Here is a 115,343-nt window from a genome sequence, read left to right as displayed (position 1 = left end):
CCCTGGCCTTTTAAATAGACGCTTTCTACACCATTAATTTTGTGTCCTCTGCGAGCTCTATCATCAGCACCAGTGGAAGACTTAATGATTTTGCTCATGATATCGAGTTGTTTTTGCATCTCATCATATTCATTTGCGAAAGCCTGAGTTACTGACACTGCCAATAGACTCGGAATAATGGCACGGGTAAAAACTTTAGTTAATGTGTTCATCGATTACTCCTCAGTAGTCCAATTTGCTGGCTGTGCCTGCAAACCTAATTGTTGAACTTTGTTTGTTTGAATTTGCATAGTTTGTTGCAAACGCTGTAATTGCATCTGCTGATCAAATTTGTCATCAGCGCGTTGCTCATTTATGTATTTAATAAACTCGCTCATATCTTCTTTTCGCTCTTGTCGCGACGCTCCCATAATGTAACTTGCCAACTGCAAATTACTTTCCTGTTGTTTGACTTTGATGTCTGAAGCGTAATTCGCCAAGATAACTTGTTGCTCACTTGCAAACGACTGCAGCTTTTGGTCAATAAGCTGATTCATTTGTTGCTGCTGGTTCGCTTGATGACTACCAGCAAAACTCAACATAAACCCTTCTTCTTGCACAACAACTTCAACTTTGAACAAAACGAGTGTCATGGCAAACAAGGAAAATGCGAACGACATTGCAGGTAAACCTTGCCATTGCCACCATGACTTTTTGTCATTTTCAAACGTGGCATCTCTGTTCCAATTTGGCACATTAACTTCCGGTGTAACATCGGCATGATGTGCAATCGTTTTAGCCACTTTTGCCCTATCTTGCCACAATGAAGCCTCGTCACTGTCTTGCGCAAAAAATTCGTCTGATGCGCCATTTTCAAGCCATTGTGTAAAGGCTTTATCTTGGTCGGTATCTTTATTTCTAGACATAATCCAACTCCACATATTCTTTTAACTTGTCTAGGCCACTGTAGAGCCTAGATTTTGCTGTATTTACTGAAATACCCAACTGTTTTGCTATTTCATCAAATGTTGCATGTTGAAAAAATTTCAATTCCACCACTAATTTCTGGTTCATAGGTAAATGCTGCAAAGCATTTTGTATTCCTATTACTTGTTGGCCCGTTGATAACGATCCTTCCGGGCACGCGGTATCATCTATTTCTTCAGGCTCTGGTGAATCATCTAACGATTGAGTTGGCTTTTTCTTTCGATAAAACTCAATACACCGATAGTGCGCAATCTTAAACAACCAGCCTTTAAACGGGCTGTCACCGCGAAACGATGACAAATTTCTAAATACTGCAACAAACACATCTTGCATCAAATCTAACGCGTCATCAGGGTTACTGACCATTCTTAACGCATAGTTGTACAAAGGCTTTTCGTAGCGTTTTACCAAAGCAATCCACGCAGACTTTTTACCTTTTAGCGCTTGTTTTATCAGCGTTTCATCGCTTCTTTCAAACACGCATATTCCTATTATTTTATTGTGGCCAACTCACTTTGTTTGCTGGCTTAACGATCGTTGTTATTAATAAGGTCGTTCCAGCGAAACAAAAAGTTCTTTATTTCTTCATTATTTTTTCAAAATATTTACTGCATAATTTTATTCTATATAAAACAGTACGATATTAAAAAATTATTACGATTAACCATAGAGTAAAAATTGCCTTTTGGTTAACAGTTACTAAACTTAATTCAGGGTTTCATCAAAAAGGAGTTAGTTGAAATTTATGGTCACCGCATCTGCACGCCACATATTAGTCGATAACAAGCAACAGTGTAATGAATTGAAATCTGCCATTGAATCAGGTGGAGACTTTGCAGCTTTGGCTAAAAAGCATTCTAACTGCCCTTCAAGCATTCAAGGCGGTGCTTTGGGCTCTTTCAGCAGAGGACAAATGATCAAAGAATTTGACGATGTAGTTTTTTCTGCAGAATTAAATAAGGTGGTAGGTCCTGTACGTACCCAATTTGGTTATCACCTAGTTGAAATTACACGACGAACAGAAACTTAAAAGGTTTGTTGGGAAACAGAAATAAAAAAGCCAGCTTTCGCTGGCTTTTTTGATAATCACTCGATTACGCAAATACGGCGTTAAGAATCCAGAAGATAATAATTGATAAGCCAGCACCTACCGGCAATGTAATTACCCAAGAAACCACAATATTACGTACAACACCTAAGTTAATTGCCGCAATACCACGAGCCATACCGACACCTAATACCGCACCAACTAATGTTTGTGTCGTAGAAATTGGTAAACCCGCTCCCGAAGCGATAACTACGGTACATGCAGCAGCTAACTCTGCAGCAAAACCACGACTTGGAGTTAAGTGAGTAATGCCTTTACCTATTGTTGCTATTACACGATGACCAAAAATAGCCAAACCAGCAACAATACCTAAACCACCTAACGGTAATATCCACCAAACCAATGGTGATTTGGCAACGATTTCACCACCGTTATCAACAATGCTAACAACTGCAGCTAACGGACCAATCGCATTGGCTACGTCGTTTGAACCATGAGCAAAAGCCATACAACATGCAGTAACAACCATTAAAATAGCAAATACTTTTTCAACGTTGGCATAGTGTGTGTTTTTATCCGCTTTTTCATCAAACTTAAGTTTTGCAATAAAGACCTTACCAATTAATGCAACAACTACAGCGATAAAGATTGCTAAGTAGTAACCACCAGGGCCTAAAATTTCAAACTGAATAAAACCAAGGTTTATTTCTTCTAAACCAATATGTTTTAAACCCTTTTTAACGGTCACTAATGATAAAACAAAGCCCGCTAAAAACATGTAAAACGGCACATATTTCTTGGCGTTATCGAGCGGCTTATCGGTATCAAAAATTAGCTTTTGGGCACTATTGAAGATGATGAATGCTATTACACCGGATATCAGCGGCGTTATAATCCAACTACCAACAATGCCAACAACTTTACCCCAAGCAACCGTATCTGGGCTAACACCTATTGCAGCAAAACCAATGATTGCACCAACAATTGAGTGAGTTGTAGATACTGGCCAACCTAATGTTGAAGCAATAAGCAACCAAGTTGCTGCAGCTAAAAGTGCCGCAATCATACCGAAGACAAGTTGATCTGGTATGGCGGTAAAATAGGTAGGATCGATGATACCTTTACGTATCGTAGAAGTTACTTCGCCACCGGCTAAATACGCGCCAGCGAACTCAAAAATCATCGCGATAATAATCGCTTGTTTGATGGTAAGCGCTTTAGAACCAACTGAGGTTCCCATAGCATTGGCTACATCGTTTGCACCAATACCCCACGCCATAAAAAAGCCGACAATCGCGGCAATCATGACTAGTATCGAGCCATGTGTTGCTAAAATTTCCATGCTTTACCTTATTTCTTCGCTAGCATTAGTTCTAAACGGGCACCAACACGTTCAGCTAAATCAGCTAAATCACCTACCCATTCAATAATTTGGTAAAGGAACATTACATTTACCGGGTTTAATGTGTCTTCAATCGCACGTAAGTTTCTGCGAATGGTGACTTGTAAGTCGTCTGTATCATCTTCTATTTCATCAAGTTGATGAACTAACTTATGTACAAACTCAACTTCTCTTCCTCTAAAACCGGTTTCTAGCAAATCATCAAGTTCATTGATAACTTCAGCGGCTTTTTCGATTGCATCGATGCTACGATTCAAATATTGAGAAAATTCGTTTTGCAAAATTTCCGGAATATCCATTTCTCTGCCGACAACGCGGCCTGCAATATCCTTGGCTTTATTGGCAATCCTGTCTTGCTGTGTCAACAATTCGAGAAGATCAGCGCGATCAACTGGCAAAAATAAACCACCTGGTAGCTCCAAACGAATCTGACGTTTGATGCCATCGGCTTTTTGTTCTTGCTTTGAAATGGAGGCGCGGATTTTTTCGGCTTTATCCCAGTCTTTTGCTATTACTGCATCAAAAAATGGGATCAGTTCTTGTGAACACTTTGCAACCATTCGAATGTGTTTTTCTAATGGTTTCAAAGGTGATTTTGCAAATACACCTAAGATTGAATTACTGGTCATAATAGTTTTCCAGGAGCTCAATTGCTCTTTGTGATATTTCGGCGCGGATATTAACCTAATCGCAACAAATTCGGAAGAACATTATCAAAAATTAGTGCCTAATTCCGCAGAAAAAGTGTGTGTAGTATAAAACTACACACTCATAATCAAATTAATACTTACGATTTACTCAGTAGAATCTTTAAGTTTTTTAATATCTTCTGGTGAAGTGTGACGCACAACCTTACCTTTTACAAAGTAAATGATGTATTCACAAATATTTTGACAACGATCACCTATACGCTCCAATGCTCGAGCCGACCAGATAACCGTCATAATTTGTGGAATAGAACGTGGTTCTTCCATCATATAAGTCATTAATTGACGCATCAGTGCTTCATACTCTCGATCAATCTTAGCATCAGTTCGATGAATTTTAATCGCGGCATTAACATCCATTCGTGTAAAAGCATCTAATGTTGTTTGCAAAGTTTCTAGCACTCTGCGACCTAAATTATCTAAATTTTGCAACAGATCTTTATGATCTTTTCCTAAACTTTGTAAGGTAACTTCCGCTATTTTTTCAGCTTCATCACCAATACGCTCTAAATCAGCAATCGTTTTTACAATCGCCATAATCAGTCGTAAATCACCAGCAGCTGGTTGGCGTTTTGCAATGATACGCGTGCATTCATCGTCAATGCTTACTTCTAGCTTATTAACTTGGTAATCATTGGCATGTACGCGTTTTGCTAGTTCTTCATCACTTTCATAAACTGATGTTAATGCATCAGAAAGTTGTTTTTCAACTAAGCCGCCCATTTGCATTACATGATTAATAACGCGCTCTAAATCTTCATTAAATTGGCCAGAGATATGACGGCCGATATTTAAATTGTCCACAATATTTCCCCTCAGTCCGTCAAATTAACCGTAACGGCCAGTGATGTAATCTTCAGTTTTCTTTTTAGCTGGGGTGGTGAAAAGCGTATTAGTATCGCTATATTCAATGAGATCCCCCATATACATAAAGGCAGTTTGATCCGAAACACGAGCCGCTTGCTGCATGTTATGAGTTACTATCACCACGGTAAACTGCTTTTTCAAATCATTAATAAGTTCTTCAATCGTCAGCGTTGAAATAGGATCAAGTGCTGACGTTGGCTCATCTAATAATAGCACTTCTGGTTCAATAGCAATGGCTCTGGCAATAACCAATCTTTGTTGTTGACCACCAGAAAGCCCAAGTGCACTCTCGTGTAATCTATCTTTAACTTCATTCCAAAGTGCAGCCGCTTTTAAAGACTTTTCTACCGCTTCGTCTAAAACACGGCGATTGTTTTCACCCATGATACGCAAGCCATAAACAACATTTTCATAGATGCTTTTTGGGAATGGATTGGGACGCTGAAACACCATACCAACTTTACGACGAAGTGCAGCAACATCAACATGTTTTTCATAAATATTTTGACCGTGCAAGTTAATTTGCCCTTCAATGCGACAGCCATCTACAAGGTCATTCATGCGGTTAATACAACGTAATAACGTTGACTTACCACAACCACTTGGACCTATAAATGCGGTAACTTGACCTTTTGGAATCGCCATACTGATATCATTCAGGGCTTGTTTCTCGCCGTAAAACAAATTCAAATTATTGATATCTAGAGCCTTTTGCTCTGGTGACAAGTTAGCTAAGTCTATTTTTGACTCGCTGTTGGCAATATTTTGCGGGCTAACTGTAATCATAATAATCTCTTTAACTTTAAAACTTTTTGCATTGGGGAGTAATCCTCCCCGGTTAAAACACTAGTGCACTGAAATAAATTAGTGCTCTAACATGCGATACTTTTCTCTCAAGCGGTTTCGAATAGAAACAGCTGTCATATTCAAGGCAACAATAATAGTAACCAACAATAAGGCTGTGGCGTATACCAAAGGTCTTGCCGCTTCGACGTTCGGGCTTTGGAAGCCAACATCGTAAATATGGAAACCTAAGTGCATAAACTTACGATCAAGGTGCAAGAATGGGAAATTGCCATCAAGCGGTAAGTTTGGTGCCATTTTAACTACACCAACCAACATGAGTGGTGCAACCTCACCTGCTGCACGAGCAATCGCTAAAATAATACCTGTCATAATGGCAGGGCTAGCAATTGGTAAAATAATTCGCCATAACGTTTCTGCTTTAGTTGCACCTAAAGCTAAACTTCCGTGACGCATAGCCGAAGGAATACGCGCTAAACCTTCTTCGGTAGAAACAATCACTACAGGCAGTGTTAAAATCGCTAACGTAATCGCTGACCACATAACACCAGGTGTACCAAATGTAGGTGCTGGTAAAGTTTCTGGGTAGAACAATTGGTCAATTGAACCACCAACCATGTAAACAAAAAAGCCTAAACCAAAAACACCATAAACTATAGAAGGAACACCGGCTAAGTTGATTACGGCAATTCGCAATAATTTAGTAAAGGCATTTTTACCCGCATATTCATGTAAATAAATTGCGGCAACCACGCCCAGAGGAGATACGATAACCGTCATTAACAAGACCATTAATACCGTACCAAAAATGGCTGGAAATACCCCACCTTCAGTGTTTGCTTCGCGAGGATCATCGATAATGAAGTTAGCGATCTGAACAAAGAAAGTGCCCAATTTTTCAAAAAAGCCAAATTGATTGTTCGTTTGAATTTTAAGAATTTTTTCAAAGCCAATTTTTACCACTTGACCGTCCATCGCTCTAACATTCATGTGGTCACGAGATACTTGATCACGCATTGCCATCAGTTTTTGTTCTAAAACAATGTAGTCTTGCTGTAATGTCTTTAACTCTTGAGCAATCGCTTGTTCACGTTCTGCAGTTAACTCATCTTTTAAGCGATACTTACGCTCTTTTAAACGTAAACGTTCAATTTGATAGTTGATGGCACCAATATCGACCTTTTGTAGCTCTTCCATTTGCCCTTGTAATTCAGTAACACGATCTAACATTTCATCCATGCGTTCATGTGAGACTTCTTTGCCATCAAGATATAAACTTTCAATGAAACCATAAAAGTTACCATTGGTGCGCCTTTCAATCACAACTAAGTCTTTAGGCGTCGTTGTTTTTACGATTTCCGGTACCATGATCCAGCGAAAGTCTAACGGTACTAATTCTCGGTTACCTGTTTTAATGAGTAAACGCTCAACCGAATCTTCGCCTTTAAAGTCCATATCTAAGTGAGCAAGTTGCTCTGCAGGAACCGTAACGCGATCGTAAATTTCACCAATAACAGTTACGTTTTCGCCTTTTTGATTCACCATATCAAATTGATACAGTGTTGATGGCCAAAAGTACGATAAACCATTGCTGGCAATTAAGTACAAAAGCCCTAAAACTGAAATTAAACTTAAGCTCACACCACCGGCAGATAACCAGATCCAAGGTGAGCCAGATTTAAACCACTTATTCATCTTTTATAATCACCTTATAACGAGCTGTATTTTTCACGTAAACGCTGACGAACAAACTCAGCTAACGTATTAAAAATGAAAGTAAAAACAAACAACACAAACGCTGCTAAGAACAGAATACGATAATGAGAGCTTCCCACTTCAGACTCTGGCATTTCTACTGCGATGTTAGCTGATAACGTTCTCATACCTTGGAACAAACTCCAATCAAGCACAGGCGTATTACCCGTTGCCATCAATACGATCATCGTTTCACCAACTGCACGTCCTAATCCCATCATTATCGCAGAAAAGATACCTGGACTTGCGGTTAACAAAACGACTTTAATCAGTGTTTGCCACGGTGTAGCACCAAGAGCTAACGAGCCACTAGTTAAATGTTTTGGCACACTGAAAATAGCGTCCTCTGCCATTGAGAATATGGTTGGAATCACTGCAAAACCCATGGCAATCCCAACCACTAACGCATTACGTTGGTCAAAGTCGATACCTAAATCATTAGTAATATATTGGCGAACGTCACCACCAAAAAATGCAGCTTCCATCCAAGGTGATAAAGCAAAAGAGCAATATGCAGCAAGACACAATGTTGGGATCAAAATAAGTGGTGCCCATGTATCTGGCACTTTCGCCTTTATCTCTTTTGGCAATTTGTGCCAAGCAAAAGCAGTGAAAAATACGGTTGCTGGTAGCGCAATCAGCAACATGGCTATTGCTGGCAAATTGTGTTCAACAATTGGCGCAAGCCATAAGCCCGCTAAGAAACCTAAAATAACCGTTGGTAAAGCTTCCATAATTTCTATGGTAGGTTTAACTTTTTTACGCAGTTCAGGTGTCATGAAGTAAGCGGTATAAATTGCTGCGGCAAGTGCAATAGGAACAGCAAATAACATAGCGTAAAGAGCCGCTTTCATCGTACCAAAAGAAATTGGCACTAAAGAGAATTTGGCTTCAAAATCATCTGAACCTGACGTTGACTGCCAAATATAATCAGGCTCTGGATAGCCTTCATACCAAACTTGCTGCCAAAGGGCTGACCATGTAACTTCTGGATGATCATTTTTTACAGAGTAAAGCGACAATTGACTATCGTTTAACATCAATAAGCCATTAGCACGAGGTGAAATAACAAAACTTTCAGGCACTTTGCTCGTAAAACTGCCACGCCACAAGTCATTTTCACTGGTGGTATAAAATGCGCCCATTTCGCCTTTTGCTGTTAATGTGTAGAAGCTTTTACGGTATTGCTCCGTATAAATTTGCTTAATTGCTTCAGTGTTACTTACATCAAAACTTCTAATTTTTTTGAATTCGCGACCGTTATCTGTCGCCACTTCAAACCATTGACTTACTGTACCATCGCTTTCACCTAACAACACCGAACTGCTGCCTGACAATAAAGCCATTGCCGTCAATTGTTGTGGCTTAGTACGATTTTGCTCTAACTGAGGGATAATGGTTGCTTTAAGCTCATTATCATCAGTGCTTAAATCAAACACAAAAACGCGATCTGCGCTGCGAACAAATGCCATTGCTGCATCTGGAGTAACTTTAACTTCGTCAACTCGTTTACTGTCTAAGGTAATTTCCTGATATTCAATCGAATACGCTGGATCATAAGAAAAATCATCATCAGCCAATAAATTGGTTTTTATTAATCGACCATCTTGGGTAAAGGCAACAAATACTGCACGCTCATCATTCATCGCAAATGCAATATGTTGTAATGCCACACCTTGTTCATCTACTGCGATAAACTCTTCACCAAGCGGATAAGTAATGTTTGGAATAATTTCACGCGTACCTGTGTCGTACGTCGCCTGAAATCTAGGAGCAACCAGCTGAATATTGTTATCTTGAGTAACTAAGAGCTTTTTATCACCATGGCCTGAAATAACACGCTTAAGTGGCTGGTCTAGCAACTCAAGATCAAATGCCTTTTCCCCTACCGACACATTGTTGCTTGCTTTTAACGCAAAATATTGAATGCGCCCTTGCTCATCAATGGTATAAGCTAGTTCTTGCAGCTCATCTAAACCTGTCGCCAAGACTTTTTCTTGATTGTTTAATGCAAAAGAATGCACAGGTTCAATTTTTGCTGATTCAAAAACGGGTTTAATTACATAAAGTAAATAGAGAAATATAAGCACAAGAGTAAATAACACACTGACTCCACCGAGTGTTATTAACCATCGCGCTAACGAGTTTTTCAGCTGACGAGAGCCAACCGATTTCAACGCTATTGTCACTAAAAGTACCTTTGATCTTAAGTCAAAATTTTAATTGCGGCGATTATAAGACACTTTTGTGACACTTTTGTGACATGGGTGTAATAGTCACTAAAAATCGTAAGCATTTAGCGTGAATTTTTAATGATAACATTGTTAATTTTTAGCGATTTGATAATCTTTAAATGACAACTTATTGATGTGAAGGCAGTTAAGGGAAAATCATGAGTATTGAAAAATGGATGTCTAAAAATATCATCGCCCTTGATATTGACGATGATTTAGCCAAGGCTAAGTTAGCCTTCGATGAACATAAAATACACCATTTGTTGATTTTAAATGGTAAAGAGTTGGCCGGTGTAATTACTGACCGAGATTTATATAAGCAATTAAGCCCGCACATAAATACGCGAAATGAAACGCCCAGAGACACCTCATTACTGCGTAAAAAAGTGAATTTATTTATGAGCAGAGAGTTGGTTACCGCTTATAAAGACACAACGCTAAATGAAGCAGTATTACTTTTTTATGACAACAGAATATCGTGTTTACCTATCGTCAATGACGATTTTATACCAATAGGCATCATCACATGGCGCGATATTATTAAGATTGTTGCCGTGCAATATCGTCATAAACAACTCGGGCAACACACTAAAGCCTAATACTAAGACTCGCTACTATGAGCTACAAGACAACATAGAGCATCCAGGTTTGTTTTTGGCCCACTCAGGGCGCTTAACAAAATATTCTTGTTCAAATTCGGGTTGCTCATCATACGGCTGTTGAATCAATTGATATAAGGTTTGTAGCTTATCAAACTGACCTTGTTCAGCAGCCTTTATTGCTTGCTGAGATAAAAAGTTACGCAACACATATTTAGGATTAACCTTATTCATCATCGCTTTGCGCTGACTTGCACTCGTTTGCTCTTGATTAAGACGTGATACATATTGAACCAGCCACTCATTAAGTACTTGCCAGTGTGCTGATGTAAAGTCTTGATAAAAAGCTGGTGCCAAATGGTTTTGCCACTCATTTGACAGCTCGGGTAACGAAGCCAATAACCGATAGAATATTGTCATATCCGTCGGTGTTTCTTGCAGAACAGTTTCTAGAGCCTCCAACAAGGCAGCATCTGCTTGCTGATTCTTAATCACCAATCCTGTTTTATCGGCCATCATTTCTAACCATTGGCGTTCGTAATTTGTTGCAAACTCACTCAATTGGGTATTTAAGCCGTCTGCTTCGTTAATTAACGGATAAATTGCATTGGCAAGTTGAAACAAGTTCCATTGAGCAATTTGCGGCTGAGCACCAAAGCGGTAACGTTTTCCTTGTGCATCTGTGGTGTTTGGTGTCCAATTAAGATCGAATTCGTCAATCCAACCATAGGGTCCAAAGTCGATTGTTTCACCTATAATCGACATATTGTCAGTATTCATCACTCCGTGAACAAACCCAACTCGCATCCAATTCACCATCAATAAGCAGGTGCGCTGGCAAATCTCGCTAAACCATTGTAAATACACATCGGCATTGGGCTCACCTAAATGCGGAAAATCTTGAGTAATACTGTAATCAACCAGTTGTTTAAGTAGGGTTAGATCACCACGAGATGCGGGCAATTGAAAGCTTCCAAAACGCATAAAAGAAGTTGATGTTCTACAAACAATTGCGCCCAACTCTAGCTTAGGGTGCCCATCGTAAAACATATCGCGAGTAACTTTATCGCCTGTTAAACTTAAGCTTAATGCTCTAGTTGTTGCTATGCCTAAATGATACATAGCTTCAGAGCAAAGAAACTCGCGAATGGAAGAGCGTAGTACCGCCAAACCGTCAGCATTTCGAGAATACGGCGTTGGCCCTGCACCTTTTAATTGCAGCGTTATCAATGCATCATCTTTATCACGCAGTTGAACCAAATTAATGGCTCTACCATCCCCCAGTTGTCCAGCCCAATGACCAAACTGATGACCACCATAGTTCATCGCGTATGGCATAAGAGCCTCAGGTAAATCGTTACCTGTTAATAACTTAGCCAAGTGTTCATGGTCTTGAGTTTCAATAAAAAGACTTTCAGCTAAGGCATTATTTAATAGTAATAATTCTGGTGCACTTGTTTGTTTGGGTGACACAAATGAAAAAGCGGCGCGTTCAACCGTACGGCAATAATTATCGCTGCTAGTGTCTTTAGGTAATTGAGTGGTAAAGCGATTGTCGATGTGGTTTAACGGTAATGACATCAGGAGTAACTAACTGTCGATTGGTGTCAACAGTGTACTCGTTTTCCCTGTTAGGCGAAATAACTTATACCAATTGAAATATCGAGCTCTTTATCAAAAAAGCATTTTTATTCGTCGGCAAAATAGGTCGATTCAAGGTCAAAAAGTGTCAATTGGCTGGATATCAACCGACAAGAGAGTATTAAATTCATAAAGTGTCATCAACACCAAAACAGGTTAACTGGAGAAAACTGATGGCAACACCAACAATAAAAGCATTAAGTGCGGTAATCTTTGCATTAAGTTCAAATGCAATGGCTACAGAATTGAGAATTGATAACGTTAAGCTTTATCAACCAGCAGAGCAGATGTTTTCAGCCCCAACCTCAATTTATATAGAACATGGCAACATTGTGAAGCTACTTCCGTCCACGCACAAACAAAAAGTGGCAGATCACGTCATCGACGCTAAAGGTCAGTTTGCAGTTGCAGGTTTGATGGATTTACATGTTCATTTAGGTTCATCAGGCAGCAATTACACCAATTTTCAATATTTACCTGTAGAGGCGCACTTTAACGCCAACCTTTATTTAGGAGTAACTGACATAGTTGATCTGTTTTCTTTCGACAACGTTTTAACTGAAGCAAAACAGCTACAACAGACACAAACCTCACCTAATCTATTTTACGCAGGCACCTTATTTACCAACCCTGGTGGTCATGGAACTCAATTTGGTGGCAAGGCATATGTAATAAACCAAGACAGTGATATTGAAGCGCTGTGGCAACAACATTTAGCGACTAATCCTCATGTAACAAAAGCTGTTATTGAATCTTTTGGTGGTATGGGCAATACCTTAACTGATACTCAACTGGCAGAGCTTGGCAAGCGTTCTAAAGCGGCCAACCTGCCCTATTTTGTTCATGTATCAACATTAGCTGATGGTAAACGCGCGATTAAAGCAGGCGCCAGCGCATTAGCTCACGGCATTAACGGTGAAGATATTGATGCAGAGTTTATTGAACTGATGCTTTCCCATAATGTTACTTACATCCCGACTCTTGCGGTATACCATAATCATGCTAGCGAAAGTGAGCACCAACAAATTAGCCATCAAACTGAATTACTGCCCGTATTACACAAAAAGCTTCAGGGTTGTTTATTTGATAAAGTACCAGAGCCAAATGTATGGTTTAAAACCATGTGGCAAAAGCGTGCTCATGCATATCAAAATATTGTGAAATTGCATAAAGCTGGGGTAACAATTGCAACAGGATCAGACGCCGGTAACCCCTACACCTTACATGGCATAGGTTTGCACAATGAGATTGATGCCTTGGCAATGGCAGGACTTGCAAATGGTGAGATTATCAATGCAGCAACCATCAATGGTGCAACAACCCTAGCAGTTGATGATAAACAAGGGCAACTGGCTCAAGGCTATAAAGCTAACTTTATTTTGTTAAATGAAAACCCTTTGCAAAACATCAACGCACTTCATCATATAAATGCTGTGTACAAGGAGGGAGTAAAAATCAATCGCGAACAATTGGCTGAGCGAAACCAAATAATCCAGCCAGTTGGCCAGGAATGTAATGCCAATATAACGTCACAAACCGCGCAAGCCGTGATCGATAACTTTAACGACAAAAACCAATGGTTAACTGTATCTGATAGCGCAATGGGCGGTGGCTCAGCTACTGAGTTAGTGCTAAAAGATAAAGTGTTAACAGTAAAAACATCACTGGGCAAACCTACACATTTTGGTGCATGGGCAGGAACCGAGATTCGCTTTAAACAGCCAAATGATGCGTCAAACTTTGATGGAGTAGCATTAACATATAAGGGTTCTAAAGCGCCTTTTACCCTATCGATTTATCATAGCGAAGTTCAAGACTGGGATCATTTTTCAAAGATGTTACCGGCTAGTGAAGATTGGACAACGGTTAAAGTCCCCTTTAGCGAATTTAAACAATTTGGCTTTGGTAACAAAGTCCAATGGTCAGCCAAAAGTATCACCGGTTTGAACTTTGTGTGGCGCTCAATGCCGGGAACACCACCGCCAGTGCCAAACAATGAATTTCACCTAAAATCAATAGGCTACTTTTAACTTCTCAATGTAAGTTGCAGGGTGTACCCTTATGCCCTGCCTAGCAAAAAAATATCGGCTCAATCATGTTACAACATCCTTTTTTTAAAATTAGCTTTTTTGCTTTGTTAACCGTTGATATATGTTACAGCATCACCTTGGTGTTAGTCGGTTTGTCGCCCGTTAGCATGAGTAGTGTTTATGCGTCAGCTATTTGGTTTGTCACCTTTTTTTGGTTGCCGGTTTGGCTTGCTGGTTACCTGATTTTAAAACTAAGACAAAATACAAATATAGGCACTATAGTTGAGTGGTTAATTGTCATTGTCGCTCTATCATTGGGTAACGCCGTTACCGATTTGATGATTAATAGCTTGTACCAAGTTCCTCGTATGGGCTGGTATGTAGTACCTAACGCCTTGTTTTGGGGCACTATCATTTATTTTATTTTTCGCTTTCTAGAAACCAGACAAAAAGCGCTGATAGAGACACAATCACGAAAGCAGGCTCAGCTAGAATCATTGCGCTATCAACTCAACCCACATTTTATGTTTAATAGCTTGAACACCATTTCGGCTTATATTCATACCAACCCAGATCTAGCTGACGATGTACTACATGAACTTGCTGACATTTTACGATACTCACTCGACACCTCTGCTCATAAATTTGTTCCGTTATCGCAAGAGCTGGGCATTATCAAAAAATACCTCAATATTGAGAAAGCCCGATTTGCCGACAAATTAGAGGTAACCATTGATAGCCCCACTGAACTGAATAATGTCAATATTCCGCCCTTGGTAATACAGCCTATTATTGAAAATGCAATTAAACACAATGCAAAACAAACCAACTTAAAAATAGCTATCAAAATTAGGCGAATAGATAACAAACTAATGGTCACAGTAACCGATAATGGCACAGGCTTTATTGAGCCAATATTAACGCAAGGTTATGGAAAAGGCGTTGGAATGAAAAATCTGCAGCAACGCATTGACCAGTTAGAGGGAGGCAAGATTCATCTCGCTAATGTACCCGGAGCACAAGTAAAGTTGGAGGTGCCATTATGTTAAATAAAAATCAAAGCACATATTCTTTAATTTTTGCTGAAGATGAAAAACCTGCACAAGAGAAACTTTCCCACCAATTAAGCATGCTCGACAACATTGAAGTATTAGGTTTTGCAACAACGGGCAAAGAAGCGGTTTCTTTAATTAATCAACTACAACCAGATATTGTTTTGCTCGACATTCAAATGCCTGAAATTGACGGGCTAGATGTTGTTGACTTACTCGATTATCAACCTCTCATTATTTTCACCACAGCATACGATCAATATGCTATTCAAGCCTTTGAAAAGTCTTCTATTGATTACTTACTCAAACCTTTTCCTCTGGGCAGATTAAAATCAGCTATTGAGAAAGCAACAGCTCAATTGGCAACACAACGTGACGCTTGTGCGTATCAAAACAAAGAGCAGCAGGTATTTAATTTACAATCTGGGCAACAAAAAAAACTTGTCAGCAAAAATGGTGATCGCATTTTTCTCTTAAAGCCTGAACACCTAAAATTTATTAAGTCAGAGCAAGGTAATACACTTGCATGGGACGGTGAACGCTTTAGTCATATCAACGATAGTCTGGATCAATTAGAGCAGTCTTTAGCGGCTCAACAATTTGTCAGGGTTCATCGTGGTTATTTAGTTAACCTTGACCACGTCAGTGAAATCCAACGTTGGTTTAATGGCAAGTTAATGCTGATCATCGATGATGATAAAAAAACTGAGATTAGCACAAGCAGAGCCGGCGCAGAAAAGCTTAAGTCACTGATAGGCTTTTAACTTGTTGGCTTTAGCTAACTTGCTGTCTGGTAATTATCGACTAACTTTAAAGAAAGTATTTTTAAAGGACTTTTCCAGTGACGGAAACAGCCAATGTTGCACAACGTGCCAGTAACAACTTGATACTGCTAATAGATGACCAACCAATTTTTTTAAAAGCTATTGCCGCATTGCTAGAAGAATTGGGATACCGTGTCACCCCAACGTCGTGCCCCATGGAGGCCATTCAGTTTTTTAAAGAAAAATCTTATTTCTTAGTGTTATGTGATTTATATATGAGTAGCTTAAGTGGTTATAAATTATTAACACGTTTTAACCACGACAAACCAGAGCAAGTGTGTTGTTTAATGACGGGCGCTGAGCTTGATGAACCACTACTGAAAAAAACCTTACGTTTAAACAATGTCAAAGGATATATAAAGAAACCTATAAAATTTGAAGAACTTGACCGCTTATTAGCAAATATCAAAAAACAGCAGCTTTCTGTTTAACATTTCGTACCTTTTATACAGTGCTTTTTTACTGGCGATTCAACCTTCCCCTCGATAAATATTCATCGTGTTGTTGTTTAAATTAGCTTGCATTAATCAAAGTCGCCAAAAAACAAGAGAAATTATCCGCAAATAAAAACAAAGATATAGCAATTCATTGCCCTGTTGTTCAGCATCACCTAAAATGTCGGCAATTATTTAATTCTTTAAAAAAGGTTTCCCAATGGCTCAACCATTACCCGACAAATTTATCATGTCGATGCACCGCGTTAGCAAAGTGGTGCCACCAAAACGTACGATTTTAAAAGACATCTCATTATCTTTCTTTCCTGGCGCAAAAATTGGCGTTTTAGGCCTAAATGGCGCGGGTAAATCAACATTACTTCGCATTATGGCGGGCGTTGATAAAGACTTTGAAGGTGAAGCAAAAGCACTTGCTGGTACAAACATTGGCTATTTGCCGCAGGAACCACAACTGGACGAAAGCAAAAATGTTCGAGAAGTGGTTGAAGAAGCTGTTTCAGAAGTTAAAAACGCCATCAAACGATTAGATGAAGTGTACGCTGCGTACGCAGAACCAGATGCAGACTTTGATGCCTTAGCAAAAGAGCAAGGTGAATTAGAAAACATCATCAATGCACAAGATGGTCATAACATTGATAACGTTTTAGAGCGTGCTGCAGATGCTTTACGTTTACCAGATTGGGAACAACCTATTTCTGTTTTATCAGGTGGTGAGCGCCGCCGTGTCGCACTTTGTCGTTTATTACTTTCTAAGCCAGATATGTTGCTTCTTGACGAACCAACTAACCACTTAGACGCCGAGTCAGTTGCATGGTTAGAGCGATTCTTACACGACTATACCGGCACTGTAGTTGCGATTACCCATGACCGTTATTTCTTAGATAACGTTGCTGGTTGGATATTAGAGCTTGACCGTGGCCATGGTATTCCGTGGGAAGGTAACTACTCTTCTTGGCTTGAGCAAAAAGACGCTCGCCTTGAGCAAGAAAAGCGTGCTGAAAATGCCTTACAAAAAACCATTAAGCAAGAGCTTGAGTGGGTTCGTTCAAACCCTAAAGGTCGTCAGGCGAAAAGTAAGGCACGTATGGCTCGTTTTGAAGAGCTTAATAGCCAAGAGCATCAAAAGCGTAACGAAACTAACGAGCTTTACATTCCACCAGGGCCGCGTTTAGGCGACAAAGTTTTAGATGTCAAAAACCTAACCAAGTCGTTTGGCGATCGTGTTTTGATTGACGATTTAAGCTTTAGCATTCCTAAAGGTGCTATTGTGGGGATCATAGGTGCCAACGGTGCAGGTAAATCAACACTATTTAAAATGTTATCAGGCACAGAACAACCAGATTCAGGTTCTGTGGAACTAGGTGATACCGTTAAATTGGCCAGTGTTGACCAGTTCCGTGATGACATGAACAACAGCAACACGGTATATCAAGAAATCTCAGAAGGTCACGACATTCTAGAAATTGGTAACTACGAAATTAACGCTAGAGCATACTGCTCTCGTTTCAACTTTAAAGGCAATGACCAACAGAAGCATGTTGGTGATTTATCTGGTGGTGAGCGAAACCGTGTTCACTTGGCGAAATTAGTAAAATCTGGTGGTAACGTATTACTACTGGATGAGCCAACCAACGACCTTGATGTTGAAACATTGCGTGCACTTGAAGAAGCACTACTTGAATTCCCTGGTTGTGCCATGGTTATTTCGCATGACCGCTGGTTCTTAGACAGAATTGCTACACACATTATCGATTATCGAGATGAGGGCCAAGTTAACTTTTACGAAGGTAACTACAGCGATTATGAAGAATGGTTAAAGAAAACATTGGGTAAAGAAGCAACTGAGCCTCATAGAATAAAATACAAACGTATTAGTAAATAAACTTTTCTTTACTTTTTAATCACTAAAAAAGCACCTTAATAAATATTTAAGGTGCTTTTTTTATAAATAGCGCTATGCTAAATATATTGATTAATCACTTTTGCGGTTCAATGGAAAATAGACGTCAATTTACCAGAATATTATTTTCTATCGATGCTCAATTAGAAATAGAAGATAAAATTTACTCTATTAATATTCATGATATTTCGCTTAATGGAGCGCTTGTCAGTGCCCCCAAAAGTGATGATGATATCTTAAATAAATTAGGGTTACTGAGTTTTAACTTATCCGAAAATGATGCACCTGTTTGTATGCATGTCGCTGTAGTTCATGTTGAGCCAGAAGAAATTGGCTTACGCTGTAACGCTATTGATATAGACAGCGTAACTTATCTACGACGCCTCGTTGAACTGAATTTAGGTGATGAAAGCCAGCTAAATAAAGAGCTCTCACAACTGACCAGAAGTTTTTCAGAATAATTACCCACATTAAAAAAGGATGCTTTATGAATCATCTTATTCTGTCATTTGCTAGTCCTGACCGTCCGGGTCTTGTAGACACAATATCTAACGTAATCAAGCAATATAAAGGTAATTGGCAAACCAGTAGCTTACATCATTTAAGTGGATTTTTTGCTGGTGTTATTGAGGTTGCAGTCAGTGAAGAAGAGTCGCAAGCACTTGTTGATCAGCTCAACAGTATTCCCGATTTTGATTGCATTATTAAGGTAGCAAACCAGTCAAGTAGCAACAAAGGTAAAGTGACACTAGAGCTGACGGCTAATGACCGCTCGGGCATCATACAAGAAATCTCATCTACTATTCATCACCATGGTGGCAATCTGATAAAACTGGTGAGTTCAAGACAAAGTGCGCCTCATACTGGTGTAGAATTATTTACTGCTACGGCAAATATAGATGTAAGTGAAGATAAGCTCGATACACTTATTGGCGCATTGGAAAGCAAAGCCGATGACATTATGGTTGATATTTCAAGAGATTAACCACTTTTAACTTTTCATACTTTTGTTACAGTAATAAGACAGTGTTCTTATTACTGTCATATTTCTCAATTATACTGACGTCATTGATTTTCAATATAAAACCTAATGGGCTGCTTCATTAGCAAAAAATAAAAATGATTGATAAGAAGTTTTTTTTTAATAAAGAGCTAAGTTGGCTTTCGTTCAATGAACGCGTGCTTCAAGAAGCAGGCGACAGCTCAGTGCCGTTAATTGAGCGTATACATTTTCTGGGTATTTACTCCTCCAATTTAGATGAGTTTTTTCGTGTTCGTGTCGCAGATATCCGTCGAAAGTTACTTCTTGAAAATGCAAAATCTGATGTAGAAACAGAAGAACAAAAAAACTTAGAGTTATTGCTGGCACAAATTCACGACACAGTAGCTAGATTAACTGAGTCGTTTCGAGGCCATGCTCGCCAGGCCTTTGAAGAATTAAAAGCGCATAATATTGAACTACTATTTAACGACGAAAAATCCACCGTTTTTGATCAAGAGCTCAACCCCGATGAAAAGCACTTTATAACTACCCTATTTAAAAACCACATTATTCGCCATATTACCCCTATTTTTATTGCATCAAACACCCAGCTTGTTAGCTGTTTAGATGACGATGGTATATATCTTTTAGTGGCGCTGAAACAACAAGAGAACGTGCAGTATGTATTAATTGAAATACCACGTTCAGACGTTAATCGTTTTATTATTTTGCCTAAAGACAAAGATAAACAGACGCAACGTATTGTGATGGTGGATGACATCGTGCATTACTTTCTTGGCGATATTTTCAAAGGCATGATTGACTACGAGGAAATTGACGCCTATTCCGTAAAACTGACACGTGATGCCGAATATGATTTAAATGATGAATTAGATCAGAGCTTGTTAGACAAGATGTCGAAAGGCCTTAAGCAACGCTTAACAGCCGATCCTGTGCGTTTAGGATATGACAAAAACATGCCTGACTACATGCTCAAATATTTAAGAAAATCATTAAAAATTAAAGATCAAAATAACCTAGTGCCGGGTGTTCGTTATCGACATTTTAAAGACTTTATTAGCTTCCCTAATTTAGGCGGCAGAGAGTTAGAAAAAGTTGATTTGCCTGCATTAGATGCATCGCGCTTTGGCAGCAATAATTTGTCATTTGATGATATTACTCAAAACGACATATTAGTGTATTACCCCTATCATAAATTTAGGCATTTCACTGAGTTTGTCAGACAAGCCTCATACGACCCTTTGGTTAAAACGATTAAAATCAATATTTATCGAGTGGCAAAAAAATCAGAAATTATTCATTCACTGATTGAAGCAGTAAAAAATGGCAAACAAGTTACTGTTGTTGTTGAACTGAGAGCCAGATTTGATGAAGAAGCAAACATCGAATGGGCAAAACGCATGAAAGATGCTGGAATTCATGTAGAGTTTGGTATTGATTCATTAAAAGTTCATTCAAAGTTATGTTTAGTTACTCGACAAGAAAACGATAAACTTGCACGTTATGCTCACATTGGAACGGGTAATTTTCATGAAAAAAATGCTCGAATTTATACAGACTTTTCCTTGTTTACTAAACACAAAGAAATCGCTCAAGAAGTTGACAATGTTTTTTCATTTATCGCCCATAGCTATAAGCGTTTCAGGTTTAATCATTTAATTGTTTCGCCACTTACCTCTAGACGGCGTTATTATCAGTTAATTGACAACGAAATTAATCATGCCAAGAAAGGTAACAAAGCAAAAATTACGCTAAAGGTTAACAACTTAATTGATAAGGGTCTGATCACACGCCTGTATCAAGCGAGCAAAGCCGGTGTAAAAATTGACATTATTGTTCGTGGCATGTGCTCTCTTGTACCTGGCCAACCAGGCATAAGTGACAATATTTTTGCTATTTCTATTGTTGATCAGTTTCTAGAACATCCCCGTGTAATGATATTCCATAATGGTGGCGCTAATGACCTATACATTAGCTCTGCAGATTGGATGGAACGTAATATTGATCATCGCGTGGAAGTTAGCTGCCCCATATATGACCCCGTATTAAAACAACGCATTATCGACATCATTAATATTCAACTTAACGATAATAAAAAAGCACGCATAATCAATGCAGCACAAGATAACACTTATGTAAAAAATGGCAGAAAAAAACCAGTTAGATCACAAATTGATATCTATAATTATTTGGTAGAACAAGAAAAGAATGACAAAATAGCCCGAGCGATTTAGATAACAAAGTAAGAATGACGCAACCATCAGCTGACACCTCATCGGAATACCGTGCTGCACTCGATATTGGCTCCAATAGCTTTCATTTTGTGTTAGCCAGACAAGTAGAAGAGCAAGTGCAAATTCTGCACGCCGAAAAATATCGCGTCCAGCTCGCACAGGGTCTAGATCAGCATGACGTTTTATCACAAGAGGCGATTGTTCGAGGAGTAGCAGTTTTACAAAAACTGGCCATTTCAACACAACATATCGCGCCTGATAATTTCCGCGTGGTTGCTACCTACACACTCAGACAAGCCAGCAATGCGGCAGCCTTTTTAAAAGCTGCCGAAAAAGTTTTCCCCTTTCCTATCGAAATTATTTCAGGCCATGAAGAGGCACGTTTGATTTATCAAGGCGTTGCTCATCATAGACAAAATAATCACCAGCAATTGGTTATCGATATTGGTGGTGGTAGTACAGAGTGCATCATAGGGCAAAGTTACGATGTTAAACGTTTAGATAGCTTAAATATGGGCTGTGTTAGCTATCAACAGCAATTTTTTCCAGAGGGAAAAATTACGGCGAAGGCGTTTAAAGAGGCAATTAGAAGTGCCAGCCATGAAGTTGATAATATTGTTAAACGCTTTAGTCAATGTGGTTGGCAGCACGTTTTAGGTACTTCAGGCACAATAAAAGCGATAGCCAATATAGTAAACGCTGAAAACGAAATTATTCAGCCTGTTACCTTGCGTGACGTTAAGCAACTCAAAAAGCAACTTTTGGCATTTGATAATACACAAGATATTCAATTAGCAGGCTTAAAAGAAAGTCGTAGAGCCGTTATTTGTTCAGGCGTCGCTATTTTACAAGCGGTCATGCAATGTTTAGATATCAAAGAAATTGAGTATTGCCAATATGCGCTACGTGAAGGTGTTTTGTTTGAACAGGCAGAAAACATGCAGCACAACAATGTTCGACAACGGACGATTGATGGCTTGGCGACACGTTTTAACATAGACACCCAACAAGCAAGCATAGTGAATAAGCTAACGCTTACTTTATATCAGCAAACTAAAGAAGCGTGGCAATTAAACAAAGCAATCTACAAAGAGTTACTTACTTTTGCTGCCTTGATACATGAACTTGGCGTTGATATTAACGCTTCAGGCTATCAAAAACATGGTCAATATATAATAGAGCAGGCAGATTTAGCCGGGTTTAACCAAGAGCAACAACGTGCTCTTGCTTGGATTGTCGGTAATCAGCGCAAAAGAATAATACCCATGTTAGTAGAACAATCTCACCACCTTTCCACAGACATCCTACAAAAGTTATGTGTGCTTTTAAGATTGAGCATACTGTTAAGTCAACAAAGGCAACAAGAAAGTGATTACCCAATTACCTTGCATGCAGATGACAATAAATTAACACTTGCCATTAACCGTCAGTGGCTAAAAGAGCGCCCAATCATTGATACTGAACTTTTTTACGAAGTACAACAATTAGAAAAGATCGGTATCACTTTGTTAATTAAACTCACGTAATAATACCAATAGTTCTGCCAGCCCCGACATAGACACAAAAAAGCCCCAGCTATTTCTAGCAAGGGCTTTGTTTTAAGCGGTTTTCTAATGTAATTACATTGATAAACCTAATTTTTCGAATTCTTTTGCTACTACCGAGGCTGGTACTGGGATATAACCGTCTTTTTCTACGATTTTTTGACCCGTTTTAGAAAGTACCATCTTCAAGAACTCAGCTTCCATTGGCGCTAATGGCTTGTTAGGATGTTTGTTAACATAAACATATAAGAAACGAGAAAGTGGGTATGTTTTGTTGATTGCATTTTCCATTGATGCTTCAACAAAGTTATCGCCTTTTTTCGCTAGTGGTAACGCACGCACACCTGATGTTTTGTAACCAATACCTGAATAACCGATACCGTTAAGTGACGCTGATACAGATTGTACTACTGACGCTGAACCCGGTTGCTCGTTTACGCTATTTTTGAAGTCACCTTTACAAAGTGCTTTTTTCTTGAAGTAACCATAAGTACCTGATACTGAGTTACGACCATAAAGTTGAATATCTTTACCAGTCCACTCACCTGTTAAGCCTAAGTCACCCCAACGATCTGCATCTTCTGTTGCACCACACTTGCGGTTGCTAGAAAAGATAGCATCCACTTGGTCAATACGTAGGCCTTTAATTGGGTTATCTTTATGAACAAAAACTGCTAACGCATCAATCGCAACACGCACTGGCGTTGGTTTGTAACCATAGCGCTTTTCAAAGGCTTCAATTTCGCGAGATTTCATCTTGCGGCTCATTGGGCCTAAATTTGAAGTTGCTTCAGTTAACGCTGGTGGCGCAGTTGAAGAACCGGCTGCTTGAATTTGAACGTTAACATTAGGGTATGTACGCTTAAATTCTTCCGCCCAGAAAGTCATCATGTTAGCTAATGTGTCAGAGCCAACTGATGATAAGTTGCCTGAAATACCACTAACTTTGTTGTATTCAGGTAAATCTTTATCAATTGCTGCCGCCGAAAAGCTTACCATGCTTGCTAGACTGATAGCGCCTAAAGCTCGTTTAAAATTCATATTAATCTCCAAATTGAGAGTGTTACTTTCAGTAATTTTGTGAACACTATATAAAGCTAATATGACGATTATATTTATGGTTTGTGACACTTATATGACAGGATTAAAAAAAATGTCATTTATATTTAACCTCAGCTTCGTATAAGCAATACGGTTTTGGGTGCTATTTTTACTGACTTCTGCTTTAGTTTGAAGTGAATTAGCTAGCTATTCCAGCTCCAAAATATCTTGAATTCCTATAAAAAATATCGAACTAGATTTATAAGGGAATGCTAAGTTATTGTTTTTTGTATTTAGCACATTTTCTAAAGCAAATTTGGGTTATATCAATTGAATTAAAAAAGCCTTGTCAATTTATAAAATTAACAAGGCCTTACAAATAAGTAGTGTTAGGCGACGCTCAAACTTCTAATACACTTAGGTTCAAAGTAAATAATAAATTCACTTCCTTGCCCCCAACGGCTATTGATCGCTAATTCAGCATGATGATGATTAAGTACATGTTTAACAATCGCTAAACCTAAACCTGAGCCACCTGTATCTCTTGAACGAGATTTATCAACACGGAAGAATCGTTCAGTTAGGCGATTAACATGCTCAGGTCTTATACCTGGGCCATCATCTTTTACGGAAAACTTCGCTTTATTGCCGTCTTTAACCCATGAAATATGGATATTACCGCCTGCAGGTGTATAACCAATGGCATTGGATATTAAGTTTGAACAGGCACTTTTTAATTCATTGTCTAACCCTTCTAGAGCCAAGGTTGGATCAATTTCATGGGTAATAGTGTGTCCTTTATCTTGGTTTAGCCACTGAGCATCATCAATTAATGCTTTTAACAATTTAGGCATATCTACTAAATGTTTTTCTTCTTCGTCCATGTGAATTTCTACGCGAGATAACACAAGTAATTGCTCAACTAAGCGATCCATTCTAGAGACTTGGGTTTCCATGGTATCAAAAACTTTCTGCCAATATGGGTCAAGTGCATGTTCAGTGCTTTGTACCATCTCAACATAACCACGAACTACCGTAAGTGGCGTTTTTAGTTCATGTGATACATTGGCAACAAAATCTCTACGCATTTCTTCCAAGCGATGAATTTTACTGATGTCTCTTGCTAAAAATAATACTTGATCAACACCGTATTGCATCAAACGTAATTCAAGCATAATGTCAGAATTTATTGGCGATTGGATGTGACAAGGTTGGTCGAAGTTTGCCGCTTCAATGTACTTGGCAAATTCAGGAAAACGAATAAGGTTGTCAATACGCTGCCCAACATCTCCTGGCCAACGTATCCCTAAAATTCGTTGTGCCTTTTTGTTACCCCATTGGATAGTAAGGTCATTTGACAAAACTAGTGCAGCATCTGGTAACGCTTCAGCGCCATCTCTAAATTGTCTAATTTTATCATTTAGCGTTTTTTGTTTTTGGCGGTATTGCCTTGTTTGTCGATACAAGCCGTCATAAATTCGTCCCCAAATACCATCAGCATGAGGAGGTGAAATCGTGCGGCTCTTCCACAACCACTTCATTAATTTTATCAAATGAATGTAGTGCCAAGATAAAATGACGACGGCTGATATTGCAACAAACAAAAAGGGTTGGCCAAACAATAAACCAACCCCAGCACTTACTGCTAAAACAATTAAAAACTTCGCAAATATTGCCTTAGCCGATAAACGAAAATACATAAGTTTTAATTAAACACCTGCTTTAACTTTACCGGAAAAGCGATAGCCTGAACCACGAACGGTTTGAATAAAGTCTTCGTGACCTTCACCCGCAATCGCTTTACGTAAACGTCGAATATGTACATCAACCGTTCTATCTTCAACATAAACGTTGGTTCCCCAAACGTTATCTAATAATTGCTCGCGACTATAAACACGCTCAGTATGCGTCATGAAAAAGTGTAACAAGCGAAACTCTGTTGGGCCTAAATCAACATTTCTGTCATTGATCGAAACTCGATGAGCCACAGGGTCTAGTTTCATACCATGAAACTCAATGGCTTCTTCTAACGCTGTAGGAGAAACTCGACGAATTACGGCTTTAATGCGAGCAATTAATTCTTTAGGTGAGAAAGGTTTAGTCACGTAGTCATCAACGCCAACATCAAACCCTTTTACTTTATCATCCTCATCTGCACGTGCAGTTAACATGATGATTGGAATTGAGCGAGTATACTCATTTTGTTTAAGTGACTTTGCCAACTTAACACCAGAGCCACCAGGCAACATCCAGTCAAGTAGGATGAGATCAGGATAAGGCTCGACAACTTTAGCCTTTGCTTGATCAAAATCCTCTGCTTCTATGGTATTGAATCCATTCTGTTCCAATACAAAAGTGATCATTTCTCTAATTGGTGCTTCGTCTTCCACAACCAAAATTTGTCTGTTCATTTAAAAAACTTCCCAATAGTCATCCGACATTTACTAATGAACATTGTGATAAATTTTTGTGACAATTTTATGACATGTCTAGATATTTTAGATCATCATTGTCTATATTGCTGTTATTGGCAAGAAAAAAGCGGCTTAACGCCGCTTTTTTCTTTATTGAACAGGCGATTAGAATTTGTATTCTAAACCAACGCCTAAATAATCTTCATCAGCACCAGTATCCATATCAAATGTTGTATAGAAACCAAATACTTTAGTGCTCTTTGCAAGTGCATAGTCCGCACCAACAGTAACACCAGTTTTGTCATCACCGCCATCAAAGCTAGCAGTTTGCACTTGACCTTTTAACGTCCAGTTGTTGATTGGGTATTTAGCAGATACCATAAAACCGTCCATTTCTTGGCCTGAATCAATATTTTCTTGGGTTTGCGCAATTGCACCTAAAGTGAATCCACCTAGTTTTCCTGATACAACAGCACGAGTAATGTCATAGCCATTCATTTCGCTATCGACTGAAATCGCCGCATATAATTTAGATTTCTTCAGTGCTTGGTCGCCGTACATAACAGCAATTGATGTTGCATCTTCACCATCAACACTATCTTCTGCTACATAAGTTAAACCAAATTGAAAGTCACCAAATTTAGCTGACTTGTAGGTGATGCTATCCGACATGCGGTTTTCACCTTTCCACAAGCTTTTAATATCACCATTTAGGTCACTAAACAAATCAACTTTACCTTGAATTTGCTTGGTTAAGGTATCGTTATGACCTATTAATATTTCACCAAAGTTACCTTTTAAACCAACGTATTGGTTTCTATCAGTAATGCTATCGCCTTTGGCACTATCACCGTCTAGATCAACCTGAAACTCTGCTTTGTATACAACGAATAAACCGTCAGATAGCTCATGAGTTCCCTTTAAACCGATGCGTGAAGCATTACTTTTAACTTCAGTAAAAGATCCTTCTCCTTCATCTGAAGATTGAACGGTTAAATTTGCTTTACCATAGATATCAATGTCAGCAGCCGTTACCGGTAACGATAATGCTGTAACGATTGCAGCAGCTAGGGTGCGAGTTGAAAAGTGCATGTGTTCACCTATGAAAGAGTGTAGTAAATAATTTGTCGCACATTGTGCCTTCGAAAGATGACACTTTTGTGACAATATGAACCTTTTTTTACATTTAAATGAATTTAATGCTTCATTTATATGTGAAATTTATGTCAATTTAGTGACAAAGTGTTAGTACGTCAATCAAAAGAACTATAGTCTATATCGTGGAAATTTAAGAAATTTTCTTTTTAAAAAATGTATTTTTTTTGAAAAAAACTGTAATCGTAAGACAAAATGACTACAATCAATTTCATGCACAGGATTTTTAAGAACGTTTAAATGAAAGTTACTAGTATCTCTCGTAAATTGCTGACCAGAGTATTGTCCTTTTATTTTGTTTTAACTTTTTTAGTTACCTGTGTGCAGATTGGTGCCGAATTTGCCAACACAAGAAAACACATTAACGACGAATTGCAAACCCTTGAAAAAACCTTCTCTAGCAGCTTAACCCGTGCCGTATGGGAGTTAAATACGCAACAAGCTATAGATATTGCCGAAGGCTTAGTGGCAATTCCCATGATAAAAGGTATTAAAGTCAGTGACGAAAATAACCAAGTTATCACCCAATTAGGCGCTGAATTAGATCGAGATAAAAAAGCCGTTCAGCAAAGCTTTTTTAATATCAACGCACTTTCCGATGGCCTGTTTGGTCACACTTTCCCACTCATTTTTGAATTCTCTGGCCGAACGACTAAAGTCGGTACCGTTACTTTGCTATCGAGCAATCAAGTTATTTTTAACCGTATCGAAGTAGGTATCTATTTTCTGATCGGTAATGCCATGGTTAAAACAGCGGCGCTCGTGCTTCTATTTTCAATTGCGTTTTCTAAATTACTCACCAACCCATTAAATGAATTAACCGAACAAATTAATCAATTTGATATGGATGATCCGGAAGCGTCAAAAATTCATATGGATAATTATGAAGAAAATGAGCTGAGCATATTACAAAATGCCTATAACAACTTGTTATCAGAGCTGGCCAAATATAAAGAAGAGCTGGCTAATGCGCAGCGAGAAATCATTGCCTCAAACCGTAAACTAGATGAACAAAACTTAATGCTTGAACAAGAAGTTGCTAAAAAAACCTCTTCTTTGAGCACTACCATGTTAAAAATGGAGCGTCAGCAACGTGAATTGATGGCGCAACAAGAGCAACTTAAAGGTGAAAATAAGCGTCGTAGTAATACCGAAAAAACCTTATTGGAAACCAACAAAGAACTAAAATTATCAATTGAAGAGTTAAACAGAGCTCAGGAACGATTACTTGATGCAGAAAAAATGGCAGTACTTGGCGCTTTATCTGCCGAAGTATCGCATGAAATTAATACCCCTATTGGTGTCAGTATTACTTCTACCAGTTTTCTTGCCGACTTACTGACAAACCTCAAACGTGACGTCGAAGAACAAAAGCTAAGTAAACGTGGGCTAGAAGAGTTCACTAGTAATGCAGAGCAAAGTGTTGCGCTATTGGTAAACAACTTAAATAGAGCGTCGGAGCTTATTACCAGTTACAAACAAGTCGCCGTTGATCAAACCAGCAATAAAATTAGACAGCTAAATATGGCTAAATATATTGATGAGATCATCCATTCACTGCACCCAAAACTCAAAAAAACCAATCACAGTATAAATATCGACTGTCCAAAAGATTTAATTGTACATTGTCATGCAGGTGCTATTGCTCAAATAATTACCAACTTAATTATTAACTCGATTATTCACGGTTTTGAAGGGATTAATCGAGGCAAAATTAATATCGCCGTTAAAATGCACAATAAATGTATTGAGCTTAAATACGAAGACGATGGCGTTGGCATGCCGGCGGAAAACCTGGCCAAATTATTCGATCCATTTTTTACTACCAAAGCTGGAAAAGGTGGTACAGGTCTTGGCACTCATATCATTTATAACCTTGTTACCGATACGTTAAATGGCACAGTAGAAGCAGAAGCAAGATCACCTTCTGGGCTTGTCTACACGATTCGCTTTGACGACATGGTTTAGTAATTTTCTCCCCGAAGATTCACTAGAATAAATTAAAAATTGCGATTGCCATTAATTAAGGCTTTAAATTGGTATAAGATACTGCCCTTGGAAAAACAACTCGGCATCTTTTGCCTTTGGAAAAGTCATAATGTGGTTTAAGAATTTATACTTTTTTGCTTTTACTCGTCCGTTTGAATGGACTGAACAAGATATTGAAAAACTGTTGAGTGAGCACTTATTTACCCCGTGTGCTTCTACAGAAATGTCGCATTTTGGCTGGGTTAATGCCATGGGTAAGCACAGCAATAACATAGTGCATACCGTTAACGGTAATCATTTGTTATGTGCCAGAAAAGAAGAAAAAATCCTTCCAGCTCCTGTCATTAAAGATATGTTGGAAGAAAAAGTAAACGCCCTTGAAAATGAGCATTCTCGTAGTGCGACCAAAAAGGAAAAGGAGCAGTTTAAAGAAGATATTATTTTCGAATTGTTACCTCGCGCTTTCTCACGTGTTACTGATATGCATGCCTATATTAATGCGCAACATAACATCATAGTGATCAACTCAAGCAGCAGAAGCAAAGCTGAAGACTTTTTAGCCTTACTTCGCAAAGCATTAGGTACCTTACCTGTTACTAGTGTATCACCAGAGAAAGCACCAGATGAACTGATGACAGACTGGCTAACCGACGCACAGTTTGGCGAAAACTTTCAACTAGGTACAGAAGCTGAATTACACGGTTTGGGCGACGATGGCGCTATTATTCGTGTTAAAAAGCAAGACTTACAGAGTGACGAAATAAAAGCTCATCTAGATGCAGAAAAGTTTGTTGTTAAATTAGAGCTGGAATGGGATGACGCAATGTCGTTTATCCTATGTGATGACTTTGCTATTAAACGCTTAAAATTCTTCGATGTTTTACACGAGCAAAATGATGATATCGATAAAGATGACGTTTTAGCAAGACTCGATGCAGACTTCGCTTTAATGGCGGGTGAACTAAACCGCTTTATAGACGATTTACTTGCAGAGTTTGGTACAAAAACAACAGATTATTTAGAAAAATAATCGAAATAAAAAGCCCATCAATTTCAATAACTGATGGGCTTTTTATTTACAATATTGAAAGACGTTTTAATTAAGTAAACATAGATTTAACGTCATTGACCATTGCTCTAAATTCGTCACTCTTTAAAAAATCTTCGTCAGGTAAAACACCTTTCTTAATATAACTACTTGTTAATGCTTGCTGAGTTGCTTCGTTTTTGAAGATGCCGTGATAAATCGCACCCGCTCGAATAAAGTCCAAATAATGAACTTCACTTGGCAATGTCGTTAAATCACTCCAGCTTTCAACTATGTGGGTCAACTCTTCAGACATTCCCCACGCTTTTGTTACCTCAGCACCAACACGACTCGATAATTTAATGATCGCTTGTTGTAAAAATGTTGGATTAGCGAATACATCTGGATGGCCTTCTGCTTCTGTCAAGATAGGTAACACCCCAATGCTGTGAATTAATGCTGCTAAGGTTAAGGTATCTAACGCTAAAGACGTATGTTTATGTTCACGTTGATAAAAAGTCATTAAGCTAATGGCAACGGAGGCGACGTCAATTGTTTTTGCCCATGATTTTTTCAAATACAAGGCAACAATTTCATTTTTCGAGACAAAAACCTGTTCAAGCGCCATAGCGGTGGCAATACTTTTAATTTGACGCAGGCCAATTCGAGTGACCGCTTGGTTAACTGTTTCTACTTTTACACCACGCCCTAAAATTGCACTATTAGCCACCTTCAACATCCCCATTGAAAGCGCAGGGTCATGAGAAATAATCTCACTCATTTTTCCTAAATTAACTTCTGGATCGTCTGCAGCTTCTCTTACTTGAAGTGCTATCTCAGGTAGGGTTGGCAGTACCAAAGACTGCTGTTTAATCTTTTCGATGAGTATGGTGTACAGCGCGTTTTCAGTTCCCATAGAAGGACCTCTTAAATTATTGTTTATAAATTTAAAAGTAGCACATTTTTTCTATGTTCTAGTAAAAAATAATAGAAATATTTATGAATATTTTGAACAGTAATTTTTAAAAACTTGCGCCAGATCAACTTTTTTGTAGATTGCTCATTTTACCAGCAAAAACTACCTCTACTTGCCATTGCAAACCCTGTTTTGGCTCACTATAATGCGCCGTTTTTTTAACCTGATTGTAGTAGGTAACATGTTTAAACCTGAGTTATTATCCCCGGCTGGCAGCCTTAAAAACATGCGTTATGCCTTTGCATACGGCGCTGATGCAGTTTATGCAGGACAACCAAGGTATTCACTCAGAGTACGCAATAATGAATTTAACCTTGAAACCATCAAACAAGGCATAGATGAAGCACATCAGCTGGGTAAAAAGTTTTATCTAGTAAACAATATTGCCCCTCACAACAGTAAATTAAAAACATTTTTAAACGATATAACGCCTGTTATTGATATGCAGCCTGACGCTTTGATCATGTCAGATCCCGGCTTAATCATGATGGTACGTGAACAGTTTCCTCATATGCCTATTCACTTATCAGTCCAAGCAAACGCGGTAAATTGGGCCACGGTAAAGTTTTGGCATCAACAAGGGGTTGAACGCGTTATTTTATCTAGGGAGTTATCTTTAGATGAAATTGAAGAAATTCGTATGCGCTGCCCTGAAATGGAGCTGGAAGTATTTGTCCATGGCGCCCTGTGCATGGCGTATTCTGGTCGATGTCTACTTTCGGGTTACATTAACAAGCGTGATCCCAACCAAGGTACATGTACCAACGCTTGTCGTTGGAAGTATGACGTACATGAAGCAAAAGAAACCGAAACTGGTGATGTGATAGCACAGCCAGTCAATATTATTACACCTGAAAAACCTATTGATGATGTAGTACTGTTGCAAGAACAAGGGCGTCCAGGTGAATATATGCCAGCTTTTGAGGATGAACATGGTACTTACATCATGAACTCGAAAGATTTACGTGCTGTGGAACATGTAGAGCGCTTAGTTAAGATGGGCGTTCACTCGCTTAAAATCGAAGGTAGAACAAAGTCGTTTTACTACTGTGCCCGCACGGCTCAAATTTATCATCAAGCAATTTTAGATGCATTGGGCAACAAACCATTTAACCCGGCATTAAACCAAGGGTTGGAGCATTTAGCACATCGCGGTTATACAGAGGGCTTCCTACGTAGACACAGACATGGTGATACTCAAAACTACGATTATGGTTATTCGAAAAGCGATACGCAGCAATTTGTTGGCGAAGTTGTTGGTCGCAATGAAGCAACCGGATTAGTAGAAATCGATGTAAAAAACAAATTCCTTGTTGGTGACGAATTAGAGTTAATGACACCAAATGGTAATATGAGTTTCACTTTAACTCATATGGAAAATACCAAAGGTGAAGCGATCACTGACGCGAAAGGCTCTGGTCATAAAGTTGCCATTGCCTTTGATTCGCCTTTAGATCTTAAATTTGGCATCATCATGCGTTACCTCACTGAGAGTGGCACAACACGCAACCCTTTTGATCAGCAGGCAATTTAATGGCGCTGATCATTGAAAGTTCGTGCATAAATTGTGATATGTGCGATCCAGAGTGTCCAAATCAAGCCATTACTTTAGGGGCTGAGATCTACGAGATCGATCCAAACAAATGCACAGAATGTGTTGGCCATTATGACAAGCCAACCTGTGTATCTGTTTGCCCTATAGATTGCATTAAGCCGGATAAAAATCATGTGGAAACTGAAGACGAATTGCTGGCAAAATTTTTAATCATGCATGGATAACGGTTAAACGCCATTTTATAGCTTTACCAGCCACGTCAAAAACATGACCTTGTGGCTGGCTCATTTTTTGCTTTGCCTCTGTACGCTATGGTTAGCAACAAACAAGGATGCAACGCACATGATCCATAACAATCTAATAAACTATCAAAGCTTCAACTTAACGAACAATGAATCAGCAATTGGAATTAAAAGCACCTCGCCGCTTGAAGAATCAACAGTAAATAAGACAAGTAACGAACAAGCTGACAAAAAGCCTGCTGACATTCATCTATCAGATCGCTCTACACGTTTAAATGCTTTATCTAATGAGTTTTTTAAAGGTGGCTTAACCATGGTAAATATCGATAAGCTGGTCGAACGCGCTTATGAATACGGCTTAATTAATCAACATGAATTTGCCAAGTTGTCGAAATCGTCCAATGTAAATAAAACTGAAAATGCTGAACTTGACGAGCAAACTAAAACACAAAGTTTAGCCCAGTACTTAGCCGACTTTTCAAAGAAAATTCAGAAAGTAAATGAAGAAGCTGAAGAAGATAAAAAGCAGCAAGCTAAAGTACTTTCAGATTCAGCATTAGCCGCCAGAGCTATTTTAATAGACGTTGAAAAAGCCAAAGCATCAGAGTCATTTCAGCAAGACTTACAAACGGCCAGAGATAACCTAAAGACAATCATCGACAGCGAATCATTTAGTAAAATGTCGGTAAAAGATAGAACAGGTTTAACTCAATCCGTAAAAGCGCTAGATGTGGTTCAACAGCTGTCCCCCCAGCGATTAACCAACAACAAAGTGAATCAGTATTTACAGGTGTTTAATCGCTAATAAAGTGACACTAGCAACAAACTGCGTCACTGGCGTCACCATTGCCAATAGCAAAGAATGTTTTTTGAAAAGAAAGTTGTTTTAACATCTACACAAATACAATAGCAATTTTCAAAAAACAGAAATATAAATAGTTCCCAATGCGATGAAATTGTTATACATGTGAAGCACAATGGTAAGCCAAAGGTTATTGCTCTTAAATCGTACATAGTTAAGGAAGACAGACGAATTGAAAATAAGGGCAAGACCTATATAGCTCATGGTGGAAGCATGCAAAGCGGTAAATAAAACACAAATAACTAAGTGGCCTAAATATTTGTTTTTATTTTCATCTACTAACCCTTGATACAAGAATCCTCTAAAAAACAACTCTTCTGCAAACGGGGCCAAGATCACCAAAACAATACAGCAAATGAATAAGTTATCTAATATAAACTCATCACTTAAAAACAAATCTTGTGTTGGTTCATCAACAAAGCTAGAAAAATAACCTCCTAACAAAATATATAAGGTGAGTATTAATATGAATTTAACTAATTCTTTTACTTTAGGCGGTTTGTTGAGCCGATATTTAGCAATAAAACTGAAATTACCTCGACATAAAGAAAGTAGAAACAGCAACGAAATCGTGAAAATAGAGTGAAAAGAGATAGATACAAGGATTGAGTTTTCTGACGAAATTAATCCTTGGTAAACGTCTAATAAGTTGTAAACGATACCATCTAACAGCATTACTACAAATAAAATAGTAATGCCCAACCAAAAAGTTTCTTTGGCGCTCCATTTATGGGTAGATACGAGTTTCAAATTGATCCTTGGAAAATTTTTAATACGTCAATGATAAACACCATAGGTTTCTTTCTTCCCTGTATTTCCGGCTTCCATCTTTAATTTGCCGGTCGTTAATTTACTTTTGATATTAAAAGTAAAAGTTTAAATAGGCTGTACCTTGAATTTGATAGTCTCAAGTTCAGCCAGTTATCTTTCTAAGCGCTTTCAAGCAAGTTAAAAAGAGCGGGTTACTTTCATAAAGTTCGTATCACTATATCCAAGCGACTAGTGTCGAAAACGTAGGATTAGGATTAACCACAAGCAATTTAAAAAGGTTGTAAATAGCTTGTATAAAGGTTGCGGCGGGAGCTGCGGAGCAAATAATAGAAAAAGCGATGGTGAAATTAATCACCACCGCTTTAAAAAAGATAATGGTTAAACGAGTTCGTAATTAAACGCTAAACGGGTATTTAATGGCTTCGTGATACTGATAGCCTTCTACAGAGAAATCATCCAACGTGACCCAAGTTTCAAGATCTTCCAAGGATTTTATCTCTGGGTTAATAATAAGTTTCGGCGACTCAAACGGTTCACGCTTTAACTGTACATCGCGCATTAGTTCAAGTTGATCTTCGTAAATGTGAGCATTAACAATTTTATGATAGGCCTTGCCAGCTTTGTGGCCAGTAATTTGCGCCATCAGGGCTAAAAAAGTAAACACTTGAATTTGATTGAAGTTTAAACCGAGAGGCACATCGCAAGATCGTTGATAGCTAGTTAGGTACAAGGTATCACCTAATAAGGAAAAAGTATGGGTGTGCATACATGGTCTAAGGCAACCCAAATCAAACTCTCCAGGGTTGTAAAACGTGATGATTTCACCACGATCGTCGATACCGTTTTTCAGGTTATCAACTACCTTTTTTAATTGATCTAAACTCGAACCATCAGGTTTTTGCCAGCGGCGCCCTTGAACGCCATAAACACGCCCCATGTCGTCTTCGCCTTGTCGGCTCGGGTTACTCAGCCATGCTTCGTTGTCATTAGCGTTAGCATTCCAAGTATTACAACCAATTTCTCTAAATTGTGCAGCACTATTGTAACCACGTAAATAGCCGAGCAGCTCAGCAATGGCCGCTTTCCAAAAACTTTTTCGTGTGGTGATAATTGGAAACTGATTATTGGCCACATCATACTCTAAGTCAGCATTAATCAGTGTTAGGCATTTTTTGCCTGTTCTTTCATTGGTGACCCACTGACCATTGTCGATGATGTTTTGACACAAAGCTAAATACTGTTTCATTGAAATTCTCGAAGGCGATTAGATAAAAAGTTCTCTGCAAGATTGTACGCTAATTGCTATTTAAAAATCATCCTTATCGCGACAAGAATTAAAAATCCGGCAAAAATTCGTTGTAAATAACGCACAGGTAATTTGCTTGCCCACTTAACACCAAGAGGCGCCAGTAGTGAAGAAGTTAAAATAATACCGAGTAAAGCGGGTAAATAAACGTAGCCAAAACTCCAAGCAGGTAAATTATCTTGATCTAATCCTGTGATCATAAAACCTAAAGCGCCAAATATAGCCACTAATAACCCACATACCGTTGCAGTGCCAATAGCATGACGAATAGACATTGAATAATAAGTTAACACAGGCACTAAGATTGCCCCGCCAGCAATACCCAACATACTTGATATGTAGCCTGTTCCAAAACCAATTAGCCTGACAATAAAGCTTCTTGGCATAGGTTTAGTTTTTTGTACTCGAATAGAAAACAGCATATAACTGGCCAAAATAATCACAGCGGTAGCAAAGGTAAAGCGCAAAAAGTTCTCAGAAAGAGAGTCAGCAACATAAGCACCTAGTAAAGCGCCAATCGCGATCATCACCATCAATTTTTTAGCGATAGGCCAAGGAATATTGTTATTTTTATGATGAGCAAATGTCGCCGAACTAGAAGTAAAGATAATAGACGCAAGTGAGGTAGCAATAGCGACAGGCATGACTAACTCACCTGAAACACCAAGCAAAGGGAGTAAATACACGAGTGCAGGCACTATGACTAAGCCACCTCCAATGCCCAAGAGTCCAGCTAAAAAACCAGCCAAACACCCTAATACAGCACAGGATATTAAAGCACTTAAAAACATAACTGATTTCCACTTTCAGGAGAATGAGTGGAGTTGAGATACACTACATACCAGCGCGAACAAATCCACCCAAGCCAAGTTGTTCTAATTGTTCATTCAGATAATCAACAACTTGCTGAGCATTAACAAAGGTTAATACTTTCGACAAAATGGCTTTTGCAATTTTAAAATCTACGTGACGAATAACCCACTTTATTCTAGCCACATTGTGTGGGTTCATACTTATTTTATCATAGCCCATTGCCAGCAATAATAAAGCGCCGGCAGGCTCACTTGCTAATTCTCCACATAAACTTAACGGAATATGATGCCTCTTAGACTCTTGTGCAATCATATTCAACGCTCGAAGAACTGACGGATGATAAGGCGTGTAAAGGCTTGCCACACGGGCATTGTTTCGATCTACCGCTAATAAGTATTGTGTTAAATCGTTGCTACCGACAGAAAAGAAATCCACTTTTTTTGCGAGATCAGCTAACTGAAAAATCACTGAAGGCACTTCTATCATAATGCCAACTTTAGGTTTGACTAAACTGCACCCTGCGTCGAATTGCATTTCACTGGCCAACTCAAAGTGTGCCTGATTAATTAACCTCAGCGCTTCGTCAACCTCTCCAACACTTGAAATCATGGGCAGCATAATTTCTAGGTTGTTGCTGTCTTTATTTGCACGCATCATTGCCCGCACTTGCAACAGAAAGATTTCAGGATGATCTAAAGTAATACGAATACCACGCCAACCAAGAAATGGATTGTCTTCAACAATGGGGAAATATGGTAGAGATTTATCTCCCCCTACGTCTAAAGTACGCATGGTTACTGGCAAGTGGCAAAAGTTATTTAATACCTCGGCATATAAATTGGTTTGCTCTTGCTCCGACGGAAATCGACTTCTATTCATAAAAGGAATTTCCGTACGATACAAACCAATGCCTTTAACATTGTCCTTAGAATTTTCAAAAGAACCAGCAGATAAACCCGCATTTAATAATATATCTATTCCTTGGCCATCAGGTGTTTCAGCTGGTAAATTTTCTACTTGTTTAACTTTAGTCGTTAAGGCACTCTCTTCAGCAATTAAGTGTTCGTACTCTCGAATAAGTGACTCACTGGGGTTAACATAAAGATCCCCGCTGTAGCCGTCGATAATCACTAACTGACCATCTAATTTACCCAAGGTAACTTTACTTGCTCCCATCACGGCAGGAATATCTAATGAACGAGCAAGTATTGCCGCATGTGAGTTGTTAGAGCCCAGCAGTGACACTATGCCTTTTAATCCCTTATGCTGATATTCAGCAACCATAGAGGCTGTTACATCCTCGGCAACTAAAATAAAATTTTTGGCTAAGGTTTTGGGTTTACGCTCTAAAGATCGTAAGTTGAATAAAATGCGATTACCCAAGTCTTTTATATCAGAAGCTCGTTCCCTGAGATAATCATCATCTAGCCCTTCAAACTGAACCACATAACTGTCTATAACATGTTTGAGAGCACTTTCTGCAGCCCAGCCGAGTGTAAGCTGTCCATCAACCTCTTTGCCAAGGCTAGCGTTATCTAACATTTGTTTATACATTTCAAAAATGTCTAAACTACTATCAGAAATATTAGCGGCTAATGTACTCGTCATTCGTTCAAAGTCTTTTCGAGTAGAAGCGACTGCTTTTTTGAACCGCTGCTTTTCGTGCGCAATATTATCGGTTTTAAGCATGGCAACAGCACGCAGATCTGCACTAGGCTCTACCACTAACACTGTCGCCATTGCCACCCCAGCAGACCCTGCAACACCTTTAATTGCGGCGCCCCACTGAACGTTGCCTTGATAATTAGCCAACAACCTATTTACTTCGGCATTAGCCATTGAAGTGGCAATTTGCGCCGCTAAAGTCACCAAAAAGGCTTCTTCTTCTTCCGAGAAATTGCGAGAGGTTTCTTGCTGAATTGAAATAACACCTAGCACTTTACGCTGGTGGATAATAGGAGTACCAAGAAAAGCGTTGAGATTTTCTTCTTTTACTTCTGGTGCATGAACAAAGTGAGGATGGCTGCGCGCGTTAGCAATATTTAATGGCTCTTCACGTTGACCAACAAGACCTATTAAACCTTCGCTAAAACCGATAGATGTTTGCCCCAATGACTCTTTTGCTAAGCCATCTGATGCCATTAATAAGAAGTGTTGCTTTTGGTGATCTGCCAAATAAATTGAGCAACAATCAGTTCTTAATACATTTTTAATTTGTGTAACGATACGATTAAGTGCGTTCTCTAATTCACTTTCCTGGCTAAATTCTAGAACTATTTTTCGTAAACTCGTTAACATGCGGTTCCTTTAAATAACAATAACTTGGCTATAACGCCAAAACATTAAATGCAGGTTACATTAGGTATAGCCTATAAAGTATTTACTACAGTATGAAGAAATCAGCTCACTATATGAAAACAAAGATCTCAAGTGAGCTTATTTATAGCACATAGCTATAATCAACTGCGCCGTTTGTTGCGGCGTGGAACAGACATCGTCGGTAGTGCAAATTCTTTCATCACTTTTCGATATACATCGCGCTTAAAAGCCACTACTTGTCTAACAGGATACCAATAACTAACCCAGCGCCAATCATCAAACTCTGGGTGTTTGGAATGTACTAAGTCAATAGCTGATTCCTTTGCTACCAACTTAAGCAAAAACCATTTTTGCTTTTGTCCAATACACACAGGTTTACTGTCATGTCTGATTAATCGTTTTGGTAACTTATACCTTAACCAATGTTTACTTGATGCAACGATTTTTACATGTTCCGGTTTTAGTCCGACTTCCTCGTACAACTCTCGGTACATGGTTTGTTCTGCTGATTCACCCTCGTCAACTCCACCTTGTGGAAATTGCCAAGAATGCTGACCAAAACGTCGCGCCCAAAAAACTTGTCCCCTGTCATTGATTATAACTATGCCGACGTTGGCTCTATAGCCTTCGGCATCTATCACAGGAATTCCCATAAAATTTGTTATGCCACTGATTCTTCCACATTAATCAAAGATGAGCAAATAAAATATAAAAGGCCAATTTAACATTAAGGTGTGTTCAGCTTTAAGGTAGAAATATTGTTCAGTTATATACCGTTAAGCACTTCACTAACTGGCTAATATTTTGAGTTAAATACGTTGTACCTACTGGCAAATCCCTGTAAAGCTTTTCTAACCGCCACCTTTGCTTAAAAAATAATTGCTAACCGAGCAAACTCAAACAAGCGACAAGCACAATATTTACCTATGACTAACCCGTTTAAACCATCTAAAATTTCAGTAAGGTTTCACTAGCGCCCTATTTCACTATTGCTTGTCACTACTCACTTACCCATAATAAGTACCCCAAAGAAAGCAGTCACGTGATTCATCCATGATAAAACCCGCAGCCCCTGACAACGAACAAGAACTACTCGATAGAGCGATAGCTTTAGCAGGTATGACTCTCGGGGAAATAGCCGCTATGCATAACATCAGCATGCCAAAAGATCTCAAAAGAGAAAAAGGCTGGGTTGGTTTGTTGCTCGAACACGTATTGGGAGCTACCGCAGGCTCCAAGCCTGAGCCCGATTTCCCCGCATTAGGTATTGAACTTAAAACAATTCCAATCAACCGCGATGCCAAACCTTTAGAAACTACCTTTGTTTGTGTTGCACCTTTAACAGGGCTTACAGGTGTGACTTGGCAGAATTGTCACTTAAAACACAAATTAGCTCGTGTTCTTTGGATACCTATTATTGCTGAACGTGATATTCCGATTGCACAGCGCATTGTTTGTGCACCTTTTATTTGGAGCCCTTGTGCTGACGAAGAGCAACTACTTGCGCAAGACTGGCAGGAGCTCACCGACATGATTGTATTGGGTGAAGTAGAAAAAATTCATGGCAAATATGGTCAGGCATTGCAACTTCGCCCCAAAGCGGCCAATAGTCAGGCAAAAACTAAAGCGTTTGACAAAAATGGCAGACCATTTTTAACTTTGCCTCGAGGTTTCTACCTAAAAACCAGCTTTACTCAGCACCTAATCTATAAACATTTACATGTGAGTTAACGACTTAACAATATAACCACACTTTTTTAATGGTTATTTGTTCTACTATGATGACAAGCAGATAAAATCACCTATGCTTAAGTCAATAGATAATAATAATTTTGAGTGCGAATGAAGATTGTTCAAAAGTTTGATCGTTACATAACAACGCTGTACTTTTTTACGATTATAGCGGTAGTTTTTACTGCCTATCTAACATTCAAAGAGGTACTCGATAGTTACAATAAAAGTCGTTATCAATCACTTCTTCCTTTGTTTACCACCGTTAAAACTGAAATAATCCGCCCTATAAACGTCGCGCATTTTATGGCTGCTGATCCGTTATTGATTGAACTAGTCGAAAAAGAGCAACTAGATACAAACAAAGTTCTGCGATATTTAAAAAGTTATGCCGATAGTTACAATATGTTGACCTTCATCGCGCTTGAAAAACATCAAACTGTAATTGACTCTTCCGGTGAGCAATTCTCCCTTTCACACGAAAAAGCCTCTTGGTATCCAAGATTAAAAACTAAAGAAGAAGTTAAATTCACTGACATGGGTAAAGAGAATGACCCTCGTTTATACGTTGATATTAAATTGTTTAATCGCAACAGCGACTTTATTGGTTTCATCGGTGTTGCTATCAATCTAGATAGGTTTGCCCAAATTTACACGGATTACTATGAACGATTTGGTTTTGAAGTTGTATTTGTAAATGACGCCAATGTGGTCACGTTAGATTCAAATGCACTCATGAAGCCTAAACATGCCGATCGACACACTGACCCTGTCAGTGTTACCAGTTTTGATTGGTATCAAGAAATGCTGGTTAATCAAGATAAATACCAACTTAATAACGCCGTAGTGTCTTCAGATAGCACTAATAGGATCATTTCTCAAATGCCTATTCAATCATTTAATTGGCGCATGTTTATCATCTCACCACCAACATCCCAACAAAGTGAATATTGGCAAATCTTTTTAACAAGAATGGGCTCTTTGTTACTAGTCATATTGGTTTTATATTTCTTCTTTATTTCCATTATCGATTATTTTAAAAACCAACTAGTGGAAGATTCTGAAACAGATCACCTGACGCAGCTCCCCAACAGGACTTACCTGACATGGCGCTATGAAGAAATGGCCAGTAAATATCATAACTTATGTGTTGTTATCGCAGATATAGATCACTTTAAACCTATTAATGATGATTACGGACACAATGTGGGTGATGACGTTCTAAAAGCAATCGCCAGTCATTTAAAACAATCGCTACGTAATAACGATTTAATAGGCCGTTGGGGCGGAGAAGAGTTTGTTATGTTATTACCTAATACAAAATCAACAGACGCCAAAGAGATTATTGAAAGAATAAGACAACGTATCGAAAAACATCAATTCACTCACCGGGAGGTAAAAAAACCTTTTGGTCTAACGGTCAGCTTTGGTATTTACCATAGCGAGTTTGGATTACATAGCCTGAACGATATCGTCGCTCAGGCTGATAAAGCTTTATATAGGGCAAAATCCCTAGGTAGAAATCGAATAGAAGTGCTTAATGAGGCGTAGTCTTGACTCGTATTTTTTGCACTACACGTTTTTTTTGACCTGACGATAAGATACGAGGTTTGGCATCTGCCGCTTCTAAACACACGTATTCGTTTTCACCACCTTCATGAATATCGGCCATTGACTCTGCTACTGTTTTACCAGGGTTCCACAAAACCCAATGACTACTATTTTCAGTACTGACGATAATATCACGATGCCAACCTGCGTCATGTATCACCTGCTCACTACTATCATAATAAACTCGATCGATCTGTCCAACACAATCATCAAGCTGGTCTTTTTGTAAACTTTTGCCAGTGACTTTATCATCAAACAGTATGCCGTCTAAACTGGCAACTTTGGTTGCTTTGGGCGAACTGACAGCAAAATAGGTATGCAAAGCGTGGCCAAGTTCAATATCGTTACCCGTTGTATTGGTTATTTCAATTGACTGTTGTAATTCAGAAGAAAATACCAGTTTTTGTGTGAGTTCAAATGCGTGTGGCCAGTGTGCATGCATATTTTCTCCGGAAAGAATTAATACGACTTCGACACTTTCTGCTTGAATATTGACCTGCTGTAATTGCCATTGTGCAGTTCTTGCAAACCCATGGTTACCGACATTTTCGTGATCTGCACTAAGCTTAGGACCAAACCAAGGCCAGCAAATTGGAATGCCTCCTCGTATAGCTGTCCCGGGTGACAACTGCGCGCTTTTACTTAACCACAATACCGGCTTTTCATTTGCTGGTTGCCAAGCTAATACATGACCAGCATAAAGACTTACGCTGGCTGTACAGTTGGGGTGTGTAATCTCTAAAATATCAATATGTTCACTGTATTTTACTTTTACAACATTGGCGTATTCTGTCGATTTTACTACCGTTTTTTCCACAACTAACACTCTGTTTATTTTTTAAGAAGTGTACCTTGTCAAACAGGCGAATAAAAGTCTGAACACACAAAGAAAAAAGGCCAAGCAGTCGCTTGGCCTTTGATTAACTAACCTATCGTTTAAACTGACGATCGCTTATTTAACATAAGCTCTAGGCATATCGCTTTTTGCAGTGTAACGATCACGCAATGCATCTTGACGGCTTGACGTTGACGTTTCTTCGCCTTCAATCCATATACGCTCAACACGTGTACTTAGTTCAAATGGATCGTCGCTCCAAAGTACCAAGTCAGCGCGTTTACCAACCGCGATTCGACCAGCGTCAATATTGAAGGTATCAGCAATGTTACTGGTTACTGCCGCTAACGCATTTTCTTTACTTACACCATTGGCAACAGAAATACCCGCATCAAAACGCAACATGTACAAGTTGTGTGTATCGCCGCTTACGGCATAAGATACTTTAACACCTGCATCAAATAATTTAGCAGGAGTTACTAAGCTACGATTTAGCGCGTCAAAGCTAGGCAAGTTATTGATGGCACCTAAAATTACAGGAATTTTAGCTTCTGCAATTTGCTCTGCCACTCTTTCAGCATCACCAGCACCAGCAAGTACTACATTAATACCAAAGTCTTTTTTGATTTTAATCAGCGCCAAAATGTCAGTTGCTCGGTCAACATAAGCAACTAGAGGTTGTTTGCCCTCTAAAATACGATTCATCGCAATTTCAGAATCTTTTGGCTTTTTATCAGACTTTTTATCGTCTTTTTTGTCTGATTTTTTATCTTTCGCTTTAGCCAGTTTTTCTTGAGCATTTGTTAATTTTTCACGTAACTCAACAATAGTGGTTGCACGTGAACCTCGGCTTTTAGCACCTAAGCTAACAATTGCTGCAGTGTTTGTAGAAACAATACTGTCAAAGTCGCCAGTTAAATCAGCATAAAACGCTTGGCCCTTAAACATATCGTCACCGCCACTTGGCGCAACAATACTAGTGGTAATACCGCCTTTACGCGTATATGGAATAACAGACGATTTAGGGTTAAACGCACTACTAACATCAAAAGTGATATCAGCTTTCTTTTCAGACGAATCACGTGTGCGAGAAACTGCGCCAACTTCCACTAAACCGATTTGATTTAATGCCCCAATCAAACCTGGTGTTAGTATCTTGCCTGCAGCGTCAATAACGGTATCTGCCGATACATCGCTAGGATTGATTGCTTTAATAACGCCATCGTCAATAATAACGGTTGCATTTGTCAGCGTGCCTTGTTCCGTCATGGTGTGCACAGTTGCATTAGTAATAGCAATGCTCTGGGCATTGGCAACAGTAGAAGCAAGCGCTAGTGCGATAAGTGATGATTTAAATAATTTCATTGTTATTCTCCTTACTGCTGGCCTAATGAAAAGTCGCTTACTGCTTGATACTTACTATCAGCGCGGTCATAAACTTTTGCACCTTCAATAAAGACTTGCTCAGCTTGTGCATAAACACTAAATGGGTTGCCGTTCCAAACAACTACGTCTGCTCGTTTACCCGCTTCTAAACTACCTGTTTTATCTTGAATACCTAATGATCTAGCAGCATTAGAGGTGATCCATGTAATCGCTTTTTCAGGTGTGATCGCAAAACCGTTTTCGTTAGCACGATACATCACCTTGCCAGCTTCTTGGTTTAAACGCTGAATGGTTGTACCTGAATCAGAGTGAACGACCGCACAAGAGCCAGCCTTAGCATCAACAACAGCAACATTTTCTTGGATCATGTCGTAAGCTTCCATTTTGAAGCCCCACCAATCTGGCCACATTGCGGCACAGTTACCATTTTTAGCTAAATCGTCTGCAATTTTATAGGCTTCAATCGCATGATGGAAAGTACCAGCGTGGTAGCCAAATTCTTTTGATAAATCAATCATCATAGCCATTTCTTCAGCTTTATAGCAGTGGTTATGAATTAAGATTTCACCGTCAAGAACGCCTTTCAACGTATCTAATTCGATATCACGTTTTGGAGCTTCTGGGTTTTTGCCAGCGGCATAGTCTGCTTCATAGCGTGCCCAAGCATTTTTATATTCAACTGCTTCAGCCCAAGCCATGCGGTAGCCTGCCATGTTACCCATACGAGTTGAAGGAGAAACACGCTTGCCACCATAAACACGCTTAGGGTTTTCGCCACAAGCCATTTTTAAACCGTAAGGTGCTTCTGGGAACTTCATGCCTTGCATTGTGTGACTAGGAACATTTAATAATGTTACCCCTCTACCACCAAACAAGTTTGCAGAGCCTGGCAAAATTTGTAACGTGGTAATACCGCCTGCACGCGCTCTATTGAAACCAGGGTCTTGAGGCCAAACACTGTGCTCAGCCCAAACTTCTGAGGTGTTTGGTTGAGTCGCTTCATTGCCATCTGAATGTGATTCAGCAGACGGGCTTGGATAAACACCTAAATGCGAATGTACATCAATGATGCCCGGAGTAATCCACTTATCAGATGCATCAACTTCTACTGCGCCTTGCGCTGATAAACCTTTACCTACTTGGCTAATTTTGCCGCCAATCATTAATACATCAGCTTGTTCAATTCGCTCACCAGTGCCTGTTAACACAGTTGCATTGCGAAGTAATGTCGTTTGTTGAGGTAAAGCCTTGTATGTGCTTGGGTAAGGATTTTTGTTGAATTCAACTTTTTCTGCCTGTTTTTCCGATTGCAAACAACCAGTTAAACCAACAGAAACCGCTGCAACCAACAACGAGGGAATAAATTTTTGCATAGATAGTTCCTACGAAAGCAAATGAAACTGCCAGCGACATTTGCAGGGTTGTCGTTTTTATTGTTAATTTTTAAGTCTATCGATTTAGATGTTAAAAACTATTCATGTACTAATCGTTGCCAACCATAGTTTTGCATTAGGCAACAAAAGAAGCGACTAGTAACGGCTAACCATTAAAAAAATCGATAACTCGAAGGTAACGTTATGCCATAGCGCCATACTTAACAAGTCTATTCATCTTTTATAACCTTTTGCTCATCTTATTTTCTGATAAATTTGTTTTTACGAAAGCTTAATAAAACAACTAGTATAATGAAATAGATCAGAGGTTCAGTTAAATCAGATTTAACCGACCAATAAAAGTGAATTACCGCCAGTGTAATCGCCAGATAAACCCAATTGTGAAGTTTTTGCCAGCTCTTGCCCATTTTTCGTTTTATTTTACTCCACGAAGTAATAGCTAGTGCCATTAACAGCATAAAACTCACCAGACCGACAGTAATATAAGGCCTTTCAATAATCTCCTCAAAAAACAAAGAAACATTAAACTGAATCTCAAAAGCCCAAAAACTTAACACATGGCATAAGGCATAAAAAAAAGCGTATAGACCAAGCAAACGACGCACTTGCATCAGCCATGACAATTTCCATTGCCGTACCAAAGGAGAAATGACTAAGCTGAGCAGTAGCAAGTTAATGGCACCTATGCCTGTAAAGTGCAGCACAGCTTCGACAGGATCTGCCCCCAAGTTATCATTAAGAGCATTGAAATAGGTCAGGCTAATTAACCCCATACTAAACAAATGAATGATAAGTTTTAATAGCCAGATTTTGTGTTGATTACTCATAGTTAATGCCTATACCAACTCCATTAAACATTTGGTATTAGTAGAACTTTCTTAAATCCATCGATTTGTATAAATGAGCAACTTGCTCGCCGTAACCGTTAAAGGGAAGTGTTGCTACTCGGTTTCTGGCTAGTAAGCCACCTGTAGTGATCCGCCTTTCACTAGCCTGGCTCCAACGAGGATGATCAACCTGAGGATTCACATTGGCATAAAAGCCATATTCATTTGGTGCAAGGATGTTCCAAGTTGTTGGCGGCATTTTTTCAACGAGTTTAATTTTCACGATAGATTTAATGCTTTTGAAGCCATATTTCCACGGAACAACCAATCTGATCGGCGCTCCATTTTGGGGAGGAAGTGTTTTGCCATATAAACCAACTGACAGCAACGTTAATGGGTTTTGTGCTTCATCAATTCTTAGCCCTTCCACGTAAGGATAATCAATACCACCACCAATCCTTCGACTTTTTTGACCCGGCATTTGTTGTGGATCAAACAAAGTTTCAAACGCGACATACTTCGCACGAGAGGTAGGCTGAACTTTTTTAAGCAGCTCAGATAATTGAAAACCAATCCACGGGATCACCATAGACCACGCTTCTACACAGCGAAATCGATAAATACGTTCTTGTAAGTCAAATGTTGTAAACAAGTCGTCATAATTTAATGTTATCGGTTTCTCACATTCCCCACTGATTTCAAGTGTCCACGGGTCGACTTTAAAAGATTGTGCATTTTCTGCAGGATCATTTTTTGCCGTACCAAATTCGTAGAAATTATTGTGAGAGATAACTTTGGCTTCAGGTGTTAACGTGTCGGCAATAGACGATGCAGCTTGGTATTTTAGCGGCGATGTTTCGAAGGTTTTTTTGTTACTAGAAAACCAGTCAATACCGTGAGCATAAGGCGCTAGTATGCTGCTAGCGCCAACAAAGCCTAAACTTTTTAGTACCTGACGTCGATCACGATAGATTTTTTCGTCAGTAACTTGGTTTTCACTTTCGTTATATTTTGAATATTTAACTGGTTTCATTTCAAGCTCGCTTACTACCTAGGTCTATTTTATACGGCAGAGACCTCGTTTTAGGTCACTACCGATATCAAGCGTAAATCAACTAATTGATTAGACCCGAGAAAACGAAAACTAATTTTCTACCACATTAAATCATCAGGAATTTGATATTCCGCATACGGATCATCTTCATCAAGATCCGACTCAACTTTATCATTTTGCACCAACAAAACGGTTGGCTCTAGCGACGCAACTTTTTCTGCCGTTTCAGCCGTGACCACAAAAACTTGCTCGTCAATACCACACAGTGCCAACCTTCCATTAACTAGAGCGTTATAGGTCATTTCGTCTAAGTAAATTTTCTTTACTTTATTATTAAAGGTGTAGTTGTAGCTCTGCTCCCCTTCTACATTCTTTAACTGGTGATGCTGTAAAATTTGTACAATTCGCAATTTAGCTTCTTTTTCAGCCAACGCTTGTTTGCGCTGCTCATTTAACTGGGCATCTTTGGCTTGCTTCTCTTGCTGTGATTTTTTTAAATCTTGCTGAATTTTTTCTTGTAGCGTAGCTTCAACTTGCTGACCACTTTGCTTTTGCTTTTGTTTTTTACGCTTTTCAGTATTTGCTTGGCGGGCTTTTTGTTTTGTTGTTAACCCAGCTTTTAATAGCTGATCTTGTAATGAAGACATAACTTACTCGTCCATTAAAAATTTTGAACATATTTTAGCAAGCTTTATTAGGATTAATAGCGGCAATTTTCTTTAAACAATATGCTAATTGCTCTGGCGTATCTAAATCAGTAAATGCATTTTCCATTTCAATACTTTTTACTATCTTAATATTGTCACGAATTACCGGTTTAGCACCTTGTTCACCGCTGATGTTCTCTAAAGCGGAAAAACAATGCGAAGGGAAAATTACTGGCGGTCCAGAAGCTGTTTTGGCAACATTTTTACTCAGCCAAATGTCGTTGGGAGATTGCTGCCAAGCTGAGATTAATTGTTTCAAGTCGTCTGCAGTCAACAACCACTGATCAACAAGTAATAACAAGCACGCATTTGAGCATTCTTTAATTTGTTTAACACCTGCGCTAATAGACGACGCCATGCCCGTTGACCATAAAGGATTTAATACAACTGTTACCGGTAAACCCGCCAATTCACCAATCATCAAATCCGCATTTGAACCTAGTACCACGGTTACCTGATCAGTCAATTCAAGTGCTAATTTACATTGTCGTCGCAGTAAACTTTCTCCATTTAGCTGAACTAACTGCTTGGCTTGACCCAGCCTTGAAGAACTTCCACCCGCTAACAAAACAATAGTAAATGTATGATTATGGCCCAATGGTCTGTTATCTCTATCTTGTTTTATCTTACAGTATCAACTTAAAATTGCTTTGCAACCTTAAACCGCCATAACTCTGTAGGCTGACTCCAGTGCAGATACAAGATGATCTACATCTTTGTAGTCATTGTAGATGCCAAGTGATACTCGCACACTTGAATCAACACCAAGCAAACGATGTAACGATTGGGCGCAGTGATGTCCAACACTGACAGCTATACCTTCATAATCTAGCAACCCAGCCACATCTTGACTATTGAGACCATTTAGCTGAAAGCAAGCAATACTATGGTTAATTATTTGTTTTGGCTGAATAGGGAACAGTGGCTGAAAATAAGGCAGCAAATTTAAACGTTCATGCATATAAGCAGATAAGTTGCATAAATAATCGTTTAACTTTTGACTCGACATATCTGTTAGGTAATCAATTGCTTCAACCAAACCAACAATACCAACAATATTAACAGTGTTTAATTCAAGTTTTTGCGGATTACGTTGTTCAAGATCTTCATTAATATGCTGACTTATACTCGCGGCACCACCAACTTGATAAGGCCTCATCACTTCCAATAAATCAGCTCGAATATAAGCGACTCCACAGCCTGTGGGACCATAAAGTTTGTGCGCAGAAAATGTATAGATATCACAATCTAGGCTGTTAACATTAACATCGCAGCGGACTATGGATTGTGCCCCGTCGATGACAGTGACAATATTTTTATTTCTCGCGATTTTACAAATTTGTTCAACAGGATTATTTACACCAATAACATTTGAACTATGGCAAATGGCGACCAATCGTGTGTGTTTATCAAGTAAAGCGGTGTATTTTGCCAGATCAATAACACCTTTTGCATTTAGCGGGATAACCCTTAACTCTGCTCCATAAGCCTTAGCTAACCTTTGCCAAGGCAATATATTTGCTTCGTGTTCAGCAGCACTAATAACAATGTTACTTGGCTCTTCTTGCTGTTTTGCTTTGATCAGTTGGGGTTCTAAATAGCTATAGGCGATCATATTGAGCGCATCAGTTGTCCCTCGTGTAAAGACAATTTCACTATCATTAGCTGCACCGAGAAATGATGCTAGCTTGTGCCTAGCTTGCTCAATAAGATCTGAAAGATATGCGGTTAGCTGATACAACCCCTTTGGGTTGTTTGCATGCATATAACATTGATAGTGATACATTGCATCTGCAACATGTTTAGGTGTTAAACAGGTTGCAGCAGAATCCAAGTAGCACAAATGGGGATGAGCGTGTGGTAAAAATATCGGAAAGTCTTGCTTCCATGGGCTTTGCATAACATGTTGCTCATTAAAATTTTAATAAGCTGACGTTAACAAGCTACACCTTTGCTTTCAAACGACTAATTGTAAACAAGATTTAAAACAATAACGAAATAGCAACACTTTTGAATAAATGCTTTTTAAACCATACTCGTTTATTTGACCAACCTCATAGGAATTGGCTCTAGTTGTTGTTCTACCTCATTATCAGCTTTGTTATCTTTAGGATATGAAGAGGTTAAGTCAATTTTCTTATTAGGATCAATAACTAACTCTCGGTGAACCGACTCACCATTTTGAAATCTATGATAGGTGCAAACGTCAATACCAATTTTTTGGCAGAAGTGGTAAATACTTAAAAAGTCTTGCTTGGTAAACTCTTCACCATTTTTTGTTAATAAGCCATCAACATACATTTTGTTACCATTGATGTTGCAATTAGCTATGGCTTGATATGGTTTACCGTATTCATCAACTTTAAGTGCTCGTACTGCTTTTAACTCGAAGTACCAATCACCGACCTGAATATAACGAGAATGTGTTTGTGTCATTTATATCTCTACTTTAATACGCCCGCATCTAATGTGCTGCTCTTCAAACTACACATACGACCACACAAAAGGTATTGAAAATACGAAACTCAGGAAATCAGGTCGCACACACTATTTTTATAATGAAATGGAGTTTTTTTAATCTTTAAGCCAGTGATTATTACATTGTTTAACCACTAGTGCTAACAGTTTTTTCACATATTTAATACAGCTTTATATTCAACAACTTAAGGTGAAAACAAATGTATTAATGACGCTTATATTAACATTGTTATAGTGATATTTTTGCGTTACTCTATTTTTAACCTTGTGCAATGCAAAATGACCATGCAACCATTAAAAAAATTTGCCTTAGTTTTTTTGTCACTTTTTATTTTTGCCTTTATTACGTTAGCCACTTGGCTGTACAGTAAAATAGATGGTTCACTTCCAATTTTAGACGGTAAATTTCCTATTTATGGGTTAACAGATACCGTTGATGTAATGCGAGATGCCAATGGCGTTCCCACCATTAAAGGCACTAACCGTTTGGATGTCGCTGTGGCAACAGGGTTTATTCACGCACAAGAAAGGTTTTTTCAAATGGACTTGCTACGTAGAAATGCTGCTGGTGAGCTTTCAAGCCTATTTGGTGACATCGCGTTTAAACATGACAAATCAGTAAGAGTTCACCGTTTTCGTCAACGTGCTCAGTTAATTGTCAACCAACTTTCCTCAGAACAAAAAGCAATACTTGCTGCCTACACTCAAGGGGTTAACTCTGGCCTAAAATACTTAAACACCAACCCCTTTGAATACTTATTACTTCAGCAAGACCCTGTTGAGTGGCGAGAAGAAGACACCATATTAACCGTGTTTTCCATGTACTTAGATTTACAACAACAAGAAGGCACTCGAGAAAGAGTATTAGGTTTGATGAAATCGGTGTTTAGCGATCCAGTTTATCAATTTTTAAACCCGAAAGGTTCAAAATGGGACGCTGCATTAGACAACAGTACTTATAGTTCAGCGCCGTTGCCTGAGCTGCCTTGGCCTGCAGCACGAAGTGAAACAACGAGCAGAGTAATTGACGAGGTAAAACAGCAATACAACTCTGAAGAATTTCCTGGATCAAATAATTGGGCTGTAGCCGGAAGTGTTTCTAAAACGGGCAGCGCCATTGTTGCCAACGACATGCATTTAGGTATCAGAGTACCCAATACTTGGTTTAGGGCTTCTTTTGAATACCAGGTAAAGCAGCAACCTGTCAAAGTTACTGGGGTAACTTTACCTGGTACACCACTGATTGTTGCGGGTAGTAATGGTCAAATTGCTTGGGGCTTTACCAACAGTTATGGTGATTACAGTGATGTTATTAAGTTAGAATTAAATAATGACGGACAATACTTAACGCCTGAGGGCTACCTGCCGTTTACCGAACACAAACATGTTGTTGCAATTAAAGACAAGCCATCGAGATCTTTTACCACCAAGGAAACCATTTGGGGCCCTGTTATTGGAAAAAATGCCAAGGGAGAACTATTGGCCTACAAATGGATTGCGCACCATGCAGGTGCCGTCAACCTTGCTTCCATGGAACTAGAAAGTGCAACAAATGTTAAACAAAGTTTTAGTATTGCCCATAAAGCAGGAATTCCTTCACAAAACATGGTGGTTGGTGATAAACAAGGAAATATTGGTTGGACAATTATGGGGCCAATTCCAAATAGAAATGTGCCTTTTGGTGAAACACCAGAATCTTGGGCAACAGGTCAATACTTGTGGCAAGGCTTGTTATCAGGTCATGATTACCCACAAATCTATAACCCAATAAACAATCGAATATGGACAGCTAATTCACGTGTTATTGGCGGAGAAGACTACAAAAAGCTAGGAAACGGCGGTTATGCTCTTGGTGCAAGAGCACAGCAAATTAGAGACAACTTATTTAAAATAGAAGTTTTTGATGAGCAAGCCTTATTATCAATAGCACTTGATGATAAAGCGCTATTTTTATCACGATGGCAAGAGTTTGTCCTAACTAAGGTGTTAACAGAAGAAGTCATTAAACAACACCCGCAATGGCAACAAGCAAAAGATATTCTCAGTTCAAATAACTCTCTATCTGCCACCGTTGATTCAGTTGGTTATCGCTTAGTACGCAATTTCCGAATTGCACTGAGGGATAGAGTTTTTAGTGTGATAAACGACAACTTATCAAAGCAAGATCAAGCGTTTAATTTGGCCAAAATTCGTCACCAACTAGAGCAGCCTTTGTGGCAACTGGTTAACGAACAACCTGACAATTTCATGTGGCAACCAGATGAAACATGGCAAGATACGTTTGTAAAAGCCTTTACAATAACCTTTAACGATATGACGGCAGAGCAACCACTAGCAAAAGCTACATGGGGTCAACAAAATACAGCGAAAATCGAACATCCAATGGCAAAAGCCATACCGTTTTTTGGCAAATGGTTAAATATGCCCGCCTCACCTCTAGCTGGTGATAGTTATATGCCCAGAGTACAAGGTAAAGCGTTTGGCGCGTCTGAGCGAATGGTAGTATCACCAGGCCACGAAGAAACTGGTATTTTCCACATGCCTACTAGTCAATCTGGACACCCTTGGAGCCCCTACTTTGGCAAAGGACACCAAGATTGGGTCGACGGAAAGGCAACACCTTTTTTACCGCAACAAACTCGATATACTTTAACCTTACTAAGCTACTAAGGACGTGAGATGACAACACTTATTTACTGTTTAATAATTGCTACATTTTTACCTTTTATTGCCAAAGCTCCTGTAGCCTATTTTATGCAGCAACAAGGTGGTTACAATAACAAAAACCCTCGTAAGCAACAGGCTGAGTTAACAGGTGCTGGTGCTAGAGCGTTGGCAGGACATCAAAATGCCTTTGAATCTTTAATAATCTTTGCTCCCGCCGTATTGTTGGCTATTGCGACGCAAACTACGGGTGAATTAGTGCAACAATTAGCGATTGCTCATGTTATCGCGCGAGTTGTTTATCACATTTTGTATATTGCAAACATAAGTACTTTAAGAAGTATCGTGTGGATTGCAGGTATTTCTTGCTCTATTGCTATTATGTTTATGTGTTTACCTTAATTTGTGCTGGCCTTTAAGGATTGATTTTGCTTTGGTTTAGCATGCCTTTCGACAGTGTTATGCATAGTTTTTAGAGCATGAGTAATAATTGGCATAAATAAGTGGTTGAATTATCCATCTTAGCTAGATACATTAAAGTAATGAATGACATCAAATTCTTTTTTAACTTTTTCTTTTTTTCACTCTCTTTTCGGGAGCGTTGATGTCGTGTAATTTTATCGATAAAAACCTCCCAAGCGGAGGTTTTTTTATGTCCATACCAAAACATTTAACTGGAAAATACTATGTCAATAAATGAAGAGCTAGACTTAAACGTAATACGAGAACATATCAGCAAATTAGATCAAGAATTGTTAACCTTGTTTGCCAAGCGTCGTTCATTGACATTAAACGTAGCCAAAAGCAAAGCTCATCAAGTACGTCCAGTAAGAGATCAGCAAAGAGAGCAAGAGCTGTTAGTTCGCCTAATCAAGCAAGGTAAAGAGTTAGGGTTGGACGCCCACTATGTTACTAGTGTTTTTCAAACCATAATTGAAGACTCGGTATTAAACCAGCAAGCATATTTACAAACTTTGGCGAATCCAAATATTGAAATGCCTACGGTTAGCGTCGCCTTTCTTGGTGCCAAGGGTTCTTATAGTTATCTAGCTAGTCACCGATACTTTTCTCGTCGTGCTGAACATATAATTGAATATGGTTGTCAAAGTTTTGCTGATATTTTACAGCAAGTAGAATCAGGCCATGTCGATTACGGTATGTTACCTATTGAAAATACCAGTTCAGGCAGTATTAACGAAGTTTATGATTTATTACAACACACCAACTTGTCTATCGTTGGCGAAATCACACAACCTATTGAGCACTGCTTATTAACTGCAGTAAACACTAACTTATCACAAATAAAAACCATCTATGCACATGGTCAACCCTTTACCCAATGCAGTAATTTCCTAGATAAACAAGGCGATATGCGAATTGAATATTGCGAAAGTACTGCTGAAGCCATGGCTAAAGTATATGAGTTACAAGATCCTACGGTTGCCGTTATTGGTAGTGAAGAAGGTGGGTCACTATACCAACTACACGCCTTGGAAAAATCTATTGCAAACCAAACAGAAAATCACAGTCGTTTTATATTAGTGGCAAGAAAGCCTGTTGACGTTGCTGAGCAAATACCTGCAAAAACAACTATTATTTTAGCAACAGGTCAAAAACCCGGGGCGCTTGTCGAGTGTTTAGTGGTATTAAAAAACAAAGGGATCAACATGTGTAAACTTGAATCTCGCCCTATTCAAGGTCGCCCTTGGGAAGAGATGTTTTATATTGATGTTGAAGCCAACTTAAAACAAATCGTGATGCAAGAAGCCATCCGTGAATTAAACGGCATTACTAATTTTATTAAGGTGTTAGGTTGCTACCCTATTGAACACATAAATCCTACTAGCGTTCCAAGTGGCGCGTTATCGTCTTAAAAAATGTCATACCAATCCTCGTTCGAAGATTGGTATTACTTTATGCTTTCTATATACTTAGTTTCAGACTTTCCAGTAATTAACAAGGAATTCATATTGTGAAAATTTTAGCGTCAATCGTCGTAGTTATCCTACTGCTTTGCGGCGGAGCATTGTGGTTTTTAGCAGGCGGATCTCTAAATGAGTTAATTAAGGCACAAATAGAATCTCAAGGTAAAGCCCTTACCGAGCAAACAGTCACCGTTGATACTGTCGACATTCAGCTAACAAAAGGTGCTGGAAGTATTTTGGGCATCAAACTACCTAACCCTAGCAAGTACACTTACCCTAATGCCTTTACTTTAGGTGAAGTCACGCTAGATATTAATTTAGAAGCAACTAAAACAGATCACGTAGTGTTAGATGCGATTATTATTAATAGCCCGAAAGCATTTGTGCAGTTAACCGAAAATGGCAACGCCAATATCAAAGAGTTAATGGATACAATTGAAAAGAACATGCCTAAGTCTGAAAAGTCTTCAGAAACAAAACCACAAGGCAGTTCAATTGACCCACTAGTGACTATTAATAAACTTGTGCTCGCTGACACGGCTTTAACGGTTGATTTAACCGCCCTAGGTAATAAAGAGCACTCTGCCACTTTACCTAATATTACTTTAACAAAGGTTGGCGGCGATGCAGGTATTCCAGCGAGCCAAGTTGGTGGCGTTATCGCTAAAGAGATGTTATCTGAGATTTGGCGACAAACGAAAAAAGTACAAAAAGAGAAGATAAAAGAAAAAGCGACAGAAGAGCTTAAAGAAAAAGCCAAGAAAAAACTGTCTGAATTATTCAATTAACCCTAAGCTTATCTGGGGAGAATAGAAAATGAAAAAAACAATATTTGCAACCGCCACAAGTATTCTGTTAGCTAGCTCAACATCAGCGCTTGCCGATGGTTGGGAGTTTAGTGGCCATTTTGGACAAACTTGGACTTCCGATCTAACAGCTTTGGGCACAAACCAAACTATCGCCATCGATGATGGTAACAATTATGGTTTTGGTATTGCTTGGAATGATTCACCTAATGGCATGGGGCAAGTATTGTTTAATTTTCTCAGTCATGATTATGTCAGCGGTTTAGATCAGCAAAAACATAGCCTAGATATCACTTACGGACACTTTAATGGTGTAGCATTGTTTCGACAAGAAAACTACGTTACCACAGTGTCATTAGGTTTAGGTGGTGCTATGTTTGACACTGGCTTCAATGATAAAGTTTATCCATCAGCGACAATCTCCATTGGAACTCGTTACGAATTTTCTGATAAGCTCGCCTTTTTTACGGAGCTTCGAAGCTACGGAAGTTTAGTGGATGAGGAAGACCAATTATTTTGCCAAGGAGATAGCTGTCACGCTGAGTTTGAAGACAGTTTATGGCTTGAAGCAAATATTTCGGTTGGCATAAGCTATCGCTTTTAAGCCAAACAACAATTAATAAAAATTATTATTTAATACCAATTGGTATAACACATAGGAATTTGTATGAAAAAGTTATTACTTGTATTGTCTAGCGTACTTTTAATTACTGCATGTGCTCCAGAAGTAGGCACAAAAGCATGGTGTGAACAACTAGAAAAGAAACCTAAGGGTGACTGGACAGCAAACGAAGCAAAAGACTACGCAAAACATTGTATTTTTAAATCAGACGATGATAAGTAACCTATTACTTAACTAAAATTGCTGGTTAAATTAGCTAAAGCACAGCCATTATACGCTGTGCTTTTTTATTATCTGATGAATATCACTGACTAAGCTGACAGCAGGCTGTTCAACAATTCTGCCTAACTCTTTACCTGCTCTAGTCACAATGATGGTAGGTGTAAATTGCACACCGTTGGCTTTTGCGCCACCGTTTGGTTCAGTTTTTTTATAGTCTAAACCGATGAGACTAATCGTTAGCGTTTTATTGTAAGAAAGGAGCTTTAATAATTTAGGGACTTCTCGCTCACTGTCATGACACCAAGTGCCAAAATAGACATTAAACTCAATATCACTTGGCCAAGATTCGACAAGCGCTTGCTCAGCTTGTGTGATTTGCGCTGATTGATAATTATTTAAAAACTGTTGGTGGTTGTTAAATAAGGTATCACTTTCCATTTGACCTAAAGTAAAACGAGGCCCTGGTGCTGGTGTAGATCCACAGCCTAATAATGTAATGGTCAAGATTGTGCTTAAAATTAACTTTTTATATGGCATAACGTTGTATTAGGGTATGTTGATCTTTCTTGTTTGATTTTGCCGTGGTTTATTGTGAGGTATTTTGCTTAGGTGACTAAGTAACAAACCTCACGCCGCGATTAAAACGCGTTTTTCTCGAACATAATCTAATCAGCAAAGATCAACACGTCCTAGTGTTTTTTTAATTCATTTGCTTTTAATAACATGGCTTTGCTTTCTTGTAAAAAGATATCTGCATAATCGCCAAACCAATCAGACACTTGATCAAACATATCAACAAACGCCGCTTTATCTGACAGTTCAACATCTTCAAGCAATTCCAAAAAGCGATAGGCAAACCGTTTCATCATGGCAATATTGTCTCTGTTTGAAAAAATTATATCAGTATATAAAATCGGATCTTGTGCAAACAATCGCCCCACCATAATGAGTTCCAAGCGATAAATAGGAGAACTCATTTCTACTAATTGAGAAATATCAGCGCCCTCCATCATCAAATGGTAACCATAAGCAATCGTAGAAAAATGTCGCATCACCTGAACCATGGCCATAGCTTCATCATGTTGATGTGCTTCAACAGGGTAAATTTTTGCCCCCCAAACTTGAAACTGCTCAATCAGCCATTGATAACTCTCAGGTTGGCGCCCCTGACAAACAATAATCGTTTGTTTAATTAAACCTGATACATCAGGTCCAAACATTGGATGCAAGCCAACCACAGGGCCGCTGTGCACCTTCATCATTTCGAAAAGCGGCGACTCTTTAATACTTGTTATATCAGCCAATATACAATCACTAGGTAGGTGCTTTAACTGTTGAATAATATTGGCCGTTAACCTAATTGGTACCGCGACAATCACTAAGCTTGTATCTGATAAGATTTCTTCACTGCGCGGCCAGTCATCATGCTCTAATGTGGCAACCGTATAGCCAGAACGATTGAACAAATCAACAAAGACGCTGCCCAGTTGGCCGCCACCACCAACCACCACCACCTTTTTGCACTCAGGGTTAATGCAGCGATAACCACTCGCGTCTTGGCTTACGTATGAATCACGCATTAAACGTCTTAATACGTCTTCAATTAAATCTGGTGATATACCTGCGCTTTGAGCTTGCTCACGTCGCATAGCAATTAACTCTGCTTCACGATCTGGCGCAAAAATAGGCATTCCAACTTCACTTTTTAACGCGCCAACTTTTGTAGTAACTGCCCGACGTTTAGCTAATAAATCAACCAACTGACTGTCAATGTCATCAATTTGATCGCGCAATACTTTTAGCTGTGGTGTTATATCTTTTTTGTTCATGGAGTTAATTCAGTTTTCAATTCACCTAAACCAGAAAATCAAATGCTCATTTAAGCAATACGAGATTTTAGCACTTGTGATAGTTGCTCAGCGCCTTTGGCTAATAAGTTAGCAGTGCTAGCAAAGTCTATACAAGCGTCAGTAACTGACACGCCATATTTAAGCTCATTTTTTGGTAAATTGGCACTTTGATTTCCTTCACTTAGATGACTTTCCAACATAATACCAATGATAGATTGATTACCTTGAACAATTTGCCCAAAGACATTTTCAGCCACTAAAGGCTGACGTCGGTAGTCTTTTTTAGAGTTACCATGTGAACAGTCGACAACAATACCAGGCTCTAAATGATGTTCTGCCAATTGTTGTTCGCACAGTTTAATGCTCTCTTCTTCATAGTTAGGTTTTTTACCGCCACGTAAAATAACATGACCATCAGGGTTACCTGATGTTTTAATTAACGCCACTTGGCCCTGACGGTTAATGCCCATAAAGCGATGTGATGATGCCGCAGATTGCATCGCATTGATCGCTACATCTAAGCTGCCATTGGTACCATTTTTAAAGCCAATAGGCATCGACAAACCACTGGCCATTTCACGGTGTGTTTGTGATTCTGTGGTTCTAGCGCCGATTGCAGACCAACTAAATAATTCAGCGAGGTATTGTGGGCTAATCGGATCTAGTGCTTCTGTTGCAAGTGGCAATCCTAGCTCTGTTAAATAAAGCAACAATTCGCGTGCTGTGCGAAGACCAGATTCAACATCAAAAGAGCCGTCCATTTGAGGATCATTGATTAAACCTTTCCAACCCACTGTTGTTCTTGGTTTTTCAAAATAAACTCGCATCACAATATAAAGTGTATCTTTGTGCAGTTCATGAAGCTCTTTAAGTTGGCGAGCATATTCTTTTGCTGCATCAACATCATGGATTGAGCAAGGGCCACTGATCACAAGCAAACGGTGGTCTTTTTTGTGGATGATATTCGCAATGTCCTGGCGGGCATTAATAATGAATTCTCGACTCTTATCGGGTAGAGGCAACTCATCTCTAAGTTGTTGAGGTGTAATTAACACCTCTTCGGCATTAACGTGAATATCGTTGAGTGATCCTCTAGGACTTGCGCTTTGTGTGTTTATCTCTGACATAATAGTTTCCGGTATTTTGAACAGCGAGTTTTAAAAGAATAATACATAGCTAGCTAAACAGGAGGTTTAGCAATAAATAGACAGGCAATAATAAAAAGGTTTTTGTGTTAAATTTTCCATAATTACATTTTGTAAACTTATGTTTACTGTATTTGTAATCTTATTCTTACAGCTATAAAAAAAATGATCAATGCTTTTTTTGCACAATTTTTAATATCTAGACAAAAGTCGTAGGCATAAAAAAAGCGCCCGTAGGCGCTTTTTAATTAACAAGTGTGATGATTAACCACCATGTACAATACGGTTTTCAATCAAGTTATCTACCACAGCTGGATCTGCAAGCGTTGAGGTATCACCTAAGGTACCCAAATCATTTTCTGCGATCTTACGTAAGATGCGACGCATGATCTTACCTGAGCGAGTTTTAGGTAATCCAGGTGCCCATTGAATGTAATCAGGCTTAGCAAATCGACCTAACTCATTTGCTACAAACTCAATTAGTTCTTTGTTTAGTTCAGCTGATTCTGTCGCATTTGCCATTAAAGTGACATAAGCGTAAACACCTTGGCCTTTCACTTCATGTGGATAACCAACAACAGCAGCTTCAGCAACTGCTGGGTGTAATACCAACGCACTTTCAATTTCTGCCGTACCTAAGCGGTGACCTGATACATTCAGTACATCGTCAACACGACCCGTGATCCAATAAAAACCATCTTCATCACGTTTAGCACCGTCACCTGTAAAATAGTTGCCTGGATATTGGCTTAAGTAGGTATCGATAAAGCGCTCATGGTTTCCGTATACGCTGCGTAATTGTCCTGGCCAGCTACCCGTCATGACTAATAAACCTTGGTTTTCACCATCAAGTGTATTGCCGTCTTTATCAAACAAAGCAGGTTTTACACCAAAGAAAGGTTTACCAGCAGCGCCTGGTTTCATATCAACGGCGCCCGGTAATGACGTTATTAAAATACCGCCAGTTTCTGTTTGCCACCAAGTATCTACGATTGGGCAATTTGATTTGCCCACAATCTCATAATACCAATGCCATGCTTCTGGGTTGATTGGCTCACCAACTGTACCCAACAGGCGTAGATCAGATAGATCATATTTAGTCACATAATCATCACCAACACTCATTAGTGCACGAATCGCGGTTGGCGCAGTATAAAAGATATTAACCTTGTGCTTTTCACACACCTGCCAAAAACGGCCAGCATCAGGGTAAGTAGGTACACCTTCAAATACTAAGGTAGTAGCACCATTAGCTAGTGGTCCATAAAAAATGTAAGAATGACCAGTGATCCAACCTGCATCGGCAGTACACCAATAAATTTCGCCATCGCGATAGTCAAATACATATTTGTGGGTCATTGCCGCGTAAAGTGAATAGCCACCACAGGTATGAAGTACACCTTTTGGTGTTCCGGTAGAGCCAGACGTATAAAGAATGAATAATGGATCTTCAGCGTCCATCACTTCAGGCTCACAAACTGCAGGTAAATTAGCAACAGCTTGTTGATATTTCACGTCAATCTTATCATTCCAAGCAACGTCACCACCTGTGCGCTCGATAACGATCACCGAGTGAACATTTGGACAATCAGCAATAGCCGCATCAACATTTGCTTTAAGAGGAATAACGCGGCCACCACGTAAACTTTCATCTGCTGTCACAACCACTTGGCAGTCAGCATCATCGATACGAGCACGAATAGATTCTGTTGAGAAACCACCAAAGACAACAGAGTGGATTGCACCAATACGTGCACATGCAAGCATTGCATAACCAACTTCTGGGATCATCGGCATATAGATACAGACGCGATCGCCCTTTTTAACACCACGCTCTTTTAATAGGTTGGCAAAACGACAAACATGATCATGTAATTCTTGGTAAGTAACTTTTAAATCTTCTTCTGGATTATCGCCTTCCCAAATGATAGCAACATCATTTGCTTTAGCTGGTAAGTGACGATCAATACAGTTATAGCTAACGTTTAACTTCCCACCTTCAAACCACTTAATGTGGCCTGATTTCAAATCGACGTCGGAAACTTTGTCAAAAGGTTTGTACCAGTCTAAAAACTGCGTAGCTTGCTCTGACCAGAAAGCTTCTGGTTGCTCAATAGACTGCTGATACATTTTTTCATACGTTGCTGTGTCAATATGAGTATGCGCCTTTGCACGCTCTAACACAGGATAACGACTTTTTAATTCTTGCATGATAAGTCCTTCGTTTAATAACTTGAGATATTCTTGCTGTTCACTACCTTTTGCACCTTAGGCAGTGACGCATAATTTTTTAATAATTAGTGACACCATCATATAGCATGTCAATTGCTTCGCATACTCAACTAAAGTCGAATATTCTTGCGTTTATGTAAGAAACAATTAACCCGAAACTAACATTATCACCCTTACCGAATAATGACAACGCTGTCATCAATATGAAATTACCATAAACATCAAGTCAACATTTGATGTGGTTCAACTTATCGAAAACGACGGGCTTATCCCAATTGGAATAAATATTTGCTCACTAAGTATTTTCAACTTAATAAATAGCAGACCTCATACAGCCCATATTTTATTTACTTGCTATCAGGTACAGGTTTCAAATCAAGCTCAGCTAATGCATCACGTATTTGAGTGATGAAGGCTTCACCAGGATCAACTTTTTCGGTTAAATAATTGGGATTCACTTCTTTCCAAAGTGGGTGATTAATAAAGTTACGGTACTCGTGATGGCCAATAACATATTCGATAGGATAGTCCTGAGTTAACTGTTTGATCAGCGCAATGTTGGCCTCTAGCTGCTCTGCAGTTAAAGGTAATGTGCTGCCATTTCCAACATTTTCTATGCCTATCGCGCTATGATTTAAGCCAATAACATGACGAGCAAAAGTGGTGTTGGGCAGCAGCTGGTAAATAGTGCCATCTCTGTCTACTAAATAATGCGCGGAAACATTTAACTGACTGGCGCTACTAATTTTATCCCTCGAACTTGGTAACATAGGGGAGTTAAATGCATTAAATGATGCTTCTAATGTCGGAATTGCGGTCCAATGCACAACCACCATTTTAGGTGTTATTTTCGCTTTTTCGGTTTTAATGTCATACCTTGTTGCTAAGTATTCTAGTGACAATTGCTCCCTTTTGTCATTGTAGATAATAGGCCACTGTACAATTTCTAACTTAGCTTGTGCTTTAACACCATTCGTTTGGTTAACCGATCCTGAAGAGCATGCCATTAGCATCAGTATTATTGAAATGGTTAATGTATTTCTTAAAATTAAAGTCATTGATTTTCCCTATATATCGATTACACCGACCGTAAATTTGACAGTCCAGCGGTCAATTACACGAGAAATATGTACTCGTTATTGACTAGAGCGCAAATTAAAATATATTATTCCTACAAAGAAATAAAATAGTAATTATTTAGTAATGAAAACACAAGCGCATATCTCTTATCAAGATAATACAATGCACGTAGAAAAGGTATCGGTTGCTGCAATGGCCAAAGATATACCTACGCCTTTTTATTGTTATTCTTACACTGCAATTAAAGAGAACTATTTAGCTTATCAACAGGCATTTGCTGAGCAAGACACTTTGATCTGTTATGCCGTTAAAGCCAACTCTAATCAAGCGATATTATCTTTGTTAGCGAGTTTAGGCGCCGGTGCTGACGTTGTTTCAGAAGGTGAAATTAGACGAGCTCTACAAGCAGGTGTGCCAGCTAATAAAATTGTGTTTTCAGGTGTCGCCAAAACACGCAAAGAAATTGCTTATGCCTTGTCACACAATATTTTTCAATTTAACGTTGAATCTGAGCCTGAGTTACAACTGATAAGTGAACTTGCCTCGGCGCAAAACCTGACAGCGTGTATTTCAATCCGAGTTAACCCTAATGTTTGTGCTAATACACATGCAAAAATTACTACCGGTAAATCAGAAAACAAATTTGGTATCCCTATTACAAAGGCGAGAAGTGTTTACCATTTTGCGGCATCGTTACCCGGTATTAAGGTGCAAGGTGTCGACGTTCATATTGGCTCGCAGTTAACGGATCTAGCTCCATTTGAACAAGCGTTTAATAAAGTAGCAGAGTTTGTCGATACACTAGAAGAAGATGGTCATGATATTTCCATTATTGATATTGGTGGTGGTTTAGGTATCGACTACGCTGAAGATGACACTCCGCCAAATAAAGACGCCTATGCGAAGCTGGCTAAAAAATGCCTTGGCCATTTAAACTGTAAAATTGTTGTTGAACCAGGAAGGTCAATTGTCGGTAACACCGGAATTTTAGTTTCTAGTGTCGTGTATGTGAAAAAAGGCGAAGAACGCCAATTTTTAATTATTGATGCAGGTATGAATGACTTAATTCGACCCAGCATGTACGATGCCTATCATCAAATAACTCCAGTCATTCGCAACACTAACGAAACTGCACTTTACGATGTTGTTGGTCCTGTCTGTGAAACAGGTGATACCTTTTCTAAGAATAGAGAACTTCCGGTTTTACAGTCAGACGATTTGGTTGCTATTTTAAGCTGTGGCGCTTATGGCAGTGTGATGTCCTCTACTTACAATACCCGATTGTTTGCCCCTGAGATTATGGTTAAAGATGAACAATACTCAGTGATCAGAAGTCGCCAAAGTTACCAAGATGTGATTGAGCAAGATGTGATTCCACCATGGTGGTAATTTATTCAATTACCACCTTAAAAAGCATTAGAGCGAATTGAACTAACTCATCGTGTCTTACAAATGTTTTAATGCTGTTAAACTCATGATTAATATCTGTTCTTCAATGGCGTAAAGTGGTGTTTTACTAGTGGGTTTGGCGGGTTCATCCCCTACGCCCGTAATAAGAGCAATCACACCGTCACCACTGATAGGGTCAAACCAAAACTGTCCTAATAAGCCATAAGCAGAGCCCAAATGACCATAATAGATTTGGCTTTGTTGAGTTAATCCCCAATCTTTTAAATCTATAATATGCGTAGAAAGTCCATAAGTCGTTTTTTTGTTTGCCGCACTTAGTTCATCTAGCGGACTTTCTCCACTTGTATAGCCATTTTTAAGCTGTTGATCATACGTCCATACGGGCTCAAGCATGTGCGCTAACGTATTTTTACTGATAACTTGATTGTTATTTTTACCGATAAAAAGTTTCATCAAATTCGCTAAATCTTTAGCGGAAGCCCGCAGCCCCCCTTGCGGCGAGAATAAAGTGGGATTACTTCCTACTTGATAAGTTTTTAACATCGATAAATCCGGTATCTCCATTCTGCTGTATTTTTCCCCGCCATAAAAACAACTAATGTTGAGTCCATCTACTTGAGGTAGCCAAGGACCTTGCGGGTCCCATATATCACCGCCAGTACCACGGCGATATAAGGTGGCAAGGTCACGGTATTGATGCTGATAAAAATCACAAACGTTAAAACTAATATCTAGTCCCAGTGGTTCAAACAGCACTTGTTTAACAAAAAGATCCATTCTTAAACCACTGACGTTTTCTATCACACCAGCAATCAGACCAAAATTTAGGTTTGCATACATGAAATAGTCACCAGGTGACTGATTGTGCTCACTGGCAAAGTGTCCTATGCCACCAGTAACTTGAGTTGCAGTAAAAAATTGTTGGTAATTTTCACCATAGGGTAGGAAATATTGTCCGTTATCTCGGATAGAAGAAACATGAGCCAACACCTGCCTAGTGGTTATTTTAACGTCTGGAAAATTAGGATTTCGTAACCTAAACCCTAAATAGCGAGATATATCTTGGTCTAGATCTATCAATCCATCTTCAACTAAAGTCATCAAAGACATGGTTAAAATGAACTTAGAAATCGAAGCTATACGCACTTTGTGGTCTATGCTTAATGGCAATTTTTCGCCTGCGGGAGTAATAGATGCAAAGCCTTCTGCATGTTCAAACACAAGCTTTCCATCTTTTATCAATACCAGTTGTAGACCCGCTATTTCAGTCGCCGCTTTACCTGGTTGATTAACCAAGTCATGCATCTGTTGTTTGATATTGGTGTAATTTATATTGTCATTTTGCTTCGAAGAACAAGAAAACAAACACAGCAAAGGCACCAAGAGCATTAAACGTTTCACAGATAACTCCTTATTCAATCACACTAACAATGACAGTACTTTTCCAACAAATAAACCACCAGCTGTTCCTACAATGTATCCAAGAAGTGCCATTAACACTCCGACAGGAATTAACGCCCTAGAATAGGCTGCTGCCAATATTGGTGCCGATGCAACACCTCCGATATTGGCAAGAGACGCAATACCACAAGTAAACAAGTCAAACTTAAATAGTTTAGCCAGCATCACCATTAAGGCGCCGTGAATAAGTAAAATCACTATGCCAATAGCGATATAAAGAGGCGCTTGGGTTAATTCGTTAAAATTTGCTCGGGAGGCGATTAGCGCGATAATGAGGTAGAGCATAATATTTGAAATCGCTTCAGAGCCTTGCATTTTACTGAGCGGCGTCATGGCAGCTAAGGTACCTAACAAAGTGACAATTAATACAGTCCAAGTTGTTGTGCTGAAAAAAGTAGATACAGGTAATATTGAAGCGACATATTGCGTAAATACCGATACTACAAGTGCTAATGCTAATAGCGTTAACAAATTAACCGTTAAATCACCGGTGTTTTCGCTTTTACTGTCTTTAGCTAAGCTATTAGCAACCGTGTCGAGTTTGTCACTGTTTGTACCAATCCAACGATCAAAAACCTTAGCGTGCGGAACTAACGCCAGTAACAGCATTACCCACAATGCATAATCAATTGAATCTATAATTAATGTATAACCCATTTGGCTATCTGGTACGTCTAGTGCAAGTTGCACCGCTGCCATATTACCAGTTCCGCCCATCCAACTACCACTGAGTGCGGCAAAGGTTTTCCATGAGGTTGGCTCTAGTAGAGGAAGAAACAACATAAAGGCAATAATAAAAGCACAGCCTATGCTAAAAGAGGCACTGAAAAATGCCAAAATGATTTTGCCACCCAGTTTTTTTATCTGCCTTAGATCCGCTTTAAGTAACATTAAAAAGATCATGGCCGGTAAAATATTAGACTTTAAACTGCTGTATGCCTCGTTGATTTCGTGCGTTTTTTGCCAAACTCCTAAGGTGGATAACAGCATGACTAAAAAATAAAGAATCACAATCGCAGGTAATATGTTAAAAAACTTGCTTGTGCTCTTAAATTCAATAAATTTCAATCCACCAGCGATTGCAAGTAAGACAGTAAAAAAAGCAAAGGATGATGTGATCATTTCAGCAGCATTATATTGAACAAATAATGCTAAATTAGCATTCACAAATTACAAATGCAAAGTTTTATTCCAAACCAAAACAAATCAAAGAATTATTTATTACAATCGTAAAACAAAAACCATATTGATAACTTAGTGGTGTTTGTCCAACAAGGACATGATATAGAACCTTCAACAAAATCAAAAAAACAACGATAAACTGCCAAAACCAAACTGATTAAAAACCTAAACCAAGCTAGCTAAATATAATAAAAAGATAAAATCCAATCGTAATAATGAGAATTAGTTTGTGTGACTAACATTCAAATAAATAGCCACTCACCTAAGCATAAACAAAAATAATTATTAACACCGAAAACAATAAAACAAGAATTTTTTATTCTTGCAACATTATTTTAAAAGAGTACAATATTTAACCTCAGGTTTGTATAAGAATTAGCGCTAAATCAAAGAAAACGATAAGTTAGCAGCCTCTTATTTTTCTGGGTCGATATTTTTGTCTGAATTCAAGGCATTTTGCAGCAGGAATAGCTAGCTATTTCGCTTCAACATAACGCAGAAGTCAGTAAAAATAGCACCTAGAAACGCATTGTTTATGCGAAGCTGAGGTTATTTAGTCTAAACAATAGCAAAGTTAATTTATTCACGTTTATCCCATGTAATTGTTAGGCCGTGAATGATTATTGGAACGATTAAATATTTGGTCATTTAACAGAATATGTTCAAAACTGGCGTTTTGCTAAAGGTTTTAACCAATTCTCCCTTACACACGATTGGTTAAAAAAGGCCAATACTGATTTCAGTATTGGCCTTATTTTTACACCTACTGCTAAAAAGCCTTACTCCAATAATGGCAGTAAAGCTTTTAGTTCAAGCATCAATAAAGATATTTATATTGAGAAAATAAAGTTTGGGCTTTTAACCAAATATCACCCACCTGCCCAGAAGCCACCCAGTGTTCACCTATTTTGATCACAGGCGCAACTTCTTTCGTTGAACTTGTCAACCATACTTCATCAGCATCAAGCACTTCTTGATGGGTAATAACTCTCTCTTCAATGATAAAGTCACTGTGCTCTCTCAGCACATTAAGCAATATATGACGTGTTACACCTGGCAATATTTGATTATCCAACGGTGGTGTCACAATCACCTTGTCTTTAACAATAAATACATTGCTAGAGCTTGCTTCGGTAAGCTCATTGTGCTGATTAAATAAAATAGTTTCTTTGTTGCCTTCACGAACACCATGTTGAAAATGCAACACATTACCTAACAGGGCGGTTGATTTAATTTGGCATCTTTTCCATCTTAAATCTTGTTCACTCGACACCTTGTACGCCGTTACACTTTGCTTATCTGGCATAGGTACAGCTGGTATTTCAAAGGTAAAAGCAAAAATTGTTGGGACAGTGTCTTTAGGAAAAGCATGGTGACGATTCGGTGCACTTCCACGTGTTACTTGAATATAGATACCTTGGTTATCACCCTCGTTAAGTGACACCAACTTTTTACACAAATCGCCCCACTCTTCAGTGGTTAATGGCGATGAAATCTCTAACGCTTTTAAGCCATCAAATAACCTTTTAAGGTGTGGCTGCAGGCCAACAAATTGTCCTTGATAACATGGAATGACTTCATAAATACCCTCACCAAACAAAAAACCTCGATCCATAGGCGAAATTTTTGCTTCATTGGCAGGAATATATTCATTGTTTAAGAAAACCGTACTCATATTGTTTCTCTATGTTAAACCGCAAAGTTTTTCTAGTTCATTAATTAGTTGTTCGCTATGGCTAATACATAAGCCATCTTCTGTTAGCTCATTGAGCTTGGTAATTCCGTCGACACTCCCTAACTTAGATAAGTAAGATAAAATGTCTCTAGGCTTAAAGCTGGAAAATAAATTTCGCTCTGCCCACATGGATAAAAATGCAATGAGTCCGTAGGCTGCCCAATTGGAAATATCCGCAATAAGCAATTCATCACATTGAGTTTTAGAAGGCACAATATCGAGCTTTTCTAAAGCTTTTGCGATATTCCCCATACCAATTTCGTTGCCGCCATCCCCAATGGCAATTGTTGGGCAGGTAGCAAGCTCTAAAAAGTAATCAAAACTGGCGCATTGAGCAGAAATGTTTTCGCCACGCATATTAAAGTAGCCATTTTGCTCACTTAATCCCGGCCTTTCTATTGAAATAACCAGGTTTGGCTCTAGCACAGCTAAGGCATTTTTTGTAAAAGCAGGCGCGTTATTAAGATCGTTAACCGGTAATAAAAAACAACGATAACGTTTTTTAATAGCGCTATAGAGTGGATCACCACACACTAAAATGGGTTTTTTATCTATCGCCACTAACGCTTCATACAATGCAATAGCACCAATAGGCCCGTCAGTTTCAAAGGTGTCAGAAACGGGAAACCCCGTACCTATTAAGATATTTTCTTTACAGTGCATTATTTGTTTAGCAGCCCGTAAATAGTATCCTGGGCGAAGCGCATCGTGCACATCTTTCATGCCCCTAGGGTTACGTTGTACCAACCGAGACTCTATTTCTTGACTTAGCGACAACAAACTAAGGTGTTTGCTCATTTACGCGACTCCCTCAAATACAGATGTATTGGCATATTTACTCTGAGCTAAGTGCAAAAGGTTATGTGCACAGTGAATCGAAATCGCTTCAAAAGACACTTTCGCCCCTTGAGTGCATTGCATGAGTTTATTAAGGTCAAGTGACAATACCGATCCGATTTTAGGATAACCACCAATGGTTTGACGGTCATTAGCTAACACAATTGGCTGCCCGTCTGGCGGTATTTGAATTGCGCCTTGGCAAATGCCCTCTGAGTACATGGTTGAAATATCAGACTTAATTCCTGACCCTTTAAGTCGATAACCCATGCGATCATACTGGGCACTGACTTCATAAACACTCGAAAAAAACTTATTCACTTGTGATCGATCAAACAGCGCTATTTGGTAGCCAGTGATCACTCGCAAGTTAACCTCGTTTGAATAATTTGGAATATGATGACTTTGCACTTTAGTTAAAGGACGAATGTCAGGTTGAGCCATCACTAATTGTTGACCAGCTTTAATCGCTTCACCGTCAATACCACCTAGTTTTTCTCTCACAACCGTAGAGGCACTGCCAAACTGGCGAGAAACAGAAAAACCACCACTTACCGCAATGTACACCCTACAACCTTTTGTTGTGAAATCGATGTGCAGTTTGTCACCTGTAGAAAGATGGTGACATTGCCAATTGGCTTTAGGGTTTCCATTAATACTGATCTTGGCTTGCGCCCCGGTTACAGCAATAGTGGTATTACAATTAGCAACTAATTCAATATCACCAAAATTGACTTCCAATGCAGGTGCGTTTTCTGGATTATTAAGTAATTGATTAGCCAAGGAAAAAGCTTCTTTATCAGCTGGCCCACCGGTGGTAATACCTAAGTGCGCTTGCTGAAACCTTCCCAAATCTTGTATCGTCGTTAATACACCAGGCTTTACTACGGTAAAACTTGCACTAATATTCATGATCTAGTGCTCCTCCTAGTGCCAAAAATTCCTGCTCGCTAATACGGGTAAACTTAACGCTGTCACCAACTGAAAAAGGCACATGGGGTGCTTTGGTTGCATCAAATAAGGCAATAGGACATAAACCAATGAGGTTCCAGCCACCAGGTGACTCTGACGGATATATCGCCGTTTGCTGATCCGCTATCCCTACTGCGCCCTTTGGTACTTTTTTTCTCGGTGTAGCAAGCCTTGGCATGGCAATTCGCTCATCAACTTCGCCTAAAAAAGCAAACCCTGGCGCAAAACCTAATGCAAACACTTGATAGGTTTTTGCTTGATGAAGGTCAATAACTTCATCAATGGTTAAATTTGCCTTGTTAGCGATGCGATCTAAATCAGGCCCACTTTGTGGTGAATAAAAAACAGGTAATTCAATAACAGTACTTGATGTGTCGCCAGCCGCTTCTAGTGAAGTGAGGTGAGCGTTAACTGTGTTTCTTACCTCAAAATAATCGGTTTTATAGGGATCAAACACCACTAATAACGAATTATACGATGGAATAAATTCAGTGACTTTATCAGCAAGATATTTAGACAATACCATTTTAAGTTGAGCCACTTTACGGCTAGTTTCAATCAAACTGTGCTCATTGAGATAAACAATTAATGCACTTTCGCCAGCGACTTCAACAGCAGCATTACCGAGGTTTATTGACATAGTTGGCGAATTTCTTTAATCAAACTTACGGAGTCTAGATTGTCTCCGTGCACACAAATCGTATCTGCATCAATACGTATAGATTGTCCGTTATCCGCAATTACTTGACCTGAAGCTGTCAAACTTTTCACCTGGGCGAGCGTGGCATTTTTATCAAGCACAGCCCCAGCTTGTGAGCGAGGTAATAGAGAGCCTGATTGCGAATAGCGGCGATCAGCAAAGGCTTCAAATATTAGTTTAATACCCAAAGCTTTTGCTTTTTTACGATAGTTTTCTGCGTCAGCGTTCGCCAAAATCATTAATTTTAATGGCCTATAATATTGAGCGATTGCTTGTAAAATCGCTGCAAATATTTGACTATCAGCCATCATATCGTTGTATAACGCACCATGAGGTTTCACATAAGTGAGTTTAAGCCCTTGGCTTTGTGCCATGCCATCTAGCGCAGCTATCTGATAAAGCATTAAATCAATAATTTCTGCTGGCGAACACTTCATCGAACGTCGACCAAAACCAAGTGTATCGGGATAACTTGGATGAGCACCAATCTCAGTATTACATTTTTTTGCTAAGGCTAATGTGTGGTTGATCACGTGAGGATCACCCGCGTGAAATCCACAAGCGATATTAGCCATATCAATATGCGGCATCACAAGTTCATCTTGACCCATTTGCCAAGCACCAAAACTTTCACCTAAATCACAGTTTAATTTCATGATTAATTATCACTTTGTCGTAATGTGCTATTGGGAATATCTGTGATCAACATGTAACCAGGGCTATGCGTAATACAAATATCAGGTTTGGCATTGGCAATAGCAACTTGAGGTGTTACACCACACGCCCAAAAAACGGGAACTTCCTGATCTTTTATCGTCACAGCATCACCAAAATCCGGCTGATTAATATCACTAATACCAAGCACCGTAGGATCGCCAATATGTATAGGAGCGCCATGCACCAATGGAAATTGATTGCATATTGTCACTGACTTTTTCGCGTCTTCAATACGCATAGGCCGCATGCTCACCACCATATTACCAGCAAACTGATTTACCGCTTTATTGGGGATATTCGTTTTATACATAGGCACATTTTTGCCTTCGGTGATATTTCTAATCTCAATGCCATCAGCAATTAATGCTTCTTCAAAAGAGAAAGAACACCCGAGTAGAAATGCAACATAATCGTCTTGCCACAGTTCACTAATGTCATTAACTTCATCCACGAGTTGCCCCTGTTGATAAACACGATATCGCGGAATATCAGTGCGAATATCGATTTGTTCACCCAGTGTTTTAAGAGAGAAATCACCAGGTGATTCACTCATAGCAATTAACGGGCATGATTTAGCATTTAACTGGCAAAACTGTTCAAAATCTTTGGCATGCGATTTAGGTAGCACAACTAAGTTGCATTGAACAAAACCCGGCGCAACTCCGGAAGTTGGGCTGCTAAAATCGCCATTGCGGATTTGCTGTCGAATAACCAAGGGAGTTTCTTGATTCATGCCTTAAATTTTTCCTAAATTTTCGTTTATAAAAGTCAACCTGTCGTGACATCAAGCTAAATTTAATACGCTAAACAGTCAATACGACCTAGGTAATATATGCCATCAATTTATTTGATGAAAAACCTTTAGCTAGGTTAATTACCACTAGAATTATTGATAACTTCTTCGTAAATGAGTGAAATGATGCTGCCATATTTTCCAGTTTCAAACTGCTTGCCTTTGAAACTATAGTGCTTGTCATCTCCTTCAATCATGGAATGGCGAGCATTGGTTAATAACACAATGGCCAAATCATGTTCAGGATCAATAACCGTCACTGTACCTGTCCAGCCGGTATGTCCGTAAGCCAACGGACTCGCATATGGACCAAAATGCCACTTCAACATGCCATTATTATTGCGACGCCAACCTAAACCAAAACTACCATTACCATCATCAGGCTTAGTGAATTGATCTAAAATACTTTGGCTAAAGAAGTGTTTATCGTCATAGCCGCCACCATTTAAAAGCGTTTGCATTAAAACAGCAATTTCATAAGTTGTTGAAAATAAGCCAGCATGCCCAGCGACACCATTAAACGAATGAAATGCCTTTTCATCGTGCACTTCACCTTGCAAAACATACTCGCGAACATTGTTAAAATCGATACGTCCACCTCGCGTGGTGCCATGTATCTCTGTTGCAGCAAACTGCTGTTTATATTTCCCTTTTGTTAAGGGGTTAAACATTGTATTCGACAAGTTTAATTGCTGATAAATATGTTGCTCCACGTAGGCATCTAGTGCTTGCCCAGAAATTCTTTCCACCAACATGCCAAGCAACATAAAGTTGGTATCGCTATATACATGTTTGATATTTCGCCCAACGTCAAATGGCACCTTATGAAGAATAAGTTGTTTAGTTTTGCTATCGTCTTGAGAATAAAAACTTTCACCTAACTTATTTTCTTTAGTGAAAAATTGTACTTGTGAATCATATCCCGTGGTATGTGTTAAAAAGTCTTTAACTAAACGACTTTCTCTACCACCGCCGTCATAGTCTGGCAAGTAAAAGGACATCGGTTTAGTAACATCTAAACGCCCTTCTTCAACCAGTTTCATTAACGCAAAATTGGTTGCAAACATTTTAGTATTTGAAGCGATGTCAAAAAGGGTATTTTTTTCCATCTTGATAGGTTGCGCTAATGGTTCACCGCCATCGGCAAACTTTCTTGCATAACCATAGGCCTCATTTTTAATGATGTTGCCATCTTTGATCACTAATAAAGCAGCGCCGGGAAATCCTTGCTCTATATCGTCATTTATCAACTTATCAACTAACGAAAAACGCTTTAGCTTTTTAACGTCTTTATCATCAGATTCATCCATCAATTTTGGATACGGTATGATAATGTTAATTTCTGCACCTTCTGGCATAACATTTTCAACCCGTAACGTGTTATCACCATTTTTAGTTCGGCGACTTAAACTGTATTGGTAGCGATGACCAGCGAGCATTTCATTCGCAATAGAGAGTTTTTGACCATTGATGAAAATATCAGCTGAAACTGCACTGATACTATCGATAATAATTTCACCACGCCCTTTGTACGCCTTAAAAACAGCTCTGTCGTTAACTAACTCTCTTGTACTACGATTTTCTTCTGCATCAGGGAAAACTCTGTCTATCTGCCCACGTTTAGCAAGATAAACAGGACGGACATCGGGTTGTCGTTCTTTTTGATAACGTTGCCAAACGGTATCGAGTTTTTTCGGCTTGTATTTCTTCAATAAAGCAAATAATGCAGCAAGCGTTTTTTCATCAGCTTTGCCATTAATATGCCATGGCAAAAAGTGCATTTGAAAAGCAAAAAGAGTATCGATGGTTTGCTGATCAAGGATACCTGTTTCCGTGATCCCATAACCATAACTGTTCAAGGCTTTTTGCACTAAGCCAATATTGGGCAGGTCGCGTTGAAATATTTGCCAGTACTCATCCATATCTGACTTTTCATACCAAGCGCCGATCCCCGCTTTATACAACTGGTACCATGGAAACCTAGGCCCAGGGTCTGTTTTTCTCGTTGGAGCGATATCTGCATGACCTATGACTTGTGTCGGCCCAATATCAGGGTTTCTCGCTAATATATCTTTGCTTAACTCAATTAATAGCTGTATTTGTTTGGGATCATAATCAGGAAAAACACAATTTTTACTATCGCTGCCTCTACTTAGCAGCGCGATATTTTCAGTGCGGGTGCATTCAGGAATATTGACAATTTCTATACCGATAGAGTGATCGTTTAGGTCACGTCTTCCCTGCCAATAACTAGCACCAGCATGCCAAGCACGGTCTTGTTCATCAACCAGTCGGTAAACCGTTAAGTCACTGAAATCATAACTATCATCAAGACTTTCAGGAACCAAGTAATGTGAACTAACGCCACCATTTTCAACTAGCGCTTTAACAGATTGTTGGTAATTTATCGCGGTGTAATGCATCACTAAAAACTTAATGCGTTTGCTGTAGTTTTTAGAGGGTAAATCTTCAATGTTAAAAGACGCGCAACTTGAAATGAAAAGTACACAAATGCTCAACCAAGCTATTTTAGTTAATGAGCTTTTACGAAGAGAAAATAAGCTATTGCGAAAGTTAGGTTTAAACATGATGCGAAATTCTAAATTCCTATTTCACCTTATTGCTTAATCAATGTCCTCAAAGGGAAATTAAACAATAAATTTAAGAAAAATCCCCTAAAAATAGGGGATTTATTTCAACAATAAATATCAGTGTGATATTGGCAATTAATGATTAAAAGCCAATATTAACCGACAATTGTAAGCGGCGAGCATTTATTAAGTTACGTGCTTTACCGTACGTATCAGTTTCAACATATGGGTTATAGTTGTAACCGGTTTGTCTATCAAAAACGTTAAATAAGTCAGCACGGAACTTCACTGTGTAATTATCAAAAACAGTAAAGTTTTGTGTGTAGTTTAAGTCCATTTGCCAATGGCTGCGCTCGCGGCGACTACCTGCTGGCTCTGAATAACGAATGGTGTCACTTGAAAAACCATACACTTCACCATCCCAAGTTTCCCAAACGTCGCCTGATTGATAAACAAAATAGGCACCTACATTGGCTTCCCAATCAGTAGTGTAATAACCATAGGCTTTAAATACGTGTGGCTTATCACCATTTAATTTACCGTATTTACCATCCCAAAGTTGACGCCCTTTGCCATCCGCTAAGTTAGATGAACCGATAAATAAGTTACCATCACTGTTACCGCTGGTAATATCTTGATCATAGTTACCATAGTAGTGACTCCAGGTGTATGAAACACTGGCAAAATATCTATCTGCACTATATTCAGCTTCTAAACTTACTTCATAATAAGTATTTTTGGCACCATCAAGTTCAGCAATAACATACGATGAACCTCCAACTTCAGCACGCATTTCACTCAGGTTTTCAATATATAAACCTTTGTCAGCTATATAAGATGGTACACCGCCAAATGGGCCATATTCACCATAAAGTCTCGCGTCATTTGGTGTATCTTCCCAAGGATGTGATAATTTTCGCTGACGTACATGACCTTTAACAAATAGTCTATCGGTTACCGATTTAGAAGCACCAAGAGTGATTTCATCAATTCGTTTAGGTTTAATACCTTTTTGGAAAAACTTACCCGATGAACCACTAGCAGGTACATTGGCTAAGTAGTCACCATTTTCATCAAATAACACATCAATAGTTTTTTGTGAATTACGAGCCCATGAGGCAGCACGAGCTAATGATGACGCTTCAGGGTTATAGCTAGCATAGTTAGCAAATAAAGTCGCATCTTCTGCATAATTCCAAGTAATACCTAATCTAGGTTGGAATGTATCTTTGAAGTCGACAGTATGCATTTTGTACTTGTGACCCAAGGCAATTTCATAACCTGATACATTTGAAGAGTTCGCTTTTAAATCTTGTCCGTATAACACATCTTTACTGATAACAAAGCCAAGGTTGTAAACAAAGTCACCATGTTCAATCGTATCATTAAATTCAATGTTATATGACTTACTAGAAGAAGTGATTGGCGCAACCACGTCGCCTGAATCACTCTCTAGACTCATTTGCTGTACTCTAGCTCTGTAGAATACCGCTTCTTCACCATCATAATTGTCAACTTGTTTGCCACCAATAAATGAAATTGAGCCCCAGCCATTTGATAACCGGCTTAGCACTTCTTTATTTTCCTTATATTGAAAGCCAAAATGAAGGTTATGATAGCTATCACCAATCTCTAATTGATGATCAAGCGCAATTTCAAAGCTATCACGGTAGAAATTTTGATTATTAAACTGACTATCACCACCAATAGAACCACCTCCACGTTTTGCGCCATCATCACCAACATAGCCATACTTATCAATCAGTTGTTGAGCTCTAATATTATCATAAACATCAGAATCCTCATCGAGTGATGGTACTGTAAACAAGCCAATTTGATCTAGCTGATCCAGCGGTAATGAATTACCAATACGTGGGTTTACGTCAGAAAACACAGTATCTGGCGCACCAGCAGTCTCGTAATCAAACTCACTGTATTTAAATGACAATGTTGTCATATCATTGATTAAGTACGAGCCTTCAAACAACAAAATATCTTGTGTAGCATCATCACCGTTTGAGGTGCTGTCTTGGTCTAATGAGCCAACCGATTGACCACGGCCGTCTCTATCAGAGGTTCGATAGCTTAAGTCTAATAATAAATCTTCCGTTGGCGCCCAAGTTAACTTACCAAAATATTCTTCACGAACACTAAGATAATCTTTTGCTGGGCCATACGCGGTTACTTTATTTTCACGAGTGACTTCTGGGCGGTAAAATGAACCATAAAAGAACAACTCATCTTCAATTAACGGCCCACTAATATTGGCAGAAATCCATGTCTTATCCGTTGTATATTTAGCAAGTTCTTTGTTTTCGATATCTCTGTCGGCAACAAAGTTTTTGTTTTGAATCTTGTATTCAATGTTGCCCTGAAACTCATTGGTACCTGATTTAGATTTAGAGTTAACGGCTACACCACCTGAGCGGTTAAAGCCAATGGCTTTAGCACCACCGCGATCCATCGAAACATGAGCAATATCATGAGTTGAAGGTTCAGCAGATAAGTTACCAAACATAGGGAGAGAAACATCAACACCATCAAAGCCATATTTATTGTCACGGCCTGAACCACCAGCATTAACACCTAATGTTGAATTTTCAGAGTATTGTACCCCAGGAATAAGTTTCATCATGTCGCGGAAGTCTTGGCCAACTGGCAAAGATTCGATGGCTTTTGAGCCAATTGAGTTGGTTAGTGCAGAGTCACCTTCACGTACTACGTAAGACCCTGTCACGGTAATCACTTCGGTCGTATCAGTAGCGCCTGCCAATACCATGTTCAGCTTAGACGTTTGATCTAAATACACCTGAACTTGAGCTGTTTGCACACTGCCATCTTTGGCTTTAAACGATAGCTCGTAAAAACCGGGTAACAATGCTGGTAAGCTATAACTACCATCAGCTCGAGTAACAGCGGTTCGTGGTTTCGGCATAACATTGCTCTTTGCCGTAACAACAACGCCTTCTACCGAAGAACCTGTTGCTTCACTCAATACTTTACCCCTAATATCTGTTGCAGCATGAGCAGTGGCAATAGCACTTAAACCTAACCCTATACATAAGGCTACTTTTGTAAGTTTCATGTTTGGTGTCTCCTAATTTATTATTATTTAATAAATCACAAACTTAGCTAACATCCCATGTAGAACGCGACGTACCGAGTGTTACGTTACTTATGAGCGAAAGTGATTATTAATTACCCAACATAACTAACTTACCACACATAAAATTAAAGTAAATAATTTATTATTATTTATTCCTATTTTTAAAATATTTTAGTACTAAAGTATTAATGTTTCGCTAATTTAACCTCAGGTTTGTATGAGAAATAGTGCTAAATCAAAGAAAACAATAAGTTAGCAGTCTCTTATATTTCTAGGTCGATATTTTTGTCTGAATTCAAGGCATTTTGCAGCAGGAATAGCTAGCTATTTCGCTTCAAAATAACGAAGAAGTCAGTAAAAATAGCACCTAGAAACGCATTGCTTATGCGAATCTGAGGTTAATTTATAAAACGTTTTATTTTTTCTTCTTTTTATTAACAATACTGTTTAAAACAGAGACAAGTCCAACACGCCCTAGTTACTGACTTCATCAAGCAAGTAAACAATCGACTGATAAGGTAGCCCACTGTGTTCACTTAAACCTATTTCGCAGGTTCGACTATTACTAACGCCACGTTGGCAGTTTTGTGGTATTTGTTGAGCTAATGGTGCTAGCGCACTTTTATTTAACTCTGGTAGGAAAAACCCCTTGTCGCCTGCAAAACCACAACAGTTGATATCATTCGGAATGACAACATTCTCGCAACATAATTGTGCCAATGTAGTTAACGCTTTTGCGCCGTCTTGTTGAATACTGCTGCAGGTTTTATGCAGCATGATAGGCTCTTTAGTTTTTGTAATGTTGAGCAATGGTGCGACATGGATAAGTAAATATTGTGAAAGCTCTAGAACACTCAATGGTTTTAATTGATTTAGCGTCATCTCACAAGGGCTGGCATCAATTACCACTGGCCATCGGCCATTTTCAGACGCCCTATTCACCTCATCCAATAACTGATGTGCTTTTTGTTTGGCCACACTGTTATTGCCTTTTGACAACCAAGGCTTTCCACAACATAAACTGTTAACCGACTCAGGAATAATGAGCTCTATGTTGGCTTTTTCTAAAACAGAAGCTAATACCCTAGTAATTGAACGTTGATCTTTTGCGTGACTATCTGCGGCAAACACACGATTTACACAGGAAGTGACAAACACTACTTTTTGTTGATGGCCGGTACCTGCGCCATCAATTGATGCTGGATTTACCCCTTTCTTATGTTGGTGTACAGCGCCATTTGGCCAGCTAGTTTGCCATTTAGGAATGTTATTGACACTGAGTTTATTTAAGCCTTTAAAGAGAGTTTTTGTCTTTTCTGGCCCTAGGATACGCGCAGAACTTGCCACCAAATTAACCGCTTTATTTGCTCCCCACAGCACTTTGTCATAATTATTGGCAACGAATTGAGGTAGCCATTTGGCTTGGTGATTTTGCTCTTTTACACCTTGAATAAATTTACCAGTATCAATGCCTACCGGACAATGATGAGCACACAACCCCGTTGTTGCGCAGCTATCAATGCCATAAAACTGGTAGGCTTGCTTAAGCTCTTTTAACTCAGCCAGTGCGTCGTTTGATAATAAACCTTGTTGCTGTTGCTCTGTTAACTCACCGATATGCCGCCATACAGCAATGCGTTGTCTTGGTGTTAAAGTATAATTTTTAGATGGGCAAACCGACTCACAAAAGCCACACTCAATGCATTTATCAATAATGCAGTCGGCTTGCGGTAATGATTTTAAGTTTAATAAATGTGCATTGGCATCGTCATTAATAATGACACCAGGGTTAAGAATGTTAAGTGGATCAAAAGCCGCTTTGATCGACTTCATTACTTGATAAATATCTTGTCCCCACTCCAGCTCAACAAATGGTGCCATGTTGCGGCCTGTGCCGTGTTCCGCTTTTAATGAACCTTGAAAATCAACGGCAATAAGGCGAGCAACCGCTGCCATAAATTGATGATAGCGCTCTACCTCCACTTGTTCGTTAAACGACTGACTGAATACAAAGTGTAAATTACCGTCTAAAGCATGACCAAATATTATCGCATCGTGATAACCACTACGTTCAAACAACTGATGCAGCTGTTGTACACCAGTTGCTAAATCTGGCAATGGTAGTGCTACATCTTCAATAATGACAGTGGTACCAATTGCTCTGGCAGCACCGACCGCTGGAAACATGCCTTTGCGAATCGCCCACAATTTTTCGATGTCATCTTTATTTTGTGTAAATGCGTGTTCGGCAATCAAGCTAGTGTCATATTGACCAATAAGCGCTGTGATATGTGTTAGTTTGTTATTGAGCTCTTGTGCCGTTTGCGACGAGATTTCAATTAACAAGCCAGCATGGCGCGGCGATAAACTATTGACCGCAATAAATTCGTTAAGTTTGTCAGTAACAGAGTTTAACGCTGTGCCATCCATAAGCTCAATTGCAGCCACCGATTCATGTGCCAGCATTTGTACTAATTGACAGCTCGCCTCTATATCATCAAAAACGAATAAACCAACCGCACTGTATTGTTCAACTGCTATGGTGTGATATGTAATATCGGATATAAAACCTAATGTGCCTTCAGAGCCAATCATTAAGTGACTTAAAATGTCTATTGGATCCGTGTATTCCAATAAGGCATTAACGCCATATCCCATGGTATTTTTTAAACGGTATTTATGGGCAATTTTATTCGATAATTCGGTGTCGCTTTTTACTTGTTCTGCCAAGTTACTCAAAGTTTGAATCAACTCAGGGTTTTGTCGAACAAATTGCTCGCGAGATAATAAGTTTGCCGTATCTAAGACCGAGCCATTGGCCATAATCACCCGAATATCGGCTAAAGTATGATAACTATTGTGTTTAACCCCACAACACATACCCGATGAATTATTGGCCGCTATACCACCAACTTTACAGCTATTGATGGAGGCGGGATCTGGGCCAATTTTTCGCCCATAACTCGCTAACGCTCGATTGGCGTGCGCACCAATAACACCCGGTTGCAGTTTTACTTTTTTCCCCTGCTGGAGAATATCAATCTTGTTCCATTGGGGCGATAAAACAATCAACACAGAATCGGTAATCGCCTGCCCTGACAAACTCGTCCCTGCCGCTCTAAAAGTCAGCGGTACCAAATATTGGTTGGACAACTTAATGACATCGATGAGTTGCTGTTCGTTATCAATGTTAATAATAAGTTTTGGCACTAATCGATAAAAACTCGCGTCTGTGCCATAAGCGTAACGTTGCAGTGTATTGCTAATTATTTGGCTTTCTTCAAGAACATCTTTAACTGCTGTAACAAAACTTGAGAATGATTCTTCTAACATGGTGATACGCTCGTTTTCTATTCCATTATGACAAAACTTATTGCTCATTCCATGACGGCGAAAACTGGAATAGTGCAAAAACTCAGAATAACGTTATTATTTTACCTTTAAAACAAAATATGAATATTTTATTCAATTAAATTTTAACCACAGAGGCTAGAATTCTATAATTATTGCGCTTGCATCCCACTTTGACGTACTTTTTTTATGGAAACATTATTAAAATTTATGATATAAGACCAAAAATAATTTATTAATCGGTCAGCCTGCAATCAATGTCAGCTCTTATTAAAATTAAAGCGATACAAAACTCTTTATCTGCAAGTGAAGCTAAAATAGCGTCGTTTGTCTTAAAATCGTCTAACGCAATTAGAGACTTATCTTCACAGGAATTGTCTAGCGTTATTGGTATCAGCCAATCAAGTGTTATAAAGTTCACACAAAAATTGGGCTACAAAGGTTACCCTGCATTTAAGTTAGCCATTATAGATGCACTTAACAGCGAAACTAACGATCCTAAGTTGCATGGTGAGATCACGCTTAAATCTAGTTTGCCACAAATTTCAGATATTTTACTCAATAGCAAAATATCTCTACTTACCGAAACTAAAATATTGTTAGAGCAAGAGTCTTTAGAGCAGGCTGTAAAGTTAATTACCTCAGCTAATCGTATTCTAATTTCAGGGTTAGGCGGCTCAGCTCTTGTCGGTAAAGATTTTTCATACAAGCTACAAAAACTTGGCTTTTCGGCTTATGCAGAGCCAGATGGTCATGCACAGTTAGCCTTTGTTTCAACCTTTAAAAAGGGTGACTTGGTCTTTGCGATCAGTGAATCAGGACAAACAAGAGAAGTTAAATCTGTCACTGAAGAAGCTAAAAAGAACAATGCTTCCGTCATTTCGTTAACTAAATATGGCGCAACTCCGGTTTCTGAAAACGCCGATGTTAAACTGTATTCAATCGCCGAGCAGGAATCATTGCGCTTATCTTCAATTCTAGCGAGAACATCTCAAGAGTTTGTTATCGACATACTGTTTATTGCCCTTACACAAGCGTCGAGCCAAGGACGTAAATTACTTGAGAAAAGTAATACGGCAGTTAAAACATTTAGAGAAAGTTAGCCTTCTTCAACTTTTGCTCAACGCTGCCAAGTTTCATCCCTTGGCAGCCGTCAGATAACATCAATAACAATTAACTCACCTTACGGTATGCCCGTACGGTATCGCCTTTTATCACTGGTACAACAAATATGGGCTTCTTTGGCGTTTAAATTGTTGAATGTCTTGTTGCCAAGTATCGCGAATTTGTTGTGCGCTTTTTCCTGCTATGATCATTTTTCTAATTTTGTCAGTACCGGCTAATTTATCCATAAAGCTAGGCGACATAAAAAACTCTGCGTCTTTCTCTTTAAAGATTTGATACCACTGAATCAGTGGCGCTAAATCTAGCCCTTTGATGTTCGCGTTTCGTAAATCTTGGCCAGTTAACTCTTTATCCATTAATTTTGGTTTCAACGCACTGCCTGGCATCGAAATAGGTGTAAATTTAAAATCGCCTATAAAATGCTGATCATGACCTAACACTTGAAATGGAAACGGTGTTCCACGTCCTAAACTCACGTAGGTTGACTCAAAAAAAGTTAAAGACGGGTAAAGTTGGATCGATTGATCATTCGGTAAGTTTGGACTTGGCTTGATAGGTAATGAATAGTGCTGGCTTCTATTATAGTGTTTAACCGCAATAACGCTTAAATCAAGCGGCTTTTTTGTGTTTAACCAGCCCTTGGCATTAATCATTAATGCTAATTCAGCTAAGGTCATACCATGCAAAATAGGAATAGGATGCATGCCGACAAAAGAGCTAAATTCTGGCTCTAAAATAGGGCCATCAACATAGGAAATGTTGGGGTTTGGGCGATCTAACACGATAAAGTCTATTCCTGCATCTGCAGATGCTTCCATCATATAATGCATAGAACTTAAATAAGTATAAAATCGCAAACCAACATCTTGAATATCAAAAACAATAACGTCTAGATCTGCCAATACATCTTGTGATGGCTTTTTGTTTTTTCCATAGATTGAAATAATCGGTAGCTTTGTTTTTGCGTCGATATTGTTATCAACAACGGCACCTGCGTCATAATTACCTCTAAAACCATGTTCAGGTGCAAAAATAGCTTTTACTTCGACACCTTTAGCCAGCAAAAAATCAACTAGATGTGTGCTGTTCACCATTGACGTTTGATTGACCACTAAACCAACTTTTTTACCTTCTAAAAGCGGTTGATATTGTGGCCATTGCTCTGCACCAACTACTGGTGATTTTGCATGGCTAAAAACACTAAACATCAAGACTAAGCTAAGAAAACAATGAACCCAATACGTTAATTGCTTCATTTTATTAAGGCTCTTTTGTTGATTGCTCAACAGCTTTTCTTAAAAAGCCATTGTTATTGTTTAGCATTTGTTTAGCATCATCGACAGGCAACCCCGTTAATAACAACAAAATAGCTAGCTTGGCATTATTGTCTGCTTGTAATAGCGCTTGTGATGCCGTTTGCACATCACAGCCACAAACTTGCATGACGATACGTATAGCCCTAGCTTTTAGTTTTTCATTACTGGCAAATACATCAACCATTAAGTTTTCATATACTTTGCCAGTTTTGACCATACTGGCTGTGGTCAGCATGTTTAAAATAAGTTTTTGCGCCGTACCAGACTTAAGTCGGGTTGAGCCAGTTATCGCTTCAGGGCCAACTTCAGCACAAATAGCAATGTTAGCTTCTTTGAGTAACTCTGATTGCGGATTACAAGCAACACCTACCGCTGTTGCGCCAACTTCCTTAGCATATTTTAATGCCGAAATGGTGTAAGGCGTTCTGCCACTAGCTGCGATACCAACAACGACATCATCTTTAGTTAAGTGCTTTTGCTTGAGTTCAGTGATCGCCAGTTGAGGATCGTCCTCTGCCCCTTCAACTGCTTTATACATAGCACTTTCACCACCAGCAATTAGTGCGGTGACTTGTTTATCCGTCACGGTAAAAGTTGGAGGGCATTCAACCGCATCCAATACGCCCAAACGACCACTTGTGCCTGCGCCAATATAAATTAAACGACCACCTCTGCCAAAGGCTTTGACAATTTCATCAACAGCCAATGCAATTTCCGGTATCGCTTGCTGCACAACAAAGGCGACCTTGTGGTCTTCTTTATTTAATGCCGCCAACAAGCTTGTTGTATCTAACAAATCCAAATCCATGGTATCAGGATTACGTCCTTCCGAAGACATGAATTGTAGTTCTTCAATCAATTTTGACTTGTCATTAAGTACGTCGCCATTCATAACTACGTATTCTCCTTGTTTTCTTTATTTAACAATTGTTTTGCCAAAAAGCAGGCGCCATCCAAAGAATTTCCTTTGGGAGACATTATTAACTCTTGAATTAACGGATTCAAATAAGGCATGGTAGGTTGCGCTAAACCGCCAAGTAAAACGACAGGTAATTGATAATTACCTCTGGTCTTTTCAATTAAATTTTCTACATTTTTCACATGCTGTGCTAACACTGTTTTGGCCAGAGAACAGGTATCAACTTGCTCAAAAACTAAAGGTGCTAAGTCTGCAAAGTCTATAGGTTTAGCCAAGGTAGACCATTCGATTAGCTTGTCTCTACGCTGTGAAATCTTTTGGCAAACGGCTTGGGTTAATGCACTCATCACTTCATCTTGTGTTTCTAACTCAGACAATACAGACTGAATAATGAGCACACCTAACTTAGCACCACTGCCTTCATCCCCAACGGTAAACCCCCAGCCGCCTTTTAAGGTGCTTTGACCATCAACAGCAAGGGTGGCCCCTACCGAACCGGTACCAAGGGAAATAACAACAACAGGCTCTCCGGCATTAGCACCATAAAGCGATGTTTTAGCGTCGGTGCACACCTCAAAACCACGAAAACCTGTCGAGAGATGCTCGGTAAAAATAGCTGCCTTTTCTTGGTTACCCGCGCCAGCCAACCCCATGACGGTTACCACCTCTTCACGGCGAGCTCCACAGGCTGACAGCAATTGTTCAACTAAGCGTTGGCAATTAGTCACCGCCAAATCAAAATCATTAGTCAACGAAGCAGGCCCCACACAAGCTTGCCATTGCTCGTTAGTATTTAACTTGATGATTCTACCGATAGTTTTTGTACCACCACCATCGACACCTAAAATATATCGATTATTACTTGCTACAGAGCTCATGTTGACGCCTCCAAACAAGGTTTAACACTGTTAGCCATTTCTTTTTTACGCCCTAATATGCAGACGAAAAAGGACACGCTGGCTCCAATACACAGCTGCCATGTAAACCCTAGATCAAATACCATCTCTTGTGGCAACAGTATCGACATCACATAAGGTTGAAAAAACAGCGTAATAAGAAAGCCAACCACCAACGCTGAAAAAACCGATACCGAATTACCACGGTTAGTAAATAGCGCCGTTAAAAATACGCCAATCAAACCACTATAAGAGAAAACCATGACACTTAATGCAAATTTCAACAATGGCATATCGGTATAACGTTGCCAGTAAAAACAAAGAATTGCCATAAAACATAATGTAATAGCAACTAATGCCATGCCAACTTGCCCAGCTTTTACATAATGAATTTCGGGTAAATTAATATGGTGCTTTTCTTTAAATGGACGATAAATATCGTTAACCAGCACCGATGACATAGAATTCAAACCCGAATTAAGCGTAGACAAAGCGGCAGCAACAATACCAATGGTCACCAACCCTTTTACACCTGGTGGGATCTCATTTAATACGTAGTACATAAAGATGGTAATTTTTTCGCCTTGAAAGTCTTGAATCAATTCACCACCAGCTGATATTTGCATAAGGTCAGGTCGTTGATACAAGATAAAAAGCAATAACCCGATAAGAATAAACAACAGCATTACCGGCATAACAAGCACAACGGATAACAGCATAGCTTTGTTGGCTTCTTTAGCATTTTTACAGGTTAACACTCGCTGTGTCATATCCTGATCTAAACCAAATGCTGCGAAGTTAAGGAGCACAAACCCCGTAATTGCTGACCAAAAGTTAAATACGCCTGAAGAAGAAAAGTCCCAATCAAACTTTAGCAGCGCAAGTTTAGAGTCAGCGCCAGGTGCAGGGTGTTGCAAGGCTTCAACAATTTGACTGAAACTTGCTGGTATTGCCTGATATAAAAAATACAAAACAAAAACAGCAGCGCTTACATAGACAACACATTGGATCACGTCACCATATATGACCGAGCGAATACCGCCAAACACCGTATATAACAAGCCCGCAGCAGTTAAAACAAGCGTGGCGATAATGACACTATCGGCATCAATGTTGGCAAACAAAATCATAGAAACCGCCAGCGCTGCCATATACAAACGAGCGCCACTCGCAAAAATCCGACCAAACAGATACATCATGCCGGCTTGTTTTTTTGCAGAACTCCCCATGCGCTTTTCTAACAGTTCATAAACAGTAAACACTTTATTTTTATAGAACTTAGGGATCAAAATGATGCTAACCAGTATGGCAGCAATTACCGCCCCGATATTGGTGGCAAGATAAGATAAATCGCCTTGGTATCCTTGGTCAGGCCCGCCCAAGAAAGTAGCTGCTGATTGCGAAGTGGCCAGCACGGAAATTGCCACCATCCAAGTAGGTATGGCATTGCCACCAAGAAAATAATCTTGGGTATTAACAGACTTCTTACGATTAAAATAAACGCCCGTTGCGATTAATAACGTGACGTACAGACCAAATACAATCCAGTCTAATGTAGAATATACTGAAGTCATAAGCCCTCTATTCGACTACCCAAGCAACCTTAGAATAATTTATTCCTATAATGACACAAAAATATAATTAAATATAATTATTTTAAAACTAAAATAACGTTTTCATCATTTAAGGTCGATTAACCCATCAATTGACTCAATTCCTAGTCCTGGTAAATCATTTAACTTGATCGCTGATTTATCAAAAAGCACTCCGCCTTTAACCGGATCAAATTTACCCAAGGCTGGGCCATCAAGATCAATTTTAGTAATTGCTGCAGATTTTGCTGACGCTAAGTGTGCCGCCGCAGCGACAGCTATACTACCCTCAAGCATGCAACCTATCATGCAGTCGACTTGATAGGTTTTTGCAATATCGGCAATGGCTATAGCGTTTGACAAACCACCTGTTTTCATCAGCTTTATGTTGATGATATCAACACATTTATTGCTCAGTAGTTCTATCACCTGTTTAGGCGAAAACGCACTCTCGTCAGCCATTATTGGCGTATTAACCCGATCGCTAATGTATTTTAAACCTGCAATGTCATCGGCTTTTACTGGCTGTTCGATTAATTCAAGTTGGATATTTTCACTTTCAAATACCTTGGCTGCATAAACGGTTTGTTTGGCGGTCCAACCTTGATTAACGTCTAATCTCAATAACGCCTTATCACCAATAGCTTGATAAATGGCTTTCACACGATCTATGTCTTGTGAAATATTATTGCCAATCTTAATTTTTAACACATCAAAGCCGTTATCTATCGCTTGCAATGAGCTTTCGACCATTTTATCTATTGGATCTAAACTAATCGTAATATCGGTACGTAATTGCTCGCTACCACCGCCTAATAACTTGTTTAAAGGCGATTTGTACATTTTCCCCCAAAGATCATAGATGGCAATTTCTAACGCCGCTTTTGCACTGGTATTATTCACCATGCTAGATTGGATGATAGTAATAATGTCGTTGAGGTTTTCTATCGCCATTGAACGCAATTTAGGCCAGAAAACTAATTCAATAGCCGCTTTAATTGATTCGTGTGTATCCCCAGTTATAACCGGGGTTGAAGGCGCAGAGCCATAACCAACTTCGCCGGTATCGGTTTCAATGATCACAACTAAGTCTTCAATGTTTTCCACTGTTCTCATTGACGTTTTAAAAGGCGTGATCAAAGGAACAACTAACTTTGCAAAACGGATATTAGTAATTTTCATTAAACTTCCTTAGCAAGTTTTCAGGGGTTAAGTAAAAAAACATAGCAAACACTTAATCAATGCTAATTCGCTTAATATTGTATATTTTGTCGACGTAGCTAGTATTTTTCGACGTATGTAACGGTAACAATGGCGTGACAGAAACCCCGTTTAATGTTCCTCGATAATATTCATTATTATCATCAAAATAAGACATACCTTTTACATCATGAATAATATATGGTTTGCCTTGTTCGTAACCAAGAAACATTGCCACATGCCCTGGAATGTAAATTAAATCACCTACTTGCAATTGGCTAAGCGCTGTTAACTTCTCTTGATGAGTTGCCTGTTTAGAAAAATGAACGTTAAGCCCATAATCGCTAGTGCCTTGCCAGCCCGAGTTACGAGGCATCAAAATACCAAAGGTTTTATAAATTTCACCAACAAAACCTGTACAGTCTCGTGCATTATAGTCATGACCCCAGCCGTAACGTTCACCTAAAAATTTAAACGCCTGATTAATGATATTGGCTTTGGTAAAAGGCAAGTAACCGATGTGAACGTCCTGACTTTTAGCAATCAGGGCTAAGGAAAACACTAATTGACCTTGATCATTGCGTGTGGGCAACTTAACAACATGAGATGCGACAGGGTTTTGGCCATGTAATTCACCAGCTAATTCATCTGCATTTACGACTGGCAATTTAACCCCCATATCCAGTTGTAATTGTGAAATGTTGCTGTTGTTAGGTACATAGTTGGTAAAGACTTTATCACCAGTCACGACGATAAAATCTTCGGTTTTCATAAAACGGGTAATTTCTTCTTTTGACCCGACGGCTATCGCCTTTTTGGGCACCCAAGCAAGGTAGTTATAACTTCTGACCAACAGCCACTGTTGATCTGCACTTTCATGGATAATTGCCACCGCTTCACCTGGAAAGATGCCAGACTCTTGAAAACGGTCTAAATCTGTATCCATGCCACTATTAAACACTCTGTCATAGGTTGGAAATGTTCTTAAAACACTGCGTTCAACCGCCAGCCCCCATTTTGTTTTATAGGTCTCTTTGACTTGCTCTATATTGGCATTAGCAAGATAGCCATCAAAATGTTTCTGTTCTAATAATGTGCCATCGGCGTAAAAGCGTTTGCTCTTAGGTACTGCACTGATTTTATTGATCAGATCGACAATTTGCTGTTGAGTAAATTGATCGGCAGTTGCTAATGGATCGACGACATAACGATTATGATCAAACAATTGCTGATTAAAGTGACTGATCTCTGACTGCTGCAACATGACTGATTGCAGGTCCTGTGTTTTTTGCCAATAGGAGGCATTTAAGTGAGCTTGTGTTACACCTATCACGTCAGATACCTGTTGCTTGTTAACATAAGTAAGATCTTCTTGCGTACTACAAGCCGTTAAACTGGACAGCGCAAGTGCGGCTAAAATCAAAGAAGCTATGCTAGTTTTCATGTTTTTCACATTTTTTAAACGTTAAAGAGTTAAATGGATATAGGCAACTTGCCAGTTGCTGTAATTTGCCCAGTAATTATTTGTGCCAAACTCTCAAACGCTGGCCCAGTAAAATCACTTGAATCATCAACTTGATAGACTTTGCCATCAAAGCTCGCTAACACCCAATCTGCTGTTTCATTAAATTTCGCTAATTGATACGGCGCTTGTAGTGAAATAAATATACTGTTTAATTCTTGTTGTTGAGCATATTTTAAAAGGTTGAGCGCTAAGTCTGCGTTACTGTACTTGTCAGTATTTTTGTCGGTTAAAACATCGGTTGCCTGACCTAGCTCTACCGCTGTCTCTTGACTATCACTGGCAACTATAAGCAACTCACTATCAGCAATTTGTGCAATTGTTCTTGGCAAATCTATCTCTTCTAAATGAGAGATCGTGATTTCCCACGGCTGACGTTTAAGCGTCGTTGAGATATTGTTTAGTGCAAACATCATGGCATTGGCTTGTTCTTCTTTTGGAAAAACTAAATGTAACTTCTTAGCCGCCATAATTTGCTGAGCCAGCGATTTATTAGGTTTTATCTCAACCACAGACTGTTGTGCTAATGCCTGTTCTTCTAAACGATGCGAAGTTGCCGCCAAAACGTCTTTTGCCTGAGCAATTCGTTCATTAACGGGTTGTTGAGCCACTGTTATATCCTTTTTCAGTTGTTCAATTCGTGCAACTGATGCGTCTATCTCAGCCATGGACAACTCGCCTGACATTACTTTATCTACCACATGTTCAAGCAGTGCTTTAAATTTTGGAATATCTGATGGCTGCCTAATAGGCATTGGCATCATGGCGATATCGGCACCTGCTTTAAAGGTTTGAATAACCGCCTCTTCTTGGGTAAAGAAATGAGCGATACCCGCCATATCTAGTGCATCGGTGATGATAACGCCCTCAAAGCCCATTTGTTTTCTTAGCAAATTAGTTAAGATTTTTTCCGACAAAGTGGCTGGTTTTAACATGCTTTCGCCATGACGATTTACTAATTCACTATCATCTAATGCAGGATATTGAATATGTGCAGTCATGATCATTTTTACTTCACTATTATCAATAGCGTATTGAAAAGGTAATAAATCGACTGACTCAACTGTTTCAAATGGGTGATTTACTCTGGGCAATCCCGTATGGCTGTCAACGTCCGTATCACCATGTCCAGGGAAGTGTTTTAACGTGCCGATAACACCTTGAGATTGTAAGCCTTCAAGCATTGCTGCCCCAAGTTTTGCCACGACCTGTGGGTTTTCGCCAAAAGAGCGAACGTTAATCACAGGGTTATTAGGATTAATATTAACATCGACATTAGGTGAGTGATTTACGTTAACTCCTAAAGCTGATAGTTCAGCGCCAATAACCTCACCAACCACTGAGGCGTATTTCACGCCATGATTTTCATACGTGGCACCAATGGCCATATTGCCCGTAAACGAGGTGGCAATTTCACGAGGCAAACGCACTACACGCCCACCTTCCTGATCTACTGAAATTAATAAAGGTTTGCCACTTTTTGATGATAAAGCCGCTTGTTGAAGATCGTCAGTTAATTGCACCGTTTGCTCAATGCCAGTAAAGTTTTCAGCAAACAAGATAACTGACCCTACAGAGGTATCACGGATCAGGTTTTTTAAATCGTTAGGTAATGTATTTACCGGTGTAACACATTTATTGTCTTCACTGATTTCGATACCGTCTTGCAAGTCTTCACAATAATAGCGAATATCGAGCATGATCTTTTGTGCAATTTTTTCTGAAATAGCTGCTCGTTCCATTTGACCAATCCCCCAAAACACCACTGCAACGGATACACAAAAAATAAACCCTAAAAATATTTTATTATTAATTCGGTTTAACATAATTCCTCACGATTACTATCGATACTAGAGCGCATTGGTAAACGCGCTTACTTTCCAAATAACTGACAAGGTTTACTGTTGGCTTAAGCGAATAAAGTTCAGATCTTGGTAGTCAAAACTTGCATCGGTATCCTCACTTAAAGGCTCCATGGTCATGCCAACCACTTGCTGATTTTGGTCAGTTATAAATCGGGCGATTGCGTCGCCTTCTAAGCTTCGGTCGTCATACCAAACAATAAACGCATGCTCTTGATGTTCGAGCATTTCACCTACTAGCTTTTTTGACTTTAATGACTGAAAGTTAAGTTGGCCGTTTTCTAAAGAGATTTTCACTTGCCCAAACCAGGGATCTTGGTAAATTCCGGCATAAGCTTTTAATGGCAACAACACCGTTTTTCTTACTGGTTTAGTATTAGACGCGGCACTAGTGACACTATTAGCTTTAATTTTTGCAATTCTTTCTTCTTGTTTTGCTATTTCAATCGACAGCCAATCTTGCTGCGGTATATCCATAAACATTTGCACTATGCTATTCATCAGCGTGCTTCTTGCGTAATAGGAACTTTGGTTTATCAGCACAATAACGCCAAGGTCTAACTCAGGAACTAATGTGATATACGCTAAATTGCCAGACAAAGTGCCAGTATGAGAAACACGTTTATAGCCATGAACATCAGCTAATGTCCAACCTAAGCCATAAGCTTTAAAGTTAGTATTGTCATATTTCTTCTCACTCTCATATACCGGTAAAATGGTGTGAGGTTTCCACATAACTTCACTTTGTTTTTCGCTAAAAAGTCTCACACCTTGAGCCGAGATGCCTTTATTGAGTTGTGTATCTACCCAAGTTAATAAGTCATTTACACTACACTTAATGCCGCCGGCTGCCGCCATCACACTATATTTATGATAGGTTTGATTGCGTTTAACTATTTCAATTTTGTCATCAATTACGCCGTGCGGCTGGGCGATGTTTTTCATCTGTTTGGCAGGAACAGGGCCGGCAAAACAGCGCTGCATACCCAAAGGTGCCATAATGTGTTTTTCCACAAACGCTTCCCACGACATGCCAGTAATTTTTGCGACAACTTCGCCTGCAACGATATACAGTAAATTATCGTAGGCATATTCACTTCTAAAACCAGAAGCTGGCTTTAAGAATTTCAGGTTATTAATGATCTCTTCACGGCTAAAACCAGCTGGCTCAGGCCACAACATTAAGTCACCTGCAAAGCGCGCTAAACCACTGCGATGAGTTAACAAATCTGCAATGGTAAATTCCTTAGTGACCCAGTCATCGTAAAGCGCAAACTCTGGAATAATATCAACGACCTTGCTATCCCAATGCAGTTTATTTTGGTCAACCAAAATGGCTAGAGCGGCACTGTTAAACGCTTTTGTTGTCGATGCAATTTTAAAAAGAGTATGTTGATCAACTCGATCAGGCGCATTGATATCTTGGACGCCATAACCTTTATTTAATAAAACTTTGCCGTCTTTAATCACCCCAATGGCAGCGCCCGGCACTTTAAAAGTAGATAAGGTCTGCTCAACGAGTTGATCTATCTTTTCTTCATTAAAGTGACTTGGTGTTTGCGCTGTTGATGTCGGCGAAATTAAGACATAAGCGATAACACCAATGAGTGATAAAATCTTCATAGTTGAAAAGCCTTTAACGATCCCTTAGAAATTTATTGATTGCAAAACGACACACTTATAAAAATACAAGGCCGTATACCGTGTAAAGAATGAGTGTTAACGCTCCACCAAATAACGCATACGGTAATTGGGTTTTTACATGCTCTAACAATTCACACCCTGAAGCTAATGCAGAAACCGCAGTAGTGTCTGATATTGGTGAACAGTGATCGCCAAATACACCACCACCTAAAATAGCCGCAATAATAAAAGAAGGAGGTAAGCCAAGTGCTTGAATTAACGGCACCCCAATTGGAATTAAAATAGCAAATGTCCCCCATGAGGTACCTGTGGAAAATGCGATAACAGCTCCCGCTAGAAATAACATAGGCGCGATCATAAACACAGGGAGTGAATCACCAACAATTTGAGCAACATAAACGCCAGTACCCAATATTTTTAAGCTGGCACCTAAGGTTAAAGATAGTAGAACAATGGTCACTAAAGGCAGCAGCTCCCCCATGCCATTAAACCCAATTTTAACTAGTTGGTGATGAGTGAACTTCTTGGTTGACAACATCATGGTATAAGCGACTAAACAGGCACAAATCGTGGCATATAAAACAGACTTTGAACCACTGCCGTCGGCTAAAACGCCGTTACCTGTCCATAACATAAAACCAATCATACCAAGCACCATAGTGAGTAATGGTACAAACATAAACCGTGCTTTTGTTGGTTCAAATTCATGTTTATGTTCTAACTCTTGTGCCACTTTAGATTCAGCGCGAGCTAGCGGGCCATGTAAATTACCAGTAAATGCGGTGTACCAAACCATCATTAGTGCAATGATGGGGTAGAAATTTAGCAGTATCGTTCCCCACATAATTTCAGCAGCACTTTGTTCAAATTCATAGTTACTTAATAACCCTAAAACAAATGCGCCCCAGCCGTTTAATAGCACTAAAATACATATTGGTGCGGCACTACTATCGATGATATATGCCAATTTTGCGCGACTCATTTTATAACGATCAAATAGGCCTCTAGAGACAATACCTGCCGTTAATACTGATAGGTTGCTTTCAATAAAGATTGCCATGCCAGTGAAGTTAGCCATAAAAGCGACTTGGCGTTTGTTTTTCCCAAAGCCTTTAGCAATGACATATTCAACCATGGCAGTAACACCGCCAGAATGCCGCATATAGGCCAATACGGCGCCGATAATCAAACTAAACATTAATATGCGGGTATTCCCGGGCGAGCTAAAAATAGACACAATGCGCTCTATAGTTGCCACGGCACCATGAAAAACAGCGTCAACGCCACTACCAGCCAATAAAAGTTCTGAGGTGAAAACTGCCAGTAATAAGGCTAGAATAACTTCTTTTTTCCATAAAACGATAATGACAGCGACAATTGGAGGCAACAAAGAGTACCATTCCATATTTAAACCTCAGCACAAAATTATAAACATCAATATACTTACAAATAATAATATAATATTCAACCTTTAATGGTAATCAGTAATTTTTTATTACTACCATTAATACTAAGTAGTCACCTTAATTACTCGTGTTGAATATTTCTTGGTAGGCAAAAAGCCCCTGGCTGCCACCAGTATGTAGAAAAAGTATTGTACTTTCTTTTGCAAAAAAATCTTTTCGGCACAGATCAATCATCCCCGACATACCTTTACCCGTATATACAGGATCCAGAATAAGCCCTTCATGCTGCGCACATAAGTTGATGGCCTCTATCGTTGCATCAGTCGTAACACCATAACCGACGCCATAGTAGTCGCCATTAGCAAATACTTTCCCTTGAGCTAGGCTTTTGTCTAAGCCAAGTAAGATTAGCGTTTTTTCTAATAACTGGGTCACTAGTTCGACTTGTTGCTTCGCTGGTCGACTAACGCAAATGCCTAAAACCTTAATATCGAGCCCTTCAAGAATTAAGCCTGCGAGTAAACCCGCTTGTGTACCCGCGCTACCAGTTGACAGTACAATATGATCTGGCTTAATCGTTTGCTGTGCTATTTGTTGAGCTATTTCTCTTGCACATTGTACATACCCCAAACTGCCAATTTCATTAGAGCCTCCAACGGGAATAAAGTATGGATTAAACCCTTCGCTGGTAAGCTGCGCCATCAGGGTCGCTGAATATTCACTACTGTCAGTATCTTCAGATAACCAATGAATTTTTGCCCCCAAAATGGTATCGAGCAAAACGTTACCATTTTTATAATAATCAGATTTAGGCGTGCCTTTCACATCTTCTAAAATTAACTCACACCTTAAGCCGAACTTAGCTGCGGCTGCTGCTGTTTGACGAGCATGATTTGACTGAACTCCGCCAACTGTCACTAAGGTATCTGCATTAGCAGCCTTTGCAGCAGCGACAAGGTATTCTAGTTTTCTGGTTTTATTACCTCCGCCAGCAAGCCCGGTGCAATCATCTCGCTTAACATATAAACGCCTGTTTAGCACTTTAGACAGTTGAGGCATAGGTTCCAAAGCCGTGGGCGCATGGGAAATAATCACCCGAGGTATAGTTTTTAGCTTTGACATCAATCATTCGCCTTAATTTAGTTGTGTTTACACTCAAGAGTATTGTTTAATATTTACACCAAAAATACTATTAAATTCTCACCTCAAAAATATTTAGTAATAATTTATATTTCTTGAGCACCTTTATTTTGTTATGTTTAAAGAAAAAAAGGAATAATCATGAGCAATAGAAGAGCCTTTATAAAGGCATTAATAAGTACCGCCATTGCTACAAGCTTTTTACCACAAGTTGTCAGTGCAAGTGAAACCAATAACACAAATTCTAATTCGCCGATAAAACCAAAACGCTTAAAAGCGGGTGACACTATTGGATTAATTGCGCCAAGCAGCAACACTTGGGAAGATGAAGAAATTTATTTTGCCATTGATGTATTAAAATCATTTGGCTTTAAAGTTAAAAAAGGTAAATACCTGTTTGAGCGACGAGCTTACTTAGCGGGTAACGATAAAGACAGAGCATGGGATATTAATAACATGTTCAAAGACAAAGAGGTTGACGGTATTTTTTGTTTGCGAGGTGGATATGGATCTCCTCGAATATTACCTTATTTAGATTATGACGCCATCGCTGCAAACCCTAAGGCTTTTATCGGATATAGCGACGTTACAGCTCTTTTAAATGCAATATATGCTCGCACTGGTTTAGTGACTTTCCACGGCCCTATAGCCAGACAAAACTTTAGCGAGTACACCTTAAAAAGCTTTAAAGAGATCCTATTTTCACCTAAAGCTAATATTGACCTTGGCACTCCCCCTTTATTTGAAGCAAGAGAAGGTCAGGCAGATGATAAAAATAGATTAACTCTTGTTGCTGCTGGTCAAGCACAAGGGCGTTTAATTGGTGGTAACCTTTCTTTAATGGTAAAACTTGTTGGCACGCCATTTGAGCCGGATTATCAAGGCAAAATCTTATTCCTTGAAGATGTAGAAGAAGCGCCGTATCGCATTGACGGTATGTTAACTCATTTAAAAATTTCAGGTCGGTTAAACCAGCTTGCAGGCATTGTTTTTGGCAAATGTACGGATTGCACGGCAAAGGGTGATTCTTTGAGCATTGAAGAAGTCATTAAAGACCGTTTAGGCGATTTAAATATTCCAGTATTAAAAGGGGTAATGATTGGCCATATAGATGATATGTCGACTATTCCTGTTGGTGCTATGGCAAGACTTGATGCAACAAATAAAAAATTAGTCTTAACAGAAACTTCCGTTACATAGATGAGATTGATATGCACAATTTACTTTTTGCTCTCTCTAGCGCATTAACCTTTCCCCAACAATCAGATATTTACCTAGAAGTTGTAGGGAGTAATAACGACGCCAAAGATTGGGCCTTTTTTGCTCCTCATGAAAATGAAAATGTTGCCAACCAATACGTTGCCGAGCAAATAATTGCTAAAGGTGGTGTATTTGTGGTGCTTAGACAAAATGGTGAGCGCCTGATCACCTTGGAAATAGACAACAAAAAAGTTGTGGTTGATCCTAATAGAATATTTACCGAGATCGGCAGGTTTGCCACCATTGCAAAATTAAACCCCAATATTGCTAAACAGCCAACATTGGTAGCCAAAGCGGAGCAACGAGCCAAACAACTCAGTGAGTTTGTGCTTGAGACATTAAGTGGTAAAGAGCCGCCAAACACAATAGTTGCGGTGCATAACAATAGCAATGGCTATACAGGTGACAATAAACACGGTATTGGCAATGTATCTATCATTCGTTATCAATCAAAATTAACTGCTGGTGCACAATACTTAATTGATGTGGCCAAAGGGCAGTATGACGAAGACGACTTATATTTTGTCACCAATACGGCTGACTTTAATCAGATGAAATCATCTGGCTGGAACGCCGTGTTACAAAACCCTGAAGTAGCACATATACCAGAAGAAGACGATGGTTCACTTTCTGTTTATGCCGAAATGAAAGGATATCGATATATCAACGTTGAAGCAGAACGTATAACAGACGGTTTTGGTGAAGATCACTTAGACGTTCAAATGAAAATGGTCGATTTTACCTTTGCTTTGCTAGAACAAAACAATAATGCCAATTGAAATTAAGCGTAAGAAACCAATCTATTCAAAGCTAGATACAAAAATCCCGCTTGTCTTAACAAGCGGGTTTTTCTTGATTCAGTCAAACTGAGTATATTTTCACTTAAGCGAAAATTACTTCTTAGCCAACTTCTCTTTGATACGTGCAGAACGACCTGAACGCTCACGTAAGTAGTAAAGCTTAGATTGACGAACATCACCGCGACGTTTAACTTCAATAGAGTCGATTAACGGGCTGTGTGTCTGGAATACACGCTCAACACCAACACCGCTAGAAATTTTACGTACGGTGAATGCTGAATGTAAGCCGCGGTTTTTAATAGCGATAACTACGCCTTCATATGCCTGAAGACGCTCTTTATCACCTTCTTTAACTTTTACTTGAACAACTACTGTATCACCCGGTGCGAATGATGGTAAGTCTTGTTTCATTTGCTCTTGTTCGAGCTGTTTAATGATGTTACTCATAATATTTACCTTTATCCTAGGGTTCACGGTCTGTTTCAGGCAATTGCTTGATTTGTTCAAGCATTTTTTCCTGCTCAGCCGTCAGAGCTAGGTCAGTTAATAGTTCTGGTCGACGGTGCCATGTTCTTTCTAGCGATTGGAACTGACGCCACTGTCTAATATGTTCGTGATTACCACTTAACAACACTTTAGGTACTGACTTACCGTCTAGTACTTCTGGCCTTGTATAATGAGGACAATCTAATAAGCCATCTGAAAACGAATCTTGTTCTGCAGATTGCTCATGCCCCAAAACACCCGGCACAAAGCGTGCTATGGCATCGATCATGTTCATGGCAGGTAATTCACCGCCACTGAGTACATAATCGCCGACCGACCATTCTTCATCTACATGAGAGAGAATTAATCGCTCGTCTATGCCTTCATAACGACCTGCAATAAAAATCAGGCAGTCATGTTGTGCTAATTCACTAACACCAGTTTGGTTCAGTCTACGCCCCTGTGGCGACAAATAAATGACCTTAGCGCTTTTACCTGCTTGTTGAGCTGCATTTTTAGCAGCATCAATAGCATCGCGCAACGGTTGCACCATCATTAACATGCCAGGTCCACCGCCATACGGTCGGTCGTCTACTGTGCGATGTTTATCATGGGTAAAGTCTCTTGGATTCCACTTGTGAAATTCAATCAACCCGTTACGTATCGCTCGGCCTGTCACCCCATACTCGGTTATTGCATCAAACATTTCTGGAAAAAGGCTAATTACCCCAATCCATAATTTGCTGTTACTCACGAGTTAAAAACCTGGGTCCCAGTCAACACAAATTTGTTTAGTTTCAGTGCTTACCGACATAATTACTTGGTCTTCAATATAAGGGATTAACCTTTCTTTCTTACCAAAGCCATCATTACGGTTTGCTTTTACAACCAATACATCGTTAGAACCTGTTTCTAATAAATCAGAAACTTGCCCTAAGTCGTAACCTTTATCAGTGACCACTGACATGCCAATTAAGTCACGCCAATAAAACTCACCTTCTGGCAACTCAGGCAAGGTGTTTTTATCAACAAATATTTCTGAATGAACTAAGCTTTGAGCCGCGTCACGATCGTCAATATTGTCGATTTTAACCACTAAACCTTTATTGTGTCGTCGCCAGTCAGTCACTTCGACTGATTGTGTTTTATTTCCTAATTTTAGCGACCAAGGAAAATAGTCGAGGATTGCTTCTTGATCTTCAGTAAAAGAATGTATTTTTAACCAACCTTTGACTCCGTAAACAGCGCCCACTTTGCCAACGATGATTTGTGAATTCTCTTCTGTCATGATCTACAACCAATAATCTAATTAAGCAGCAGCTTGCGCGTCTTTAACAAGCTTTGCCACACGATCAGATATACCAGCACCTTGACCAACCCAGTGGTTGATACGATCTAGGTCTAAACGTAATTTTTCCGCTTGACCTTGTGCTGTTGGGTTGAAGAAACCTACTTTCTCGATGAAACGACCATCGCGAGAGTTACGGCTGTCTGCAACAACTACCTGATAGAATGGACGCTTTTTTGCGCCGCCACGAGCTAAACGAATGGTAACCATATCGTCCTCTATATAATTTAATGTTAAAACGAATTTCCAGACACTTCCGTCACCGAGGTGACAGAAAAGCTCGCGTATTCTACGCTTTTTTAGCCAAATTGCAAGTTTATAGCAAATTTTGCTTTGAGAGCTTAAAGTCTAATTAAACAAAGGTATGCCATCAATGAGGGCAACTTAAAAACAACAAAGGCAGTATAAAATACTGCCTTTGATAATCAATATTCGCGATTGTTTTGCGGTAAACTTTTCACTCCATTGAACAGCATCACCGCATTTTTCACCATTTAGTTTTATTGCTATTAAGCTTCCTGCTATTAAACAAGGTTAAACACCGTAAGCTTGCCAGCAATAAAACCACCAATGTAAATAATGAGAAGCTACCACCCGATGAGCCTTTACTTTTCACAATTTTTGTTTCATTTGCTTTTACTTTAATAGCCACCGTACCTTGAGCAGTGCCACCAAAACTATCACTTACGGTATAAACCAAAGTATCGGTACCTTCAAAGCTGCTAGCTGGTTTATAGTTAAGTGTACTATCACTATTAATAGTCACTTCTCCATGTTCAGCGCTCGCTGAAATGACAGTTAAAGCATCACCATCAGCGTCAGTATCATTTGCCAACACATCGATTTTTATTGACGTTTGATTATCAGTTTCAGCGCTATCGTTTGTTGTTACTGGCACCCTGTTAGGTAAAACATTCACAACAACTTCAGCACTCGCTGAGCCACCTTTACCATCACTAATACCATATGTGATATGTGCTTGACCAAAGTGACCTTGCAAGGCAACGTAATAAAGCTGATCATCTTCGATAGTCACCTCGCCAATATCTGCTGACGCGCTGGTAATGGTCAACTCATCATCATCAGCATCAGTATCATTAGCTAACACATCTATATACAAGGCTCCTGTTCGAAGAGTCTCTGCTTCGTCATCATTAGCAACAGGCACTTGATTGCCAGTTTTCTCAACCGCAACACCACCTGGGTCATCAATGGCTTGATTCACTTCGCCGTCTGCGTCATTTGGCCCACCATCTTGAATCGTCAATTGAACACACCAATGCCCCTCTGTTAAACCGCTAATATATGCAGCGTCACCAGGAGGTGGACAGAAACCTTCCGCTCCAGGAGCTGATGCAACCATATTGTTTTCATCCAAAACAAAGTTCTGCCAGCCACTAGCCATCAATTTACGATAAACAGCGCTAGCTGGAATTGGTGCAAACTGTGCAACCACAATAGTAACTGACTGCCCAGCAACAGGAAGCTCTTCTACATTGAAGTCAAAAAGTCCATTACTGTACTGATGTGTGTTATCTGATTCAGCACCTGTGCCATTATTTCCATGTGTATTTACATCGTCGAAAGTTACTTCAGTCTGACTTGTACTACTTCTAAAGGCGACTTCCCCAAGCGTTAACACCAAACCAGGCTCAGTTTCCATAAGGAAGGCTGTATCTTGTGTTTTACGCTCTTGTACGACATTTGGCCTCAAGTTTATTGAATCTAGAAAGTCTGGAATTCCATCACCATCCGTGTCGCCATGCCCTTCATCATTATCATTGATGCCATCACCGTCACTATCTGTTTCATTTAGTACAGGTAAAGATTCCTCAATGCGCAGTTTTAAACGATCTTTACCTTGTTTATCACCATCACTAACTTCAATTCGAACTTTGTAAAATCCTGGAGTTAAAGCCGCAGGGTCAATAGTAAAGCTGCTTTCATCGTTGCCACTTGTTAAAATTGCATTATCACTTTTTGACCAGTCATAGCTATGAAAATCAGCTACATTAGGGTCGGTAACATGAGCAGTGATTGTGACTAAACCTTCACTTTGATTAATTATGCGGGTTTGCATGCCATTTTGGCTCGCTGTTAATGTGACACTAGGAGCAATGTTATCTTCGGCAATCGTTAAAGTATGCGAAGTTTTATTGCCTAAAACAGCGTTTGTTGGTTCACCTAATGTAACGATAACAGTTTCATTTCCTTCGCCTGTACCATCATCAACCAAATTAAATGTCACTGACTTCTCTAATTCATTTTTTTCAAAAGTTACTTCATTATCAATTAGATCGTGATCTGAGCCATCTATGGCAGCCGTGCCTGCTACGGTAAATGGCACAGTAACTGGGTAATTAACCGGATTTCCATTTAATATAACTTTGAAGTTCACTTGTGAACCTTCCGTTGACGTTTGATTCTTACTTAAGCTAACCAAAGGCACTACATTCACTGTTTGTGTCGCTGAGATTTTTTCGTTTTCTAGTTCAGCAGACCACACGACTTTGTGTATGCCTGGCGAGAAGAAACCACGAGAGTCGGCACTTACAGGAAGATCATTTCCTGCACCATCTTTAGCCACTGCCGTTCCCATATCAACTTTAGTAAATAGTCCTTTAGCATTTACCGTAATATCTTCTGGCGCCGCTATTGTAAGGTTGTTATCTGCAGTAGATACCGCTATAGCCGCATTTGCACTTGCTTGAGCTCCTTTGGCATCACGTATGACATAACTAATATTTACTACCCCATCAAAACCTTGTGGGGCTCGGAAGTTTAACTGGTTGTTTTGAATATTTGCTTCACCTAATTCCGGCTTAACTTGAAACAAACTCAAGGTATCATTGTCGACATCTGTATCGTTTGCTAATACATCAAAAGCAGTAAAATTATCGCTAACGCTTACCAATTCAAAACTGTCATCATTGGCAATAGGTGCATCGTTTACCGGCGTTACCGTAATTGACACGGTAGCTGGTTCGGAAATAAGTTCTCCGTCTGCAGCAACCAATACCAAACTATCAGTGCCGTTAAAGTTTTCATTTGGCGTATAACTAAGATTGTTACCTGTTAGCTCAGCAGTCCCTTGTATAGGTTGTTGGCTGATAGTTAAGGTAGCATATTTATTTTGTGAAACCGTTATAGCAATAGTATTACTGCTATCTTCCGCCAATGTCATATTTGCAGTTGTGATCACTGGAATGTTACTAGTTTTAACCACTTCAATTGAGAATGCTGGCAAGCTGCTAGAAACAGTTCCATCACTAACACTGATGGTAATATTTTCAGTAGTACCTAAATCTTCTCTCACTGGAGTGCCTACTAATTGGCCTGTAGTACTATCAAAGCTTGCCCATGTTGGCATTCCAGAAATACTAAACGTCAACGGATCATTATCAACATCTGACGCATTAGGAGTAAAGCTATATTCAGAGTCTTCAGTGACAGAAGCTTGTGGAGTACCTGAAATAACTGGTGCTGTATTCGTTGGCGGTGGGGGTGGTGGAGGCGAAGTTCGAGTTAAGCTAACAACATTCACATCACTTGATGTATTTCCAGCAGCATCGCGGGCTTGTATTACAAAATTGTTTACACCTACATTTAATGGTGCATTTAAACTCCAGTTGCCTGCTGTTACTGTCGCACTAACAATCGCCGTGCTGTTATCAGCAGTACCATCATCATTGGCATCTGTTAATAAAACCACAGTTACACCATTTTCAGCATGAGTACCATCAACAGCCAAAGTTGCTTGCTGTGTACTTTGGTCAACAGTTGGTGAAGTAACAACTGGTGCAACAGGCGCACTGGTGTCTATGACTAACGCTTTATTTGCACCTAAACTATTTGCAGCACCTGGCGTTGCTAAAGTTAGAACCGCCGAGTTGCCATTATTATCTTGGATTGTTCCGCCAGCAGTTGATAGCGCCGTTGTATTTACATAATCGAGATCAGCACTGGTATCGCCTGCTTGAACTGTATAGTCAAATACAAGCGTATTGCTTCCTGAACCCGAAGCATATGCAACTTGACGATCTGTCGTGCCTGTTTCCAGTTCAATATATGGGGTACCTGATGTTGTATTTACAATAACAGTATCATCAAATACGACATTAATAGACAGAACATCACCCGCTTTATAGCTACCATCAGCTGTTGTCGCTGTAACATGTGTAACAATAGGCATTACGCTTTCCACTAATACACCGCTGAGTGTTCCAACGGAATTAAGGGTTAGGTCAAGGTCATTATTTGCACCGTCACGTATTGTGCCGCTATTCATTTCTATCGATGTCAGCGCAATACCATCAGCATCGGCAAGGCCACTTTCAACTGAATAGCTAAATACCAAGGCGGTGCCAGGAGAGCCGCTGGCATAGTTTGCATATTTTGTCACACCACCAATATCTAGCACTAACCTCGGTGTGCCACCTGTGGTATTAACGGTAACAGTTTCATTCGTATTAACAGTAAAGCTTAAAGCTGAACTTGTGGCATAAGTCCCATTGGCAGGAACAGAGACACTAGCAATTAAGGGTGCTGTTGTATCGTCGTCATCCTGCATAGTAATAGTTTGTTGCTGAATTGCATCTTCACTTGCACTACCACCTGACACTGAGGCGATATCGATAATTATCGTTTCATCACCTTCTTCCGTAGCATCATCGATACCGGTAATACCCGTAGCCACATTGCCTGAGGTACTACCACCAGAAATAGTGATACTTGAACTCACCGTATTATTGTAATCACTGCCAGAGGTTGCAGTACCGGCATAACTTAAATTTACCGTTACTGCTTCATAGGTAGCGTGATTTAAGGTCGCCGTAATATTGGATGTACCACCATTTTCAGCTATTGTTGCATTGCTAACAGAAAGTGCCACCGTAGGAGCAGATTCAGCGTCAGTAATGTTAACAGTTTCTTGTTGTGCGCCATTTTCGGAGCCAACTGACACCGTATTGATATCAACAACAATCGTTTCAGCAGAGGCAGCGTCAAAAATATCATCGGCTATACCGGTTAAGTTTGCAGTTCCAGACGTATTGTTAGCGCTAATCGTTATGCTCGCGGGGCGCGTGTAATCAACGGCATTAGTCGCCGTTCCGCTATAAGCTAAATTGACAAATATATCTGCTGGCCACAGATTATTTAGTGTTCCTGAAATAGCAACGGTTAAGGCTTCGGTATCACCATCTTCACCTAAGGTACCATCAGCAGTACTTAAAGAAATAACCGGCAAATTGGCATAGATGGCATCATTAGCTTGACTAATGGCGGTGGTAAAGGGTGCACTTACGTTACCCGCAGCATCTTGCAATGCAAAAGACACTGGTACATCTACGTTTGAAGCAAGATCGGTTCCCCCATTAACTATGGTGTAGGTTGCCGAATAAGTGTTGTTGTTATTATCAGTAAAACCTGTAACGTTTACGCCATTAACACTACCACTAACCAAACTTAAACCTGTTTCCCCTGCATTAATCGTGACAGTCACAGCATCGCCCACCTTATGGGCTGAGTCAGGAATTGAGACTGAGGAAATTACAGGAGCTTTAGTATCAACAGTTATTGTAAATTGAGAAGTTGAAGATGTATCAACACCACTGTTTGCAGTACCGCCATCGTCCTGTACTTGTACATCAATAGTTGCAATACCTTCTACACCATTAGCCGGGGTAAACACTAAAGTACCTGAATTATCAATGTCTACACCAGAAACGACACTAGCAGTGTCGCTAGCCTCTGATACGATAAAATCTGCAATTGCCTGAACTGATTCTGTATCACCGTCATCTGACATTGAGGCAAAACTGTTTACTGATTGTTGAACATTGCCAGTGCCACTGCCAACTGATTGGTTGCTACCGATAGCAAGAGTGGGTTGATCATTTACTGAGGTAATATCAACATTTACCACAGGATTAGAGGCAAGTGAGTCTACTCCATCTGATACAGATATAGTTAAGGTTGCGGCATCGTTACCCGTAACATTAGCTGCACCTGTATACTTAAGATTAGAGGCAGTATCGAGATAGGTATTAATATTGGCAGCGGTGCCAGCCAAAGTAACCGTTGTCGCATTAACCAAGGTTTCCGTCACACTTAAAGCAGAGCCATCTGCTGGTGTAGAAAATGTTCCGGCGCTTGCCGTTAAAGTCACAGTTAAGCTATCGCCATCTGAATCGGCTAAGGTGACAGCCGATAAATCAACATTACTGCTCGTATCTTCTATAACTGTAATGTCAGTCGGTGTGCCTAAGATAGTTGGTGCATTATTTGAGGGTACTGGCGCTGAAAAATCAAGACTATCTATCATTAATAATCGAATTTCAGAACTATTCCCTCCCGTAAAACGCACCTCATCGATATTACTCCAATCCGAATTGAACGTTAGTGTTCCACCATTGCCCGGTGCCATCTGCGCGTATGTGACAGAACCTGCGCTATCTGAGGCGGTAAAGTCAATCGTATCACTTACAACACTTGAGCCATCTCTGTAGCCAGTAATAGTTAGTGTAAATCGATATCCATTTGCTGAATTATTTGCTGACATATCCGCTTCCATAGATTCAAGTTTAAACTCTGAACCATCAGCGGTTTTAAAACGATAATCGACACTACCAACATTAGGGCCACTTATAGAGCCCGCGTTGTCTATATTATACAGCAGACCGAGATCTCCATTATTCGGCGTGATAATGAATGTGCTTGATTCACTAAGAGTTGCCATCTGACTTTGCGATACAGGGCTAATTTGTTCATATGTTATGTCGCCAAGAGTGTAAGTTAAACCTCTTAAAGACGGTGTTTCTGAGTCAAAATTTTGATCGACAGGGAGAGCAAAACCCCATGCACTACCATGCCCTCCAAATGCACCAGCTACTACAAACAAAGTTGATATCGCCTTTTTTAATCGGCTCTGTTTTTGACCTTTTTTATAATAATTCATTCCTGTTCCCAACGTTTTATATAAAACAAGATGCTCTTATTGGCACTTCTAATTCATATTAGCAGCCAATGATAAAAACATATATTTTTATCATTAACTTATATTTATTGGATTATTTTTACAGGGTAATGACAGTTGCTGAATTACCAGTACGAATGGAGGGTTATTCAAGATTTAGGTTCAGCACTAACGTTTAAAAAAATCTTAAGTGCTATAACCCATTATTATCATTCTGTGGCAGTTATCGTGGCCTGCCATGCAACAGCTTGCCATTGGCCATTTCTTTTAACAAAGGTCCCAGTATTAAAGTAACGAGTGATCTGTCCTGTATTATCAGCCACTAAGGTGAAGGCTAATACAGCAGTCTCTTGATATAGGCGAATATCAATGCTTTCGGCGCTATACTTGGTGGAGTTTTCCGTTTCTTGTTGATTTTCGGCTTGTTTAAAGCCATTCATAATGGTTTGTTTCCCAAAACGTTTACCACTAGAGCTGGTATAGATTAGGTCGTTAGCCCAAAAAGTATCATGTATCGCTTTACTGCTATTTTGAGCAAGAAACTGTTCAAGTTGCTTGGTAATTAGTTGTTTGTCGTTTTGAGCGTACGCACTATTGTTAAAAACAAAAAATAATAGCGCACTGGCGAAAATATAGAGCGGTTTCAAATGACGTCCTTGATGGTTTGATTTAGGATTTTATTTAAATTAACTGAATTTTATCGACAAAAAAAGCTGCCGAAGCAGCTTTTTAGAATATCCACATTCACCTTAGCGACCAAAACCGCCAAATCCGCCCATACCACCTGGAGGCATCATACCTTTCATTGAACGCATCATTTTCTGCATGCCACCTTTACCTGACATTTTTTTCATCATTTTCTGCATTTGCGTAAACTGTTTAAGTAATTTGTTTACATCTTGAATTTGTGTGCCAGAACCGGCTGCGATTCGACGTTTACGAGAACCTTTAATTATTTCAGGACGAGCACGCTCAGCTGGTGTCATTGAGTTAATCATCGCTTCCATACGCACAGTGATTTTATCATCCATTTGATCTTTGATTTGATCAGACATGTTGCCCATACCCGGTAACTTGTCCATAAGACCCATCATGCCGCCCATATTTTTCATTTGAACAAGTTGTTCTCTGAAATCTTCCAAATCAAAGCCCTTGCCAGCTTTCACTTTTTTCGCCAGTTTTTCAGCTTTAGCACGATCGACTTTTTGTTCAACTTCTTCAATAAGCGACAAGACATCGCCCATGCCTAAAATTCGTGATGCAATTCGATCTGGGTGAAATGGTTCAAGTGCTTCGATTTTTTCACCAACACCCATAAACTTAATAGGTTTACCGGTAATATGGCGAATTGATAATGCTGCACCACCACGGGCATCACCGTCTGTTTTTGTCAAAATAACACCGGTCAACGGTAAGGCATCATTAAATGCTTTTGCCGTATTAGCGGCATCTTGACCTGTCATGGCATCAACAGTAAATAGGGTTTCAATTGGTTCAATCGCTGCATGTAACGCTTTGATTTCGTCCATCATGTCACTATCAACATGCAAACGACCTGCAGTATCAACGATTAAAACGTCAAAATAATGCTTTCTGGCGTGATCAATTGCAGCATTGGCAATATCAATAGGCTTTTGTGCGATATCACTTGGGAAAAACTCTACGCCAACATCCGCTGCCAAAGTTTCAAGCTGTTTGATAGCGGCTGGACGATATACATCGGCACTGACTACGAGTACTTTTTTCTTTTCTCTTTCTTTTAAATATTTCGAAAGCTTGGCTACTGACGTGGTTTTACCTGCACCTTGTAAACCAGCCATTAATACAACAGCAGGCGGCGCAGTTTTTAAGTTAAGTGATTCGTTAACTTCGCCCATGGCTGTTTCCAGCTCTTTTTGGACGATTTTTACGAATACTTGTCCTGGCGTTAAACTTTTTGAAACATCTTGTCCAACTGCACTTTCTTTAACTTTAGCGATAAAGTCTCTAACAACAGGTAAAGCTACGTCGGCTTCTAATAAAGCCATGCGTACTTCACGCAAAGTATCTTTGATATTGTCTTCTGTAAGTCGACCACGTCCACTAATGTTTTTCAGGGTTTTGGTTAAACGATCTGATAAATTCTCAAACATGTATTATCCGAACCAATTGCAGCTAAAAGAAAAATAACGCCCCATTATACGCGTGAGGCAAATAAGCGAAAGTATAAAATAAGGGCAAGTTGATATTTTTCAATATTCCGTGTTGTTATGATCGGAAAAGTCTTTTTTTGTGATAAGCTAGCAAAACGGTTAAACTTCCCTCTTATTTCAAGGGAATAAAGGGCAACTCTTTAACCTTATGCCCAATACATTTTTAGTTACATTGCGCTAATAAGTTGTAAGCCATTTTCACGTTACACTTTACATTGCACTATTTATAAAGGAATACACTGTTGGAATTTTCATCTATCGTTAGCTTATTGGCATCTGGTAGTTATGCTATTGCGACACTGATTATAATCTCACGTTTATTTCACCCTAAAGGCCCAAATATTCTATATGTACTGATTTTTGGTAGCATTGGAATTATTAGTCACACTTTAGCAACCAGTCAGTTTCTTTTCTCCGATCAAAACATAAACTTTGCACTTCCCAATGTTATTTCCTTGGTCAGTTTAGTTATTACTTTAACAATCACAGCGATGGCGCTTAAATACAAAGTAAACCTGTTACTTCCGGTTGCTTATGGGTTTGCTGCTATTTGGCAACTTGCATCCGCTGTTATTCCTCACGACAGTCAAATGCCGCTAATTGCACATGATTTTGCCATTGCTAGTCATATTATTGTGGCTTTAATCGCCTATTGTATTTTGATAATCGCTATGTTGTATGCCTTTCAAGTTGCCTACATCAATATGAAATTAAAGAATAAAAATTTACTTGCTGTAAGTCACCTTCCTCCACTGATGCAGGTCGAAGGGCAGCTGTTTGCCATTTTGGCGGTCGGTACTTTTTGCTTATTTTTGAGTCAATTGATAGGTTTTATCTTTTTAGAAAACTTTATTAGTCATAGCAATGCCCACAAAACCATCTTGTCGCTTGTTGCGCTGACTATATATGCCGTAACACTGTGGGGACATTTTAAGCAAGGTTGGCGAGGCCATAAAGTGTTAATACTAACAATATCGGCATCAGTTGTTTTAACACTGTCTTATTTCGGCAGCCGTTTTGTTAAAGAATTTTTGTTATCGTAAGTTTTAAGGTATAACTACAAACAAGCTATAAATTAAGCTTATTTTTTAGTCAACAAAGGACCCTTGATTGGACACCATATCAACTAGTGTGTTGCTTATAATTTTAGCAGTACTCATTTTAATTTCTGCCTATTTCTCTGGTTCAGAAACAGGCATGATGTCGTTAAACCGATATAAATTAAAACATTTAGAAAAAGAGAAGCACCCAGGTGCCATTCGCGTTGGCAAACTATTGTCACGTCCAGATCAACTTATCGGTTTGATATTAATCGGCAATAATTTAGTGAATATTTTTGCTTCATTAATAGCAGGTGTTATTGCCGAACGTATTTGGGGCGATGCAGGTATTTTCTACGCTGGTTTATTACTTACACTTATTATTCTCATTTTTGCTGAAGTTACCCCTAAAACTCTAGCAGCATTAAGTCCTGAAAAAGTTGCATTTCCAAGTTCTATTTTATTAACAATTTTACTTAAGCTTTTTTATCCCTTTGTTAAGGCCGTGAACTGGATAACAAACGGTTTGTTATCACTTTTAGGTGTTACTCAGGCAGAATTAGAGCAGCACAGTTTAAGCTCAGAAGAACTACGCACAGTAGTTAACGAGTCGAGCGCCTTATTACCAGAAAGAGATCAAGATATGCTAGTGAGTATCTTAGATCTAGAAAATGTCACTGTTGAAGATATTATGATCCCGCGCAATGAATTAGTGGGCATTGATATCAACAATGATTGGAAGAAAATCCAGAAACAACTCACCCAATCTACACATACTCGAGTTTTATTATATAGAGACAATATTGACGATGTTGTTGGCTATGTACATATGCGAGATGCGCTAAAGTTGTTATCTAAAAATCAATTTACTAAAGCGACGTTATTAAGAGCAGTTAGAGAGTTGTATTTTATCCCCGAGGGCACCACGCTAAACGTTCAACTATTAAAGTTTCAACACGCAAAAGAGCGACTAGGTTTAGTGGTCGATGAATATGGTGATATCCAAGGATTAGTTACACTTGAAGATATCTTAGAAGAAATCGTTGGTGACTTTACGACGACCCAAACACCCGCCCCTTCGGAAGAAGTACACAAACAACCAGACGGCAGTTATTTGGTTGATGGCGGTGCAACCGTACGTGACATTAATAAAGAAATGGATTGGCATTTTCCTACCGATGGACCTAAAACCCTAAACGGTTTAATTTTGGAGCATCTTGAAGATATACCAGAAGCTAATTTGAGCGTACGTATAGCTGGTTATCCGCTAGAGATCGTTGAAGTTACTGACAACATGATTAAAACAGTAAGAATCATGCCTGAGTTCTATTCAGCGTTGAACGAACTAAACGAATAAACTTGGTTTAAGCTAAGATGAAGCCAATTGAAGTCAATGATTTAAAATTACTAGAAATTTTAAATCGCGTTCCTTTCTTTAAAAAGTTTTCACCTAGTGAAAGGGCTTCATTTTTAGCGAGTGCCATTCAGTTTTTAAAGTGCCCTGCTGGTCGATATATCATTCGTAAAGGAGAGCGTGAAACCAGCTTTTATATCATATTGGCTGGTGAAGCATCTGTTGTCGCCCAAAAGAACCTTCCTCCAGTTGGAGTGCTCAAGCCAGGCTATTTTATTGGCGAAGGTGCTTTTATCAATAATAATCCCCGTTCAGCCAGTGTTGTTGCTGAAACCCCTATGGTATTAATTCGTCTTGACCAAGAATCTCTTTTAAGATTTCCTTCAAGCATTAGAGAAAAGATCAAGGATCAGATCATCGAAGGCATGGCAAACCGAATTGCCGACATGAATGCCAAATATCTTAGTGTGGATAGTCGATAATCGTTACACGATTACACACAAACTTATCCACAAGGTAATTTTCAATATCAATGTTTCCACAATTTCTGTGGATAACAAAGGCAACGCCTGAGAAACAACGGCTTCTAATTTTGCAATAAATTTTTATCAAAAATATGAAGTTTTTTTTTCACTTTTTTAAAGCTCAATGCCAGCAAGGCTTAGCTAAAGATTTCAATAAAAACGGTAGTTTTGGCAAGGTTAATGCTAAAAACATATTCACAATTACCACAATATCCTACCTGTTTATAAGGTAAGTTTTCATACGAAAAACTACGTTGATTAAACACTAATCAAACCGCTTACATCCGCGTCATTTATAGAGAATTTAAGCGTCAAAAAAAGCGCTAAAATTATGCAAATTTAGCGCTTTCATTACTATCCGACTAAAAGTTATCCAAGATTGTGATAGTGAATTTTGTTACATTTTTAAGCTAGAACCAAGCGCATGATCCTTCAAGCGATCTTCACATTACTGCATTTGATCTAGCCGATTGATCTTTAGTTTTTGTCCGTAGGATCTTAATTTTTTAACCAAAGAATAAACGCCACAACCAGCTCTTATTAAGGTCAGCCTCACACGCTTTAAGTTGGCTAGAGTATCGTTTAGCTCTATTGTCGACTTTTCTAGCTACCTTAACTAACCAGCGTTTCTTTTTATAACTCTTGCGCTTAAAGCCTCCCCAACCTTCGTGATAGTTAAGGTACTGATTATAAGCGTCCCATTTAGATACTCTGTTTACTTTATTTGTTTTATAAATAAACCATGCCATAAAATCTATGGCATCATCAAAGTCGTCTCTGTCGGCTCCTGAGTTACCTGTTTCTTTAATATAGTCTTCCCACGTCATTGTCTTTGCTTGTGAATAGCCATAAGCGGTACTGACTCTCCCCCAAGGAATAAAACCCAATAAATAGTCTCTAGGTGGCAAAGCGTCTTCCTTAAACGAGCTCTCTTGATACATCATACTCATAGGAACATGTATTGGAGTTCCCCATTTATCTCTTGCCTCTTTAGCAGCAAAATACCAATCTCTATGCTCTCGAAAAATTTCACACAGGTTTTCTGGGTTTTTAGGTGGGGGGGTAGCACAACTAGTCACGAGTATAGCTGTAACTATAACTATTGAAACTTTAATCAAAAATTTCATCCGAAAATACATCAAAACCGATCAATAACTCATAATGCCAGATTTGAATATCGGTTCACAAATAAAAAAAAGTAAATTAATTTGAACTTTACATGGTTTACAAGCTCTTACAAACATGACTTTCATATTGTGTTTCCCTTGAATTGAATAGTTACAGCGCGTTTTAATCAACGTGCTTTTTTTTATCTTTTTTTTGAACTTAATTAAATTAACCGGCTCTTATAAGGTAAGATTTTCATATTGTGTTTCCCTTGAACTGAATAGTTACAGCGCGTTTTAATCAACGCGCTTTTTTTTATCTTTTTTTTTGAACTTAATTAAATTTGCAGGCTCTTAAAAGGTAAGACTTTCATATTGTGTTTCCCTTGAACTGAATAGTTACAGCGCGTTTTAATCAACGCGCTTTTTTTATCTTTTTTTTTGAACTTAATTAAATTTGCAGGCTCTTAAAAGGTAAGACTTTCATATTGTGTTTCCCTTGAACTGAATAGTTACAGCGCGTTTTAATCAACGTGCTTTTTTTTATCTTTTTTTTGAACTTAATTAAATTTGCAGGCTCTTAAAAGGTAAGACTTTCATATTGTGTTTCCCTTGAACTGAATAGTTACAGCGCGTTTTAATCAACGTGCTTTTTTTTATCTTTTTTTTGAACTTA

Annotated in this window: 93 protein-coding genes and 1 pseudogene (1 of these 94 only partly in view); 31 read left to right on the top strand and 63 right to left on the bottom strand. The window is 39.2% G+C overall.

Annotation, left to right across the window (positions count from 1 at the left end; genetic code table 11):
- The 3 genes in view from IE199_RS04590 to IE199_RS04580 are tightly spaced (at most 3 nt apart) and all read right to left on the bottom strand, a layout consistent with a single transcriptional unit that may run on beyond the window.
- Positions 1 to 212, bottom strand: partial view of a hypothetical protein gene (locus IE199_RS04590; protein WP_189767735.1) — the beginning only. 742 nt of this gene lie to the left of the window's left edge; 212 of the gene's 954 nt are visible here — the first part of the coding sequence; it begins with the start codon at positions 210 to 212; its stop codon lies beyond the left edge, outside the window.
- Between the two features lie 3 nt (positions 213 to 215).
- Positions 216 to 905, bottom strand: coding sequence for a hypothetical protein (locus IE199_RS04585; RefSeq protein WP_189767733.1), 690 nt, complete (start codon positions 903 to 905; stop codon positions 216 to 218).
- Positions 898 to 1,446: an RNA polymerase sigma factor gene (locus IE199_RS04580; protein ID WP_189767731.1), complete on the bottom strand. Its 549-nt coding sequence runs from the start codon at positions 1,444 to 1,446 to the stop codon at positions 898 to 900. The genes IE199_RS04585 and IE199_RS04580 overlap by 8 nt, the downstream gene beginning before the upstream one ends.
- A 265-nt stretch (positions 1,447 to 1,711) precedes the next feature.
- Here IE199_RS04580 and IE199_RS04575 point away from each other — a divergent pair, with 265 nt between their 5' ends.
- Entirely contained in the window at positions 1,712 to 1,996 is a 285-nt protein-coding gene (locus tag IE199_RS04575; protein ID WP_189767729.1) for a peptidylprolyl isomerase, read from the top strand.
- Positions 1,997 to 2,060: 64 nt separating this feature from the next.
- Here the strand turns inward: IE199_RS04575 and IE199_RS04570 are convergent, their stop codons facing one another.
- The 6 genes from IE199_RS04570 to IE199_RS04545 all read right to left on the bottom strand — a co-directional run bounded on the left by IE199_RS04570 (position 2,061) and on the right by IE199_RS04545 (position 9,738).
- Complete coding sequence (locus IE199_RS04570) at positions 2,061 to 3,356, bottom strand: inorganic phosphate transporter (RefSeq protein WP_189767727.1); 1,296 nt, start codon at positions 3,354 to 3,356, stop codon at positions 2,061 to 2,063.
- Positions 3,357 to 3,364: 8 nt separating this feature from the next.
- Positions 3,365 to 4,045, bottom strand: coding sequence for a TIGR00153 family protein (locus IE199_RS04565; protein ID WP_189767725.1), 681 nt, complete (start codon positions 4,043 to 4,045; stop codon positions 3,365 to 3,367).
- 165 nt (positions 4,046 to 4,210) lie between these two features.
- Complete coding sequence (phoU, locus tag IE199_RS04560) at positions 4,211 to 4,927, bottom strand: phosphate signaling complex protein PhoU (protein ID WP_189767723.1); 717 nt, start codon at positions 4,925 to 4,927, stop codon at positions 4,211 to 4,213.
- 24 nt (positions 4,928 to 4,951) lie between these two features.
- Positions 4,952 to 5,776 carry a phosphate ABC transporter ATP-binding protein PstB gene (pstB, locus tag IE199_RS04555; RefSeq protein WP_189767721.1) on the bottom strand — a complete coding sequence of 275 codons (825 nt, stop codon included), beginning with the start codon at positions 5,774 to 5,776 and terminating at the stop codon, positions 4,952 to 4,954.
- A 78-nt stretch (positions 5,777 to 5,854) separates the two neighbouring features.
- Positions 5,855 to 7,489, bottom strand: a complete 1,635-nt coding sequence (gene pstA / locus IE199_RS04550; protein ID WP_189767719.1) for a phosphate ABC transporter permease PstA — start codon at positions 7,487 to 7,489, stop codon at positions 5,855 to 5,857.
- Between the two features lie 14 nt (positions 7,490 to 7,503).
- The gene (locus tag IE199_RS04545) at positions 7,504 to 9,738 is read right to left on the bottom strand and encodes an ABC transporter permease subunit (protein WP_189767717.1); all 2,235 of its coding nucleotides are present in this window, start codon (positions 9,736 to 9,738) and stop codon (positions 7,504 to 7,506) included.
- 203 nt (positions 9,739 to 9,941) lie between these two features.
- Between IE199_RS04545 and IE199_RS04540 the strand changes: the two genes are divergently transcribed.
- On the top strand, positions 9,942 to 10,382 hold the full coding sequence (locus IE199_RS04540) for a CBS domain-containing protein (RefSeq protein ID WP_189767715.1): 441 nt from the start codon (positions 9,942 to 9,944) through the stop codon (positions 10,380 to 10,382).
- 15 nt (positions 10,383 to 10,397) lie between these two features.
- On the opposite strand, the gene IE199_RS04535 is transcribed toward IE199_RS04540, so the two are convergent.
- On the bottom strand, positions 10,398 to 11,963 hold the full coding sequence (locus IE199_RS04535; RefSeq protein ID WP_189767713.1) for a protein adenylyltransferase SelO: 1,566 nt from the start codon (positions 11,961 to 11,963) through the stop codon (positions 10,398 to 10,400).
- A 233-nt stretch (positions 11,964 to 12,196) separates the two neighbouring features.
- Between IE199_RS04535 and IE199_RS04530 the strand changes: the two genes are divergently transcribed.
- From IE199_RS04530 to ppx, 9 genes are all read left to right on the top strand, one after another.
- On the top strand, positions 12,197 to 14,053 hold the full coding sequence (locus IE199_RS04530; protein WP_189767711.1) for a CIA30 family protein: 1,857 nt from the start codon (positions 12,197 to 12,199) through the stop codon (positions 14,051 to 14,053).
- A 65-nt stretch (positions 14,054 to 14,118) separates the two neighbouring features.
- The gene (locus tag IE199_RS04525) at positions 14,119 to 15,102 is read left to right on the top strand and encodes a sensor histidine kinase (RefSeq protein ID WP_189767709.1); all 984 of its coding nucleotides are present in this window, start codon (positions 14,119 to 14,121) and stop codon (positions 15,100 to 15,102) included.
- Positions 15,096 to 15,869: a LytR/AlgR family response regulator transcription factor gene (locus IE199_RS04520; protein WP_189767707.1), complete on the top strand. Its 774-nt coding sequence runs from the start codon at positions 15,096 to 15,098 to the stop codon at positions 15,867 to 15,869. Before IE199_RS04525 ends, IE199_RS04520 begins: the two co-directional genes overlap by 7 nt.
- A 77-nt stretch (positions 15,870 to 15,946) precedes the next feature.
- Complete coding sequence (locus tag IE199_RS04515) at positions 15,947 to 16,360, top strand: response regulator (RefSeq protein ID WP_189767705.1); 414 nt, start codon at positions 15,947 to 15,949, stop codon at positions 16,358 to 16,360.
- A 223-nt stretch (positions 16,361 to 16,583) separates the two neighbouring features.
- Positions 16,584 to 18,266: an energy-dependent translational throttle protein EttA gene (gene ettA, locus IE199_RS04510; protein ID WP_189767703.1), complete on the top strand. Its 1,683-nt coding sequence runs from the start codon at positions 16,584 to 16,586 to the stop codon at positions 18,264 to 18,266.
- A 110-nt stretch (positions 18,267 to 18,376) separates the two neighbouring features.
- Positions 18,377 to 18,745 carry a PilZ domain-containing protein gene (locus IE199_RS04505; RefSeq protein ID WP_189767701.1) on the top strand — a complete coding sequence of 123 codons (369 nt, stop codon included), beginning with the start codon at positions 18,377 to 18,379 and terminating at the stop codon, positions 18,743 to 18,745.
- Between the two features lie 26 nt (positions 18,746 to 18,771).
- Complete coding sequence (locus IE199_RS04500) at positions 18,772 to 19,269, top strand: glycine cleavage system transcriptional repressor (RefSeq protein ID WP_189767699.1); 498 nt, start codon at positions 18,772 to 18,774, stop codon at positions 19,267 to 19,269.
- A 134-nt stretch (positions 19,270 to 19,403) separates the two neighbouring features.
- On the top strand, positions 19,404 to 21,521 hold the full coding sequence (ppk1, locus tag IE199_RS04495) for a polyphosphate kinase 1 (protein WP_189767697.1): 2,118 nt from the start codon (positions 19,404 to 19,406) through the stop codon (positions 21,519 to 21,521).
- Between the two features lie 14 nt (positions 21,522 to 21,535).
- Positions 21,536 to 23,047, top strand: a complete 1,512-nt coding sequence (gene ppx / locus IE199_RS04490; protein ID WP_189767696.1) for an exopolyphosphatase — start codon at positions 21,536 to 21,538, stop codon at positions 23,045 to 23,047.
- A gap of 93 nt (positions 23,048 to 23,140) precedes the next feature.
- Here ppx and IE199_RS04485 read toward each other — a convergent pair whose 3' ends face one another.
- The 4 genes from IE199_RS04485 to IE199_RS04470 form a co-directional block, all read right to left on the bottom strand.
- Positions 23,141 to 24,106, bottom strand: a complete 966-nt coding sequence (locus IE199_RS04485) for a PstS family phosphate ABC transporter substrate-binding protein (RefSeq protein WP_189767694.1) — start codon at positions 24,104 to 24,106, stop codon at positions 23,141 to 23,143.
- A gap of 389 nt (positions 24,107 to 24,495) precedes the next feature.
- A complete protein-coding gene (gene phoR / locus IE199_RS04480) occupies positions 24,496 to 25,806 on the bottom strand; it encodes a phosphate regulon sensor histidine kinase PhoR (RefSeq protein ID WP_189767692.1) in 1,311 nt (436 codons plus the stop codon).
- A 9-nt stretch (positions 25,807 to 25,815) separates the two neighbouring features.
- Positions 25,816 to 26,517, bottom strand: a complete 702-nt coding sequence (gene phoB, locus IE199_RS04475) for a phosphate regulon transcriptional regulator PhoB (protein WP_189767690.1) — start codon at positions 26,515 to 26,517, stop codon at positions 25,816 to 25,818.
- Positions 26,518 to 26,685: 168 nt separating this feature from the next.
- A complete protein-coding gene (locus IE199_RS04470) occupies positions 26,686 to 27,612 on the bottom strand; it encodes a porin (protein ID WP_189767688.1) in 927 nt (308 codons plus the stop codon).
- Positions 27,613 to 27,915: 303 nt separating this feature from the next.
- On the opposite strand from IE199_RS04470, the gene IE199_RS04465 reads away from it, so the two are divergent.
- The gene (locus IE199_RS04465; RefSeq protein WP_189767686.1) at positions 27,916 to 29,643 is read left to right on the top strand and encodes a sensor histidine kinase; all 1,728 of its coding nucleotides are present in this window, start codon (positions 27,916 to 27,918) and stop codon (positions 29,641 to 29,643) included.
- Between the two features lie 130 nt (positions 29,644 to 29,773).
- Positions 29,774 to 30,694, top strand: a complete 921-nt coding sequence (rdgC, locus tag IE199_RS04460; RefSeq protein ID WP_189767684.1) for a recombination-associated protein RdgC — start codon at positions 29,774 to 29,776, stop codon at positions 30,692 to 30,694.
- A 70-nt stretch (positions 30,695 to 30,764) separates the two neighbouring features.
- On the opposite strand, the gene IE199_RS04455 is transcribed toward rdgC, so the two are convergent.
- On the bottom strand, positions 30,765 to 31,607 hold the full coding sequence (locus IE199_RS04455) for an HDOD domain-containing protein (protein WP_189767683.1): 843 nt from the start codon (positions 31,605 to 31,607) through the stop codon (positions 30,765 to 30,767).
- Positions 31,608 to 31,848: 241 nt separating this feature from the next.
- Here IE199_RS04455 and trhP point away from each other — a divergent pair, with 241 nt between their 5' ends.
- From trhP to IE199_RS04440, 3 genes are all read left to right on the top strand, one after another.
- Positions 31,849 to 33,201: a prephenate-dependent tRNA uridine(34) hydroxylase TrhP gene (trhP, locus tag IE199_RS04450; RefSeq protein WP_189767681.1), complete on the top strand. Its 1,353-nt coding sequence runs from the start codon at positions 31,849 to 31,851 to the stop codon at positions 33,199 to 33,201.
- Positions 33,201 to 33,446 carry a YfhL family 4Fe-4S dicluster ferredoxin gene (locus IE199_RS04445; protein ID WP_189767679.1) on the top strand — a complete coding sequence of 82 codons (246 nt, stop codon included), beginning with the start codon at positions 33,201 to 33,203 and terminating at the stop codon, positions 33,444 to 33,446. Before trhP ends, IE199_RS04445 begins: the two co-directional genes overlap by 1 nt.
- Before the next feature lie 118 nt (positions 33,447 to 33,564).
- Positions 33,565 to 34,269 carry a hypothetical protein gene (locus tag IE199_RS04440; RefSeq protein WP_189767677.1) on the top strand — a complete coding sequence of 235 codons (705 nt, stop codon included), beginning with the start codon at positions 33,565 to 33,567 and terminating at the stop codon, positions 34,267 to 34,269.
- 111 nt (positions 34,270 to 34,380) lie between these two features.
- Here the strand turns inward: IE199_RS04440 and IE199_RS04435 are convergent, their stop codons facing one another.
- The 5 genes from IE199_RS04435 to rppH all read right to left on the bottom strand — a co-directional run bounded on the left by IE199_RS04435 (position 34,381) and on the right by rppH (position 40,176).
- Positions 34,381 to 35,076 (bottom strand): CPBP family intramembrane glutamic endopeptidase, encoded by a 696-nt coding sequence (locus IE199_RS04435; protein ID WP_189767676.1) that lies wholly within the window; start codon positions 35,074 to 35,076, stop codon positions 34,381 to 34,383.
- A 415-nt stretch (positions 35,077 to 35,491) separates the two neighbouring features.
- Complete coding sequence (locus tag IE199_RS04430; RefSeq protein ID WP_189767674.1) at positions 35,492 to 36,343, bottom strand: thymidylate synthase; 852 nt, start codon at positions 36,341 to 36,343, stop codon at positions 35,492 to 35,494.
- A gap of 56 nt (positions 36,344 to 36,399) precedes the next feature.
- On the bottom strand, positions 36,400 to 37,194 hold the full coding sequence (locus IE199_RS04425) for a sulfite exporter TauE/SafE family protein (protein WP_189767672.1): 795 nt from the start codon (positions 37,192 to 37,194) through the stop codon (positions 36,400 to 36,402).
- Between the two features lie 43 nt (positions 37,195 to 37,237).
- Complete coding sequence (gene ptsP / locus IE199_RS04420; RefSeq protein ID WP_189767670.1) at positions 37,238 to 39,514, bottom strand: phosphoenolpyruvate--protein phosphotransferase; 2,277 nt, start codon at positions 39,512 to 39,514, stop codon at positions 37,238 to 37,240.
- A 161-nt stretch (positions 39,515 to 39,675) separates the two neighbouring features.
- The gene (rppH, locus tag IE199_RS04415) at positions 39,676 to 40,176 is read right to left on the bottom strand and encodes an RNA pyrophosphohydrolase (protein WP_189767668.1); all 501 of its coding nucleotides are present in this window, start codon (positions 40,174 to 40,176) and stop codon (positions 39,676 to 39,678) included.
- Positions 40,177 to 40,588: 412 nt separating this feature from the next.
- Between rppH and mutH the strand changes: the two genes are divergently transcribed.
- Entirely contained in the window at positions 40,589 to 41,266 is a 678-nt protein-coding gene (gene mutH, locus IE199_RS04410; protein WP_189767666.1) for a DNA mismatch repair endonuclease MutH, read from the top strand.
- Positions 41,267 to 41,377: 111 nt separating this feature from the next.
- Entirely contained in the window at positions 41,378 to 42,817 is a 1,440-nt protein-coding gene (locus IE199_RS04405; RefSeq protein WP_189767664.1) for a sensor domain-containing diguanylate cyclase, read from the top strand.
- On the opposite strand, the gene IE199_RS04400 is transcribed toward IE199_RS04405, so the two are convergent.
- The 9 genes from IE199_RS04400 to IE199_RS04360 all read right to left on the bottom strand — a co-directional run bounded on the left by IE199_RS04400 (position 42,804) and on the right by IE199_RS04360 (position 51,516).
- Complete coding sequence (locus tag IE199_RS04400) at positions 42,804 to 43,694, bottom strand: D-hexose-6-phosphate mutarotase (protein WP_189767662.1); 891 nt, start codon at positions 43,692 to 43,694, stop codon at positions 42,804 to 42,806. The genes IE199_RS04405 and IE199_RS04400 overlap by 14 nt on opposite strands.
- A gap of 135 nt (positions 43,695 to 43,829) precedes the next feature.
- Complete coding sequence (locus IE199_RS04395) at positions 43,830 to 45,077, bottom strand: amidohydrolase family protein (protein WP_189767660.1); 1,248 nt, start codon at positions 45,075 to 45,077, stop codon at positions 43,830 to 43,832.
- A gap of 11 nt (positions 45,078 to 45,088) precedes the next feature.
- Positions 45,089 to 46,471 carry an amidohydrolase gene (locus tag IE199_RS04390; RefSeq protein WP_189767658.1) on the bottom strand — a complete coding sequence of 461 codons (1,383 nt, stop codon included), beginning with the start codon at positions 46,469 to 46,471 and terminating at the stop codon, positions 45,089 to 45,091.
- 260 nt (positions 46,472 to 46,731) lie between these two features.
- Positions 46,732 to 47,319, bottom strand: a complete 588-nt coding sequence (gene msrQ / locus IE199_RS04385) for a protein-methionine-sulfoxide reductase heme-binding subunit MsrQ (protein WP_189767656.1) — start codon at positions 47,317 to 47,319, stop codon at positions 46,732 to 46,734.
- 37 nt (positions 47,320 to 47,356) lie between these two features.
- A complete protein-coding gene (gene msrP, locus IE199_RS04380; protein ID WP_189767654.1) occupies positions 47,357 to 48,352 on the bottom strand; it encodes a protein-methionine-sulfoxide reductase catalytic subunit MsrP in 996 nt (331 codons plus the stop codon).
- Positions 48,353 to 48,471: 119 nt separating this feature from the next.
- A complete protein-coding gene (locus tag IE199_RS04375; RefSeq protein ID WP_189767652.1) occupies positions 48,472 to 49,020 on the bottom strand; it encodes a DUF2058 domain-containing protein in 549 nt (182 codons plus the stop codon).
- 34 nt (positions 49,021 to 49,054) lie between these two features.
- Positions 49,055 to 49,678, bottom strand: a complete 624-nt coding sequence (locus IE199_RS04370; protein WP_189767650.1) for a nucleotidyltransferase family protein — start codon at positions 49,676 to 49,678, stop codon at positions 49,055 to 49,057.
- A 60-nt stretch (positions 49,679 to 49,738) separates the two neighbouring features.
- Complete coding sequence (locus tag IE199_RS04365) at positions 49,739 to 50,980, bottom strand: aminotransferase class V-fold PLP-dependent enzyme (protein ID WP_189767648.1); 1,242 nt, start codon at positions 50,978 to 50,980, stop codon at positions 49,739 to 49,741.
- A gap of 140 nt (positions 50,981 to 51,120) precedes the next feature.
- Positions 51,121 to 51,516, bottom strand: coding sequence for a hypothetical protein (locus IE199_RS04360; protein ID WP_189767646.1), 396 nt, complete (start codon positions 51,514 to 51,516; stop codon positions 51,121 to 51,123).
- Between the two features lie 327 nt (positions 51,517 to 51,843).
- Between IE199_RS04360 and IE199_RS04355 the strand changes: the two genes are divergently transcribed.
- The 6 genes and pseudogenes from IE199_RS04355 (at position 51,844) to IE199_RS04330 (ending at position 57,797) form a co-directional block, all read left to right on the top strand.
- On the top strand, positions 51,844 to 54,228 hold the full coding sequence (locus IE199_RS04355; RefSeq protein WP_189767644.1) for a penicillin acylase family protein: 2,385 nt from the start codon (positions 51,844 to 51,846) through the stop codon (positions 54,226 to 54,228).
- 9 nt (positions 54,229 to 54,237) lie between these two features.
- Positions 54,238 to 54,624 (top strand): MAPEG family protein, encoded by a 387-nt coding sequence (locus tag IE199_RS04350; protein ID WP_189767642.1) that lies wholly within the window; start codon positions 54,238 to 54,240, stop codon positions 54,622 to 54,624.
- Positions 54,625 to 54,914: 290 nt separating this feature from the next.
- Positions 54,915 to 56,087, top strand: a pseudogene (gene pheA, locus IE199_RS04345) (prephenate dehydratase); the annotation flags it as partial.
- A 107-nt stretch (positions 56,088 to 56,194) separates the two neighbouring features.
- On the top strand, positions 56,195 to 56,935 hold the full coding sequence (locus tag IE199_RS04340; protein WP_189767640.1) for an AsmA family protein: 741 nt from the start codon (positions 56,195 to 56,197) through the stop codon (positions 56,933 to 56,935).
- A gap of 28 nt (positions 56,936 to 56,963) precedes the next feature.
- Positions 56,964 to 57,557 (top strand): hypothetical protein, encoded by a 594-nt coding sequence (locus tag IE199_RS04335; protein WP_189767638.1) that lies wholly within the window; start codon positions 56,964 to 56,966, stop codon positions 57,555 to 57,557.
- A gap of 63 nt (positions 57,558 to 57,620) precedes the next feature.
- The gene (locus IE199_RS04330) at positions 57,621 to 57,797 is read left to right on the top strand and encodes a DUF3012 domain-containing protein (RefSeq protein ID WP_189767636.1); all 177 of its coding nucleotides are present in this window, start codon (positions 57,621 to 57,623) and stop codon (positions 57,795 to 57,797) included.
- 48 nt (positions 57,798 to 57,845) lie between these two features.
- Here the strand turns inward: IE199_RS04330 and IE199_RS04325 are convergent, their stop codons facing one another.
- The 5 genes from IE199_RS04325 to IE199_RS04305 form a co-directional block, all read right to left on the bottom strand.
- Positions 57,846 to 58,301 carry a TlpA family protein disulfide reductase gene (locus tag IE199_RS04325; RefSeq protein ID WP_189767634.1) on the bottom strand — a complete coding sequence of 152 codons (456 nt, stop codon included), beginning with the start codon at positions 58,299 to 58,301 and terminating at the stop codon, positions 57,846 to 57,848.
- A gap of 185 nt (positions 58,302 to 58,486) precedes the next feature.
- Positions 58,487 to 59,626: a bifunctional chorismate mutase/prephenate dehydrogenase gene (gene tyrA / locus IE199_RS04320; RefSeq protein WP_189767632.1), complete on the bottom strand. Its 1,140-nt coding sequence runs from the start codon at positions 59,624 to 59,626 to the stop codon at positions 58,487 to 58,489.
- Positions 59,627 to 59,676: 50 nt separating this feature from the next.
- Entirely contained in the window at positions 59,677 to 60,774 is a 1,098-nt protein-coding gene (locus IE199_RS04315) for a 3-deoxy-7-phosphoheptulonate synthase (protein ID WP_189767630.1), read from the bottom strand.
- 282 nt (positions 60,775 to 61,056) lie between these two features.
- The gene (gene acs / locus IE199_RS04310) at positions 61,057 to 63,003 is read right to left on the bottom strand and encodes an acetate--CoA ligase (RefSeq protein ID WP_189767628.1); all 1,947 of its coding nucleotides are present in this window, start codon (positions 63,001 to 63,003) and stop codon (positions 61,057 to 61,059) included.
- A gap of 368 nt (positions 63,004 to 63,371) precedes the next feature.
- Positions 63,372 to 64,082: an N-acetylmuramoyl-L-alanine amidase gene (locus tag IE199_RS04305; RefSeq protein WP_189767626.1), complete on the bottom strand. Its 711-nt coding sequence runs from the start codon at positions 64,080 to 64,082 to the stop codon at positions 63,372 to 63,374.
- A gap of 145 nt (positions 64,083 to 64,227) precedes the next feature.
- On the opposite strand from IE199_RS04305, the gene lysA reads away from it, so the two are divergent.
- On the top strand, positions 64,228 to 65,493 hold the full coding sequence (lysA, locus tag IE199_RS04300) for a diaminopimelate decarboxylase (protein ID WP_189767624.1): 1,266 nt from the start codon (positions 64,228 to 64,230) through the stop codon (positions 65,491 to 65,493).
- 57 nt (positions 65,494 to 65,550) lie between these two features.
- Here lysA and IE199_RS04295 read toward each other — a convergent pair whose 3' ends face one another.
- From IE199_RS04295 to IE199_RS04245, 11 genes are all read right to left on the bottom strand, one after another.
- Positions 65,551 to 66,915, bottom strand: a complete 1,365-nt coding sequence (locus IE199_RS04295) for a serine hydrolase domain-containing protein (protein WP_189767622.1) — start codon at positions 66,913 to 66,915, stop codon at positions 65,551 to 65,553.
- Between the two features lie 18 nt (positions 66,916 to 66,933).
- The gene (locus IE199_RS04290; protein ID WP_229854526.1) at positions 66,934 to 68,142 is read right to left on the bottom strand and encodes a DUF819 family protein; all 1,209 of its coding nucleotides are present in this window, start codon (positions 68,140 to 68,142) and stop codon (positions 66,934 to 66,936) included.
- 832 nt (positions 68,143 to 68,974) lie between these two features.
- A complete protein-coding gene (locus IE199_RS04285) occupies positions 68,975 to 69,832 on the bottom strand; it encodes an aminotransferase class IV (RefSeq protein ID WP_189767620.1) in 858 nt (285 codons plus the stop codon).
- A gap of 9 nt (positions 69,833 to 69,841) precedes the next feature.
- Positions 69,842 to 70,690: a DUF4392 domain-containing protein gene (locus IE199_RS04280; protein WP_189767618.1), complete on the bottom strand. Its 849-nt coding sequence runs from the start codon at positions 70,688 to 70,690 to the stop codon at positions 69,842 to 69,844.
- Complete coding sequence (locus tag IE199_RS04275; RefSeq protein WP_189767616.1) at positions 70,691 to 71,641, bottom strand: 5-oxoprolinase subunit C family protein; 951 nt, start codon at positions 71,639 to 71,641, stop codon at positions 70,691 to 70,693. It lies immediately after the preceding gene.
- Entirely contained in the window at positions 71,631 to 72,341 is a 711-nt protein-coding gene (pxpB, locus tag IE199_RS04270) for a 5-oxoprolinase subunit PxpB (RefSeq protein ID WP_189767614.1), read from the bottom strand. The genes IE199_RS04275 and pxpB overlap by 11 nt, the downstream gene beginning before the upstream one ends.
- On the bottom strand, positions 72,332 to 73,057 hold the full coding sequence (locus IE199_RS04265) for a 5-oxoprolinase subunit PxpA (RefSeq protein WP_189767612.1): 726 nt from the start codon (positions 73,055 to 73,057) through the stop codon (positions 72,332 to 72,334). The genes pxpB and IE199_RS04265 overlap by 10 nt, the downstream gene beginning before the upstream one ends.
- Positions 73,058 to 73,059: 2 nt before the next feature.
- Positions 73,060 to 73,851 carry a putative hydro-lyase gene (locus tag IE199_RS04260; RefSeq protein ID WP_189767610.1) on the bottom strand — a complete coding sequence of 264 codons (792 nt, stop codon included), beginning with the start codon at positions 73,849 to 73,851 and terminating at the stop codon, positions 73,060 to 73,062.
- Positions 73,852 to 73,988: 137 nt separating this feature from the next.
- Positions 73,989 to 76,499 carry a penicillin binding protein PBP4B gene (gene pbp4b, locus IE199_RS04255; protein WP_189767607.1) on the bottom strand — a complete coding sequence of 837 codons (2,511 nt, stop codon included), beginning with the start codon at positions 76,497 to 76,499 and terminating at the stop codon, positions 73,989 to 73,991.
- A gap of 145 nt (positions 76,500 to 76,644) precedes the next feature.
- Complete coding sequence (locus IE199_RS04250; RefSeq protein WP_189767604.1) at positions 76,645 to 79,587, bottom strand: TonB-dependent receptor; 2,943 nt, start codon at positions 79,585 to 79,587, stop codon at positions 76,645 to 76,647.
- 495 nt (positions 79,588 to 80,082) lie between these two features.
- Positions 80,083 to 82,989 (bottom strand): FAD-binding and (Fe-S)-binding domain-containing protein, encoded by a 2,907-nt coding sequence (locus IE199_RS04245; protein ID WP_229854525.1) that lies wholly within the window; start codon positions 82,987 to 82,989, stop codon positions 80,083 to 80,085.
- A gap of 227 nt (positions 82,990 to 83,216) precedes the next feature.
- On the opposite strand from IE199_RS04245, the gene IE199_RS04240 reads away from it, so the two are divergent.
- Positions 83,217 to 84,062 carry a MurR/RpiR family transcriptional regulator gene (locus IE199_RS04240; protein WP_189767602.1) on the top strand — a complete coding sequence of 282 codons (846 nt, stop codon included), beginning with the start codon at positions 83,217 to 83,219 and terminating at the stop codon, positions 84,060 to 84,062.
- Positions 84,063 to 84,173: 111 nt separating this feature from the next.
- Here the strand turns inward: IE199_RS04240 and IE199_RS04235 are convergent, their stop codons facing one another.
- The 10 genes from IE199_RS04235 to IE199_RS04190 all read right to left on the bottom strand — a co-directional run bounded on the left by IE199_RS04235 (position 84,174) and on the right by IE199_RS04190 (position 97,563).
- Positions 84,174 to 85,340 carry an exo-beta-N-acetylmuramidase NamZ family protein gene (locus tag IE199_RS04235; RefSeq protein ID WP_189767600.1) on the bottom strand — a complete coding sequence of 389 codons (1,167 nt, stop codon included), beginning with the start codon at positions 85,338 to 85,340 and terminating at the stop codon, positions 84,174 to 84,176.
- Between the two features lie 4 nt (positions 85,341 to 85,344).
- The gene (murQ, locus tag IE199_RS04230; protein ID WP_189767598.1) at positions 85,345 to 86,292 is read right to left on the bottom strand and encodes an N-acetylmuramic acid 6-phosphate etherase; all 948 of its coding nucleotides are present in this window, start codon (positions 86,290 to 86,292) and stop codon (positions 85,345 to 85,347) included.
- A 2-nt stretch (positions 86,293 to 86,294) separates the two neighbouring features.
- Positions 86,295 to 87,197: a glucosamine kinase nucleotide-binding domain-containing protein gene (locus IE199_RS04225; RefSeq protein ID WP_189767596.1), complete on the bottom strand. Its 903-nt coding sequence runs from the start codon at positions 87,195 to 87,197 to the stop codon at positions 86,295 to 86,297.
- Positions 87,194 to 88,789, bottom strand: coding sequence for a sodium:solute symporter (locus tag IE199_RS04220; RefSeq protein ID WP_189767594.1), 1,596 nt, complete (start codon positions 88,787 to 88,789; stop codon positions 87,194 to 87,196). Before IE199_RS04220 ends, IE199_RS04225 begins: the two co-directional genes overlap by 4 nt.
- Positions 88,790 to 88,894: 105 nt before the next feature.
- Entirely contained in the window at positions 88,895 to 89,989 is a 1,095-nt protein-coding gene (locus tag IE199_RS04215; RefSeq protein ID WP_189767591.1) for a dipeptide epimerase, read from the bottom strand.
- Positions 89,990 to 90,041: 52 nt separating this feature from the next.
- Positions 90,042 to 91,451, bottom strand: a complete 1,410-nt coding sequence (locus IE199_RS04210) for a C40 family peptidase (RefSeq protein WP_189767589.1) — start codon at positions 91,449 to 91,451, stop codon at positions 90,042 to 90,044.
- A 29-nt stretch (positions 91,452 to 91,480) separates the two neighbouring features.
- Positions 91,481 to 93,355, bottom strand: a complete 1,875-nt coding sequence (locus IE199_RS04205) for a glycoside hydrolase family 3 N-terminal domain-containing protein (protein ID WP_189767587.1) — start codon at positions 93,353 to 93,355, stop codon at positions 91,481 to 91,483.
- A gap of 72 nt (positions 93,356 to 93,427) precedes the next feature.
- A complete protein-coding gene (locus tag IE199_RS04200) occupies positions 93,428 to 95,014 on the bottom strand; it encodes a serine hydrolase (RefSeq protein WP_189767585.1) in 1,587 nt (528 codons plus the stop codon).
- Positions 95,015 to 95,069: 55 nt separating this feature from the next.
- Complete coding sequence (locus tag IE199_RS04195) at positions 95,070 to 96,440, bottom strand: Na+/H+ antiporter NhaC family protein (RefSeq protein ID WP_189767583.1); 1,371 nt, start codon at positions 96,438 to 96,440, stop codon at positions 95,070 to 95,072.
- 118 nt (positions 96,441 to 96,558) lie between these two features.
- The gene (locus tag IE199_RS04190; protein WP_189767582.1) at positions 96,559 to 97,563 is read right to left on the bottom strand and encodes a D-cysteine desulfhydrase family protein; all 1,005 of its coding nucleotides are present in this window, start codon (positions 97,561 to 97,563) and stop codon (positions 96,559 to 96,561) included.
- 159 nt (positions 97,564 to 97,722) lie between these two features.
- On the opposite strand from IE199_RS04190, the gene IE199_RS04185 reads away from it, so the two are divergent.
- Together IE199_RS04185 and IE199_RS04180 are read left to right on the top strand one after the other, a co-directional pair.
- Positions 97,723 to 98,781 carry a S66 peptidase family protein gene (locus tag IE199_RS04185; protein WP_189767580.1) on the top strand — a complete coding sequence of 353 codons (1,059 nt, stop codon included), beginning with the start codon at positions 97,723 to 97,725 and terminating at the stop codon, positions 98,779 to 98,781.
- 11 nt (positions 98,782 to 98,792) lie between these two features.
- Positions 98,793 to 99,620 carry a hypothetical protein gene (locus tag IE199_RS04180; protein ID WP_189767578.1) on the top strand — a complete coding sequence of 276 codons (828 nt, stop codon included), beginning with the start codon at positions 98,793 to 98,795 and terminating at the stop codon, positions 99,618 to 99,620.
- A 114-nt stretch (positions 99,621 to 99,734) separates the two neighbouring features.
- Here IE199_RS04180 and rplS read toward each other — a convergent pair whose 3' ends face one another.
- The 7 genes from rplS to ffh all read right to left on the bottom strand — a co-directional run bounded on the left by rplS (position 99,735) and on the right by ffh (position 110,583).
- A complete protein-coding gene (gene rplS / locus IE199_RS04175) occupies positions 99,735 to 100,088 on the bottom strand; it encodes a 50S ribosomal protein L19 (RefSeq protein ID WP_189767577.1) in 354 nt (117 codons plus the stop codon).
- A gap of 16 nt (positions 100,089 to 100,104) precedes the next feature.
- Positions 100,105 to 100,881: a tRNA (guanosine(37)-N1)-methyltransferase TrmD gene (trmD, locus tag IE199_RS04170; RefSeq protein WP_268245316.1), complete on the bottom strand. Its 777-nt coding sequence runs from the start codon at positions 100,879 to 100,881 to the stop codon at positions 100,105 to 100,107.
- A 3-nt stretch (positions 100,882 to 100,884) separates the two neighbouring features.
- Complete coding sequence (gene rimM, locus IE199_RS04165) at positions 100,885 to 101,415, bottom strand: ribosome maturation factor RimM (protein ID WP_189767575.1); 531 nt, start codon at positions 101,413 to 101,415, stop codon at positions 100,885 to 100,887.
- 21 nt (positions 101,416 to 101,436) lie between these two features.
- A complete protein-coding gene (gene rpsP, locus IE199_RS04160) occupies positions 101,437 to 101,685 on the bottom strand; it encodes a 30S ribosomal protein S16 (protein WP_189767573.1) in 249 nt (82 codons plus the stop codon).
- Between the two features lie 277 nt (positions 101,686 to 101,962).
- Entirely contained in the window at positions 101,963 to 108,433 is a 6,471-nt protein-coding gene (locus IE199_RS04155) for an Ig-like domain-containing protein (RefSeq protein ID WP_189767571.1), read from the bottom strand.
- Positions 108,434 to 108,660: 227 nt separating this feature from the next.
- Complete coding sequence (locus tag IE199_RS04150; protein WP_229854524.1) at positions 108,661 to 109,098, bottom strand: nuclear transport factor 2 family protein; 438 nt, start codon at positions 109,096 to 109,098, stop codon at positions 108,661 to 108,663.
- Between the two features lie 102 nt (positions 109,099 to 109,200).
- Positions 109,201 to 110,583 carry a signal recognition particle protein gene (gene ffh, locus IE199_RS04145; RefSeq protein WP_189767569.1) on the bottom strand — a complete coding sequence of 461 codons (1,383 nt, stop codon included), beginning with the start codon at positions 110,581 to 110,583 and terminating at the stop codon, positions 109,201 to 109,203.
- A gap of 302 nt (positions 110,584 to 110,885) precedes the next feature.
- Here ffh and IE199_RS04140 point away from each other — a divergent pair, with 302 nt between their 5' ends.
- The 3 genes from IE199_RS04140 (at position 110,886) to IE199_RS04130 (ending at position 113,519) form a co-directional block, all read left to right on the top strand.
- Positions 110,886 to 111,686: a cytochrome C assembly family protein gene (locus IE199_RS04140; protein ID WP_189767567.1), complete on the top strand. Its 801-nt coding sequence runs from the start codon at positions 110,886 to 110,888 to the stop codon at positions 111,684 to 111,686.
- 67 nt (positions 111,687 to 111,753) lie between these two features.
- Positions 111,754 to 113,040, top strand: coding sequence for an HlyC/CorC family transporter (locus IE199_RS04135; protein ID WP_189767560.1), 1,287 nt, complete (start codon positions 111,754 to 111,756; stop codon positions 113,038 to 113,040).
- 17 nt (positions 113,041 to 113,057) lie between these two features.
- Complete coding sequence (locus IE199_RS04130; RefSeq protein ID WP_189767558.1) at positions 113,058 to 113,519, top strand: cyclic nucleotide-binding domain-containing protein; 462 nt, start codon at positions 113,058 to 113,060, stop codon at positions 113,517 to 113,519.
- Between the two features lie 548 nt (positions 113,520 to 114,067).
- Here the strand turns inward: IE199_RS04130 and IE199_RS04125 are convergent.
- A complete protein-coding gene (locus IE199_RS04125) occupies positions 114,068 to 114,688 on the bottom strand; it encodes a transglycosylase SLT domain-containing protein (RefSeq protein WP_373304759.1) in 621 nt (206 codons plus the stop codon).
- Positions 114,689 to 115,343 lie beyond the last annotated feature (655 nt).

The organism is Thalassotalea marina (genome assembly GCF_014656435.1).
GTDB lineage: Bacteria > Pseudomonadota > Gammaproteobacteria > Enterobacterales > Alteromonadaceae > Thalassotalea_C > Thalassotalea_C marina.
The sequence above is the reverse complement of the archived record's forward strand: the minus strand, read 5'-3'. Positions and strand labels throughout refer to the sequence as shown.

Excerpts from the sequence above, each read along its gene's own strand:
- IE199_RS04505 (WP_189767701.1), top strand. The coding sequence starts at position 18,377 with ATGGAAAATAGACGTCAATTTACCAGAATATTATTTTCTATCGATGCT.
- IE199_RS04125 (WP_373304759.1), bottom strand. The coding sequence starts at position 114,688 with ATGAAATTTTTGATTAAAGTTTCAATAGTTATAGTTACAGCTATACTC.
- IE199_RS04565 (WP_189767725.1), bottom strand. The coding sequence starts at position 4,045 with ATGACCAGTAATTCAATCTTAGGTGTATTTGCAAAATCACCTTTGAAA.
- IE199_RS04130 (WP_189767558.1), top strand. The coding sequence starts at position 113,058 with ATGAAGCCAATTGAAGTCAATGATTTAAAATTACTAGAAATTTTAAAT.
- ptsP (WP_189767670.1), bottom strand. The coding sequence starts at position 39,514 with ATGTTAACGAGTTTACGAAAAATAGTTCTAGAATTTAGCCAGGAAAGT.
- ppk1 (WP_189767697.1), top strand. The coding sequence starts at position 19,404 with ATGATTGATAAGAAGTTTTTTTTTAATAAAGAGCTAAGTTGGCTTTCG.
- pstB (WP_189767721.1), bottom strand. The coding sequence starts at position 5,776 with ATGATTACAGTTAGCCCGCAAAATATTGCCAACAGCGAGTCAAAAATA.
- IE199_RS04155 (WP_189767571.1), bottom strand. The coding sequence starts at position 108,433 with ATGAATTATTATAAAAAAGGTCAAAAACAGAGCCGATTAAAAAAGGCG.
- IE199_RS04330 (WP_189767636.1), top strand. The coding sequence starts at position 57,621 with ATGAAAAAGTTATTACTTGTATTGTCTAGCGTACTTTTAATTACTGCA.
- IE199_RS04520 (WP_189767707.1), top strand. The coding sequence starts at position 15,096 with ATGTTAAATAAAAATCAAAGCACATATTCTTTAATTTTTGCTGAAGAT.
- IE199_RS04360 (WP_189767646.1), bottom strand. The coding sequence starts at position 51,516 with ATGACACAAACACATTCTCGTTATATTCAGGTCGGTGATTGGTACTTC.
- msrP (WP_189767654.1), bottom strand. The coding sequence starts at position 48,352 with ATGAAACCAGTTAAATATTCAAAATATAACGAAAGTGAAAACCAAGTT.
- IE199_RS04485 (WP_189767694.1), bottom strand. The coding sequence starts at position 24,106 with ATGAATTTTAAACGAGCTTTAGGCGCTATCAGTCTAGCAAGCATGGTA.
- phoB (WP_189767690.1), bottom strand. The coding sequence starts at position 26,517 with ATGAACAGACAAATTTTGGTTGTGGAAGACGAAGCACCAATTAGAGAA.
- IE199_RS04215 (WP_189767591.1), bottom strand. The coding sequence starts at position 89,989 with ATGAAAATTACTAATATCCGTTTTGCAAAGTTAGTTGTTCCTTTGATC.
- tyrA (WP_189767632.1), bottom strand. The coding sequence starts at position 59,626 with ATGAACAAAAAAGATATAACACCACAGCTAAAAGTATTGCGCGATCAA.
- IE199_RS04225 (WP_189767596.1), bottom strand. The coding sequence starts at position 87,197 with ATGAGCTCTGTAGCAAGTAATAATCGATATATTTTAGGTGTCGATGGT.
- IE199_RS04195 (WP_189767583.1), bottom strand. The coding sequence starts at position 96,440 with ATGGAATGGTACTCTTTGTTGCCTCCAATTGTCGCTGTCATTATCGTT.
- IE199_RS04260 (WP_189767610.1), bottom strand. The coding sequence starts at position 73,851 with ATGAATCAAGAAACTCCCTTGGTTATTCGACAGCAAATCCGCAATGGC.
- IE199_RS04200 (WP_189767585.1), bottom strand. The coding sequence starts at position 95,014 with ATGAAGATTTTATCACTCATTGGTGTTATCGCTTATGTCTTAATTTCG.
- IE199_RS04375 (WP_189767652.1), bottom strand. The coding sequence starts at position 49,020 with ATGTCTTCATTACAAGATCAGCTATTAAAAGCTGGGTTAACAACAAAA.
- IE199_RS04500 (WP_189767699.1), top strand. The coding sequence starts at position 18,772 with ATGAATCATCTTATTCTGTCATTTGCTAGTCCTGACCGTCCGGGTCTT.
- IE199_RS04390 (WP_189767658.1), bottom strand. The coding sequence starts at position 46,471 with ATGCAAAAATTTATTCCCTCGTTGTTGGTTGCAGCGGTTTCTGTTGGT.
- IE199_RS04285 (WP_189767620.1), bottom strand. The coding sequence starts at position 69,832 with ATGAGTACGGTTTTCTTAAACAATGAATATATTCCTGCCAATGAAGCA.
- IE199_RS04425 (WP_189767672.1), bottom strand. The coding sequence starts at position 37,194 with ATGTTTTTAAGTGCTTTAATATCCTGTGCTGTATTAGGGTGTTTGGCT.
- IE199_RS04350 (WP_189767642.1), top strand. The coding sequence starts at position 54,238 with ATGACAACACTTATTTACTGTTTAATAATTGCTACATTTTTACCTTTT.
- IE199_RS04465 (WP_189767686.1), top strand. The coding sequence starts at position 27,916 with ATGAAAGTTACTAGTATCTCTCGTAAATTGCTGACCAGAGTATTGTCC.
- murQ (WP_189767598.1), bottom strand. The coding sequence starts at position 86,292 with ATGAATGGCGACGTACTTAATGACAAGTCAAAATTGATTGAAGAACTA.
- IE199_RS04315 (WP_189767630.1), bottom strand. The coding sequence starts at position 60,774 with ATGTCAGAGATAAACACACAAAGCGCAAGTCCTAGAGGATCACTCAAC.
- IE199_RS04180 (WP_189767578.1), top strand. The coding sequence starts at position 98,793 with ATGCACAATTTACTTTTTGCTCTCTCTAGCGCATTAACCTTTCCCCAA.
- IE199_RS04530 (WP_189767711.1), top strand. The coding sequence starts at position 12,197 with ATGGCAACACCAACAATAAAAGCATTAAGTGCGGTAATCTTTGCATTA.
- rdgC (WP_189767684.1), top strand. The coding sequence starts at position 29,774 with ATGTGGTTTAAGAATTTATACTTTTTTGCTTTTACTCGTCCGTTTGAA.
- lysA (WP_189767624.1), top strand. The coding sequence starts at position 64,228 with ATGAAAACACAAGCGCATATCTCTTATCAAGATAATACAATGCACGTA.
- pxpB (WP_189767614.1), bottom strand. The coding sequence starts at position 72,341 with ATGTCAATAAACCTCGGTAATGCTGCTGTTGAAGTCGCTGGCGAAAGT.
- IE199_RS04205 (WP_189767587.1), bottom strand. The coding sequence starts at position 93,355 with ATGTTAAACCGAATTAATAATAAAATATTTTTAGGGTTTATTTTTTGT.
- rimM (WP_189767575.1), bottom strand. The coding sequence starts at position 101,415 with ATGACAGAAGAGAATTCACAAATCATCGTTGGCAAAGTGGGCGCTGTT.
- IE199_RS04575 (WP_189767729.1), top strand. The coding sequence starts at position 1,712 with ATGGTCACCGCATCTGCACGCCACATATTAGTCGATAACAAGCAACAG.
- IE199_RS04470 (WP_189767688.1), bottom strand. The coding sequence starts at position 27,612 with ATGCACTTTTCAACTCGCACCCTAGCTGCTGCAATCGTTACAGCATTA.
- trhP (WP_189767681.1), top strand. The coding sequence starts at position 31,849 with ATGTTTAAACCTGAGTTATTATCCCCGGCTGGCAGCCTTAAAAACATG.
- IE199_RS04440 (WP_189767677.1), top strand. The coding sequence starts at position 33,565 with ATGATCCATAACAATCTAATAAACTATCAAAGCTTCAACTTAACGAAC.
- phoR (WP_189767692.1), bottom strand. The coding sequence starts at position 25,806 with ATGTATTTTCGTTTATCGGCTAAGGCAATATTTGCGAAGTTTTTAATT.
- IE199_RS04355 (WP_189767644.1), top strand. The coding sequence starts at position 51,844 with ATGCAACCATTAAAAAAATTTGCCTTAGTTTTTTTGTCACTTTTTATT.
- ppx (WP_189767696.1), top strand. The coding sequence starts at position 21,536 with ATGACGCAACCATCAGCTGACACCTCATCGGAATACCGTGCTGCACTC.
- ettA (WP_189767703.1), top strand. The coding sequence starts at position 16,584 with ATGGCTCAACCATTACCCGACAAATTTATCATGTCGATGCACCGCGTT.
- IE199_RS04305 (WP_189767626.1), bottom strand. The coding sequence starts at position 64,082 with ATGACTTTAATTTTAAGAAATACATTAACCATTTCAATAATACTGATG.
- IE199_RS04430 (WP_189767674.1), bottom strand. The coding sequence starts at position 36,343 with ATGAAACAGTATTTAGCTTTGTGTCAAAACATCATCGACAATGGTCAG.
- rplS (WP_189767577.1), bottom strand. The coding sequence starts at position 100,088 with ATGAGTAACATCATTAAACAGCTCGAACAAGAGCAAATGAAACAAGAC.
- IE199_RS04455 (WP_189767683.1), bottom strand. The coding sequence starts at position 31,607 with ATGGGAACTGAAAACGCGCTGTACACCATACTCATCGAAAAGATTAAA.
- IE199_RS04250 (WP_189767604.1), bottom strand. The coding sequence starts at position 79,587 with ATGAAACTTACAAAAGTAGCCTTATGTATAGGGTTAGGTTTAAGTGCT.
- IE199_RS04280 (WP_189767618.1), bottom strand. The coding sequence starts at position 70,690 with ATGAGCAAACACCTTAGTTTGTTGTCGCTAAGTCAAGAAATAGAGTCT.
- IE199_RS04395 (WP_189767660.1), bottom strand. The coding sequence starts at position 45,077 with ATGAAATTATTTAAATCATCACTTATCGCACTAGCGCTTGCTTCTACT.
- acs (WP_189767628.1), bottom strand. The coding sequence starts at position 63,003 with ATGCAAGAATTAAAAAGTCGTTATCCTGTGTTAGAGCGTGCAAAGGCG.
- rpsP (WP_189767573.1), bottom strand. The coding sequence starts at position 101,685 with ATGGTTACCATTCGTTTAGCTCGTGGCGGCGCAAAAAAGCGTCCATTC.
- IE199_RS04335 (WP_189767638.1), top strand. The coding sequence starts at position 56,964 with ATGAAAAAAACAATATTTGCAACCGCCACAAGTATTCTGTTAGCTAGC.
- IE199_RS04220 (WP_189767594.1), bottom strand. The coding sequence starts at position 88,789 with ATGACTTCAGTATATTCTACATTAGACTGGATTGTATTTGGTCTGTAC.
- IE199_RS04365 (WP_189767648.1), bottom strand. The coding sequence starts at position 50,980 with ATGCAAAGCCCATGGAAGCAAGACTTTCCGATATTTTTACCACACGCT.
- IE199_RS04525 (WP_189767709.1), top strand. The coding sequence starts at position 14,119 with ATGTTACAACATCCTTTTTTTAAAATTAGCTTTTTTGCTTTGTTAACC.
- IE199_RS04275 (WP_189767616.1), bottom strand. The coding sequence starts at position 71,641 with ATGAATATTAGTGCAAGTTTTACCGTAGTAAAGCCTGGTGTATTAACG.
- IE199_RS04585 (WP_189767733.1), bottom strand. The coding sequence starts at position 905 with ATGTCTAGAAATAAAGATACCGACCAAGATAAAGCCTTTACACAATGG.
- IE199_RS04445 (WP_189767679.1), top strand. The coding sequence starts at position 33,201 with ATGGCGCTGATCATTGAAAGTTCGTGCATAAATTGTGATATGTGCGAT.
- IE199_RS04570 (WP_189767727.1), bottom strand. The coding sequence starts at position 3,356 with ATGGAAATTTTAGCAACACATGGCTCGATACTAGTCATGATTGCCGCG.
- pstA (WP_189767719.1), bottom strand. The coding sequence starts at position 7,489 with ATGAATAAGTGGTTTAAATCTGGCTCACCTTGGATCTGGTTATCTGCC.
- IE199_RS04235 (WP_189767600.1), bottom strand. The coding sequence starts at position 85,340 with ATGAAGCAATTAACGTATTGGGTTCATTGTTTTCTTAGCTTAGTCTTG.
- IE199_RS04240 (WP_189767602.1), top strand. The coding sequence starts at position 83,217 with ATGTCAGCTCTTATTAAAATTAAAGCGATACAAAACTCTTTATCTGCA.
- IE199_RS04265 (WP_189767612.1), bottom strand. The coding sequence starts at position 73,057 with ATGAAATTAAACTGTGATTTAGGTGAAAGTTTTGGTGCTTGGCAAATG.
- pbp4b (WP_189767607.1), bottom strand. The coding sequence starts at position 76,499 with ATGTTTAAACCTAACTTTCGCAATAGCTTATTTTCTCTTCGTAAAAGC.
- IE199_RS04540 (WP_189767715.1), top strand. The coding sequence starts at position 9,942 with ATGAGTATTGAAAAATGGATGTCTAAAAATATCATCGCCCTTGATATT.
- IE199_RS04185 (WP_189767580.1), top strand. The coding sequence starts at position 97,723 with ATGAGCAATAGAAGAGCCTTTATAAAGGCATTAATAAGTACCGCCATT.
- IE199_RS04535 (WP_189767713.1), bottom strand. The coding sequence starts at position 11,963 with ATGTCATTACCGTTAAACCACATCGACAATCGCTTTACCACTCAATTA.
- msrQ (WP_189767656.1), bottom strand. The coding sequence starts at position 47,319 with ATGAGTAATCAACACAAAATCTGGCTATTAAAACTTATCATTCATTTG.
- IE199_RS04245 (WP_229854525.1), bottom strand. The coding sequence starts at position 82,989 with ATGAGCAATAAGTTTTGTCATAATGGAATAGAAAACGAGCGTATCACC.
- ffh (WP_189767569.1), bottom strand. The coding sequence starts at position 110,583 with ATGTTTGAGAATTTATCAGATCGTTTAACCAAAACCCTGAAAAACATT.
- IE199_RS04405 (WP_189767664.1), top strand. The coding sequence starts at position 41,378 with ATGAAGATTGTTCAAAAGTTTGATCGTTACATAACAACGCTGTACTTT.
- IE199_RS04210 (WP_189767589.1), bottom strand. The coding sequence starts at position 91,451 with ATGAAAACTAGCATAGCTTCTTTGATTTTAGCCGCACTTGCGCTGTCC.
- IE199_RS04190 (WP_189767582.1), bottom strand. The coding sequence starts at position 97,563 with ATGTCAAAGCTAAAAACTATACCTCGGGTGATTATTTCCCATGCGCCC.
- mutH (WP_189767666.1), top strand. The coding sequence starts at position 40,589 with ATGATAAAACCCGCAGCCCCTGACAACGAACAAGAACTACTCGATAGA.